At 73.5% G+C, this 82,254-nt stretch carries 86 protein-coding genes and 1 pseudogene; 45 read left to right on the top strand and 42 right to left on the bottom strand.

The features are described from left to right. Nucleotides 1–179: 179 nt before the first annotated feature. Complete coding sequence (locus ACWGL3_RS03725) at nt 180–1,355, bottom strand: winged helix DNA-binding domain-containing protein (RefSeq protein WP_267950102.1); 1,176 nt, start codon at nt 1,353–1,355, stop codon at nt 180–182. Between the two features lie 99 nt (nt 1,356–1,454). Here ACWGL3_RS03725 and ACWGL3_RS03720 point away from each other — a divergent pair, with 99 nt between their 5' ends. Then, nucleotides 1,455–2,120 (top strand): TetR/AcrR family transcriptional regulator, encoded by a 666-nt coding sequence (locus ACWGL3_RS03720; protein ID WP_267950101.1) that lies wholly within the window; start codon nt 1,455–1,457, stop codon nt 2,118–2,120. 176 nt (nt 2,121–2,296) lie between these two features. Continuing rightward, nucleotides 2,297–2,839, top strand: coding sequence for a sugar O-acetyltransferase (locus ACWGL3_RS03715; RefSeq protein WP_267950389.1), 543 nt, complete (start codon nt 2,297–2,299; stop codon nt 2,837–2,839). A gap of 375 nt (nt 2,840–3,214) precedes the next feature. On the opposite strand, the gene ACWGL3_RS03710 is transcribed toward ACWGL3_RS03715, so the two are convergent. Next, the gene (locus tag ACWGL3_RS03710) at nt 3,215–5,116 is read right to left on the bottom strand and encodes an ABC transporter ATP-binding protein (protein ID WP_452460773.1); all 1,902 of its coding nucleotides are present in this window, start codon (nt 5,114–5,116) and stop codon (nt 3,215–3,217) included. A gap of 134 nt (nt 5,117–5,250) precedes the next feature. Further along, entirely contained in the window at nt 5,251–6,228 is a 978-nt protein-coding gene (locus ACWGL3_RS03705; RefSeq protein WP_452460772.1) for an EamA family transporter, read from the bottom strand. Between the two features lie 33 nt (nt 6,229–6,261). Here ACWGL3_RS03705 and ACWGL3_RS03700 point away from each other — a divergent pair, with 33 nt between their 5' ends. Then, the gene (locus tag ACWGL3_RS03700) at nt 6,262–7,125 is read left to right on the top strand and encodes a LysR family transcriptional regulator (protein WP_267950387.1); all 864 of its coding nucleotides are present in this window, start codon (nt 6,262–6,264) and stop codon (nt 7,123–7,125) included. A 29-nt stretch (nt 7,126–7,154) separates the two neighbouring features. On the opposite strand, the gene ACWGL3_RS03695 is transcribed toward ACWGL3_RS03700, so the two are convergent. Next, nucleotides 7,155–7,892: a sensor domain-containing protein gene (locus tag ACWGL3_RS03695; protein WP_452460771.1), complete on the bottom strand. Its 738-nt coding sequence runs from the start codon at nt 7,890–7,892 to the stop codon at nt 7,155–7,157. A gap of 107 nt (nt 7,893–7,999) precedes the next feature. After that, nucleotides 8,000–8,710, bottom strand: coding sequence for a GAP family protein (locus ACWGL3_RS03690; RefSeq protein ID WP_267950098.1), 711 nt, complete (start codon nt 8,708–8,710; stop codon nt 8,000–8,002). A 71-nt stretch (nt 8,711–8,781) separates the two neighbouring features. On the opposite strand from ACWGL3_RS03690, the gene ACWGL3_RS03685 reads away from it, so the two are divergent. Together ACWGL3_RS03685 and ACWGL3_RS03680 are read left to right on the top strand one after the other, a co-directional pair. Continuing rightward, nucleotides 8,782–9,411, top strand: coding sequence for a TetR/AcrR family transcriptional regulator (locus tag ACWGL3_RS03685; protein WP_267950097.1), 630 nt, complete (start codon nt 8,782–8,784; stop codon nt 9,409–9,411). Nucleotides 9,412–9,522: 111 nt separating this feature from the next. After that, the gene (locus ACWGL3_RS03680) at nt 9,523–10,095 is read left to right on the top strand and encodes a GNAT family N-acetyltransferase (protein WP_267950096.1); all 573 of its coding nucleotides are present in this window, start codon (nt 9,523–9,525) and stop codon (nt 10,093–10,095) included. Between the two features lie 18 nt (nt 10,096–10,113). On the opposite strand, the gene ACWGL3_RS03675 is transcribed toward ACWGL3_RS03680, so the two are convergent. Then, complete coding sequence (locus ACWGL3_RS03675) at nt 10,114–10,521, bottom strand: MarR family winged helix-turn-helix transcriptional regulator (protein ID WP_267950095.1); 408 nt, start codon at nt 10,519–10,521, stop codon at nt 10,114–10,116. 208 nt (nt 10,522–10,729) lie between these two features. On the opposite strand from ACWGL3_RS03675, the gene ACWGL3_RS03670 reads away from it, so the two are divergent. Then, nucleotides 10,730–11,224, top strand: a complete 495-nt coding sequence (locus ACWGL3_RS03670) for a macro domain-containing protein (protein ID WP_267950094.1) — start codon at nt 10,730–10,732, stop codon at nt 11,222–11,224. A gap of 111 nt (nt 11,225–11,335) precedes the next feature. Here the strand turns inward: ACWGL3_RS03670 and ACWGL3_RS03665 are convergent, their stop codons facing one another. Continuing rightward, complete coding sequence (locus ACWGL3_RS03665; protein ID WP_267950093.1) at nt 11,336–12,811, bottom strand: MFS transporter; 1,476 nt, start codon at nt 12,809–12,811, stop codon at nt 11,336–11,338. Nucleotides 12,812–13,180: 369 nt separating this feature from the next. Between ACWGL3_RS03665 and ACWGL3_RS03660 the strand changes: the two genes are divergently transcribed. Further along, nucleotides 13,181–13,630 carry a MarR family winged helix-turn-helix transcriptional regulator gene (locus ACWGL3_RS03660; protein ID WP_344175490.1) on the top strand — a complete coding sequence of 150 codons (450 nt, stop codon included), beginning with the start codon at nt 13,181–13,183 and terminating at the stop codon, nt 13,628–13,630. Between the two features lie 229 nt (nt 13,631–13,859). Beyond that, a complete protein-coding gene (locus tag ACWGL3_RS03655) occupies nt 13,860–15,113 on the top strand; it encodes an oxidoreductase (RefSeq protein ID WP_267950091.1) in 1,254 nt (417 codons plus the stop codon). Between the two features lie 222 nt (nt 15,114–15,335). On the opposite strand, the gene ACWGL3_RS03650 is transcribed toward ACWGL3_RS03655, so the two are convergent. From ACWGL3_RS03650 to ACWGL3_RS03640, 3 genes are all read right to left on the bottom strand, one after another. Continuing rightward, nucleotides 15,336–16,133 (bottom strand): methyltransferase domain-containing protein, encoded by a 798-nt coding sequence (locus ACWGL3_RS03650; RefSeq protein WP_352982497.1) that lies wholly within the window; start codon nt 16,131–16,133, stop codon nt 15,336–15,338. A 62-nt stretch (nt 16,134–16,195) separates the two neighbouring features. Further along, nucleotides 16,196–16,618, bottom strand: a complete 423-nt coding sequence (locus ACWGL3_RS03645) for a DUF4180 domain-containing protein (protein ID WP_452460770.1) — start codon at nt 16,616–16,618, stop codon at nt 16,196–16,198. Beyond that, nucleotides 16,615–17,055: a helix-turn-helix domain-containing protein gene (locus tag ACWGL3_RS03640; protein WP_344175719.1), complete on the bottom strand. Its 441-nt coding sequence runs from the start codon at nt 17,053–17,055 to the stop codon at nt 16,615–16,617. Before ACWGL3_RS03640 ends, ACWGL3_RS03645 begins: the two co-directional genes overlap by 4 nt. Nucleotides 17,056–17,255: 200 nt before the next feature. On the opposite strand from ACWGL3_RS03640, the gene ACWGL3_RS03635 reads away from it, so the two are divergent. Continuing rightward, the gene (locus tag ACWGL3_RS03635; protein ID WP_352982501.1) at nt 17,256–17,738 is read left to right on the top strand and encodes a VOC family protein; all 483 of its coding nucleotides are present in this window, start codon (nt 17,256–17,258) and stop codon (nt 17,736–17,738) included. 310 nt (nt 17,739–18,048) lie between these two features. Here ACWGL3_RS03635 and ACWGL3_RS03630 read toward each other — a convergent pair whose 3' ends face one another. The 3 genes from ACWGL3_RS03630 to ACWGL3_RS03620 form a co-directional block, all read right to left on the bottom strand. After that, complete coding sequence (locus ACWGL3_RS03630; RefSeq protein ID WP_344175723.1) at nt 18,049–18,354, bottom strand: hypothetical protein; 306 nt, start codon at nt 18,352–18,354, stop codon at nt 18,049–18,051. A 532-nt stretch (nt 18,355–18,886) separates the two neighbouring features. Continuing rightward, nucleotides 18,887–19,642 carry an SAM-dependent methyltransferase gene (locus ACWGL3_RS03625; RefSeq protein ID WP_344175725.1) on the bottom strand — a complete coding sequence of 252 codons (756 nt, stop codon included), beginning with the start codon at nt 19,640–19,642 and terminating at the stop codon, nt 18,887–18,889. Nucleotides 19,643–19,733: 91 nt separating this feature from the next. After that, on the bottom strand, nt 19,734–20,465 hold the full coding sequence (locus ACWGL3_RS03620; protein ID WP_344175727.1) for a (2Fe-2S)-binding protein: 732 nt from the start codon (nt 20,463–20,465) through the stop codon (nt 19,734–19,736). 96 nt (nt 20,466–20,561) lie between these two features. Between ACWGL3_RS03620 and ACWGL3_RS03615 the strand changes: the two genes are divergently transcribed. From ACWGL3_RS03615 to ACWGL3_RS03605, 3 genes are read left to right on the top strand one after another with little or no spacing between them, the layout of a single operon-like run. Then, a complete protein-coding gene (locus ACWGL3_RS03615) occupies nt 20,562–21,959 on the top strand; it encodes a sensor histidine kinase (protein WP_452460769.1) in 1,398 nt (465 codons plus the stop codon). Further along, the gene (locus ACWGL3_RS03610; RefSeq protein WP_267950084.1) at nt 21,956–22,666 is read left to right on the top strand and encodes a response regulator transcription factor; all 711 of its coding nucleotides are present in this window, start codon (nt 21,956–21,958) and stop codon (nt 22,664–22,666) included. The genes ACWGL3_RS03615 and ACWGL3_RS03610 overlap by 4 nt, the downstream gene beginning before the upstream one ends. A gap of 46 nt (nt 22,667–22,712) precedes the next feature. Further along, nucleotides 22,713–23,687: a DUF4097 family beta strand repeat-containing protein gene (locus ACWGL3_RS03605; RefSeq protein ID WP_452460768.1), complete on the top strand. Its 975-nt coding sequence runs from the start codon at nt 22,713–22,715 to the stop codon at nt 23,685–23,687. A 16-nt stretch (nt 23,688–23,703) separates the two neighbouring features. On the opposite strand, the gene ACWGL3_RS03600 is transcribed toward ACWGL3_RS03605, so the two are convergent. Then, nucleotides 23,704–24,087 (bottom strand): hypothetical protein, encoded by a 384-nt coding sequence (locus tag ACWGL3_RS03600; protein ID WP_267950082.1) that lies wholly within the window; start codon nt 24,085–24,087, stop codon nt 23,704–23,706. A 132-nt stretch (nt 24,088–24,219) separates the two neighbouring features. Here ACWGL3_RS03600 and ACWGL3_RS03595 point away from each other — a divergent pair, with 132 nt between their 5' ends. After that, nucleotides 24,220–25,236, top strand: coding sequence for a Gfo/Idh/MocA family protein (locus tag ACWGL3_RS03595; protein WP_267950081.1), 1,017 nt, complete (start codon nt 24,220–24,222; stop codon nt 25,234–25,236). Here ACWGL3_RS03595 and ACWGL3_RS03590 read toward each other — a convergent pair. The 5 genes from ACWGL3_RS03590 to ddaH all read right to left on the bottom strand — a co-directional run bounded on the left by ACWGL3_RS03590 (nt 25,214) and on the right by ddaH (nt 29,791). Beyond that, the gene (locus ACWGL3_RS03590) at nt 25,214–26,131 is read right to left on the bottom strand and encodes a GNAT family N-acetyltransferase (RefSeq protein ID WP_267950080.1); all 918 of its coding nucleotides are present in this window, start codon (nt 26,129–26,131) and stop codon (nt 25,214–25,216) included. The two genes, ACWGL3_RS03595 and ACWGL3_RS03590, sit on opposite strands and share 23 nt — an antisense overlap. A 305-nt stretch (nt 26,132–26,436) precedes the next feature. Continuing rightward, entirely contained in the window at nt 26,437–27,393 is a 957-nt protein-coding gene (locus ACWGL3_RS03585; RefSeq protein ID WP_267950079.1) for a helix-turn-helix transcriptional regulator, read from the bottom strand. Between the two features lie 156 nt (nt 27,394–27,549). Then, the gene (locus ACWGL3_RS03580; protein WP_267950078.1) at nt 27,550–27,954 is read right to left on the bottom strand and encodes a RidA family protein; all 405 of its coding nucleotides are present in this window, start codon (nt 27,952–27,954) and stop codon (nt 27,550–27,552) included. Between the two features lie 133 nt (nt 27,955–28,087). Beyond that, nucleotides 28,088–28,843: an alpha/beta fold hydrolase gene (locus ACWGL3_RS03575; RefSeq protein WP_267950077.1), complete on the bottom strand. Its 756-nt coding sequence runs from the start codon at nt 28,841–28,843 to the stop codon at nt 28,088–28,090. 162 nt (nt 28,844–29,005) lie between these two features. Next, complete coding sequence (gene ddaH / locus ACWGL3_RS03570) at nt 29,006–29,791, bottom strand: dimethylargininase (protein ID WP_276567192.1); 786 nt, start codon at nt 29,789–29,791, stop codon at nt 29,006–29,008. 134 nt (nt 29,792–29,925) lie between these two features. Between ddaH and ACWGL3_RS03565 the strand changes: the two genes are divergently transcribed. Together ACWGL3_RS03565 and ACWGL3_RS03560 are read left to right on the top strand one after the other, a co-directional pair. Next, on the top strand, nt 29,926–31,044 hold the full coding sequence (locus tag ACWGL3_RS03565) for an NAD(P)/FAD-dependent oxidoreductase (RefSeq protein WP_267950076.1): 1,119 nt from the start codon (nt 29,926–29,928) through the stop codon (nt 31,042–31,044). Nucleotides 31,045–31,122: 78 nt separating this feature from the next. Continuing rightward, nucleotides 31,123–31,404, top strand: a complete 282-nt coding sequence (locus ACWGL3_RS03560) for a YiaA/YiaB family inner membrane protein (RefSeq protein ID WP_267950075.1) — start codon at nt 31,123–31,125, stop codon at nt 31,402–31,404. Between the two features lie 91 nt (nt 31,405–31,495). Here ACWGL3_RS03560 and bioB read toward each other — a convergent pair whose 3' ends face one another. After that, on the bottom strand, nt 31,496–32,557 hold the full coding sequence (gene bioB / locus ACWGL3_RS03555; protein ID WP_267950074.1) for a biotin synthase BioB: 1,062 nt from the start codon (nt 32,555–32,557) through the stop codon (nt 31,496–31,498). Between the two features lie 319 nt (nt 32,558–32,876). Between bioB and ACWGL3_RS03550 the strand changes: the two genes are divergently transcribed. Together ACWGL3_RS03550 and ACWGL3_RS03545 are read left to right on the top strand one after the other, a co-directional pair. Next, the gene (locus ACWGL3_RS03550; RefSeq protein WP_431061509.1) at nt 32,877–34,325 is read left to right on the top strand and encodes a sugar porter family MFS transporter; all 1,449 of its coding nucleotides are present in this window, start codon (nt 32,877–32,879) and stop codon (nt 34,323–34,325) included. Between the two features lie 163 nt (nt 34,326–34,488). Then, nucleotides 34,489–35,919 carry a sugar porter family MFS transporter gene (locus ACWGL3_RS03545; protein WP_452460767.1) on the top strand — a complete coding sequence of 477 codons (1,431 nt, stop codon included), beginning with the start codon at nt 34,489–34,491 and terminating at the stop codon, nt 35,917–35,919. 25 nt (nt 35,920–35,944) lie between these two features. On the opposite strand, the gene ACWGL3_RS03540 is transcribed toward ACWGL3_RS03545, so the two are convergent. Then, nucleotides 35,945–36,193 carry an SHOCT domain-containing protein gene (locus ACWGL3_RS03540; RefSeq protein WP_267950071.1) on the bottom strand — a complete coding sequence of 83 codons (249 nt, stop codon included), beginning with the start codon at nt 36,191–36,193 and terminating at the stop codon, nt 35,945–35,947. Between the two features lie 416 nt (nt 36,194–36,609). Between ACWGL3_RS03540 and pabB the strand changes: the two genes are divergently transcribed. Continuing rightward, complete coding sequence (pabB, locus tag ACWGL3_RS03535) at nt 36,610–38,682, top strand: aminodeoxychorismate synthase component I (protein WP_452460766.1); 2,073 nt, start codon at nt 36,610–36,612, stop codon at nt 38,680–38,682. 7 nt (nt 38,683–38,689) lie between these two features. Here the strand turns inward: pabB and ACWGL3_RS03530 are convergent, their stop codons facing one another. Further along, the gene (locus ACWGL3_RS03530) at nt 38,690–39,433 is read right to left on the bottom strand and encodes a TetR/AcrR family transcriptional regulator (RefSeq protein ID WP_267950069.1); all 744 of its coding nucleotides are present in this window, start codon (nt 39,431–39,433) and stop codon (nt 38,690–38,692) included. Between the two features lie 131 nt (nt 39,434–39,564). On the opposite strand from ACWGL3_RS03530, the gene ACWGL3_RS03525 reads away from it, so the two are divergent. The 3 genes from ACWGL3_RS03525 to helR all read left to right on the top strand — a co-directional run bounded on the left by ACWGL3_RS03525 (nt 39,565) and on the right by helR (nt 43,996). After that, nucleotides 39,565–40,953: a serine hydrolase domain-containing protein gene (locus ACWGL3_RS03525; RefSeq protein ID WP_452460765.1), complete on the top strand. Its 1,389-nt coding sequence runs from the start codon at nt 39,565–39,567 to the stop codon at nt 40,951–40,953. A gap of 86 nt (nt 40,954–41,039) precedes the next feature. Beyond that, entirely contained in the window at nt 41,040–41,648 is a 609-nt protein-coding gene (locus tag ACWGL3_RS03520; RefSeq protein ID WP_267950067.1) for a DUF4291 domain-containing protein, read from the top strand. A 185-nt stretch (nt 41,649–41,833) separates the two neighbouring features. Then, nucleotides 41,834–43,996 carry an RNA polymerase recycling motor ATPase HelR gene (gene helR / locus ACWGL3_RS03515; protein ID WP_452460775.1) on the top strand — a complete coding sequence of 721 codons (2,163 nt, stop codon included), beginning with the start codon at nt 41,834–41,836 and terminating at the stop codon, nt 43,994–43,996. Between the two features lie 80 nt (nt 43,997–44,076). Here the strand turns inward: helR and ACWGL3_RS03510 are convergent, their stop codons facing one another. Beyond that, nucleotides 44,077–44,679 (bottom strand): hypothetical protein, encoded by a 603-nt coding sequence (locus ACWGL3_RS03510; protein ID WP_267950066.1) that lies wholly within the window; start codon nt 44,677–44,679, stop codon nt 44,077–44,079. Between the two features lie 195 nt (nt 44,680–44,874). On the opposite strand from ACWGL3_RS03510, the gene ACWGL3_RS03505 reads away from it, so the two are divergent. Then, complete coding sequence (locus tag ACWGL3_RS03505; RefSeq protein WP_267950065.1) at nt 44,875–45,267, top strand: nuclear transport factor 2 family protein; 393 nt, start codon at nt 44,875–44,877, stop codon at nt 45,265–45,267. Between the two features lie 4 nt (nt 45,268–45,271). Here the strand turns inward: ACWGL3_RS03505 and ACWGL3_RS03500 are convergent, their stop codons facing one another. Together ACWGL3_RS03500 and ACWGL3_RS03495 are read right to left on the bottom strand one after the other, a co-directional pair. After that, nucleotides 45,272–45,622 carry a helix-turn-helix domain-containing protein gene (locus ACWGL3_RS03500; protein ID WP_267950064.1) on the bottom strand — a complete coding sequence of 117 codons (351 nt, stop codon included), beginning with the start codon at nt 45,620–45,622 and terminating at the stop codon, nt 45,272–45,274. A gap of 2 nt (nt 45,623–45,624) precedes the next feature. After that, nucleotides 45,625–45,987, bottom strand: coding sequence for a type II toxin-antitoxin system RelE/ParE family toxin (locus tag ACWGL3_RS03495; protein WP_452460764.1), 363 nt, complete (start codon nt 45,985–45,987; stop codon nt 45,625–45,627). Between the two features lie 281 nt (nt 45,988–46,268). Here ACWGL3_RS03495 and ACWGL3_RS03490 point away from each other — a divergent pair, with 281 nt between their 5' ends. Then, nucleotides 46,269–47,225 carry an ABC transporter substrate-binding protein gene (locus ACWGL3_RS03490; RefSeq protein ID WP_267950062.1) on the top strand — a complete coding sequence of 319 codons (957 nt, stop codon included), beginning with the start codon at nt 46,269–46,271 and terminating at the stop codon, nt 47,223–47,225. Nucleotides 47,226–47,284: 59 nt separating this feature from the next. Next, on the top strand, nt 47,285–48,913 hold the full coding sequence (locus tag ACWGL3_RS03485; RefSeq protein ID WP_267950061.1) for a thiamine pyrophosphate-dependent enzyme: 1,629 nt from the start codon (nt 47,285–47,287) through the stop codon (nt 48,911–48,913). Nucleotides 48,914–48,965: 52 nt separating this feature from the next. On the opposite strand, the gene ACWGL3_RS03480 is transcribed toward ACWGL3_RS03485, so the two are convergent. The 5 genes from ACWGL3_RS03480 to ACWGL3_RS03460 all read right to left on the bottom strand — a co-directional run bounded on the left by ACWGL3_RS03480 (nt 48,966) and on the right by ACWGL3_RS03460 (nt 53,004). Next, nucleotides 48,966–49,469 carry a GNAT family N-acetyltransferase gene (locus tag ACWGL3_RS03480; RefSeq protein ID WP_267950060.1) on the bottom strand — a complete coding sequence of 168 codons (504 nt, stop codon included), beginning with the start codon at nt 49,467–49,469 and terminating at the stop codon, nt 48,966–48,968. A gap of 121 nt (nt 49,470–49,590) precedes the next feature. Then, nucleotides 49,591–50,235 (bottom strand): response regulator, encoded by a 645-nt coding sequence (locus ACWGL3_RS03475; protein WP_267950059.1) that lies wholly within the window; start codon nt 50,233–50,235, stop codon nt 49,591–49,593. Next, nucleotides 50,232–51,269 carry a sensor histidine kinase gene (locus ACWGL3_RS03470; protein ID WP_267950058.1) on the bottom strand — a complete coding sequence of 346 codons (1,038 nt, stop codon included), beginning with the start codon at nt 51,267–51,269 and terminating at the stop codon, nt 50,232–50,234. The genes ACWGL3_RS03475 and ACWGL3_RS03470 overlap by 4 nt, the downstream gene beginning before the upstream one ends. 181 nt (nt 51,270–51,450) lie before the next feature. Beyond that, on the bottom strand, nt 51,451–52,236 hold the full coding sequence (locus tag ACWGL3_RS03465) for a hypothetical protein (RefSeq protein ID WP_452460763.1): 786 nt from the start codon (nt 52,234–52,236) through the stop codon (nt 51,451–51,453). A 324-nt stretch (nt 52,237–52,560) separates the two neighbouring features. Further along, entirely contained in the window at nt 52,561–53,004 is a 444-nt protein-coding gene (locus tag ACWGL3_RS03460) for a winged helix-turn-helix transcriptional regulator (RefSeq protein ID WP_267950056.1), read from the bottom strand. A 106-nt stretch (nt 53,005–53,110) separates the two neighbouring features. Between ACWGL3_RS03460 and ACWGL3_RS03455 the strand changes: the two genes are divergently transcribed. Further along, nucleotides 53,111–54,007 (top strand): oxidoreductase, encoded by an 897-nt coding sequence (locus ACWGL3_RS03455; protein WP_452460762.1) that lies wholly within the window; start codon nt 53,111–53,113, stop codon nt 54,005–54,007. A 13-nt stretch (nt 54,008–54,020) separates the two neighbouring features. Here the strand turns inward: ACWGL3_RS03455 and ACWGL3_RS03450 are convergent, their stop codons facing one another. Together ACWGL3_RS03450 and ACWGL3_RS03445 are read right to left on the bottom strand one after the other, a co-directional pair. Beyond that, nucleotides 54,021–54,578, bottom strand: a complete 558-nt coding sequence (locus ACWGL3_RS03450; RefSeq protein ID WP_267950054.1) for a putative immunity protein — start codon at nt 54,576–54,578, stop codon at nt 54,021–54,023. A gap of 172 nt (nt 54,579–54,750) precedes the next feature. Further along, nucleotides 54,751–55,680: a LysR family transcriptional regulator gene (locus ACWGL3_RS03445; RefSeq protein WP_267950053.1), complete on the bottom strand. Its 930-nt coding sequence runs from the start codon at nt 55,678–55,680 to the stop codon at nt 54,751–54,753. A gap of 97 nt (nt 55,681–55,777) precedes the next feature. Here ACWGL3_RS03445 and ACWGL3_RS03440 point away from each other — a divergent pair, with 97 nt between their 5' ends. The 5 genes from ACWGL3_RS03440 to ACWGL3_RS03420 all read left to right on the top strand — a co-directional run bounded on the left by ACWGL3_RS03440 (nt 55,778) and on the right by ACWGL3_RS03420 (nt 59,994). Further along, entirely contained in the window at nt 55,778–55,987 is a 210-nt protein-coding gene (locus ACWGL3_RS03440; RefSeq protein ID WP_267950052.1) for a hypothetical protein, read from the top strand. A 92-nt stretch (nt 55,988–56,079) separates the two neighbouring features. After that, nucleotides 56,080–56,778, top strand: coding sequence for a metal-dependent transcriptional regulator (locus ACWGL3_RS03435; RefSeq protein WP_267950051.1), 699 nt, complete (start codon nt 56,080–56,082; stop codon nt 56,776–56,778). A 142-nt stretch (nt 56,779–56,920) separates the two neighbouring features. Next, nucleotides 56,921–57,745 carry a class I SAM-dependent methyltransferase gene (locus ACWGL3_RS03430; protein WP_267950050.1) on the top strand — a complete coding sequence of 275 codons (825 nt, stop codon included), beginning with the start codon at nt 56,921–56,923 and terminating at the stop codon, nt 57,743–57,745. Between the two features lie 173 nt (nt 57,746–57,918). Next, entirely contained in the window at nt 57,919–58,941 is a 1,023-nt protein-coding gene (locus tag ACWGL3_RS03425) for a DUF6924 domain-containing protein (RefSeq protein WP_452460761.1), read from the top strand. A gap of 153 nt (nt 58,942–59,094) precedes the next feature. After that, complete coding sequence (locus ACWGL3_RS03420; protein ID WP_452460760.1) at nt 59,095–59,994, top strand: aminoglycoside phosphotransferase family protein; 900 nt, start codon at nt 59,095–59,097, stop codon at nt 59,992–59,994. A gap of 47 nt (nt 59,995–60,041) precedes the next feature. Here the strand turns inward: ACWGL3_RS03420 and ACWGL3_RS03415 are convergent, their stop codons facing one another. Then, the gene (locus tag ACWGL3_RS03415) at nt 60,042–60,290 is read right to left on the bottom strand and encodes a hypothetical protein (RefSeq protein WP_344175788.1); all 249 of its coding nucleotides are present in this window, start codon (nt 60,288–60,290) and stop codon (nt 60,042–60,044) included. Nucleotides 60,291–60,589: 299 nt separating this feature from the next. Here ACWGL3_RS03415 and ACWGL3_RS03410 point away from each other — a divergent pair, with 299 nt between their 5' ends. Then, nucleotides 60,590–60,826, top strand: a complete 237-nt coding sequence (locus tag ACWGL3_RS03410; RefSeq protein WP_452460759.1) for a hypothetical protein — start codon at nt 60,590–60,592, stop codon at nt 60,824–60,826. Between the two features lie 68 nt (nt 60,827–60,894). Here ACWGL3_RS03410 and ACWGL3_RS03405 read toward each other — a convergent pair whose 3' ends face one another. Next, nucleotides 60,895–61,845, bottom strand: coding sequence for a phosphotransferase (locus ACWGL3_RS03405; protein WP_267950045.1), 951 nt, complete (start codon nt 61,843–61,845; stop codon nt 60,895–60,897). On the opposite strand from ACWGL3_RS03405, the gene ACWGL3_RS03400 reads away from it, so the two are divergent. The 4 genes and pseudogenes from ACWGL3_RS03400 (at nt 61,729) to ACWGL3_RS03385 (ending at nt 64,004) form a co-directional block, all read left to right on the top strand. Beyond that, nucleotides 61,729–62,109 (top strand): DUF397 domain-containing protein, encoded by a 381-nt coding sequence (locus tag ACWGL3_RS03400; RefSeq protein ID WP_431061508.1) that lies wholly within the window; start codon nt 61,729–61,731, stop codon nt 62,107–62,109. The two genes, ACWGL3_RS03405 and ACWGL3_RS03400, sit on opposite strands and share 117 nt — an antisense overlap. A gap of 120 nt (nt 62,110–62,229) precedes the next feature. Next, nucleotides 62,230–62,874, top strand: a pseudogene (locus tag ACWGL3_RS03395) (MFS transporter); the annotation flags it as partial. A gap of 85 nt (nt 62,875–62,959) precedes the next feature. After that, nucleotides 62,960–63,361: a hypothetical protein gene (locus ACWGL3_RS03390; RefSeq protein ID WP_452460776.1), complete on the top strand. Its 402-nt coding sequence runs from the start codon at nt 62,960–62,962 to the stop codon at nt 63,359–63,361. 61 nt (nt 63,362–63,422) lie between these two features. Next, nucleotides 63,423–64,004 carry a hypothetical protein gene (locus ACWGL3_RS03385; protein WP_267950043.1) on the top strand — a complete coding sequence of 194 codons (582 nt, stop codon included), beginning with the start codon at nt 63,423–63,425 and terminating at the stop codon, nt 64,002–64,004. 90 nt (nt 64,005–64,094) lie between these two features. Here the strand turns inward: ACWGL3_RS03385 and ACWGL3_RS03380 are convergent, their stop codons facing one another. Both ACWGL3_RS03380 and ACWGL3_RS03375 read right to left on the bottom strand, forming a co-directional pair. After that, entirely contained in the window at nt 64,095–64,793 is a 699-nt protein-coding gene (locus ACWGL3_RS03380; protein WP_452460758.1) for a type 1 glutamine amidotransferase domain-containing protein, read from the bottom strand. Nucleotides 64,794–64,977: 184 nt separating this feature from the next. Next, nucleotides 64,978–65,964, bottom strand: coding sequence for a phosphotransferase enzyme family protein (locus ACWGL3_RS03375; protein ID WP_452460757.1), 987 nt, complete (start codon nt 65,962–65,964; stop codon nt 64,978–64,980). Nucleotides 65,965–66,497: 533 nt separating this feature from the next. Here ACWGL3_RS03375 and ACWGL3_RS03370 point away from each other — a divergent pair. Continuing rightward, nucleotides 66,498–67,298, top strand: a complete 801-nt coding sequence (locus tag ACWGL3_RS03370; protein WP_267950382.1) for a SigB/SigF/SigG family RNA polymerase sigma factor — start codon at nt 66,498–66,500, stop codon at nt 67,296–67,298. Nucleotides 67,299–67,402: 104 nt separating this feature from the next. Here the strand turns inward: ACWGL3_RS03370 and ACWGL3_RS03365 are convergent, their stop codons facing one another. Continuing rightward, complete coding sequence (locus ACWGL3_RS03365; RefSeq protein ID WP_267950040.1) at nt 67,403–67,645, bottom strand: peptidoglycan-binding domain-containing protein; 243 nt, start codon at nt 67,643–67,645, stop codon at nt 67,403–67,405. 1,036 nt (nt 67,646–68,681) lie between these two features. Here ACWGL3_RS03365 and ACWGL3_RS03360 point away from each other — a divergent pair. Then, complete coding sequence (locus tag ACWGL3_RS03360; RefSeq protein WP_452460774.1) at nt 68,682–68,948, top strand: AbrB/MazE/SpoVT family DNA-binding domain-containing protein; 267 nt, start codon at nt 68,682–68,684, stop codon at nt 68,946–68,948. An 86-nt stretch (nt 68,949–69,034) separates the two neighbouring features. Next, the gene (locus ACWGL3_RS03355; protein WP_452460756.1) at nt 69,035–69,253 is read left to right on the top strand and encodes a hypothetical protein; all 219 of its coding nucleotides are present in this window, start codon (nt 69,035–69,037) and stop codon (nt 69,251–69,253) included. 218 nt (nt 69,254–69,471) lie between these two features. On the opposite strand, the gene ACWGL3_RS03350 is transcribed toward ACWGL3_RS03355, so the two are convergent. The 3 genes from ACWGL3_RS03350 to ACWGL3_RS03340 form a co-directional block, all read right to left on the bottom strand. Next, nucleotides 69,472–71,136, bottom strand: a complete 1,665-nt coding sequence (locus ACWGL3_RS03350) for an alkaline phosphatase D family protein (protein WP_267950039.1) — start codon at nt 71,134–71,136, stop codon at nt 69,472–69,474. 447 nt (nt 71,137–71,583) lie between these two features. After that, on the bottom strand, nt 71,584–72,081 hold the full coding sequence (locus tag ACWGL3_RS03345; protein WP_267950038.1) for an SRPBCC family protein: 498 nt from the start codon (nt 72,079–72,081) through the stop codon (nt 71,584–71,586). 3 nt (nt 72,082–72,084) lie between these two features. Next, complete coding sequence (locus ACWGL3_RS03340; protein ID WP_267950037.1) at nt 72,085–72,426, bottom strand: ArsR/SmtB family transcription factor; 342 nt, start codon at nt 72,424–72,426, stop codon at nt 72,085–72,087. A gap of 330 nt (nt 72,427–72,756) precedes the next feature. Here ACWGL3_RS03340 and ACWGL3_RS03335 point away from each other — a divergent pair, with 330 nt between their 5' ends. Next, complete coding sequence (locus tag ACWGL3_RS03335) at nt 72,757–74,766, top strand: GTP-binding protein (protein ID WP_452460755.1); 2,010 nt, start codon at nt 72,757–72,759, stop codon at nt 74,764–74,766. Between the two features lie 162 nt (nt 74,767–74,928). Here the strand turns inward: ACWGL3_RS03335 and ACWGL3_RS03330 are convergent, their stop codons facing one another. Then, a complete protein-coding gene (locus tag ACWGL3_RS03330) occupies nt 74,929–75,789 on the bottom strand; it encodes a helix-turn-helix transcriptional regulator (protein ID WP_267950036.1) in 861 nt (286 codons plus the stop codon). Nucleotides 75,790–76,032: 243 nt separating this feature from the next. On the opposite strand from ACWGL3_RS03330, the gene ACWGL3_RS03325 reads away from it, so the two are divergent. The 5 genes from ACWGL3_RS03325 to ACWGL3_RS03305 all read left to right on the top strand — a co-directional run bounded on the left by ACWGL3_RS03325 (nt 76,033) and on the right by ACWGL3_RS03305 (nt 80,424). Next, nucleotides 76,033–76,242, top strand: coding sequence for a 4-oxalocrotonate tautomerase family protein (locus ACWGL3_RS03325; protein ID WP_267950035.1), 210 nt, complete (start codon nt 76,033–76,035; stop codon nt 76,240–76,242). Between the two features lie 219 nt (nt 76,243–76,461). Beyond that, entirely contained in the window at nt 76,462–77,112 is a 651-nt protein-coding gene (locus ACWGL3_RS03320) for an NAD(P)-dependent oxidoreductase (RefSeq protein WP_267950034.1), read from the top strand. A gap of 76 nt (nt 77,113–77,188) precedes the next feature. Beyond that, nucleotides 77,189–77,677 (top strand): MarR family winged helix-turn-helix transcriptional regulator, encoded by a 489-nt coding sequence (locus ACWGL3_RS03315; RefSeq protein ID WP_267950033.1) that lies wholly within the window; start codon nt 77,189–77,191, stop codon nt 77,675–77,677. Nucleotides 77,678–77,888: 211 nt separating this feature from the next. Further along, on the top strand, nt 77,889–79,187 hold the full coding sequence (locus ACWGL3_RS03310) for an MFS transporter (RefSeq protein ID WP_267950032.1): 1,299 nt from the start codon (nt 77,889–77,891) through the stop codon (nt 79,185–79,187). Nucleotides 79,188–79,578: 391 nt separating this feature from the next. Then, on the top strand, nt 79,579–80,424 hold the full coding sequence (locus tag ACWGL3_RS03305) for an alpha/beta fold hydrolase (protein WP_267950031.1): 846 nt from the start codon (nt 79,579–79,581) through the stop codon (nt 80,422–80,424). A 101-nt stretch (nt 80,425–80,525) separates the two neighbouring features. On the opposite strand, the gene ACWGL3_RS03300 is transcribed toward ACWGL3_RS03305, so the two are convergent. After that, nucleotides 80,526–81,629: an alkene reductase gene (locus ACWGL3_RS03300; protein ID WP_267950030.1), complete on the bottom strand. Its 1,104-nt coding sequence runs from the start codon at nt 81,627–81,629 to the stop codon at nt 80,526–80,528. 61 nt (nt 81,630–81,690) lie between these two features. On the opposite strand from ACWGL3_RS03300, the gene ACWGL3_RS03295 reads away from it, so the two are divergent. Beyond that, a complete protein-coding gene (locus ACWGL3_RS03295) occupies nt 81,691–82,059 on the top strand; it encodes a MerR family transcriptional regulator (RefSeq protein WP_267950029.1) in 369 nt (122 codons plus the stop codon). Nucleotides 82,060–82,254: the final 195 nt, after the last annotated feature.

The following is an 82,254-nucleotide window of genomic DNA, read 5'->3' as shown; positions in this document are numbered from 1 at the left end:
GCCGGAGGCGGCCCCGCCCCTGCTTCCCGCGGGGGCGGCCCCGCCGGTCACCGCGCTGGCCGACGCCGTCCCCGCCCTCCGGAACCCGTGCGTCCCACGGCGCCGGGCGAGTGCGCACCGGTACAACGGTGGGTCGATGGGCGCGACCCACGGCGCCGGGGGCGGAACCCCGGCAGACCTCACCCCAGGGCGTCCAGGGCCGCCCGCATCGCCGGTGACACGTAACCGGTGCCGACGCGCACCCCGCCGAGCCACGCGGTCAGCCGCTCCGCCTCCTCGTCGAGGGCACGCCGCGTCGGGGCCGGGACCGGCTCCAGCAGGTGCACCCGGACGGCCCCGGCGCCGTCCTGCACCCATGTACCGACAGTACGGCCGTCGGCCCAGGCCGTGGTGCCGGCGTTGCCGCGCCGCTCGAAGAGCTGCTCGCGGTGCGGCCCCAGGTAGAAGTCCCGGTCGCGCCAGCCCATCACGGTCGGGTCGAGCACCGGCAGAAGCGCGACCCACCCGCCCGGGTCCTCGACCGGTCCCACGTCGTCGGGCAGGAGCCAGCCCGTGGCGCCGTTGTCCAGGGACACCGCGACGGCGTCCAGGTCGGCCAGCGCGCCGCGCACGATCGCCTTGGTGGCGCCCAGCCACCAGACGATGTCGTCCTCGGTCCCCGGGCCGAAGCGGAGGAGCCAGCGGCGGACCAGTTCGCGATACCCCTCACCCGGACTCCACAGGTCGGGGACGCCGTCCAACCAGTGCGAGGCCAGGGTCCAGCGGGGCCGTGAGACGGGGAAGCGGCCGGCGTCGGCGCCGCGGACGATGTCGCCGGCTGCCCCGAGGAGGGTGAGCACCCGGGGCGCCGACCACAGCTCGCCCGGCGACCCCTCGACCTTCACGTCGAGCATCGGCACCGCCCGGCGCACGTCGATGGCGGCGAGGCCCTCCGGCGCGTCGGCGAGCACGGCGAGGATCTCGGCCCGGGCCCGGTCGAGCCAGGCGCCTCCGTCATCGGTGAGGCCCGCCCTGACGAGGTCCTTGGCCATGCGGGCGCGCTCCGCCGCGGCGACACGGGCGGAGGCGCTCGGCCACACGCCCGGCAGCATCTCGCGCGGGAACACGAAGAGGGTGCGCCGCATCGCCAGCTGCTTCACGAGCAGGCGCTCCCGGTGGAGCGCCCCGTCGACGTCGGCGACCGTCAGTGAGGAGACGCGGGCCCAACAGGAGAGGTGGACCGTGGCCGGCTCGGTCGCGTGCAGCGCGACGACGGCACGGGTGGCCGCTTCGGGGGAGTCGGCGCGGGCGCCGGGCGCCAGTGCGTGCCGCACGGCCATTCGGGCCCGGCGTTCGCCGTCGGTGACATGGTGCATCGGGTCATCGTGCCACATCGGACGGACCATTCGATACAGTGTCGTTCCGGAACAGATGTGTATCGCTTTCGGGGTCGAAGAGACGAGGAGGCGGCTGCCATGGCGCGAGACGGCGAGACCCGGGAACCCGCGGAGGGTCCCGTGCGCCCCGGCCGCAAGCGGGACCCCTCCCGGGACGGCGCCATCCTCGACGCGGCGCTGGAGGTCCTGGCCGACGTCGGCTACTCCCGGCTGTCCATGGACCTGGTCGCCGCCCGGGCCGGGGCCGGGAAGGCCACGCTCTACCGCCGCTGGCCCTCGAAGGCCGAACTGGTCGTCGACGCCGTGGCGCGCATGAAGCGCGCCCAGGTCGACCTGGAGCACCTGCCCGACACCGGGGACCTCCGGGGCGACCTCCTCGGTCTGTTCAGGCCGCAGACGGTCGAGGAGGCCGAGCGCCGGCTCGAGGTCATGGCGGGGCTCGCGTCGATGCTCGTCCAGGACCGGGCCCTGGCCGACGCGGGCACAGCCGCCATCGTCCAGCCGTGGGCCGAGGCCCACCACGCCCTCATGCGGCGTGCCGTCGACCGGGGCGAGATCCCGCCCACGGCCGACATCGAGGCGCTGTCGCAGCTCATCCCCTCGATGGCCGCCTTCCGCGCACTCGTCCGGGGCAAGCCGTTCGACCGGGACTTCCTCGTGTCGATGGTCGACGGCGTCCTGCTCCCGGCCCTGCGCCACCCGCCGGAGGCCCCCGCGGAGCCCGACCGCGGGCCCGCCTCCTGAGGCGGGCGCCACCGGTCTCCGCCCGACGGCCCCACCGTTGGCCGGGACGCCCGGAGGGCGGGCCGCCGGGGAGGGGCGCCGGACGCGGGGCCCGCTTCGGGGGAGACACGCCCGGGGCTAGGGTCGGGGGCGAATCATGATCGAAGGGACCCCGTGTGACCACTCAGAAGGACCGCATGCTCGCCGGTGAGCTCTACCTCGCCGACGACCCCGAGCTGCAGGCCGACCTCTTCCTCGCCGAGAAGCGGACGGAGGCGTTCAACTCGTCGACGATCGACGACCTGGAGGCGCGGCACGCGGCGCTGGCCGAACTGGTGGGCGAGCTGGGGGAGGGCAGCGTGATCCGGCCCCCGCTGCGGGTCGACTACGGCTATCAGATCAGCGTCGGTCCCCGTACGTTCGTCAACTGCGGCGCGGTCATGCTGGACGTGGCCCCGATCCGGATCGGGGCGGACGTGCAGATCGGCCCGAACGTCCAGCTGCTCACCCCCACCCACCCGGTCGACCCCGAACTGCGGCGCGCCAAGTGGGAGGCGGGCGAGCCGATCACCATCGGCGACAACGTGTGGCTGGGCGGAGGGGTCATCGTCTGCCCCGGCGTGACGATCGGTGAGAACACCGTGGTGGGCGCGGGCTCCGTGGTCGTCAAGGACCTGCCCGCGAACGTGGTGGCGGTCGGCAACCCGGCCCGCGTCGTCCGCGAGATCGGCGCCTCCTAGGTGTACTGACCACGGAGGTTGGTAACACCCACCCCGCCTGAGACGAGCGAAGAGGGCCTCCGGCAACGGTGCGGATCGCGACATCCACCACCGGACCGGAAGGCCCTCGACGCCCCACACCACCCACGCCGGCACCACCCTCACACCCGCCGGACGCCTCGCGCCGGCCCGCTGCGTCGTCGACCGGCGCCGACCCCTGCGACGGGCCGCTCCTACCCCCGGGCCCGGTCCTGGAGGCGCTCCTCGGCTTCTTCGAGGCCTCCGCGACCAGAGCGTCGCGGCCCTGTACGAACTGCTCAGGAAGCCCGCGCCCGCGGCGTGAAAAGGGTCCGTCCCCCGGTGTGGCGCCACCGGGGGACGGGGTCCGCGGGGCCGCTATCCGGCCGCGGCGGTCGCGGCGGCGGTCGCCCCGGGGTCTTCGGCGGCGAACTGGGTGCGGTACAGCTCCGCGTAGCGGCCGTCCCGTGCCAGCAGCTCGGCGTGGGTGCCGCGTTCGGCGATCCGCCCCTCCTCGACGACAAGGATGGCGTCGGCCGCCCGGACCGTGGAGAGCCGGTGGGCGATGACCAGGGCCGTCCGCCCCCTCAGCGCCTCGGTGAGGGCCGCCTGGACCGCGGCCTCGGAGGTGGAGTCCAGGGCGGAGGTCGCCTCGTCCAGGATGACCACCTCGGGTCCGGCCAGCAGCAGGCGCGCGATGGTCAGGCGCTGGCGCTCGCCGCCGGAGAACCGGTAGCCGCGCTCGCCCACGACGGTGTCCAGCCCGTCGGGCAGTGCGGCCACGAGGGTGTCCAGCCTGGCCCGGCGCAGCGCGTCCCACAACTGCTCGTCGGTGGCCCCGGGTGAGGCCAGGGTCAGGTTGGAGCGGATGGACTCGTGGAAGAGGTGCCCGTCCTGGGTGACCATCCCCAGGGTGGCGCGGATGGAGTCGAAGGTCAGGTCGCGCACGTCCGTTCCGCCCAGGCGCACGGCGCCGGAGTCCACGTCGTACAGGCGGGGGACGAGCTGGGCGATGGTGGACTTGCCCGCGCCGGAGGAGCCGACCAGGGCGACCATCTGCCCGGGTTCGACGCGGAAGGACACCCCGTGCAGGACGTCCCCGTTGTCCTGGACGTCGAGGGCGGCGACCTCCTCCAGGGAGGCCAGGGACACCTTGTCGGCGCTGGGGTAGGCGAAGGTGACGTCGTCGAACTCCAGTGACACCGCTCCGTCGGGGACGGTCCGGGCGCCGGGCTTCTCGTCCACGATCGGTTTCAGGTCGAGGATCTCGAAGACCCGGCTGAAGCTGACCAGGGCGCTCATGACCTCCACCCGGGCGCCGGCGAGGGAGGTGAGCGGCGCGTAGAGGCGGGTGAGCAGCATGCCCATGGACACGACGGTGCCCGCGTCGAGCTGCCCGCGCAGGGCGTAGAAGCCGCCGAGGCCGTAGACCAGCGCCAGGGCGAGCGCGGACACCAGGGTGAGGGCGGTGAAGAAGACCTCCTGGACCATCGCTGTGCGCACGCCGATGTCGCGCACCCGGCTCGCCCTGCGGGCGAACTCGGCCGACTCCTCGTCCGGGCGGCCGAAGAGCTTGATGAGGGTGGCTCCGGGAGCGGAGAACCGCTCGGTCATCTGGGTGCCCATCGCCGCGTTGTGGACGGCGCGCTCGCGCTCGATCCGCGCCAGGCGGGCGCCCATGCGGCGGGCCGGCACGACGAACACCGGCAGCAGCAGGAGCGAGAGCAGGGTGATCTGCCAGGACAGGGTGAGCATCACGGCCAGGGCGAGGACGAGGGTGACCAGGTTGCTCACCACCCCGGAGAGCACGTCGCTGAACGCGCGCTGGGCCCCGATGACGTCGTTGTTGAGGCGGCTGACCAGGGCGCCTGTGCGGGTGCGCGTGAAGAAGGCGACCGGCATGCGCTGGACGTGGTCGTAGACGGTGGTGCGCAGGTCGAGGATGAGCCCCTCGCCGACCCGGGCCGACAACTGTCGCACGACCAGCCCCAGGGCCGCCTCGGTGACGGCGACGGCGGCGATGAGCCCGGCCAGGACGAGCACGGGGCGCAGTGGGCCGCCGTCGACGATCGCGTTGACGACCCGTCCGGCGAGGAGGGGGGAGGCCACGGCCAGGGCCGCCGTGGCCACGCTCAGGAGGAGGAACCAGGAGAGGTGGCGGGAGTGGGGGCGGGCGAAGGAGGAGATCCGGCGCAGGACCGGCAGGGAGAAGGGGCGCTGGTCCTCCTTCGCGTGCATCGCGTGGTACACGGAGTTCCACGCGGCCATTTCCATGCTCATGTTCGACCACCGGGTGTGTTGGGGCTGTTGGCAAGAACCGTAGAACCTCAACTAATGTTCTGGTCAAGTCGGAGGGCGACCCGGGGGTCCGCGCCCGTCCGGGTGCCCGGAGGTGCACCGCCCCCGGACGCGCCTCACCCCTCGGCGGCGTGTGTCCGCCGCCCCGCGCGGCCCGCCGCCAGGGCGCTGGCGGCGTTCGCCGCCACGATGGCCGCCACGGCCGCCCAGTCGACCCACTCCAGCGCCTGCCCCAGCACCGCCAGCCCCACGAGGGCCGCCATCACCGGGTGCACGCTCATGAACAGGCCGAAGTAGCGGGCGGGAACCCGCCTCAGGGCGAACAGGTCGCCCAGGAACGGCACGATCGAGGACAGCACGCCCGCCGCCGCCGCGCACGCCAGGGCGGCGGGGGTCGGCGGGTGGGCGATGAGCACCAGCGCGCCGACGGGCGCGAAGACCAGCGCGGAGACGCCGGCCGCGGCGGCCGAGCCCCCGATGCCCGGCACCCGCCGCCCCACGGTCCGGTTGAGCAAAATGTAGGCGGCCCAGCAGGCGGCGGCCACCAGTGCCAGCGCGATGCCCGCGTGGTCGGTGCTGGCCTGGGGGCGCATCAGCACCGCGACCGCTCCACCCGCCACCAGCGCGCACACCAGGTCCACCCACCGGCGCGAGGCGGCCAGGGCCACGGCCAGCGGGCCGAGGAACTCCAGGGTCACCGTGAGCCCCAGCCCGATCCTGTCGACGGCCGAGTACAGGGTGAGGTTCATGGTCCCGAAGACCAGGGCCATGGACAGCACCGGCCACCACTGGGACCACGTGAACGCGCCCAGTCTGGGCCGACCGACCGCCAGCAGGACCGCGCCGGCGACCCATTGCCGTACGGCCACCACCCCGACCGGGCCGATCACAGGGAAGGCCAGGGCGCCCAGGGACGCGCCGAGCTGGTTGGACAGGCCGCCGCCGAGCATCACGGCCGTCCCCGCCAACCGCGCCCGCCCGTCCGGTTCGGCCGAGGGGGAGGCGGGGGCGGCGGCGGTTCCCGCCCCCGGCGTGTTCACCGATGTCTCCATGGGGGCGAGCATGCTGCCCACGCCCGCATACGCAAAATGCATGTGAGCGACCGTCTATACGCTGTGCGCATGGATATGCGTCCGAACGACCTGGAGCTGCGGCACCTGCGCTGCCTGGTCGCGATCATCGACACCGGGAGCTTCACCGACGCCGCCCTCGACCTGGGCGTCTCGCAGGCCGCGGTCTCCCGCAACCTCGGAGCCCTGGAGAGTGCGCTGGGGGTGCGGTTGCTGCACCGCACCAGCCGCAACGTCACCCCGACCACGGCGGGGGTCCAGGTCCTGGCCAGGGCCAGGGTCGTGCTGGCCGAGGTCGACAACCTCGTACGCGAGGCCGTCGACGGGCACACGCGGCTGCGCCTGGGACACGCGTGGTCGGCGGTGGGGCGCCACACCGGGGAGTTCCAACGGCGCTGGGCCGACCTGTACCCCGGCACCGAACTGCACCTGGTCCGCACCAACTCGCCCACCGGGGGCCTGGCCGAGGGCCTGTGCGACCTCTCGGTCGTGCGGGCGGCCTTCGACGGGCGCAGGTTCGAGAGCGCCGTCGTGGGCAGGGAGCGCCGGTACTGCGCGATGGCCGCCGACGACCCCTGGGCCCGTCGGCGGTCGCTGCGGCTGTCCGAGATCGCCGGACGGCACCTGATCTTCGACCGGCGCACCGGGACCACCACCGCCGACCTGTGGCCCGAGGAGACCAGGCCGGTGATGGAGCACGTCAACGACATCGAGGACTGGTTCGCCGAGATCGCCACCGGGCGCAGCGTCGGCATCACCCCGGAGAGCACGGTGGCCCAGCACCGGCGCCCCGGGATCGTCTACCGTCCGGTGCGCGACGCGTCCACGATCCCGGTCCGCGTGGTGTGGCGGCGGCACGACCCCCATCCGGCCACCCACGCGGCCGTCGCCCTGCTGACGGAGCTGTACCGGGGGCGGTGAGGACCCCGGCCCGCGGGGAGCCGGCCGGGTCAGACGTCCGAGGGGACGCGCTGCCCGGCGGGCGGTGCGGCGTGCGGCGGGGCGTGTCGGCGGGCGCCCTCGTCCGGGACGCCGCCGGGGTGGGCGGTGTACACCCGAACCCCCGCGTCCTCGGGAGCCAGCAGCAGGGCGCGGCCCACCGTGGACCGGGCGTGGGCGCAGCCGCGCACGACCATCGGCAGGCTCAGCGCGAACAGCGCCCCGGCGGCCATGTGGATCACGGTGGTGGCCACGACGGGGTTGTCCGGGACGACGTAGGTCCCCAGGTCGGTGTAGCCGGGGACGGTGTACAGGGACCACCCCCACAGGGGGTGGAGCAGGCCGGCCGCGGCCCCGGCCCACCAGGTGACGGTGACGCAGAAGCCGACCACGGCGACCGGCAGTCCCACGGCGGCGTGCAGCGCGTCCAGCCAGCTCTGCCTGCAGGCGAGGGCGCCGAGAGCCCGGCGCAGGGGGCCCGTGCCGGGAGCGGGGGAGCGGTAGGGGCGGCGCACCACCGGTCGGCCGTGGAGGTCGGCCAGGCGGATCCGCTCGACGTGGGCGAGTCCCCTGGCGGCGTGCAGGGTGCCCGCGGCCAGGAACAGCCCGGCCCCGACCACTGCGGTGCCCGCTCCCGCGGCCAGACCTACCACGACGAGCACGAAGGAGACGAGGGCGAGGGGGAACCCCCACAGGTTGTAGCGGGAGTCGGCGACGACCTGGGCGAAGACGGACTTGGGCCTGTTCATGGCACCGAAACTACGCCCGGAGGGGCCGTCCGTCAGGGTCGCACGCATGCGCATCGGTGGTGGTGCGGCCCCCACCGCGCGTTGGCGCCGGGACACGCCTTCCCGGCTCACAGGCCGTTGAGGAAGGTGATGACCCCGACCCCCTCCAGGGCCGCGACGGCCCCCGTCTGGGCGAGGCCGTTGATCAGGAGGAGGAAGCCGACCAGGCCGATGATCCACCCCATCGCCTCCCGGGAGCCGGACTCGACCCTGGTGCGCCAGCGCTCCAGCCGGGGACGCAGCCGCTCGCCCAGGGCCCGGTGGCCCAGGTAGAGCAGGACCGGGGGGAGCACCATCACCGCGTTGTAGGCGGCGAGCAGGGGGAGCCAGGTCGCGGCGGGCAGCTCGGCGGTGGTCATGATGCCGATCGCACCGAAGTAGGGGAAGGCCGTGCCGCCCTCCAACAGGCCGGTGGCCAGGCCCAGGCCGACCATCGCGACCGTGCGGAAGGAGGCGGGTCTGCGCGGCTCGCGCGGCTTGGTCGGCATGAGGAAGCTGTAGACCAGCAGGCCGCCGCCCAGGACGACCATCGCCCAGCCGACGAGGGCGCTGTCGGCCAGACCGCCGAGGGTCTCCAGCAGGACGCCGAGGCCGAGCACGAGCGCGCAGCCGAGCACGAAGTAGAAGAGGGCGACGGTGCCCAGGAAGGTGAACAGGGGACGGGCCACCGAGCGCGCGCCGCTCAGCAGCACGTACAGGGAGATGCCGAGGGTGGCCGGGCTGAGCGTGTCCAGCAGGGCCAGTCCGGCGACGGGCAGCAGTACTTCCCAGGGGGGCATGGAGGACTCCTCGCAGTTTTTATCGCACGACTGTGTGAAATAAAATAACACAGATGTGTTAGAAAGATGGCGTGCCAAAGATCGTCGATCACGAACAGCGCCGCCGGGAACTGGCCGAGGCCCTGTGGCGGGTCATCGCCGCCTCCGGCCCCGCCGCCGTGTCCATCCGCTCCGTGGCGGCCGAGGCGGGCTGGTCCCCGGGAGCACTGCGCCACTACTTCCAGACGCGCGAGGAACTCCTGGTCTTCGCCATGAACCTGTCCGAGGACCGCGCCACGGAGCGGATCAGGGGCCTGTCCGCGCGGCAGCCCGCCGACATGCCGCTGACCGACCGCGTGGCCGAGTACGCCGAACAGCTCCTGCCCCTGGACGAGACGCGCCGGGCCGAGTACCGGGCCTGGGAGTCCGCCCGGATCCTGGGCGAGCACGACAAGGACCGGGCCCAGCGCTGGAACCTCCAGCGCAGGCTCTACCGGCAGCTGGTCGCCTCGCTCGTCGGAACCCCGGTCGGGGACCCCTTCCAGCCCCATGCCGACCCCTGGGTGGAGGAGTGGGCCGGCTACCTCCACACCCAGGTGGACGGGCTCTCCCTCGAACTGATGGTCACCCCGGGGATGCTCGACGCGGACGACGCCCGGCGTCGCCTGCGGAGCTTCCTGGTGCGGACCGGGGAGGCGTGGCGGCACCGGGCGGACCCCTGACCTGGGGGTGCGTGAGGTGCCGGTTTTCGCGCTGGGGGTCCGTATTTGCCCGACTTCGCGGTAGTCGATACTGGGTGGTGTCAGTGACCGCAAGCGACGGGGGAGACACGCGTGACCACCAGCCAGACCAGCGAGACGGCAGCCGGCGGGCCGCTCAGTCCGACCTACCGGCACGCCGTCCCCGCGGACGTCCCGGCCCTCGTCGAACTGGTCAACGCCTGTTACCGGGGCGACTCCTCCGCAGGGGGCTGGACCACGGAGGCCCACCTGCTCGACGGCCAGCGCGTGGACGCCGAGGGCATGTCCGAGCTGCTGGGGCGCACCAACACGATCGTCCTCGTCGCCGAGGCCGACGGCCTCCTCGTGGCCTGCTGCGAACTCCAGCGGGGCGTCAACGGCGCCTACTTCGGGATGTTCTCCGTCCGTCCCGCCATCCAGGGCGGCGGGCTGGGACGGCAGGTGCTGGCCGAGGCCGAGCGCACCGCCGTCACGGAGTGGGGCTGCCGCCTGATGCGGATGAAGGTCCTCAAGCAGCGCCCCGAGCTGATCGCGTGGTACGAGCGGCGCGGCTACACCGGTACCGGCAAGACCGAGCCCTTCCCCTACGGGGACGAGACCTTCGGCCTCCCCAGGCGCGCCGACCTGGCGTTCGTCGAGCTCACCCGGGAGCTGCCCGCCCCGTGACCCGGGGCGTCCGGCCCCTCAGTCCTGTTCGAGGTTGGCCGACATCCGCTCCAGGACGTCGACGGCCACGCGGTACTCCTCGTCGCCGATCCCCCGCGTGAGCCGTGCCCTGGCCTCCTTGACCCGGGAGAGGAGCTTGTCGTGCTCGGCCTCGCCCCGGGGCGTGAGCGCGAGGGCGACCAGGCCCTCGACCCACCCCAGTTCGCGCAGGCGGTCGACGGCGGGGGCGACCGTGGACTCGTCCTCCTCCAGGAAAGGGGCCAGTCTGCGGTCGAGGTCGGCGGTCGTGCCGGGCTCGGTGTGCAGGGAGTTGAGCACCTGCCAGTGGCGGCGTCCCAGCGACTCCGAGGCGAGAACCCGGTCGAAGTCGTTCTCGATGAGCCGGTCCAGGTGCTTGAGCCAGTAGCCGATGGGCAGGTCGGACATGCTTCCTCCAGCGGGCCGCGTACATGCGTACACTGCCGCGCGTGCGCGGCAGGTCGACGATATGCCGCCCGACCGCGGCTTGTCAGGGGCTCGCGACGGTGTCGCGCCGGCAGGCTCCCCGGGGCCGCCCGTGGCCGAGGCGGAGGGAGGCCCCCGGCGGCCCGCTGTCCCGGGACGCCTTGTCACCACCGACCGCTAGCGTTCGGCCATGCCCACCGAGACCCTCCCGCCCGGACTGCGGATCATCCGCGGCGACGCCACGAGTCCCCGGGCCGCGGGGCCCAAGATCATTGCCCACGTGTGCAACGACCGGGGCGGCTGGGGCAAGGGGTTCGTGCTCGCCGTCTCCCGGCGGTGGCCCGGACCCGAACGCGACTACCGTGCCTGGCACCGCGAACGTGCCCGCAACGACTTCGCCCTGGGCGCCGTACGCCTGACCGCGGTCGGGTCCGAGACCTGGGTGGCCAACATGGTGGCCCAGCACGGCACGGGGCGGGGCAGCGGCGGGCCGCCCATCCGCTACGACGCGGTCGCCGCCTGCCTGCGCGCACTCGCCGCGCACGCCCTCGACCTCCGCGCGACCGTGCACATGCCCCGTATCGGCTGCGGGCTCGCCGGCGGGAAGTGGTCACGCGTCCAGCCCCTGGTCGAGAGCGAACTCCTCGACCGGGGGATCGGGGTCACCGTCTACGACGTCGACTGAGCCGTGCGCGTGGGGCTGCAGAGGGCCCCGGGACGACAGCCGGTGCTGCGGAGGCCGTCGTCCCCGGGTCCGCGGCACGCGTACCGCGGACCCGGGGCGCGCTACCGCCTGTCAGGCGCGGCCGGCCCTGCGGGCGAACAGGGCGACGCCCGCGGTGGCGACGAGGACGCCCGCGGTCGCCCAGGTGAAGGCGGTCCTGTACCCCTCGACGGCCGCGTCGATGTCGCCGGACGCGCCCGCGGCGACCGCCGCGCCGACCAGGACGGCCATGCCGGTGGCGCCGCCGAGCTGGTCCACCGAGCGCTGGACGCCCGAGGCGACCCCCGCGTCGTCCTCGGTCACCCCGTGCAGGGCCGCGTTCTGCAGGGCGATCAGGCCGACGCCCATGCCGACGCCGACCAGGACCATGCCGGGCATGGCGTCGGTCCACAGGTCGCCGTCGACCGGCAGCCTCGACAGCCAGGCGGTTCCGGCGGCGGTCGCCAGCAGGCCGGCGATCGCCGCCCCGGAGAGTCCGAGCGCGCCGATGACGCGGCCGACCACGGTCGCCGAGGCCAGGATCGCCGCGCAGAACGGCACGTACGCCAGCCCCGCCTGGAGCGGGCTCATCCCCAGCACCTGCTGGAGGTAGAGCGTCACCAGGAGGAACGAGGTCGACAGCGCCGCGCTGAGCAGCACCGTCGCCGCGTTGGCCACCGTCCTGGTCCTGTTCGCGAAGAACGACAGCGGCACCAGCGGGTTGGCCGACTTCGCCTCGACCAGGACGAACAGCCCCAGCGCCGCGACCCCCGCGGCGAGCGGACCGAACACCTGCGGGTCGCCCCAGGGGGCCTCCGCCGCCCGCAGCACCCCGTAGACCAGGGCGAGGGGGCCGGCGGTCAGCAGCACCGCGCCCGTGACGTCGGGGCGGCGCCGCACGGGTGCGGACGCGTCGGCGGGCGCCGTGTCCCCGGACCCGCCCGCCGCACGGCGGGCGCCGTCGGGAGCGACCAGGAGCGGGACGGCGACCAGGACCACCGCCACCACGGGGAGGTTGACGAGGAAGATCCACCGCCAGTCGAGCAGTTCGGTGATCACTCCGGACAGCAGCACCCCGCCGACCAGCCCGGAACTGGAGATCGCCCCCCAGATGCCGAGCGCCCTGGCGCGCTCCCGGGGAGCGGGGAACAGCATGGCGATGAGCGACATCGCCGCCGGGGAGGCCAGGGCCTCACCCGCCCCCTGCCCGAAGCGCGCGGCCAGGAGCCACGGCAGGTCGGGGGCCGCACCGGCCACGAGCGAGGCCGCGCCGAACAGGGCGGCGCCCAGCAGCAGCATGCGGCGTCGGCCGAGCAGGTCGCAGATCCTCCCGCCGAGGAGCAGCAGGCCGCCGCCGACGAGCGTGTACCCGGCGACGACCCAGGTCAGGCCCTGGGGTCCGGCGCCGAGGTCCGCCCCGATGGAGGGCAGGGCGATGTTGACGACCGTGACGTCCACGGCGATGAGGAACTGCAGCATCGAGACCGCAGCCAGGGCCCACCAGCGGCGGGTACGGGTGAAGCGCTCCTGGCGGCCGGAGCGCGCGCCAGGAGTTCGGAACGAGGTCATGTGTGATGGCCGATCGGGTCGGGCCCGCCCGGAGGCGGGCCGAGAACGGAAAGAGAGAACAACCGTTCCGCCCGCGCGGCACGCCGAACGGGCCCCGCCGGTCCTCCCAGGACACGGCGCGGCGCGCGGCGGGCGCGGACGCCCGCCTACTCCGTGACTGCGACTGCCATCATGGACGGCATTCTAGGAGCCCCGTGCCGCCCGGCGCACCCGGTTTTCCCGGCCGCCCGCCCCGGGAGGGGAGCGAACCGGGTGAGCCGGAAAGGGGCGACGGACGGTTGACCGCGCCTGCGGGCGGGAGGGAGCCGCGTGCGCACCCGGCGGCCCCGCTCGCTCTGGCCTAGTCTCGGTCGGTAATATAGTTCGTATATGAACGTTCATGAGCGAACTAATCAGTGGTCGAGTGAGACCGTTGCGGCGAGCCCGATGCTCGCGGTGATCGCCGCGGCGCGTGTGCTGGAGTCCCAGGTGAATGAGGCGCTGTCCTCGGTGACGTTGTCGTTGGCGCGGTTGGCGCTGCTGCACCGACTCGCGGACAGTACGAAGCCGGTGGGCCTGAAGGATCTGGCCGAGGCGCTGGGGTGCTCGAAGTCGAACGCGAGTGTGCTGGCGGATCGGATGCTTCAGGAGGGGTACCTCACGCGCGAGACGGACCCGGCGGACCGGCGCGGTGTCCTGCTTTCCTTGACTCCGGCGGGTGCGGCCGCGCATGCGGCGGGGTTCGAGGTGGTGGCCCGTCAACAGGACGAGGTGTTCGCGGACGTGGCGCCGCGGGACTGCGACACACTGCTGCAGGTCCTCGGGCAGGTCACGCGGTGAGCGCACCCTGGAGCCGCACACCCGTCCCGGGGCTGGTGCGGAGCGCGGCTGACGGGGCGCCGGACGGGGCTGGGGCGCTCGCCATCCGGATCCGGCGGCCCCGAGGCGTGTCCGTCGTGTTCTCCCGCGCCGTGGGCCCTGCCGCACTCGGGTGGAACCAGCCGGACCGCAGCCGCATCGAGCCCGTGACCGGGACGCCGCCGAGGAACGGAACAGGACAGAACCTGACATGAACCAGCCCCGAGACGGCAAACCGCAGACCCGGCGCATCCTGGACACACCGCTCCGCCTGCGCAGCGGCCTGGTCCTGCGCAACCGCGTCGTCAAAGCCGCGATGGAGGAACAGCTCGCAGGGCCGCGACGGCAGCCCGATCACCGCCTCGTCACCCTCTACCGGCGACTCGCCGACGGTGGCGCCGGGCTGCTCATCACCGGCCACGTCATGATCGAACGCCGGGCCGTCGCCCAACCGGGCGACATCGTTCTCGATGAGGCCAGCGACCTCGACGCGTTTCGCCGCTGGTCGGCGGCCGCGGGCACGCTCCCGGTGTTCATGCAGTTGAACCATCCCGGGCGGGTCGTGCGCCGCGACACCGGCTCCATCGCCTACGCCCCCTCCCCGGTCCCCGTTCAGGCCGGCGGGTTGTCCGGACTCTTCGCACCCCCGGTGGAGATGACCGCATCGGACATCACCCGCACGATCGGCCAGTTCGCCGCCTCGGCCCGCCTCGCCCGGGAGTCGGGTTTCGCGGGTGTCGAGATCCACGCCGCCCACGGATACCTGCTGTCGCAGTTCCTCTCCCCACTCGTCAACAACCGTACCGACGAATGGGGCGGGGCTCTGCGGCAACGGGCCCGACTGCTGCTCCGGGTCGTGGACGCGGTGCGCGACAGCGTGCCGGACTCGTTCCCCGTCGCGGTGAAACTCAACTCCGCCGACTTCCAGCGCGGCGGCTTCGACATCGACGACGCCGCTGAGGTCATCGACTGGCTGTCTCCCGCCGTCGACCTGGTCGAACTCTCGGGAGGCAGCATCGAGTCGCTCGCAACAGCGGGGCATCCCGCCGACAACCGCACCCTCGCCCGCGAGTCCTACTTCCTCGACCTCGCCACCCGCCTCGTCGGACGGACCGCTACCCCGCTCATGCTCACCGGCGGCATTCGCCGCGGCCACGTAGCGGAGAACGTCCTACGGCAGGGTTTCGCGCTCGCCGGGGTCGGCACCGCCTACGCGCAGAACCCCCGCGCGGTACGGCAGTGGCTCGACGGACACGATGCCCCCGTCGCCCCGCCCACGACGTGGATCCGCTCGAAGGCCCTGCGCGCCGCCGCCGTCCAGGCCGCCGTCACGGACCGCCTCCACACCGGCGCCTGTGACCGGCGCCGCCCCCGAATGCCGACCGGCGCGGCCCTCCTCGCCGACCAGATCCGCCGGGCCCGGCAGCTCCGGCACTACCGGAAGGAGCAGGACGAGGCGGTCTGAGGCTCCGGCCGACGAGGCGTTCCCGCGGTACCGGCGGAAAAGGACGGGACGGGTTCCGAGCCGGGAACCGGTGGGTCCGGCCGGAGCCCGTTCCGGGCGGAGCAGGTGTGCGCGGATGAGTGGTCGGAGAGCCTGCGGAACTTCTCGGAGATCGGTCGGGAGGAACCGGCCAGGTTCTCCTCCCCGGTCCCGGCCGGTCCGGGAACCGCGGGGGCGGCGCGGTCAGGCACGGCACAGGATCGCGCCGTGCGGGACCACGAACACCCCGTCGGGGTCCCGGCTCCAGGCCGTCCACCCGCGCGAGATGCGCTCCAGCTCCTCCCGGGTGGCGTCGCCCTCGGCGACGGCCTGCCGCCCCAGGTCGGACTCCAGGATGCGCCGGGCCCACATGCCGCCCCACCAGGCGCGGCCGTCGGGGTCGGAGTGGCTCCACACCTCGGCCACGTAGGTGACGTCGGTGAACCCGGCCTCACGGGCCCAGGCCGCCAACCTGCGGCCCGCGTCGGGCTCGCCGCCGTTCCCGCGCGCGACCCGCTGGTAGAGGTCCATCCAGGAGTCCAGCTCGGGCAGGCGCGGATACCAGTACATGCCGGAGTAGTCTGCGTCGCGGGCGGCGACGGTCCCGCCGGGACGGGCCACCCGGCGCATCTCGGCCAGCGCCCGGACCGGGTCCGCGACGTGCTGGAGGACCTGGTGGGCGTGGACGACGTCGAAGGAGTCGTCGGGCAGGTCCAGGCGGTGCACGTCCGCGACCCGGAACCCGATGTTCTCGACCCCCGCCGCGGCCGCGGTCGCGCGGGCGAGGTCGACCGCCTCGGGGGAGGAGTCCACCGCGGTGACCGGCCCCGGGGCGACCCGCCGGGCGAGGTCGACGGTGATGCTGCCCGGGCCGCAGCCCACGTCCAGCAGGGAGCGGCCCGGGGCCAGCCGGTCGAGCGCGTAGGCGGCGGAGTTCTCCGCGTCGCGCCGTCGGTAGGAGTCGGTGACGGCCGGATGGTGGCCGTGGGTGTAACGCGTCATGGATCGCCCTCTCACCGGGTCGCGAGGCCTGTCGACACGTTCGACCCTACACCCCGCGTCTCTTACAGTGAGATACCTTTCTCGCTATATGAGACAAAATGAGCGTCGGACGGGGCCAGGCGCTCCCGGAGCGCGTCCATGTCGGGGACGAACCACAGGCCGCGGCCGCGGTTGGCCTCCCTGACCAGGTCACGCAGGGCGGTGCTCGCTGCCACGTGCACGGAGACGTCCCCCACGACGGCCAGCCCCATCCCGTAGGTGACGAACTTCTGCGTCACGGCTCCCGCCATGCCGGTGCGCAGCGAGAAGAAGTCCCCGTCGATCCGTTCGACCGGCAGGACGACCCACGAGGCGCCCCCGCAGGAGGCCTCGCCGATGAGGTCGATCGCCTCGGTCTCACCGCGCAGGGGCGGGCCGTCGGCCGCGCACACCATGACCCGGACGCCGCCCAGTTCCCGCAGGACATCGGCCATCGGCCCGCTCACCCTCTTTCCTCGTTCACCATGACGTCGATGAGCTCCAGGACCGCCGCGGTCGCGGAGAGGTCGCCCAGGACGACGACCTTCAGGCTCGCGCGCTCCCTGTCGTGGACGGTCTGGACGTGGACCTTCGCCGCGCCGCCCGGCGCCCCGAAGAGGGAGGACGTGACCAGGGTGGTCAGGCGCGAGGCGTCGTCGGGGCCGATCCCGTCCACCCGCACGACCGTGGAGGCCTCCGCTGTGCGCCCTCCGCCGTCGGCGGGCGCCTCCGGCCGGGGGAGGGGGCCGCCGGTGAACTCCTCCAGGTCCTGGCGCCGGACCCGGTACTGCTTGCCGATCCGGGTCGCCCTGAGCCGCCCGTCGCGGATGTAGGCCCGCACCGTCTTGACGTGCAGGTCCAGGAGCTCGGCCACCTGGTCCACCGAGTAGTACTGCTGATCCAACGCACTCTCCCCATCGGGGCGCTTGAAACTTCTCTATACATCCCTGACATTACCTTACGAAAGAGGAGTTTAAAGCTATATGGGACTTCCTGAGTGTGGAGAGAGAAAAACCGCGACCGCCCGATGAGTCGCGCCGTCCGGCCCGGTCGGTACGTGTAGGAAGGACGCGGGGAACCGCGCCCCTGTCGAGAGGACGACCGATGAGCACGCTGAACAAGATCACGCCCTGCCTGTGGTTCGACACCCGCGCGGAGGAGGCCGCGAACTTCTACGTCGGGCTGTTCGAGAACTCCCGCATCCTCAGGGTCCGCCGCTTCGGTCCCGGGGGACCCCGCCCCGCGGACATGGTGCTCACCGTGGACTTCGAGATCGACGGCCAGCAGATCACCGCCCTCAACGGCGGCCCCGAGTTCACGTTCTCCGAGGCCGTCTCGCTCCAGGTGATCTGCGACAGCCAGGAGGAGTCCGACCACTTCTGGGCCGCGCTCGGCGAGGGCGGCCAGGAGAGCCGGTGCGGATGGCTCAAGGACAGGTTCGGCTTCTCGTGGCAGGTTTTCCCGGCAGAGCTGGACGACCTCCTCGACGACCCCGACCCGGCACGCGCCGAGCGCGCCATGCGGTCGATGCTCTCGATGACCCGCATCGACCTGCCCGAGGTCCGCCGGGCCATGGACCGGGCCTGAGCGGCGGCGGAACGGGCCTACGCCCTCCGAAGCCGGAGCGCGCGAGCCGGCCCCGGCTGTGCGACCGGCGCGGCCGGGAGCTCGCCGGCCGCCCCTGTCGGCCCCGCGTCGGAAGCGGCGGGGAACCGGGCCCGGCCGCCGGGAGCGAAGGGCCTCGACCGTTCCCCGGAAGGGGGCGGGCCCGGAGGGGCCGTGGGAAGGGCGGCCACGGCCCACCCCCGGCCGGAGTCCCTGACCGGTGTCCGCACCGGGGCGCCCTCCCGGTCGGGGAGGGCGCCCGGGACGTACGGTCCCGGTCGGCGGGAACGGGTCAGCGGTGGAGCGCTCCGTCCTCGGAGTCGTGGTCCAGCCCCAGCACCGCCAGCAGCTGGGCCAGGTCCTCGGGGTCCGCCGCGTGGGTGTAGACCGCGCGCCGCGCGTGGTCGGCCTCGCCCTCGCCGGTCGCGAAGCGCCGGGCGTTCATCCCCTCGGCCGTCACGAACCGGCCCTCGGGGCTGTCCGGGGTCACCCACTGGCGCTGCTCGGCGACGGTCCAGGTCTGCCAGAGGTGTTCTCCGGTGATGACCCTGCCGGTGGCGTCGGCCGAGTTCAGGAGCTTGAGGAGCGCGGGGTTCATGAATTCTCCAGTGGTGTGAGAGCGGGTTCGATGATGTGGCCGCGGACTGCCTCGAAAGGGCTCGCCGTCACCGGTGGGCCGGTGGGCTGGTGCGGTTGCTCGCTGCGTGGGATGCTCCGGGTTCGATGGTTCCGCCCGCGGGCCCCGGCAAGGGGCGGCCGCGTGGTGGTGTGCTCGGGGTCCTTCTCCCCCAGTATCGCACTTCGGCCCCGCCATCACCGCCCCGGGACGGGGCGGATGTCGCGCGGTTCCGCCCCGATCACGGAAACGGTCCCGTCCGGCGCCGCGGGGCGGTCGTGTGGGTTCCGGCGGTCCCCGCGAATCCCCGGGGTCCGGGGAGTCGCGGGGACCGTGGTTTCCGAGGGGGAGGGCGAGGTTCTTCGAGGCGCCGGACCGGGAGGCGGCCGTGTCCCGGGGGCTGCCCGGGCGGTCGGCGACGAGCCCTGACACGGCGGCTGACCGGCCGCGGAAGGCAGGTGCGCGCGACCGCGGGAAGACGGGCACGAGCCGCCTGGGGCGGGGCGGACGCCCCCTACACCCGGATGAGGGTCAGATAGGCGAAGCCGAGCGTCTCCCGGGTGCCGCGGACACGGAACTCGCGGTGCCGGTCGGCCCGGGCGCGGACCTCCTCGGCGTCGGGGGAGTCCGGGTTCTCCAGCAGCCAGTCCTCCCACCCCTGGGCGTGCCGGGACTCGAAGTCGTCCCATTCCTCCAGGGTCGCCTGGGACAGCGCCCGGAGCCGGAACCCGTGGGAGAGGGCGAGGTCGACCAGGTCGGGCACCGATCCGTACTGGGCGAGCGGGATGTCCTGCATGACGCCCAGCTCCTCCGGGGTGGGCTCGCGCAGCCAGAAGCCCTCGCCGAACAGGAGCCGTCCACCGGGAGCGAGCAGGTCGCTCGCCGCCGCCAGGGCGTTGCCGGTGTGCGTCACCGGATCACCGCCCCACACGTGGGACGCCCCGTTGTTGACCACGACGTCCGCCTCGGTCCCCGCCCATTCCCCGACGTCGCCGACCACCAGTTCGACGCGGTCGTCCAGCCCCCGTGCCGCGGCGAGTTCGCGCCCGTGCCGGACGTAGTCCTCCTTCCGGTCGATGCCGAAGCCGGTCGCGGTCGGCTCGGACTCCAGGGTGCGCAGGAGGAACTCGGCCCAGCCGCAGCCGACGTCGACGATCCGGCGCCCCTCCAGGGGCCCGAGGGTCCGGATCAGCCGCGCCGCGTGCGCGTCGGAGAGCGGGCCGTTGAAGTCGGAGTCGCGGTACAGGGGAGGTATCTCGGGAGTGGCCATCAGGGCAGGATGGCGCAGGGGGCCGATCGAGTCCAGGGATTTTCGTTCGGCGCCCCCGGCCGTCCGTGCGCATCCTTCGCGCCAGCGCACGTCAGGGCCTCAGCGCGCAGTCCCCGCAGTAGCCCCCGCCGGGCAGCCGGTAGTACAGGCAGCACGTCGTGCGCCGGAACACCCCCGCACCGCCGGCGTCCGTCCCCGCGTACCCGCCGGTGCCCTTCAGGGCCGTCCGCCCCAGCAGGTCGCCGACCAGGGCCTCGGCCTCTGCGCGCCGCTCGGGCCGGGCCGCGCCCAGCGAGCGGGCGGCCCCCGCCAGGGCCGAGGCCGTGTTGCCCCGCAGCAGCCCGGGGGCCACTCGGCCCGTTCCGGACAGGCTCCGGGCGACCCCCGTCAGCACGCCGAGGAGCACCGCCGCCTCGATCCGGTCGGCGGTCCGCCGGGGACCGCCGACCACCGCCTCGGCCGTCTCCTGGGAGGTGCGCAGCACCAGGGGCCCCTCCCTGTGCGGATCCCACCGGAACCGCGCCGCGTCCAGCAGCACACCGTGGCACAGGGCCGCCGCCAGTACCGGGGAGAGGATCCGCGTGGCCAGCCCCTGCTGGAAGAGCGACGCCGCCACCCTCCACTCCACCTCCTCGCCGGTGTGCCCGGCCGGTGGGCCCGACCGCGCGCGCACCCGCTCCACCTCGGCCGCGAGGACCTGTCGGCCGGCCCCTCCCGGGGAGACCCAGCCGGGCCCCGGGGGCTCCTCCTCCAGCGCGAACAGCGCGTTGATCCGGCCGACGTCCTCCAGGACCGGCCGCACCGGGACGCGGACGCCTCCCATGCGCACCCCTTCCTCCGGTGGGTAGTGCCAGCACCACCCGTGCTCCACGTGCTGACGGCCTCGTGCCGCCGTACCGCGGTTCCCTAGATTGGTGGCGTGACCGGTCTGAGCAGTCGTGGCGGCGGACGGGGCGGCGGGAGGGGCCTGCTGCCCGTCCTCGCCGGGCTGCCCCGCGTCGCAGAAGCCTACGGGCCGACCTGGCGGGTCCGCATGGTGGAGCTCCTCCACCTGGTCACGTCACTGGCCCTGGCCCTGTTCTACCTGGTGCCCGCGTGCCTGCTCGTGGTCTCCGCCACCTGGGTCGGTTTCGCGGTCACCCTGCCCTGGCTGCCGGACACCCCCGATCGGGGCCTCGGCGGGCTCGCCGTGGACGCGCTCCTGATGCTGGTGGCCTCCCCGGTCGCCGCCTCGCTGCTGGCGCGCCTGGCCTGCCGGGTCCAGCGCGAGCGCCTGGGTGCGGTGTTCGGGATCGTGGAGACCAGCCCGCCCGACCCCCTCCCGGGCGACGGTCCGGTGGTCCGCGCCTGGCGGTTCGTGTTCGGGCGCGACGCCTGGTCGATGATCGTCTACAGCACCGTCGCCGGGCTCCACGGCCTCGTCGCCGGAGGCCTCGTGATGTTCCTCGTGGTGTGCGGCGGCGCGGCGGCCGTCGGGGCCCTGTTCGGGATCATGTTCGTCCTGGCCCAGGGCGCCCCCGAGGACATCGCCGGGCCGCTCGCCCTGGTCGCCGTCGGTCCGCTGCTGGCGCTCGTCGGGCTGCGGCTGACCCCCTCCCTGGTCGCCACCGAGGTCCTCCTGCACCGGATGCTCCTCTTCGAGGCCCCGGAGCTGCGCATCCGACGGCGCCTCGTCCACGTCCAGGACAGCCGCCTGCGCATGGTCGACGCCGCGGAGGCCGAACGGCGCCGGATCGAACGCGACCTGCACGACGGGGCCCAGCAGCGCCTGCTCGCCCTCACCATGACCCTCACACGGGCCCGCTCCCGTGTCACCGCGGACCCGCAGAAGGCCCTGGAGCTCATCACCGAGGCCCAGCGGGAGTCCCGCGAGGTGATGGACGAACTGCGTCAGGTCGCGCGGGGCCTGCACCCCCGGGTCCTCACCGACCACGGCCTGGGCGCGGCCCTCCCGGTCGCCGCGGGGCGCGCCCCCGTCCCCGTGCGTGTGGACGTGGACCTGCCCGAGCGACCCTCGCAGCGTGCGGAGGGGGTCGCCTACTACGTGGCGTGCGAGGCGCTGAACAACGTCGCCAAGCACGCCGGGGCCGCACGGGTCACCGTGTCCGCCGAGCTGGTGGCCGGCGGGGCCCGCGGGTCCGCCGACCGGCTCCGTCTCACCGTCACCGACGACGGGGTCGGCGGGGCCGACCCCGAGGCCGGCACGGGCCTGTACGGACTGTGGGACCGCGTCGACGCGGTCGACGGCGTCCTGACGGTCCACAGTCCGGCCGGCGGGGGAACCGTCCTGACCGCCGACATCCCATGGGAGGCATGACCGTGTACAGCGGTGCGAACGCGGCGACGGAACCGGAGCCCGAGAAGGGGCCCCGGGTGATCATCGCCGAGGACTCGGTCCTGCTGCGCAGCGGCATGGCCCGGCTGCTGGAGGACGCGGGCGTGGAGATCGTCGACCAGGTCGGCGACGCCGACGCCCTCCTGAGGTCGGTGGAGGAGCATCCCGACGTGGACCTGTGCCTGGTCGACATCCGCATGCCGCCCACCTTCTCCGAGGAGGGCATCCGGGCGGGCGTCGCGATCCGGCGTTCCCATCCGGAGGTGGCGGTGCTGCTGCTGTCCCAGCACGTGGTGAGCCGCTATGCCGCCGACCTGCTGGGCGGCGGGTCCAGCAAGGTCGGCTACCTGCTCAAGGACCGGGTCGCCGACATCGACGAGTTCCTGGCGGTGCTGCGCAGGGTCGCCGGTGGCGGCGCCGCCATCGACCCCGAGGTGGTGTCACAACTGCTCAGCCGACACAGGGACAGCGCCATGGACCGCTTGACCCCCCGCGAGAGCGAGGTGCTGGAGGTGATGGCCCAGGGGCTGAACAACGCGGGGATCGCGTTGCGCCTGAGCGTCACCGAACGCGCGGTGGAGAAGCACATCCGCTCCATCTTCACCAAGCTCGACCTCGGCCAGGACGACCACGACCACCGCAGGGTCCAGGCCGTCCTGCACTACCTGCGCGGCGCCGACCGCACCTGACCGCACCGACATCCGGAGGGCGGGAGTCCTCCAGGAAGGAAAGACAGTGACATTCAAGGCACGGGGGCTGTACGCCTCGTCGAGCAAGGAGCCCCGCCGCAGGTTCCGCGTGGGCCCCTGGCTCGTCATCGGCGGCGTGCTGGTGGCGATCATGGTGGCGGCGACCTCGTTCTCCGTGCTGGGCAGCGTGGGCGTGGACAGGGGCGACCGCAGCGACTCCTTCGCCGGGATCCGGACCCTGGAGGTCGACAACCGCACGGGCGGCGACGTCGTCCTCGCCGGCGGCGGCGACGAGGTCGTGGTGGAGCGCACCCTGCGCGGCACGCCCCTCACCGAGCCGAGGGAAGGGGCCGAGGCCGACGGGGACGGCCTCGAGGTGGAGGCCGTCTGCCAGGGCGTCCCCTTCTTCGGGGGGTGCGCGGTCAACTACGAGATCACCGTCCCGGAGGGGACCGAGGTGACCGTGGAGACCGTCAGCGGCCGGATCAGCGCGGAGAACGTCAACGGCGCACTGGAGCTGTCCACCACCAGCGGTCCGGTCGAGGTGTCCGACAACGTCGGCGACGTGGCCGTGGACACCACGAGCGGGCAGGTGTCACTGGCCGGGGTGGAGGGTTCGGTGGGGATCGACACCACCAGCGGCGAGGTCAGCGCCGCGGGCTCGGGCGAGAGGCTGGAGGCGTCCTCCACGTCCGGGCGGGTGGACGTGTCCGGGTTCGAGGCCGAGTCGGTCAGGGCCGAGTCCACCAGCGGCGACGTGGCCGTGGGCGGGGGCTTCACCACGGCGGAGGCCTCGACGGTCTCCGGTCGGATCGAGGTCGCCACCGGGGACGCCTTCGACACGCTGACCCTGGACACCACCAGCGGCAGCATCGACGTGCGGGTCCCCAGGGGCGCCTACGACGTCACCGGTGACTCCACCTCCGGGCAGCGGGACGTGGGCGTGGACGTCGAGGACGGGGCGGCGTCGCGCATCGACGCCAACACCGTCAGCGGCTCCCTCAGCGTCGAGCCGGGCTGACCGAGGCGGGGCTTCCTCAGCTCCGCTCGAAGCGCAGCGCCGCCCAGTCCGAGTCGATCGGCTCCTGGGCGGCGCGGCGCCAACCGGCGTCCACGAGCACGTCCCAGCCCTTGTCCGCGGTCAGGTCGGTGATGATGGTGCCGCCGCGCTGGGGGAAGCACACCCAGAGCCTGGTCCCCGGGCCCACGGAGGCGAGGGCGCGGGGGGCCTCGCGGTCCACGGTCCCCTTGTCCAGGGCGAACATGTGGACGTCGTCGTAGTCGGCGCCCTCGATGGGGCCCAGGTCGATGTGGATGTCGAGCGGTGGCTCCAGGAGCCGCAGGTAGCGCTCGGGGGCGTTGAGGACGAGCAGCCGGTCCCCGGGCCGTACCCCCAGCCTCCGTGCGAGCGTCTCCGACATGTCCTCCTCCGTTCGTGGTCCGGCGGGCGAGCTCGTCCGCCTCACTGGCCCCCACCGTACGGTTCCCGGGCGCCGAATCCGAGGACCTTCCCCGCCTCGCCCCCGAGATGACCCTGTTTTTAGGATGAGCCCATGACAGATGACAACGGTGGGCTGCGCTGGGGCGTGGTCGGAACCGGCGGTATCGCACACTCCTTCCTCGAAGGGCTCCGGGCCGTCCCCTCGGCCACGGTCACGGCGGTCGGTTCCCGCACGCGGGACCGGGCGGACGAGTTCGCGGACGCGTGGGGCGTCCCGGAGCGCCACGGCAGCTACGAAGAGCTGGCCCAGAGCCCGAACGTGGACGCCGTCTACGTGGCCACCCCCCACCCCTGGCACCACCCCAACACTCTGACCTGCCTGAACGCGGGCAAGCACGTCCTGGTCGAGAAGCCCATGGCGATGAACGCCCTCCAGGTGTCGGAGATGGTCGCGGCGGCGCGCGCCAACGACCGCTTCCTGATGGAGGCGATGTGGACGCGCTACCTGCCGGTCTCCCGCCTGGTCCGCGAGCTGGTGGACGACGGCGCGATCGGGGAGGTCTGCTGGCTGTCCGCGGAGTTCGGCGCCAACGTCCCCTACGACCCCGACCACCGGATCTTCAACGCCGACCTGGGCGGGGGCGCCCTGCTCGACCTGGGGATCTACCCGCTCGCCTTCGCCTCCCGCCACCTGGGCGAGCTGACGGTCGTGGGCGCCACCCGCCAGCTGTCGCCCGACCGCATGGTGGACACGCACACCACCGTCCTGGTGCGCGGGGAGAACGGGGCCACCGGGACCCTGTCCTGCTCCTCGCGCACCACGCTCCCCAACCGGGCGGTGGTGGCCGGGTCGAAGGGGTGGCTGGAGATCCCGAACTTCTTCGCGGCGACCACCGCGGTGCTGCACCGCGACGGCCGCGAGCGGGAGGAGTTCCACCGGCCCTTCCGGGCCAACGGCTACGAGTACGAGGCCGAGGAGGTCGCCCGGTGCGTGGCGGCGGGGGAGCGGGAGAGCCCTGACATGCCGTGGTCGGAGAGCCTGCACCTGGCACGGATCTCGGACCAGATCCGGGACGTGGGAGGGCTCGTGTACAGCCCGGCCAACGTCAAGGCCGTCCCCCTGGGATGAGCCCGGCCGCGCCCGCCCCGGTGGGCGCGGCGGGGACCGGCTCCCCGGGGACGGCTCCGCGCACGGGTCGGCCGCCGCTCGGGGGCCGCCGGCGGGCCCGCGCGCTGAGCGCGCGGGCCGCGGCGAACCGGGCCAGGCCGGGGACGCTCATGCGCGCGACGACCAGGACGGCGTCCTTGGGGCCGACCGCGTGGGCGAAGTAGTCGTCGATCGCCGGGTGGCCGCTGCGGGGCGGGACCCCGTAGACGTCGCCCTCGAACATGTGGTAGGCGTCGCGGACGCGCAGGCTCCCGGGGTCCAGCCGGGGGCCGTCCCCCAGCCACTCGGCCGCCTCGCCCGCGATGCGCCGGACCAGGGCGGGGAGGGGCCGGTGCTCGCTGGGGAAGACGCGTGCGGCGCCCAGGCCCTTGCGCCACCCGGCGTAGACCGCGGGGTGGCGGGTGCGCAGGACGACATAGGTGCGGCGCAGCGGGTGGGCGAGGATCTCCCGTGCCAGGAAGTGGGTCATCAGGGCGGAGGTCAGGCCGAACCGGCGGTGGGCGGGGACCACGCCCGCGGCGTCCAGGTACAGGGCGCGGCGCGAGGCGAAGCTGCAGCGGTGGTAGCCGCCCCAGCCGACGGGGACGCCGTCGGGGCCGAGGATGAGCGCCAGCGTGGAGACCTGGTCGAAGAACCCGGCGTCGACGCGGGCGCGCCAGTAGCCGGAGTGGTCGGCGCCGAAGGCGCGGGCGGCGAGTTCCCGCAGGGTCCCGTGGAGGCGCCTGCGGCAGTCCGGGGAGAGCGAGGCGGGGGAGTCCCACCGGGCGACCCGGTAGTCGGGGCCGAGGTCGCGGATGGTGGGCGGTGCGCTGAGGCCCCGCAGCTCAGGGCAGTGGAGTCGGGTTGGAGCGGGCACGGACACCCCTGCTTTCATTACTCTTCGGAGATAAATGACTCCCCAACGTAGTGGTTTTGGCGGGTTCGCGGGGCGAACTTCGACCAGAAGGTCCGCTCCCCGCCACGGTGGCCGTACAGGGGAATCCCCGCGCACGCGGGCGTCCCCCCGCTTCCGGCGGACCGCGGCGGCGTGCCGTTCGTGCACGGGCCGGGCACCGCCGACCCCCTCCACGGACCCGCCGGCGTCCACCGCGATCGTGGCGGGCCGACGACCGGTGTCCCCTGGACATCGCGGCCTGACCCGGGGCAGGGGGATCGGGGCGCTCAGCCGGAGGCGGCCCGGTTGAGCCGGACCGCCAGGCGGGCCATCTCGGCGCGCAGCTCGTCGGGTTCCTCCACCTCCATCTCGACGTCGAGCATGGCCAGGTAGCAGGCCATCACCCGGAACGAGCCCCCCGCGCACACCAGCACGCACCAGTTCTCGTCCGCGGGTTCGATCCGGCCGTGGTTGCCGATCCCGCGGCGCTCCGCCTCCTCGGCGGGGACGGCCAGCCTGATGCGGGCCTGGTGCGGCCACATGTGCACGCTCATCCGCTCCGCCAGGTAGGCGGCCACCCCCTGCGCGGGAGGGTCGCGCGGCGGGAACCGGGGGCCGGTCGGGGTGAGGGGACGCATCCGGTCCGCCCTGAAGGTCCGCCAGTCCTCGCGGGCGGTGTCCCAGGCCACCAGGTACCAGCGCCGTCCCCGGGAGACCAGCCGGTGGGGTTCGACGATCCTTCGCGAGAGGGTTCCGTCGTGGCTCTCGTAGTCGAAGCGCAGCCGCTCGCTGTCCCGGCAGGCCGACGCGACCAGGGTCAGCACGTCGGAGTCGACCGTGGGTCCGGCGCCGGGCATGGGGACGGTGAAGGCGCCCAGGGCGTCCACCCTCCGGCGCAGGCGCGAGGGCAGGACCTGGAGGAGCTTGGCCAGGGCGCGCACGGAGGTCTCCTCGATCCCCGACACCCCGCCCTGCGCCGCCGTGCGCAGGCCCACGGCGACCGCCACGGCCTCGTCGTCGTCCAACAGCAGCGGGGGCAGTGCGGCGCCCGCCCCCAGCTGGTAGCCGCCGCCGGTGCCCATGGTCGCCCGGATCGGGTAACCCAGCTCCCGCAACCGGTCCACGTCCCGGCGCACGGTACGCGGACTCACCTCCAGCCGGTCGGCGAGGTCCGCCCCCGGCCAGTCCTTGCGGGTCTGGAGCAGGGACAACAGGCGCAGCAGGCGTGCGGAGGTCGCTTTCATGCCCGCAGTCTGCCAGGGGTCCAGGACAGTCACGGTCCTGGACGCCGGGGCCGCCCGGGGGTTTCCCGCGTCCGGGACCCGCTCCGTCCGGGACCGGCGGGCGGTTCCCGGACGGAGCGGGGAGGGCGTCTTCCGGCCCCGCGCCCCGGCGGTGGCTCAGTCCGCGGTGACCGCGACCGCCTCCACCTCGACGAGCTGGTCGTCGTAGCCGAGCGCGGCCACACCGAGCAGGGTGCTGGGCGCGTCGTGCCCGCCCATGTGCTCGCGCACCACGTCCCAGGCCTTCACCAGGTCCTCCTGTCTGGCGGACGCCACGTACACCGTGGTCCGGACGACGTCGGTGAGGGCGGCCCCGGCGTCGTCGAGGGCGGTGCGCAGGTTGCGCATGACCTGGTGGGCCTGGCCCGCGTAGTCGCCCACGGCGACGGTGCCGCCGTCCTCGTCCAGGGGGCACGCCCCGGCGGTCCACACGACCCGTGCCGGGGCGCTCGCCGTGGCCGCGTAGGCGTAGTCCACGTGTTCGGTCAGGGTCTGGCTGCGGATCAGCCTCACAGCGCTCATCGTGCTCCCGTGTGCTCGTTCGTCGGTGCGTACGGGACAACGCCTCGGGGCCCGGCCGGGGTTTCCGCCTCTGCCGACGGCAGAACGGCCCCGCGGCCGGTACCGGGGGTCGCAGAACGACCGGTCCCCGGGGTCAGGCCCCGCGCCGGACGGGCATGAAGGTGGGCGGACCGTCCCCGGCCAGGAACCTCCGCACGTGGGAGGCGCACTCCTCCGGCCGCTCCCACAGCAGAGCGTGGGAGGCGTGCGGCACCACCGCCAGCTCCGCCGAGGGCAGGCCCCGGTACGCCGCCACGGCGTGCTCGACGGGCACGATGTCGTCGTCGCCCACCATCACGAGCGTCGGCGCCCTCACCCCGGCCAGGTCGGCGCTCTCCATCGCGGGCTCGACGGCCATGGACTCGGCCACCTTGCGCAGGACCACGCGGATGTGGTCGGGACCGTCCGGGGAGAGGGCGGCGTAGGGCCCGGCGACCATCTCGGGCAGTTCGCCCTCGGGGCCGGGTTTGGAGAGCAGCGCGGAGTGGTGGAACACCCCGCTGATCAGCACCAGGCGTGACACCAGGTCCGGACGCAGCACGGCCAGCGTCAGCGCGACCATCGCGCCGTGGCTGTAGGCGGCGATGCGGACCGGTCCGCCCGCCACCTCCTCCACGAACGCGGCGGTGTCCAGGGCCAGCGTCTCCAGGGCGTAGGGCCCCTCCACGTCGGCCGTGCGCCCGTGCCCGCGGCGCTCCGGGACGAGGACGCGGTAGGTGTCGGACAGCGCGGCGAGTCCTCCCTGGAAGTCGTCCGCCGTGCCGAACCCGCCGTGCATCAGGAGCAGGGGTTCTCCCGCACCGCTCTCCTCGTAGTAGGTGTGGACGCCGTTGGCGTCGGCGTAGGCCATGGTGGTCTCCCTCCGGGCGGGCCCCGTGCGGGGGACGGGATCCGGCACTGTTTCGCTCTGCCGCGCCCGCGACGCTACGCACCGCCACGGACATTCGGGGCGGGCGGGGCCCGGACGCCTTTCGGTCCGCGCCCCCGCCGCCCGCACGCCCGGCCTCCCGGATCAGCGCGCCCGGTCCGGGATCAGGACGCTCAGGCAGGTCACGCACGCCTCCAGCTTCTCGAATTCCGAGATGTCCACCGGCAGCACCCGCCACCCCTCGGCCGCCAGCTCGTGGACGGTCTCGTGCGCGGCGGCGCTGACCAGCACGTCCCGCCCTCCCAGGGGCAGCACGTGCGCGCCCCGCTCCTCCGGTGGGCGGCGGACCGGCGGCAGGGCGTCGGCGTCCACCAGCTCGGACAGTCCGATCAGCGAGCCGTCCGGCAGGGCGGTCACCGCGGACTTCAGGTGCAGCGCGCGGCCCAGCTCCACGCGGACGACCTCGCGGCCCAGGGGCTTGACCAGCTGTTCGAGCTGGGCGGCGCCGTCGGCGTCGGTGCGCCCGCCCACCCCCACGTAGACGGTCGACCCCACCTGGAGCACATCGCCGCCGTCCAGCGTCCCGGGAGCCTCGATCCGGGCCACCCGCAGCCCCAGCAGGCGCACCGACGCCTCCACCCCGTCGACCTCGCCCCGCCGGGTGTCGGCGCCGGGCCGCGCCAGGATCGCGAGGTCCTCGCACACCACCACCGGGTCCTCCACGAACACCGAGTCGGGCAGGGCCGGAGCCGTCTCGACCTCGTGCACCCGCCACCCCGCCGAGGCGACGGCCTCCTGGTAGATCGTGTACTGGCGTGCGGCCAGGACCGGGTCCACGGGCGTCCGCTCCATGTGGGTCACGATGCCCTGCGCCAGCTCGGGGCCGGGGCGGCGCATCAGGGCGACCCCGTAGTAGGTGTATCCGTCCACGTACACGTCCTCCAGGGGATCGGGGGTCGGCTCTCGGGAGAGCACAACCTATCGCGCACCCTTACCCCTTTCCCGGTCACGGCACGCGGGCCGTCCGGCTTGTCCCGCGGAGCCGGGAGGGGCAGGGTGGGGGCATGGACGTGATCGTGGTCGGCGGCGGGATCGTGGGGACGAGCGCGGCGTTCCACCTGGCCAAGAAGGGCGTGTCCACCGCGCTGGTGGACGCCTCGCACCTGGGGCAGGCCACTGCGGCCGGGACGGGTGTCGTCTTCCCCTGGCCGCTCCCGTGGGACGCCGCGCCGGTATGGGGCTTCAAGGCCCGCGCCGCGGAGCACTACCCCCTGCTCATGGCCGAGCTCTCGGAGGACGGGCACGCCCCCGGCTACGAGGTGGTCGGCGGGATGTCGGTGGACCTGGAGGGGGACGACGCCGGGTTCGACCTGATGCGCACCCTGTCCGAGCGCCCGGAGTTCGCGACGATGGGCCGGGTGGAGCGGCTGGCCCCGGGGGAGCCGCGCGCCCGGTTCCCCCTGGTGCCCGAGCCCTACGGCGGCCTGTACATCGAGGGCATGGCGAGGCTGAACGGCCGGGCCGCCCGTGCGGCGCTGTTCAACGCGGCCGAGGAGCGGGGCCTGCGCTACTTCAAGGGCGACTCACGCCTGCTCTGGAACGGCCACCGGGTCACCGGGGTGAGGGTGGGCTCCGACGACCTGGAGGCGCCCGTGGTGATCGTCGCGGCGGGGGCCTGGTCGGCGGGGCTGCTCGCGGTCGCCGGGGTCGACCTTCCGGTGCAACCGGTACGCGGCCAGATGACCCACTTCGCGCTCCCCGGCCGGGACACACGGGCCTGGCCGGTGGTGCGCTTCGGCGAACGCGACTACTTCGTGTCCGCGTTCGGCCCGGACCGGGTGGTCACGGGGGGCACGCTGGAGCCCGGGGCCGGGTTCGACCGGAGGGTGACGGCCTCGGGGCTGCTGCACAACCTCTCCACCGCGCTGGAGGTGCTGCCCGAGCTGGGGGAGGCGACGGTCGTGGAGACGCGGGTGGGGTTCCGGCCGGGCACGCCCGACGGCCTGCAGCTGCTGGGCCCGGTGGAGCGGCTCCCCGGCGTGCTCGTGGCCACGGGCCTGGGCGGACAGGGGCTGAGCTTCGGCCCCTTCCAGGGCGTGGTCGCGGCCCGGTTGGCCATGGGGGAGGACCCGGGTGTCGACCTGTCCGCCTTCCGCCCCGACCGGTCGACGAGCCCGGCCTGAGCCGGCCGGGGACACGGCGACGGGCCGTTGAGTAGCGGTACTCAGGCGTGGAGGCGTGGGGCGGGGCACCCTGGGGACATGAACACCTTCACCCCCCGGTCCTCCCCCCACTTCTACCTCCAGTCCGCGATCTCCTTCGGGATCTCCTCGGTCGGCGTCGGCGCGGGCATCGTCTACCTCCCCGTCGACCTCTGGATCCGCGCGTTCCTCGGGCTCGGCCTGCTCTACGTCGTCACGTCCACGTTCACGCTCGCCAAGTGCGTGCGCGACCGCCAGGAGGACGCGGTGGCCGCCGAGCTGGCCCAGAGCTACCAGCAGGCACCCCTCTGGAACGGCACCGAGCAGCCCGTCCAGCGCTGACCGGTGGCCCCCGGGACGCGGGCCCCGTGGGCACGAGCCCTCGGCGGACGCCCACGGCGCCGGGGCTCCCGGCCACAGGGGCGCACGCACGTCAGACATTGGGCGGAAGAGCCGTCCCCGCACCCCGCAGCCGCGGTTTCAGCAGTTCGCTGCGGTCGCCCGGCAGGGCGGGCCCGCCCGCGCCCTGTACCGCGAAGCCGGCGTCCTCGATCATCTCCCGGTCGGCCCGGCCCGCCTGCCCCTCGCTGGTGAGGTAGTCGCCCAGGAACACCGAGTTGGCGATGTGCAGGGCGAGCGGCTGGAGGGAGCGCAGGTGGATCTCACGGCCCCCCGCCAGGCGCACCTCCACGTCGGGGAAGACGAACCGGGCCGCGGCCAGGATGCGCAGGCACCTCTGCGGTGTCAGCTCCCAGGTCCCCTCCAACGGGGTGCCGTCGAAGGGCATGAGGAAGTTGACCGGAACCGAGTCCGGACCCAGCTCCCGCAGGGCCAGGAGGGCGTCGACCAGGTCGTCGTCGCTCTCCCCCATGCCCGCGATCAGGCCGGAGCAGGGGGAGAGGCCGGCCTGCTTGGCCTTCTCGACCGTGTCCACCCGGTCGGCGAACCCGTGGGTGGTGCAGATGTCGGAGTAGCGCTCCTCCGACGTGTTGAGGTTGTGGTTGTAGGCGTCCGCCCCTGCCTCGCGCAGGCGCTCGGCCTGCCCCTCGGAGAGGAGGCCGAGGCAGGCGCACACCTCCACGCCCGGGTGCTCGGCCTTGATGCCCTCGATGGCGGGGGCGAGCCGGGCCACGTCGCGGTCGGTGGGCCCGCGACCGCTGGCCACCAGGCAGACGCGGATGGCCCCGGCCCCGACCCCGGCCGCCACGGCCGCACGGGTCTCGTCGGGCTTGAGCCAGGTGTACTTGACGACGCCCGCCCGCGAACCCAGGCGCTGGGAGCAGTAGGAGCAGTCCTCGGGGCACAGGCCGCTCTTCATGTTCACGAGGTAGTTGAGCTTGACGCGGCGCCCGAAGTAGCGCAGCCGGACCCGGAAAGCGGCGGCGACCAGGTCCAGCAGGTCGTCGTCGGGGCCGGCCAGGACCGCGAGGAGTTCTTCCCGGGTGGGCTTCTGTCGGCGGACGGCCTTCTCGGCCAGGGCGGGATAAGTGGTCACGTCATGATCCTGGAGGGGCGGGCCGGGAACGCGCAGCCGCCGGACGAGCCAAAAACACGGCGCAGGTCTTGTGCGGAAGCGCCGTTTCCCGTCCGGCGCGGAGCCGCCCGCGCCGACCCGGCACCCGTCGGGCGTGCGGTCCCGACCGTGGGGGCGCCGGTTCCGGGAGAAGGCCCCCGCTTCCGGCAGCCGGAGGGGCCCGGTGCCGGGGCGAACCGGGGCGCGGAAGCGCCAATCCCCGGACAACTTTTGTCCCGTGGGCGTTTTGTCCGTGACCTCCGCCGCCTTGTGTGCTCACCCTGGAGGGCTATCGACCAACATGGCGCTGGGGGCAGTGGACGTGAGCGGAGCCAGTCAGTCCAGTACGGGGAAGACTCCGGAGGGTGAGGGCAACATCGTCCACGTGACGATGATCGCCGCCGCGGCGGCGATGGGCGGTTTCCTCTTCGGTTACGACAGCTCGGTCATCAACGGGGCCGTGGACGCCATCCAGCAGCGGTTCGACGTCGGCGCGGCCACACTCGGCTTCACGGTCGCGTCCGCGCTCCTGGGGTGTGTGCTGGGCGCCGCGGTCGCCGGCGGACTGGCCGACCGGCTCGGCCGCATCAGGGTCATGCAGATCGCGGGTGTGCTGTTCGCGGTGAGCGCCGTCGGATCGGCCCTCCCCTTCACGGTGTGGGACCTGACCGCGTGGCGCATCGTGGGAGGTGCGGCCATCGGGCTGGCGTCGGTGATCGCCCCGACCTACATCGCCGAGGTGTCCCCGGCCGCCTACCGCGGCCGACTGGCCTCCCTCCAACAGCTGGCCATCGTCCTGGGCATCGCCGCCTCCCAGCTGGTCAACTTCGGGATCGCGCAGATGGCCGACGGCAGCGCGCACAACATGCTCGGACCGCTCCAGGCCTGGCAGTGGATGCTGGGCGTCGAGATGCTTCCTGCCCTGGTCTACCTGGGCCTGAGCCTGCTCATCCCCGAGTCCCCCCGCTACCTGGTCCGTGTGGGGCGCGTGGACAAGGCCCGCGGCATCCTCGCCGACGTCGAGGGCGGCGGGACGGAACGGGTCAACCGCAGGATCGGGGAGATCCGCGAGGCCCTGGGCTCGGAGGTCCGGCCCCGGCTGCGCGACCTGACCGGACGCCACGGCCTCCTGCCCATCGTGTGGATCGGTATGGCGGTGTCGGCGTTCCAGCAGCTCGTCGGCATCAACGTGATCTTCTACTACTCCAGCTCCCTGTGGCAGTCGGTCGGTGTGGCCGAGACCGACTCGCTGCTGCTGAGCCTGTTCACCTCCGTCGTGAACATCGTCGGCACCTTCGTGGCGATCCTGCTGGTGGACCGGATCGGCCGCAAGCCCCTGCTGCTGGTGGGCTCCGCCGGCATGACCGTGGCGCTCGCCCTGGCCGCCTACGCCTTCTCCAACGCGGTCGTGGACGGCGAGGAGGTGTCCCTGCCGTTCGTGTGGGGCGCGGTGGCCCTGGCCGCGGCCAGCCTGTTCGTGCTGTTCTTCGCCCTGTCGTGGGGTGTGGTCGTGTGGGTGCTGCTGGGGGAGATGTTCCCGCTGCGCATCAGGGCGGCGGCGATGGGGGTGGCCACCGCCACGCAGTGGCTGGCCAACTGGCTGGTCACGGTGAGCTTCCCGAGCCTGCGCGACTGGAACCTGAGCGGGGCCTACCTGATCTACGCGGCCTTCGCGGCGATCTCGTTCTTCCTGGTGTGGAAGTTCGTCAAGGAGACCCGGGGCAAGACCCTGGAGGAGATGACCGGCTGACCTGTCCGCGTCCCCGTCCCCGGTAGGCGACCGGTCGGCTGGGGCCCAAGCGCCGGGCATCTTTTTCCCCGTGGGCGTTTCGTCCGTCCCCCTGCCCCCGCACCGCGTTCACCCTGTCGGTGACGGCCGACCGCGGCGGAGTGCCGCCGAGGAGGGAGCGGGGATGACGAGGACGGGCGGGCCCGGCGCCGGGGGGACGGGCCGGGCGGAGGGAGCAGGTCTCGCACGGGTGACCCTGATCGCCGCCGCGGCGGCGATGGGCGGTTTCCTGTTCGGTTACGACAGCGCGGTCATCAACGGGGCCGTGGACGCCATCCAGCAGCGGTTCGAGGTGAACTCCGCCGTTCTGGGCTTCACCGTGGCCTCCACCCTGCTCGGCTCGGTGGTGGGCGCGGCGATCACCGGCTGGCTGGCCGACCGCAGGGGCCGGATCAGCACGATGCGGATCGCGGGCGTGCTGTTCGCCGTGAGCGCCCTGGGGATGGCGCTGCCCTTCTCCATCTTGGACCTCACCGCCTGGCGGGTGCTCAGCGGTGTGGCGATCGGCATCGCCTCGGTGATCGCCCCGACCTACATCGCCGAGGTGTCCCCGGCCGCCTACCGCGGCCGACTGGCCTCCCTCCAACAGCTGGCCATCGTCCTGGGCATCGCCGCCTCCCAGCTGGTGAACTACCTTTTGGCGAGCCTGGCGGGCGGCAGCGCGCACAACATGCTCGGACCGGTCCAGGCCTGGCAGTGGATGCTGGCGGCCGAACTCGTGCCCGCCCTGGTGTACCTCCTGGTCAGCCTGGTCATCCCCGAGTCCCCGCGTTTCCTGGTGCGGGTCGGCCGCGCGGACGAGGCCGGAGAGGTCCTGGGCCGCGTGGAGGGCGGCGGAGACCGGCAGGTGGCCCGGCGGATCGCGGATATCCGGGAGGCGCTGGGCTCGGAGAGGCCCGCCCGGCTCCGGGACCTGCGCGGGCGGTTCGGCCTGCTGCCGATCGTGTGGGTCGGCATGGCGCTCTCGGCGTTCCAGCAGCTCGTCGGCATCAACGTGATCTTCTACTACTCCAGCTCCCTGTGGCAGTCCGTGGGGGTCCCCGAGGGGGACTCCCTCCTGTTGAGCCTGTTCACCTCGGTGATCAACATCGTCGGCACGGTCGTGGCGATCCTGCTGGTGGACCGGATCGGCCGCAGGCCCCTGCTGCTGGTGGGCTCCGCGGGCATGACGGTGACCCTGGCCGCGACCGCGTTCGCGTTCAGCCATGCCACGGTGGTGGGCGACACGGCGCAGTTGGGCTTCGGCTGGGGAGTGGTGGCGCTCACCGGGGCGAGCTCGTTCGTCCTCTTCTACGGCCTGTCGTGGGGTGTGGTCGTGTGGGTGCTGCTGGGGGAGATGTTCCCGCTGCGCATCAGGGCGGCGGCGATGGGCGTGGCCACCGCCACGCAGTGGCTTGCCAACTGGCTGGTCACGGTGAGCTTCCCGAGCCTGCGCGACTGGAACCTGAGCGGGGCCTACCTGATCTACACCGCCTTCGCGGCGATCTCGTTCTTCTTCGTCTGGAAGTGTGTGAAGGAGACCCGGGGCAAGACCCTGGAGGAGATGACCGGCTGAGCCCGGCCGCAGGAGGGCCGGGCGGTCAGCGCTCCAGATCGATCTTGCGCTGGAGGAACTCCTCGCGGCCGATCTCGCCGCGCGCGTATCTCAGGCGCAGCTCCTCCTCCGCCGCGTCCGGGACCCCGTGTCCGGGCGCGGCGGAGTGCTGCCTCCACGCCGGACGCGGGTGGTCGAACCGCGCGGAGCCCGACACGGTGGTCACCGCCCCGACGAGGAGGGCGCCCAGCGCCACCATGATGAGGATCACGGCCATGGCCATCACGTAGGACATCGTCCACTCCCTGTCCGGTGGAGGAGCCGCCTTCCACCTCTGACTACCTGTCTACCCGGACCGGCATCCCGCCACCAGGCCCCTCACGTACCTGTGGACGGAACCGCCGTGCCCTCCCCGCGCCGGGCGCACACCAGGCCGCCCGGGTCCCTCCCCGCCCGTTCACGCCGTCCCCACCTCCTCCGGCAACCGTCGGAAGCGCGTCCCGTACCCCGGCCCCCGTCCCTGGGGCCCGGCGGAACGGTCCCCTGCCAGCCACGAGAGGGTCGGGCCGCAACCTGAGGTGTCAAAATAGGACAGAAATGGCGGGATGTGCGTTCTCCTCGTGGAATGGACCTGGAGCGGAGATCCCGGGAACCCCCGGGCAGACCGGTTGATATCGGGACCGCCTAGGACCTCTACCTGCGGATTCCCTCTTGAGACTGCTGCTGATCGACAACCACGACTCCTACACGTACAACCTCGTCCAACTGGTGGCGCACGTCCTCGGCGACACCCCCCTGGTCCTCACCAACGACGACCCCCGCTGGGCCGCGTTCGACACGTCCTCCGTGGACGCCGTCGTCGTCTCGCCCGGGCCGGGCCGACCCCAGAACCCCCGCGACCTGGGCCGCGTCCCCGACCTCCTGGCGGACGGGCGCCTTCCGGTCCTGGGCGTGTGCCTGGGCCACCAGGCCATCGCCCACCTGGCCGGAGCCGACGTGGTCTCCGCCCCCCAGCCCCGCCACGGCCACCTGACGCGGGTCCGGCACACGGGCCGCGGCCTCTTCGCGGGTGTCCCGCAGGACTTCACCGCCGTGCGCTACCACTCCCTGGCCGTCCCGGCGCCCCTTCCCGAGCCCCTGGCCGCGACCGCCTGGGCGGAGGACGACGTGGTCATGGCGCTGGAGCACCGGCGCCTGCCCCGCTGGGGGGTGCAGTTCCACCCCGAGTCGGTGGCCAGCGACTTCGGAGCGGACCTGGTCGCGAACTTCCTGGACATGGCCCGCGCGCACCTGTCCGCGTCCCGCCCCGCGCAGGCGCTGTCGGGGGCACGCGCGTCCGCCTCCGAGGCCGCCCCCGCCCCTCCCGCGGCGGTGCACCCCCGGGCGCCCGAGACGCCCGCCGCCCGCCCCTCGGGCGCGCCGCGAACCCTCGAACTACCGCGCGCCGTCGACGCCGAGGCCGCCTTCTGCCACCTGTACGGCGACGCCGAGTACGCGTTCTGGCTGGACAGCTCCCGGCCCCAGGGGCCCGCCCGCTTCTCCTTCCTCGGCGCCGCCACCGGCGAGGTCCTCACCTACAGGGTCGGCGGCCCCGTCCGCGTGCGCGACGCCGACGGTGCCGAGCACCACGAACCCGGGAGCGTCTTCGACGCCCTCGAGCGCAGGATCGGGCGCCCCGGCCCCGCCCCCACGGGACTGCCCTTCGACTTCACCGGCGGCTACGTGGGCTACCTGGGCTACGAGTGCAAGGCCGACACGGGGGGCGCCGCCGCCCACGCGTCGTCCACCCCCGACGCCGTGTGGCTGCGCTGCGACCGCTTCGTCGCCGTGGACCACGTCCTCGGGCGCACCTACGCCGTCTGCGCCGACGGCCTCCCCGACGGCGACGACTGGCTGGCCCGCACCCTGGCCTCCCTGGACGGGCTCGCGCCGCCGGCGCCGCCCGCGCCCCCCGCTCCGGCGGCCGACCTGACCCCCCTGCTGGAGCGCCCGCGGGAGGGCTACGTCAGCGACGTGAAGGAGTGCCTGGGGCAGCTCACGGCGGGGGAGAGCTACGAGATCTGCCTGACCAACCGCGTCCGCAGGCCCGCCGACGGCGACGTCCTGGACTTCTACCGCCGAATGCGCGCCGCCAACCCCGCGCCCTACGCCGCCCTGCTGCGCCTGGGCGGCGTGAGCGTGCTCAGCGCCTCGCCCGAGCGGTTCCTGCGGGTGGAGGCGGACCGCACCGCGGAGAGCCGGCCGATCAAGGGCACGGCACCGCGCCACCCCGACCCGGCCACCGACGCGCGCGCGGCCGAGGAGCTGCGCACGGGGGCCAAGACCCGCGCCGAGAACCTGATGATCGTGGACCTGCTCCGCAACGACCTGGGAAAGGTGTGCGAGGTCGGCAGCGTGGAGGTGCCCGCGTTCATGTACACGGAGTCCTACGCGACCGTGCACCAGCTGGTGTCCACGGTGCGCGGGAGGCTCCGTCCGGACGTGTCCACCGTCGAGGCGGTGCGCGCCTGCTTCCCCGGGGGGTCGATGACCGGGGCGCCCAAGGTGCGCACCATGGAGATCATCGACCGCCTGGAGTCCTCGGCCCGCGGCGTCTACTCCGGCGCGCTGGGCTACCTGTCGCACACCGGTACCGCCGACCTGAACATCGTCATCCGCACGGCCGTGAGCGCCGACGGGGAGCTGACCATCGGGGCCGGGGGCGCGATCGTGCTGGACTCCGACCCCGAGGAGGAGTACGAGGAGATGCTGCTCAAGGCCGCCGTCCCCGCCCGCGGCCTCTGACCCGCGCTCAGCCCTCGCCGCCGAGGCGGGCGAGCCGCGCCTCCAGTCCGTCCAGGACCCGCTGGAGGCCGTAGTCGAAACCGCTGTCGCGGATCTCCTCCAGGCTCCTGCCCTCCTGCGCGGCGTGTCCTGCACGCAGCCTCGGAAGGTCCCGGAGCGACTCCTCCATGGCGGGTGCGAGGCCCTCCCGCCACTCGCTCTCGCTGCGGCCGCTGCGCGCGAACACCGACAGGTAGGCGACCTCGCTGGTCACCATGCCCATGACGTAGGCGGTCACGGTGCTCATGGCCTGGTCGGCCTCCTCCAGGCCGAAGCCCGCGGCCTCGAACACGCCGAGCAGCCCCTCCGAGACCTGCGCCAGGTTCGGGCCGAGGCGGGAGAGCCCGACCCGGCCGAGCACGGAGACCATCCACGGGTGCCGCAGGGCGGCCGCCCTCAGGTCCCGGGCGTTGCCCTCGACCGCGGCCCTCCAGCCCCCGGCCCCTTCGGAGGACGGTACCGGCAGCTCGCCGTAGACCTCGTCAACGACGAGTTCGATCAGCTCGTCCTTGCCGGCCACGTGCCGGTAGAGCGACGTGGCCCCGGCGTCGAGCCGGGAGCCCAGGGCGCGCATGCTCAGGGCGTCGATGCCCTCCTCGTCCAGGAGTCCGATCGCCTCGGCCACGATGCGGTCCCGGCTCAGCGCGGGTTGCCCCCCGGACTTGTTCCGCCTGGCCCACACCGACGGGACCGCTCCGGCCCGACCTGCCACGAAGCCTCCTTCGATCGCCACCGACCTCGAGCGGAGACTAGCGGACAGTGTTCTCCCTTGCGCACACCCGACCCTGTGCGTACAGTGTTCGCAAGAAGAGAACGCTGTACGCACGAAGGCGGGGAACGACCATGGGCTTCGACACCTCCCACTGGCAGGGCCGGCTCGACGAGCTCGGCGCCGCCCACCGCGTCCCCGGGGCGGCCCTGGCCGTCCTCGCCGGCGGCACCGTCCACGAACTGGCCACCGGGGTACTCCACCGGGGGACCGGAGTGGAGACCACGGCCGACTCGGTCTTCCAGCTCGGCTCCGTCGCCAAGGTCTACACCGCCACCCTGGCGATGGGCCTGGCCGAAGAGGGCCTGTTGGACCTGGACGCACCGGTGCGCGACGTCCTGCCCGACTTCTCCCTCGCGGACGAGGAGGCCGCCGGGGTCATCACCCCGCGCCACCTCCTCACCCACACGAGCGGCCTCAGCTGCGACCTCGTCGTCGACACCGGTCGGGGCGACGACTGCCTGGCGCGCTTCGTCGCGGCGTGCGCGAAGGAGGACCTGGACTGCCCGCCCGGCACCGCGCTCTCCTACAGCACGAGCGGGTTCAGCGTGCTCGGCCGCGTCATCGAGGTCCTGACGGGCAGCACCTGGGACCGGGCGCTCAGGGACCGGGTGCTGGACCCCCTCGGCCTGGACCACACCATGACCCTCCCGGAGGAGGCCCTGCGCTTCCGCACGGCGATGGGCCACACGGGAGGGGCCGGGGAGGACCCCGAACCGGCCCCGGCCTGGGACCTCATGACGCGTTCGTCCAGCCCCGGGGCCATGGTCCTGGCCACCGCCGGAGACATGGTGCGCCTGGCGCGGGCGCACCTGGAGGACGGCAGGGCGGCGGACGGCGTCCGTGTCCTGGCCCCCCGCACGGTGCGGGCCATGCGCGAACTGCAGGCGGAGTCCCCCGACAAGTGGTCCGTCGAGGCCGCCGGGTGGGGCCTGGGCTGGACCCTGTACGACTGGGACGGGGTCCGGGGCTTCGGGCACGACGGCGCCGCCACCGGCCAGTACTCCTACCTGCGCGCGGTGCCGGGCGCGGGGGTGGCCCTGGCCCTGGTCACCAACGGGGGAGGGGCGCGCAGCCTCTACGCCGACCTGTTCGGGGAACTGCTCGCCGCTCTGGCCGGCGTGCGCATGCCCGACCGCTTCGCCCCTCCGGAGCAGCCTCCCGCCGTGGACACGGCCCGCCTCACCGGCGCCTACCGCCGTCCGGGCGTCGTCATCACCGTCACCGGGGGCGGGAACGGCCTCCGGATGGTCTACGAGTTCGTGGACGGCATGAGCCGCTTCTCGCCGCCGCTGGAGGCGGACCTGGTGCCGGTGGAGGAGACGGCCACGGCGACCGTGTTCGCGGCATCCGTCAGCGGTACCTCCTTCGGGGAGGACTGGATGCCGGTGGTCTTCACGACGTCCGCCGACGGCACACGGTACGCCTACGTCGGCATGCGGGCCGCGCCCGAGGTCGTCTGAGCGGCCGGTGCGCCACCGGTGGGGGAGCGGTAGCCCCCGGAAATCCGGTTGCCCGGGGACCGGCCGGGGCACCACCCTGAGCGGTTATGAACGCCCCCGACGTCCCGCGGTACCAGATCCGCGCCCTGCACACCGACACCTCCGTCACCGTCTACCAGGCCTACACCCCCTCCATCGGACTGCCTGCCGCCCGGCAGGGCCGCTTCCCCTCCTCCTGGAAGAGGGAGCGGATGACCTGGGTGAAACCGTCGTTCATGTGGATGATGTACCGATGCGGGTGGGGTCTCAAGAAGGACCAGGAGACCGTGCTGGCGGTGGAGATCAGCCGTGAGGGGTTCGAGCTGGCGCTGCGCGACGCGTGCCTGTCGCACTTCGAGCCCCGCGTGCACACCGAACGGGAGACGTGGAGGCGTCGGCTGCGGGAGTCCTCCGCGCGTGTGCAGTGGGACCCCGAACGCGACCTGAGCCTGGCCCCGCTGGCCCACCGGTCCCTCCAGCTGGGGCTGTCCGGGCAGGCCTCGCGGCGCTACGCCGACGAGTGGACCGTGTCCATCACCGACGTGACCCCGCTGGTCCGGCGTGTGCACGCGCTCGTCCGGGAGGGGGACACCGCCGCGGCCGCCCGCCTGCTCCCCGAGGAGCGCCCCTACCCGGTTCCGCCGGAGGCCCTGGACCACCTGCGTCCCGCCGGCTGAGGCCGCCGACCGCCGTACGCGTGCGGCGGCCCACCGGGCCGTCCCCCAGGGGCCCGCCCCCGGCGCACGAAAAAGGAGAGGGTTCTGGGAACTCCTCTCCACTCTCAACTTATAGCGCACCCAGGGGCTTGCGGCAAGACCCCCGTCGTGCTGCAGAATCGTCCTTCGTGACCAGCACCGACGACATGGGAGACGGCGTGAACAGCCTCACCACCAGCGCGTTCGACCTCCCCGAGCACCTCGCCGCCAAGGCCGACCCGGCCCTGATCGCCGACGACGAACGGCACTTCGCGTCCATCGCGCAGAGCCTCGAACAGTCGGTCTCCGAACTGTCCGCCCGCCTGGACGCCCGGCGCAGCGCGCCCGTCGGCAAGGGGCGTGAGGTCCTGGACCGGGACCTGGAGATCCACCGGATGGCCAACCGCCTGCGCGCCCTGCGCCGTTTCGGCCTGGACCTGTGCCTCGGGCACATCGTCGGCGCGGACGGATCCGGTCCCGTCTACATCGGGCGGCTCGGCCTCACCGACGTCGAGGGGCGCCGCCTCCTGATCGACTGGCGCTCCCCGGCGGCCGAGCCGTTCTTCGCGGCCACCCACGCCGACCCGATGGGGCTGGCCAGCCGCCGCCGGTACCGGTGGACCCGCGGCCGGATCAGCGACTACTGGGACGAGGTGTTCACCGCCGACGGGTTCGAGGGGCACGCCGCCCTCGACGACCAGTCCGCCTTCATCGCCAGCCTGGGCGACAACCGGTCGTCCCGGATGAGGGACGTGCTCGGCACCATCCAGGCCGATCAGGACGCCATCATCCGCGCCGGGTCCCGCGGCGCCCTGGTCGTCGACGGCGGGCCGGGCACGGGGAAGACCGTCGTCGCCCTGCACCGCACCGCCCACCTCCTGTACTCCGACCCGCGGCTCGGCCACCGCCGGGGCGGCGTGCTGTTCGTCGGTCCGCACCAGCCCTACCTGGCCTACGTCGCCGACGTCCTTCCCAGCCTCGGGGAGGAGGGCGTGCAGACCTGCACCCTGCGGGACCTCGTCCCGGAGGGCGCCTCGGCGAAGCCGGAGAAGGACCCCGGGGTCGCCGCGCTGAAGTCGTCGGCGGGCCTGGTCGACTCGATCGAGGCGGCCGTCAGGTTCTACGAGAAGCCGCCCACCGAGGGGATGACGGTCTCCACGGACTGGTCCGAGGTCTGGCTGGGCGCCGACGACTGGGCCGAGGCGTTCTCGGCCCCCGGGCCGGGGACCCCGCACAACGAGGCGCGCGAGCAGATCTGGGACGAGCTGGCGTCGATCGTGGCCGACAAGCACGACGACGAGGACGTCACCCCCGACCTCGTGAGCGGTTCGCTCATGCGGGACGAGGAGCTCGTCACGGCCCTCCAGCGCGCGTGGCCGATGATCGAGCCGACCGATCTCGTCGGCGACCTGTGGTCCGTCCCCGCCTACCTGCGCCTGTGCGCGCCCTGGCTGGGCCCGGACGAGGTCCGCGGGCTCCAGCGGGAGGACGCCCAGGCCTGGACCGTGTCCGACCTGCCGCTCCTGGACGCGGCGCGCCGGCGCCTGGGCGACCCGGGGGCGTCACTGCGCGAGCGCCGGCGCAGGGCCGCCGTCGCGGCCGAGCGCGAGCGCATGTCGGGCGTCATCGACAACCTGCTCGCGGCGGACGACGACGGCGAGGGCATCGTGACGATGCTGCACGGACGGGACCTCCAGGACACCCTGGTGGACGAGGCCGCACTGCCCTCCGCGAGCCCGGACCTCCTCGCCGGACCGTTCGCGCACATCGTCGTGGACGAGGCCCAGGAGCTGACCGACGCGGAGTGGCGCATGCTGCTGCTCCGCTGCCCCTCCCGGAGCTTCACCATCGTCGGGGACCGCGCCCAGGCCAGGCACGGGTTCACCGAGCCGTGGCGGGAACGGCTCGAACGGGTCGGGTTCGACCGGATCGAGACGGCCTCCCTGAGCATCAACTACCGGACGCCGGAGGAGGTCATGGCGGAGGCCGAGCCGGTCATCCGGGCCGCGCTGCCGGACGCCAACGTGCCGACCTCGGTGCGCGCCGGCGGGATCCCCGTCACGCACGGACCCGTCGAGGACCTGCACCGGGTCCTCGACGCGTGGCTCGCCGGGAACGCGGAGGGGACCGCCTGCGTCATCGGCGATCCGGCGTTCCGGGCGACGCCGCGCGTGCGTTCCCTGACACCACAGCTGGCGAAGGGGCTGGAGTTCGACCTTGTCGTCCTCGTCGACCCGCAGGGGTTCGGCGAGGGGATCGAGGGTGCGGTCGACCGCTACGTCGCCATGACCCGCGCGACGCAGCGCCTGGTCGTCCTCACCGGCGGCTGACGGCGGCCGGCACGGCACGATCGGCGCCGCCGGGGCCGGGCCGCGCCTTCGCGGGCGCACCCGGCCCCGGGGGGCCTACGTCAGCTCCGGCCGTCGGCGGTGAGCGGTGCGCCGTCCAGTGCGGTCCCGGTGAGGGTGACGCGGACCTCGGTCACGACATCGGTGCTGCTGATCGCCAAGCACGACATCGAGCAGAGGAGGAAGCCCGTGCGGTGCTGTCCGCGCACGGCGCCGGACCCCGGGGAGAGGCAGTGGCGCGCACCGTCGCGGAGCCAGGTGTACACGCCGTGGACGTCGTCGTCCTTCCAGCCCCTGAGACCGGCCGCGCCGATGCCGAGGGCCAGCGTCTCGGCCAGGTAGTCCGGGTCGAAGTAGCTCCCGAGGCGAATGGTCAGCTCCTTGAACCCGTGGCCCCCGCCGAAGGCCCACACGGCCTGGAGCGAGTTGACGCCCTCGGCCACGGGAGTCGCCTCCAGCCGCCACTCGTACTCCTCCAGGAAGGGCGCGTGTCGTTCGAGCCACCTCTTCCGCTTGCGGGGCGGGACCACCCAGGGCCGGGGGATCTCGTGGAAGGGCGGCCACTCGACCTCACCGCATCCCCACCGCCCCGGCCAGGACCGGACCCGTTCCCGGTTGGCGACGAACTCCGCCCGGAGTCCGTCCGCCCCTCGTCGCACAGCCACGGCACCTCCTCGTCTCTCGGCCCCCGCCCTCACCTCTCGGCCACGGCGGCGCTCAGGCCGCAGATGCCGCCGCGTCGGGACATGCCGAAATCCTCTGCCATGGGATTGTCCCGGGGAGCGGGCCGCCCGAGGTGGTGAGACGCTGGGAAAGGGAGAACGAGGCGTGTGTCGGCCAGCGGCGAGGAACCACCGCGTGTGGCGGGTGAGGGGTACGGCATGGAGGACGGCGACGGTGTCGAGCGGGCGATCGAGGGGGAGCTGCGGCTGCTGGACCCCCGGGTGCGCGCGTCACGGCACCTGGCGGGGGAGCTGCTGGACCCGGAGTTCACCGAGGTCGGCAGGTCAGGGAGACGTTGGAACCGTCAGGCGATACTGACCGAGCTGCCGACCATGGACGGGCCGGTGCCCGCCGGGGCGGCGCCGGTCCGGGTTACCGGCATGGCGGGACGGTTGGTCGCACCGGGGGTGGTGCACCTGGCCTACACCACCGACCGCGGCGGGGTGCGGGCGCTGCGGAGTTCGCTGTGGCGCCTGAACCCCGACGGAGTGTGGCGGCTGTACCACCATCAGGGCACACCCGCCGCCTGACCGCTCAGGCGGCCGTCCCTTCCCTCGGAGCGCTGACGGGCATGCGCAGGAGGTGGTCGCCGAAGTCTGCCACGAGCTCGAGTCGACCACCCATCGCCTCCACGTATCGGGCCACGACGTCGAAGGAGGAGACCTCGCCGTGTTCGATCTGGGACACTCTGGCGACGCTCACCCCCATGGCCTCCGCGATCTCCCGCTGGGTGAGCTCATGACGTTTCCGGGTGAGGGCAAGCTGGTGCCCGCGAGCCTCGGCCAGGAGGAGGCGGGTCCCCTCTTCGATTTCCTCAGGGCTGACGCCCGCCGAGTACAGCTCCTGCTCCAGGGACTCCCAGTCCTCCGGTGTGCGCTTGGCCATGCTCATTCCTCCGGCTCGTCGGTGTATTCGGCATAGAGCCGCTCGGCACGCGGGATATTGGTCCGGTACCACCGTCTCCAGTCTCCCGACTTGTCACCCCCGAGGAGAAGCAGAGCCGAACGCGAGGGATCGAAGGCGAAGACGATCCTGATCTCAGAGCTCCCACCGGAGCCCGGGCGAAGCTCTTTGAGGTGGTGCAGACGTGATCCCTTGAGCCGGTCAACAAGTGGTCGTCCCAGCATGGGGCCTTCCTGCCGCAACGCCCCAACAGCTTCGGCCACCTGGGCAGCTGAACGAAGGTCCTCCTTGATCAGCGTTCGGAACCATTCCGCATACTCCTCGGTGACCTTGACGGGCCAGGACAACAGAACGCCTCGTCCAAGGCCTCTTGTAGCTTAAGGCATCCCTTGAATTGTAGCCATCCAGTAACTCCCTGCCTCGAAAAGCGCAGAACTGCCAAGCCGCCACCCGCGCCGGAAACCCGGGCCACACCCTTGACCCGGTGACCTGGATCACTTAAGTTCGCCTTCAGCACAGCTGTTCGCAAAACGTACATCCGGGGCCTGTCGTGAGTTCGGGCCCCGCCCCCACCGGCCCCCCGGCGCGGCGACCCCTCCCCGACCGCCGACCGACTCAGGAGACACAGATGCGCCGACAGTCGACCGCCCTCAGCTGTATCGCCGTACTCGTCCTCGCCACGGCCTGCTCCGGCGGCGGTGGCGAGGAGGACGGGGAGGGCGGCCTGCGCCGGATCACCGCGGGCGCCATCCCCATCGTGGACGTGGCGCCCCTCCACCTCGGCGTCGACCAGGGCTTCTTCGCCGACCGCGGCATCGACCTGGAGATCCAGCCGGGCTCGGGCGGGGCCGCCGCCATCCCCGGCGTGGTCAGCGGGAACTTCGAGTTCGCCTTCGGCAACACCGTCTCCCTCCTCGTCGCCCGGGACCAGGGGCTGCCCCTCAAGGTGTTCGCCAACGGCGTCTCCAGCAACGGGGAGCAGGGCGCGGACTTCAGCGCCGTGTTCGTCCGCGACGACAGCCCCGTGGAGACCGCCGCCGACCTGGAGGGCATGACGGTCGCCGCCAACAACCTCCTCAACATCGGCGACACCACCGTCCGGGAGTCCGTCCGCGAGGCGGGCGGCGACCCCTCCGACATCGAGTTCGTCGAGATGGCGTTCCCCGACATGGTCCCCGCCCTGGAGAACGGCCGGATCGACGCCGCCTGGCTCGTCGAGCCCTTCACCACCGCCGCCCTCGACGCGGGCAACCGCGAGATCGCCTCCAACTTCGTGGACACCCACCCCGAGCTGTCCGTGGCCGCCTACTTCACCTCCGAGGAGATGCTGGCCCGGGAACCCGAACTCGTCGACGACGTCGAGGCCGCCCTCCAGGAGTCCTTCGCCTACGCCGAGGCCAACCCCGACGAGGTGCGCCGCATCCTCGGCGAGTACACCGAGATCGACGGGGCCGCCCTGACCGACATCCGCCTGCCCCGCTGGCCCGAGGCCGTCAACGAGGAGTCCGTGGGCGTCCTCGCCGACCTGATGCTGGAGGACGGCCTGATCGGGACCGAGGCCGACCTGGCCGCCCTGTACCGCTGACCGGGACGCCCACCGCCGAGCCGGGCCGTCCCGTCCGCACCGACCGAGAGAGGGGCGCCGTGCCCGAGCAGACGAGGCCGACCGTGCGCGAGCAGACCCTGGGGGCCATGCGCGAGCTGGGGATGACCACGGTCTTCGCCAACCCCGGCTCCACCGAGGTCCCGTTCCTGGTGGACCTGCCCGACGACATCGACTTCGTCCTGGGACTGCACGAGGGTTCCGTGGTCGGCATGGCCACGGGCTGGGCCCTCGCCCGCGACCGGCCCGCGATGGTGCTGCTGCACACCACCGCCGGCCTGGGCAACGCGGTCGGCGCCCTGGCCACGGCGCGCGTCAACCGCGCGCCGCTCGTGGTCCTGGTCGGCCAGCAGGACCGCCGCCACCTGGAACACGAGCCCTTCCTGGCCGGACGGCTCGAAGGCCTCGCCGGGGACTACCCGGTCGCGGTCCACCGGCCCCCGCGCGCCCAGGACGTGCCCGCAGCCGTCGTGCGCGCCCACCACGAGGCCTCGCACGGACGCGGCCCCGCCCTGGTCGTCGTGTGCATGGACGACTGGTCGCATCCGGTGGACCCCGGACAGCCCCGGGCCGCGGCGGTGCGGGTGGCCCGCCCCGCGCACGTGGCCCCCGACGACGGTGCGGCGGCCGAGGTCGCCGCGCTCCTGGACGGCGCCGCACACCCCGCCCTGGTGGTGGGGGCCGGCGCCGACAGCACGCCCGCGTGGGCCGCCCTGACGGCACTCGCCGAACGGTTGGGCGCCCCCGTCTACCAGGAGAGCTTCGGCGCCCGCGCCGGGTTCCCCCAGGACCACCCGCTGTTCGCCGGACACCTGCCCGCCGAGCGCTCACGGCTGCGGGAGGCGCTGCGCGGCCACGACGCGGTGTTCACGGCGGGCGCCCCGGTCTTCCGCCAGTACATCTACGCGGACGGCCCCCTCGTGGTCCCCGGCACCCGCCTGGCGATGGTCTCCGAGGACCCTGCGGAGGCCCACCGCGGGCCCGCGGGGATCGCCGTCATCGCCCCGGTCGCGCCCTTCACGGCGGTGGTCGCGGACCTGGTGCGCGAACGCCCCGTGTCACCGGCGCCCCGACCGGCGGCGGCCCCTGAGGAGACGGCGCCGCCGGCGGAGGGCGAGCCGCTGCGCGCGGCCCACGTCCTGCGGGCGCTGGCCGAACGGATCGCACCGGACACGGTCGTGGTCGAGGAGACCCCCTCCAGCCGGCCTCAGCTGCACCGGTTGCTGCCCGCCCGCGCCCCGCTGGGCTTCCTGTCGGCCGCCATGGGCGGGCTCGGCTTCGCGCTCCCCGCCGCCACCGGGGTCCGCATGGCCGCCCCCGGGCGCCCCGTGGTCGCGGTCGTCGGCGACGGGTCCGCGCTGTACCAGGTGCAGGCGCTGTGGAGCGCCCACCGCTACCGGGCCGGGGTCCTCTTCGTCGTCCTGGCCAACGGCCGCTACGCGATCATGGACCGCCTCGCCGAGCACAGGGGAGGCAAGCCGCCCTGGCCCGCGTTCGGCGAGGTCTCCCTGGCGGCCCTCGCCCGGGGGCTGGGCTGCCCGGCGGTGGAGGTCCGCGCCCACGGCGACCTGGTGCGGGTCCTGGACGAGGTCGTCCCCGGGCTCGCCGACCGCGACGAGCCGCTGGTCCTGGACGTGGCCGTGGTCCCGGACCCCACCTTCGCGCCCTGAGGGCGCCCGCGCCGGAGGAGGCACCGCGCGCACGCGTGGAGGCCCGGGGCGGTCAACCCCGGCCGAGGTCGAGGCGGTAGACGACGCTGGACCGGCCGGAGCCCTCGAACCGGCCCTCGCCGACCACCCGCCATCCCGTGGACCCGTAGAGGGCGCGGGCGGCCGCGTTGTCGGGGAGGACCTCCAGGGTGACCGCGTCGGACGTCCCCGACAGGCGGTCCAGGGTGGCGGCCAGGAGGCGGCGTCCCCATCCGCGCCCCCGACGGCCGGGGTCCAGCGCGAGGAAGGCCAGGTGCGCGGTGCGCGACGGGTCCCCGGCGGCGGGCGGGAAGCTCAGCGAGAACCCGGCCGGGTCGCCGCCCTCCACGGGGCGCGCTACGAGGAGCAGGTGGGGCGGCGTGCCGAGCTTGCGCAGCACCCGGTCCCTGTCGGCGGGGTCGGGTGCCGTTCCGTCGCGGTGGGCGAGGGCGCGCGTCCACAGGTCGGCGCAGGCGGCGTGCTCGTTCTCGGTTCCCGGGACGACGCCGGGCCAGGGATCGCGGTGGGGAGCGCTCATCCGCGTGATGCTAGCGGAGCCGTGCCGTGCCCGACCCGGGACCGGACGGACTCCGGGGCCCGGCAGGTAACCGAAGATCCCCGCCGTACCACGAACCCCGGGGCTCCGGACGGGTGCGCTCTCACCGCTCGGCATCGCGCACGAGCAGGGCGATCTGGACCCGGTTGGCCAGACCCAGTTTGGCCAGGGACCGGCTGACGTGGGCCTTGACCGTGGTCTCGGTCATCACCAGCTCCCGGGCGATCTCCGCGTTGGCCAGCCCCCGGGCCACACCGTCGACGACGTCACGCTCCCGTGCGGTGAGCCTCGCCAAACGGTCCTGGGCGTCGCGCACTCCGGCGGGGCGGCGTTCGGCGAAGGCGTCGGCCAATCGACGGGTGAGGGCCGGGGCGAGGATCGCGGTGCCGTCGACCACCGCGCGGACGGCCGTTATCAGTTCACGGGGACCGCTGCCCTTGAGCAGGAACCCCGCAGCCCGCGCGCGCAGGGCGCCGTACACGTATTCGTCCAGGTCGAACGTGGTCAGCATGACGACCTTGGGCGGAGCGGGCTCGCGGTTGATCGCCTTGAGCGCCGCCACCCCGTTCATCCGGGGCATGCGGACGTCCATCAGGACCACGTCCGGCTGGAGGCTTCGGACGGCGGCGAGTGCCTCGGCGCCGTCCGCGACCTCGCCCACGACCTCCAGGTCGTCGGCCGTCTCCAGGATCATCCGCAGTCCGGTGCGGACCAGCGTCTCGTCGTCGGCGAGGAGGACCCGGATCATGTCGGCAGCCTCGCCCACACCCGGAACCCGCCCTCAGGGGTCGGCGCCGCCCGGAAGTCGCCGCCGAGTGCCTCGACGCGTTCGCGCAACCCGATGAGGCCTGACCCGGCCCCGGGCAGGGCCAGGGGAGCCCGCTCGGGCGGTGTGTTCTCGACTTCGACCTCGACGGCTTCGGGCTCCCGGCGCACCGCTACGCGGGCCGCGGCACCCCCCGCGTGCTTGTGCACGTTGGTCAGCGCCTCCTGCACGACCCGGTACACGGCGTGCTCCTCGACGAGGTCGCCCGTGTCTGCTCCGCTCCCGTCCGGAACTTCCAGCTCGACCGGGACGCCCGCCGACCGTGACCGGTCGACCAGCTCCGCCAGGTCCGCGAGTGCGGGCGGGGGGCTCAGAAGGTCCGGGGCGCCGGACGCGGCCTCCCCCGACCGACCGAGCACCCCGAGCACCTGGCGCAGTTGGAGGAGGGCGTCCTGGCCGGTCCGGCGGATCAGCTCCGCCTCTGCCGCGGTGGCCCCGTCAGACGCGCCGACCTCCAGAGCCCCGGCCCGCAGCACGATGAGCGACACCCGGTGCGCGACGACGTCGTGCATGTCGCGGGCGATCCGGGTCCGTTCCTCGGCACGGGCCTGCGCGGCCAAGGCGGACCGCTCACGTTCGAGCCGGTCGGCCCTCTCCACCAGCCCGGCCAGCACCTGGGCGCGAACGGCGGTCCACGCCCCCAGGGCCAGTGGCAGCCACACGAACAGGGGTGCGTTGCCGAGAGCCGAGCCCCAGTCCACACCGGGCCGCGGGACCACGGACAGGAAGGTCGTCCCCGTAGCGACCGAGGCAACGACCGGAGACCGGCCGTGGACCGCCACGAGGTAGAGGGCGATGGCGGTCACCGGACCGGGGGCTCGGAGCACGGCGTCCACTGCTGCCAGCGCCACCAGCGGCCAGACCGGGTGCGGTGCCGTCCGGACAGCGGCTGCGGCCGCCACACCGACCACCAGGGCCGCGGCGACGCCGGGCACCGCGGTGAACCCGGTCACCATTGCGGCGTGGGACGGCGGTTGAAGCAGGGGATAGAAGGCACCGCAGAACGCCCCCAGGGGGAGGACGACGGATACCGCCCTGCCGAGCAACCGGTCGACGCGGCCGAACCGAGGGCGGGTACGGCACTCGACACTCACCCGCCACACCCTAGCCGCAGCGCCGCCGCCCACCACCGCCCGGTCACCAGCTGAGAAGGCGCGACCACGTGTTCGCGGGCGCTCCGCTTCGCTCCGCCGCGCGGTCGGGCGCCGCCCTCCTCAGAACACGGACCCCGAGCGGTGCGAACACCAGCCCTGCCGCTGCCGCCGCGACAGCGCAGTCGAACAGTGTCGCCTCCTTCAGCACCCCGATCCAGAGCGCTCCCCACAGCAGCAGCAGGACGGTGCGGCCCGTGCCGAGCACCTCCGAGCGGTGGGCCCCGACCGCCAGCAGCAGCACGCCGGCGTACTGGCCGAAATACGCGGTCACCGGCACACGCCACGGACCGTAGGCGAGATCGGCGTAGGCGGCGCTCACGGTCGCCGTCGCCGGACCGAGGCCGAGGTCGTCCACCAGGGCGAAGGCGGTCGCGTCGACGCCCACCGAGTACATGCGGCCGAGCAGCCCGAGCGCGATCAGCGCGGCGCCCGTCGTCGCGAGGCGCGGAGACCTCGGAGCGACCAGGCGTGCGAGGGCGGCGAACGCGAGGACCAGCAGCATGGCCCCCGAGGCGAACAGGGCCTGTGCGGCCGTGGCCAGTAGGGGCGACTCCGCGTAGGCGGCGAGCTGGGAGGGCGCCATGAAGGGTTGAGCCTCGAACGCGCGCAGCTCCGCCTCGGTGAAGGCGCCTCCGCGCAGGGCGAGGTAGCGCAGGAACAGGCCGGCGCACCACAGGAGCGGAGCGGCGATGAGCGCCGCGCCGCCGATGCGGCGGCCGGGGAATCCGGAGAGGTCCGGCGCCCGATCGGTCTTGTGGAAAGTGGTCATGCGCCCAGCCTGGGTCGCGCGGCGCGCGGGCGCATTCTCCTTTCGTGACCGGAGCCGTCTCTTTGGTCGGGGGTCGGGCCGGCCGCCCCGGTCGGGACACCTGGCCCCGGGGAGGGACCGGGCCTGCTCGCCGCGGTCGGCGCGCCGGAGGGGCGCGTCCGGATCCGCCCCGGCACGGGAGGCGCGCCGGGGCCGGGAGGGCCCTCGGGAGGAGCGGTCCGGCTGCCGGCGGCGGCACTCCGCGTGACGCGGGCGGCTCGGGCCGAGCGGGCAGAAGCGGCAGGCGGGCCGGTGCGCTACCTCCGCTTCGCGGGACGGGGTGGTTCAGGCGTCGCGGGCGTCGTGTGCCTCGCGGTTGGCGAGCACGTCGTCCATGTGCGCCTCGGCCCAGGCCTTGATGGTGCGCACCGCCCCGTGCAGTGAGAGACCGAGGTCGGTCAGCTCGTAGGTGACCGTGACGGGCACGGTCGGCACGGCGGTGCGGATGAGGAGCCCGTCGCGCTCCAGCGAGCGCAGCGTCTGGGTGAGCATCTTCTGGCTGACGCCCGCCAGCCGGCGCGACAGCTCCGAGTAGCGCATCGGCCGGGGCTCGCCGGAGCCGTCGGGACCCGGCCGGGGCGAACCGCCCCCGCCCAGGGCGCACAGGATCAGCGTGACCCATTTGTCGGAGATGCGGTCGAGCAGTTGACGACTGGGACACACCGCCAGGAAGGCGTCGTACTCGGCCTTGGCCTGTGCCCTCTTCTGGGCCGCCGTCCTCGTCGCCATCGCCTGCTCCCCTCACCCGTGGGTGACTTACGCACCCTGAAGTGCCTACTTCCCAGAGGGAAGTTGCCTTCCCATACTGATGCAAGGAGCCCTCGGGAACCACCCCTTGACCGCGACGAAAGGCAAGAACATGAACACGCCCTCCACCCCCCTCCCCGGCGGCACCTGGGACCTGGGAGAGCTGTCCGTCTCCCGGTTCGGCTACGGAGCCATGCAGCTCGCCGGCCCCGGGGTCATGGGCCCGCCGACCGACCGCGACGCCGCACTCGCCGTCCTGCGCGCGGCCGTCGACCTCGGCATCACGCACATCGACACCGCCGGCGCCTACGGGCCGCGCTTCACCAACCAGCTCATCCGGGAAGCGCTGCACCCCTACCCCCCGGAGCTGCACCTGGTGACCAAGGTCGGCGCCGACCGCGACCGGAACGGCGGCTGGCCCCCGGCCCGCGAGCCCGAGGACCTGCGCCGCGCCGTCCACGAGAACCTCGACGACCTCGGCCTCGACGTGCTCGACCTGGTCAACCTCCGACTCGGTGACGCCCAGGGGCCCCGCCCCGGCTCGCTCGCCGCGCCCCTCGCGGCCCTCGTCGAACTCCAGCAGCAGGGCCTGATCCGGCACCTGGGGGTGAGCAACGCGACGGCGGAGCAGGTGGCCGAGGCGCGCGCCATGGCGCCGATCGTGTGCGTGCAGAACATGTACAACCTCGCCCACCGCCAGGACGACGAGCTGATCGACGAGCTCGCCGGACAGGGCGTCGCCTACGTGCCCTTCTTCCCGCTCGGCGGCTTCAGCCCCCTCCAGTCCTCGTCGCTCTCCGCCGTGGCCGACCGCCTGGACGCGACGCCGATGTCGGTGGCCCTGGCCTGGCTGCTCCGACGGTCGCCGAACATCCTGCTCATCCCCGGGACCTCGTCGAGGGCGCACCTGCGCGAGAACGCCGCCGGCGCGGGGCTCCGGCTCTCCACCGAGGACCTCGCCGAGCTGGACGGGATCGGCCGCTGACAGGGTCCCTGCGTCAGCGCGCCGGCGGGGACCGCCGGAGGGACGCATCCAACCGGCGGACGAGTTCCCCGATGCGCCCGCCGCCGGGCGGGGCGTCGGGGTAGCGTCCCAGGACGTCCACGACGACGGGGGTGGCGAGGAGTCCCAGCCGCGCGAGGTGGTCGTCGGCGGCGTCGGGACCGTCCCCGGAGGAGAGTTCGAGTGCGTGCGCGGTGTAGGCGGCCGACGCGAGGATGTGCTTGACCTGGGTCGCCTTGGCCAGGGGGTGGAGGAACGCCGCACCGCACGTGTTGGCGGCGGCGCGCGCGGCGGCGCTCGCCGCTCCCCGGCCCGCGTCGCGGGTCTCCTGGGCCGCGCGGTGCGCCGCCCACGCGTTGTCGCGGATCGCCTTGGTCCGCTCGGCCCCGTCCGCGAACGCCAGTGCCGCCTCGATCGCGGCCCGGGGGCGCCGGTCGCCGGGGCGCTCGCGCTCGAAGAGCGCCAGTGAGGGGCGCGCGCACGCCACCGTGAAGCCGGTGACCTCTCGGAGTTCGGCCCGGTCGAGTTCGATGGCCGTGGAGGCGTCCGCCATGGTGCCGCCCTTCTGCGGAGGGGAAGAGACACCTTGATTTTATCTGTGAAACACCGGTGTAAGCTTTGCCGCCTTTCACGCCTGCCAGAAAGGCACAACCCTCAAAACATGGTGAGGAACGGACATCTGCCCGACGTCGGCGTCGGGCGCAGGCGGTCAGGCGGTCAGGCGGTCAGGCGGGGACGGCGGTGGAGACGGCGGCGGTGGCGGCGAGCCTCTGGAGCTCCTCCTGGGCGGCGGCCACCGCGGGGTTGCGGCGCGATCCCTCCCGGACGCACGTGAGCATCTTGCGCGCCGGGACGTAGGGGCCCTCCAGGAGCACCCGTGCGATGGGCAGGCCGGGGGAGAGGTCGTTCATGCGTGGAATGAGGGCCACTCCCAGATCGTGCGCGACCAGGCTGGCGACGGCTCCCCAGTTCAGGGCCTGGTGGGAGCCGTCGGGGGTGAAACCGACCGCGGCGCAGGCGGTCATGGTGTGCGCGTGGCAGGTCGTGCCGGGGGTCGGCAGGATCCACGACTCGGCGGCGGTCTCGGCCAGCGCCACGCTCTCCCTCCCCGCGAGGCGGTGGCGGTCGGACACCACGAGGTCGAACACGTCGTCCAGGAGCGGGGTCTGGTCGAAACGGGCGTCGGTGCGGGGCGGCGCTCCCGGCGCGGCCTCGATGACCGTCAGCTCGATCTCCCCCTGGAAGAGCAGGTCCAGGCACTCCCCGGGCTCGGCCTCCAGGACGCGCACGTCGAGCTGGGGGTGGCGGGCGGTCAGGGCCGCGGCCATGGGGGCGAGAAGCCGGGACAGCGCCATGGGGAAGGCGGCCACCCGCAGGAGCCCGGAGGGCTCGGTGCCCAGCCCGCGCATCTCGATCTCGGCCTGCTCCCACCGCGTGTGGATGGCGTCGGCGTGGTCGAGCAGGGTGCGGGCGGCGGGTGTGAGCCGCACGCCCCGTCCGTTGGGCTCCAGGAGCGTGACGCCGAGTTCCCTGCCCAGCTGGCGGATCTGCTGGGAGGCGGCGGAGGGGGTGAAGTGCAGGGCTCCGGCGGCGGCGGTCACCGTCCCGTAGTGGGCGACGGCCCGCAGGATACGGAGGCGCCTGAGATCGATCATGTACCTGATTCTTCACATAACCATGCGGAAATTCAACCTGGACATTAACGGTTTCGGCCGTGAGGCTGATGTGAGACCCCGATGGAGAAGGTGTGCGATGACGACTCTCTGCCCCCACTGCGGATGGCCCGACGACCAGCCGTTCCTGGTGGTGTCCCGGCATGCCACGGGCCTCGGCCTGACCGTGTGGGTGCGTTGCGCCTGCGGTTCCGTGCAGGTTCGCGAGGTCGGCCCGGCCGGGGCGCGGATCGTCTCGCGGGGGCGTCCGGCACTGGGGCCGCCGTCCGGTCAGAACTGCCCGGGGTGAGGCCCTTCGCGGCTGTTCGGGGAGGTTCGGGCCCCGTCCACAGGGCGGCCGGAAATCGTTTCCGGCGGGCGGTCCGCGATACGGTTATGGCCATGGGGAACACACCGGCACGGCCGTCCACGTCGGCCGAGGACTACGTGAAGGTCGTCTACGACCTACAGGAGCGCGGCACCGGCCCGGTGACGATCTCCGGGATGGCCGAACGCCTGTCGGTGTCCAACTCCTCGGTCTCGGGCATGCTCCGCAAGCTCACCGAGCTCGGCCTGGTCGAGCACCAGCGCTACGGCGCGGTCAACCTCACCGAGGCCGGGACCAGGGCCGCGCTGTCGGTGCTGCGCCGACACCGCCTCCTGGAGACCTACCTGGTCGCCGAGCTGGGCTACTCGTGGGACGAGGTCCACGACGAGGCCGAGATCCTCGAACACGTCGTGTCGGACAAGTTCGTCGACCGTATCGCCGCCCACCTGGGAAACCCCGTGGTGGATCCCCACGGCGACCCCATCCCGACCCGCGACGGGCACATCGTCGAGCGCGAGTCCGTGCTGCTGTCCAACGCCGACGAGGGCGTCAGCGGCGTCATCGTGCGGGTCAACGACACCGACCCCGAACTGCTCCGCTACCTCGCCGACATCGAGATCGGCATCGGGATGAACGTGGAGGTGGTCGAGCGCCAGCCCTTCGCGGGGTCCCTCCAGATCGCGGTGCGCCCCGACGAGGGCGCCCCCGAGCGCTCCCAGGCCCTCGGCCTCGTGGCCGCCGAGGCCCTGTGGATCAGCCCCGAGACCAAGTAGCGCCCGGTACCGGGGGCGCCCCGCCCGGGCCCGGCGCCGGCCACCGGGAGGGCGCCGGGACACGGTCGCCGGTTCCGCGCGTCCGGCGGACGGTAACGGGTAGGGAACCGGTCACCGATCGCCGGACGAGAGGACACCGGGCATGGGCGAGGGCGGATCCGGAAACCGCGCGACGGACAAGGTCGACGTCCGCCTGGGCAAGGTCGAGAGCACCCTGCTGTGGACCGTCCACCACAAGGTCCTCGACTTCCGCAACACCGAACCGGTCCTCGGCGACGTGTGGGCCGTGGACGTGATGGACCGCCTGGAGTTCGACCGGCGCCACCTCCGGGGCACCTCGGGGGACCGCTACATGGTCCTGCTGCGCGCCCGCCGCATCGACGCGTGGGTGCGCGAGTGGATCGCGGCGAACCCCGGGGGGACCGTCCTCCAGCTGGCCTGCGGGCTTGACGCCCGCGCCCTGCGCGTCGGCGCCCCCGAGCGGGGCCGCTGGATCGACACGGACCTTCCCGATGTCGTCGCCCTGCGCCGCAGGGTCCTGCCCGAGCCCCCGCGTTACCGGCTCCTCGCCGGATCGGCGACCGAGTCCGACTGGCTGGAGGAGATACCGACCGACGCGCCCGTCCTGGTGGTCGCCGAGGGCCTGGTGGAGTACCTGCGGCCGGAGGAGACCCATGCCCTGCTCGGCCGCCTCCTGGCGTGCTTCCCCGGCGGGGGCGAGATGGTGTTCGACGTCGTGTCCCCCCACGTGGGCCGCCTGGCCGGGGTGTTCGGCTGGCAGATGTACGGCCTGGAGGACCCCCGCCTGCCGGAGCGCTGGTATCCGGGGCTGTCGCTGACCGGCGACTACGAGGTGGTCGGGGACCACGCCTCCGTGCCCGAGCAGCCCTTCCGCTCCCTGTACCGGGTGCTGTCCCGGTGGCCGTGGACCCGGGGGTTGATGCGGGTGCTGCGCTTCCGCTTCTGAGCCGGCGGCGCGCCCCGCGCCCGCCGCGGCGGGTTCCGGTCGGACGGACCGGACGCGGGGGACCGCCGCCCGTGCCTTCGCGGGCGGGACGCCCGGTGCGGGAGGTCGGGCGGATCGTCGGTCCGCCCTGCTAGAACCGAGGGGACCCATCCCCTCCTGCGAAGCGGCCCCCGATGCACCCCACCCTGAACCTCCCCCCGGCCTCCGACGGCCCCCCGGCGCCCGGGCTCCTGATCGTGCGCACCGACTACGCCGACGCCGACGCCTGGGAGGACGTGCGCTCCCGCCTGGGCGACCTGCCCGGCGCGTACCCGCCCGGACCGGGCCCGGTGAGCGCGCAGGAAGCAGCGATCCTGGAGAAGAACCCCAAACACCTGGTCGTGGTGGACGACCCCGCCTGGAGCGGCGCCGGTCCCGACGAGGTCCGCGACGCCCTGCACCGCGCCGGGACGTGGACCCCCAGCCTGGTCCTGATCGCCGACGAGACGACCATGGCCGACACGCTCCTGCATCCCCTGCTTGCCATCCGGGACGGGGAGGACTCCTACCGGATCGGCCCGCACGCCGCAGCCGTGTTCCACCTGCTGGTCCAAGCGCTCGACGAGTATTTCGCGATCGGTTTCGCGGAGGACGAGGACTCCTCCCCGGGGCCCGACGACGTCTTCGGGGCCCGGCTGGAGATCTCGGCCCGCACGGCCCCGTACCGGACGCCGGACACGCGCATGGAACTGCTGCCCCACACCGAGGACCCGCTGATCATCCGCACCGACCACACCGACGACGCGGTCTGGGAGGCCGTGGTCGCGGAGGTCCGCGCTCCTGTGCCGGACGGCATCTTCCGGCAGGAGGGGGAGGAGGAAAAGTTCTACCACGCCTACGTGGACGTCCTCGACGACCCCCGGTACGCGGGCGCCACCACGGAGCAGATCCTCTCCCTTGTCCCGCGGGACTACGAGCACACCTTCCTGATCATCGCCGACAGGACGACCATGGGCGACCCCAGGCACCCGCTCCTGCTCGTGGACCTGTACGAGGAACCCGGCCTGTCCTTCCGCGCGACCCCCGTGGCGGTCCAGACGGTCCAGAACAACCTGTCCATCGCCAACATGGACTTCTCCGACTACTACATCGACGAGGGACACATCCAGTACCGGGACGCCAGGGAGACGCTCACCGACGAGCAGATCAGGTTGTGACACGGGGGCGCGGGGCGGAGGGGACGACGGTGCCCCACGCCGTCCCCTCCGCCCCGTCCCACGCGGTGAAAACCGGTGGACAGGCGGGCGCGCGGGACGCTGTGATGGCCCCGGCGCCCGCCGGACGCAGCGGGCCGACGGCTGGAGCTGCCCTTGGCGACCGACACGCCCCCGGACCCCCGCCCCTCCATCGACACCGCGCTCGTCAGGCGCCTGGTCGACACCCAGTTCCCGCAGTGGTCCGGGCTGCCGCTCAGGCCGTTCGGCCCGGCCGGCTCGGACCACGTCATCCACCGCCTGGGCGGCGGGCTCTCGGTCCGGCTGCCACGCCACGCCGGTGCCCGCGGCCAGGCCCGCAAGGAGTTCGCGTGGCTGCCCCGGCTCGCCCCGCACCTGCCCCTGGCCGTGCCGGCCCCCGTGGCGGTGGGCGAACCCGACCTCGGCTACCCGTGGCCGTGGGCGGTGTCGCGCTGGATGGACGGCGAGGTGGCGACCGTCGAGGCGCTGGGGGACTCCCGCGGCGCCGCTGTCGAACTGGCCGGGTTCCTGAGCGCCCTTCAGCGGTTCGCCCCCGAGGAGGCCCCGGCCGACGGCGTGGACACGGCGGCCGAGGACAGGTCGTTGGCCGCCCGGGACCGGCAGACGCGGGCCGCCATCGCGGAGGCCGGCGGCGTGTTCGACGCCGCGGCGATGACCGGGCTGTGGGAGGCGGCGCTCGGCGCTCCCGGATGGGACCGGCCGCCCGTCTGGTTCCACGGCGACTTCCACACCGGAAACCTGCTGATGGACGACGGCAGCCTCAGCGCGGTCATCGACTTCGGCGGACTGGGGATCGGGGACCCGGCGTGCGACCTGACCATCGCCTTCACCCTGATGTCGGCCGGGAGCCGGGCCGCCTTCCGCTCCGCGCTCGGTGTGGACGAGGCCACCTGGACCCGGGGGCGGGGCTGGGCGCTGGCCTCGGGGCTGAGCGCCTACACCGCCTACGCGGCACACGACGCGCGGGTCGCCGAGCAGACCACCCGCCAGATCGGCGAGGCCCTCGCCGGGTAGTGCGGCGGCCGTGGGGATCCACCGTCGCGGCCCGTGCGGAGCAGGGGTCACAGGGGCAGAGCGGCCAACAGCGCCGGTAACGCCGGCAGCGCCAGGAGGAGCATGAGGCATCCCCCGGCCGGCGGGGTGTTCCCCCGGGGCGCCTTCGCCTCCAGGTCGGCGATCATGTGCGCCTGGGCCGGGCATCCCGGGGTCACGACGTCCTCGGGGCTGAACACGCGGCAGGGCAGACCCGTCATGAACTCGCCGTCGTACTGCCGTCCGCACATGGAGCAGGTGGGGTCACTCGGCTTCATCGGCTCCGCCCTTCCCTCGACGGCCTGGTCCCGAGGTGCGACCACGCTACCCGCCCGGGGGCTCCGTGCAAGGGCGGCGACCACATCCGGTCAGGGGTCCGCGACGGGGTGCGGGGTTCTCCCACATCGGGGACGTGACGGCGGAACCGGGGGCCTGAACGGATGTGACAGGAGAAGGGCCGCCCGGTACAACACTCGTGGACCATTCACGTTTTCCTCCACGAGGCGGGGGCGTCATCGTTTTCCACGGCAGGCGATTCGTCCACGGTTTCCTCTTCGGAGCGCTGGCGGGACTGGTCGTGCTGAATGCCGCCTTCGCCCTCACGTGGGCTTCGGTGCACATCGGCTACGGCGGGGTCTCCGACATGGGGGGCTTCCGCCTGTCGCACCATCCGAACCTCGGCCACCCCGTTCACCTGGACGTCAGGGAAGGACGTATCGGCGCCTTCCTCGCGCTGTGCGGGTTCACGGCCGCCGCGGCGAACCTCGTGCGGGGGAGGCGGGGCGAGGGCGCGGAACGGGTTCCGCGCCCCTGAGGAACGATGTGCGCCCCCGGCCGGGCCCGGCCACGGCGGGCTCCCCGGCCGGGACGGATCCTCCGGGGTCAGTCGGCCATCCCACCGGCGAACGGCGTCGTCCGCCACTGGTCGACGGCCGGCCCCAGGTACTCCACCAGCACGGGCAGCTGCGGCGCGAGGGCGAGGGCGGCGATGGCCCGCAGCATTCCCACGGCGTTCACGAAGCGCAGGACGTCCCCGTCCAGCTCCCGCACGCCGTTGCGCCGGGCTCCGCGGTCGTAGGCGGATTCGATCTCCGGGCCGAGCGCGGCCAGGTCCCATTCGACGGGGCCCAGGGTCACCAGCTCGAAGTCGGAGTAGAGGTCGCCGTCCGCCCCGGAGAAGATGTTCGCCGGAGGGGAGTCGCCGTGGATCGGCTGGATGCCGATCCCCGGGAACGCCTTCTCGAAGGCCGTGCGCGAACTCACGAGGGGCTCCAGGACACGCCATTCGCGGCGTGCGCGGTCCAGGTCGGACGGGTCGATGAGGTCGGGGCGCCCGTCGAGCCGGGCGAGGTCCTCGGCGAGGGTCTGCGGTTCGGCCGCGGACAGGAACGACAGGCGGCCCGGGTAGCCGCGCATCGCGGCGTGCAGTTTCGCGACGCTCTCGGCGTTCGCCGCGTAGTCGGGCTCCCTGCCCCGGTCCTCCTCGACGAACTGCCAGAACGTCATCGAGAACCCGTCGCGCCGCACCGGTTCCCGGGGGACGAGGGGGCTGGGAGGGATCACCGGCGTCCCCTGGGCCGCCAGCCACCGCGTCACGTCCAGTTCCGCGCGCTGGCGGTGCGCCAGGGCGTCGAGGTCCGTTCCGGGCGGCAGGACGACGGGGATCCGGGCCACGACCGGTGAGGGCGCGAGGTGGACCACGACGGAGAACAGGTCGTGGAGCACCCTCGCGTCGGTCACGGTGAGTCCGAGGTCGCGCCCCGCGCCGACGGCGGCGTCGACCGCGGCGGAGGCACGGCGAGCGGTCTCCTGCGGGGTCATGAAGTCGTTCATGGCCCGATCATCCCAGGGCCTCGGGTGGACGGGAGCACGGCCGACGCGCTGAACCGGGCGCCGGGGCCCGGCCCCCGGTTCGCGGAACGCGGTCCGGCACGTGCTCGGCACACGTCCAGCAACAGCGGCAAGTCGGGTGAGTGCGTCGAGGTGGCGGAGGGAGTTGTCACTGCAGTTCGGGACACGCGACACCGGGAACTGGGCCACCTCACGGTTCCTGCTGCGGAATGGTCCGCGCTGGTCAGCGCGGTACGCACCTCCTGACACCACGCGACGGAGACCGGGGGAGGCGAGGCCCGGAATTCCGCACTGCCTCTGTCCGAGGCGCGCGCTAGCGTTCCCGGTGCCGAAAACCCCCACCGACAGGCACCGGAGGCCGCCCCGATGGCTCGGAGCGAACACAGACCCCCGCGTCTCTACCGGGTCTGGCTGACCGGAGCAGGAGCGACGGCGCTCGGCACGCAGATACTCGTCTTCGGGCTCGTGTGGCACGCGGCCCTGATCGGTCCCGGCGCCGCCGCGGCCGTTCTCACGGCGCAGATCGTCCCCCGCGTACTGCTGACCCTGCACGGGGGCGCGCTCAGCGACCGTGTCGGGGCGCTGCCCGTCATGGTGGCCGCGAACGCGGTCCTGGGCGCGCTGGCGGCCGTGGGCGCACTGGCCATGTCCGTCGTCGATCCGGGGCCGGCCGCCATGGTCGCGACCGCTCTGGCCCTGGGCACGGTCGACGCGGTCAACATCCCGGCCTCGGCGTCGGTCCCCGAACTGCTGGTCCCCTCCGAGGCCATGGGCCGCGCCCTGGCGGCCCGGCAGATCGTCCTCCAGGGCGCGGTGCTGTGCGGGCCTCCGCTGGGAGGCGCGGCGATCACCTTCCTGGGGCTGCCCGCCACCTACGGGGCCGGGGCCCTGGGCTACCTGGTGATGCTCGCGGTACTGCGCCTCGTCGGCTCCCGGACACGGTTCCCGGCGTCCGCCGACGCCGGACCGGGCCTGAACCGCCAGGTCGGGGAGGGGCTGTCGACCGTGTTCGGCACACCGCTGCTGCGCGCGGTCGTGCTGCTCACCGGGGCCTTCGGGGTCGGCATGGCCGGTCCGACCGCCCTGGTCCTGTGGCGTGGCACCGCCCGCCGCGCTGGGGATGGTCACCGCGGGAGCGGGGATCGCGGTCGCCGCCTTCGCTCCGGGACCGGTGGCGTTCTGCCTGGTGTCCTCACTCGTGGGGCTGGGCACCGGTGTCTTCTCCACCCACGTCGGGCCGCTGTTCATGGCCGCCTGCCCGAGCGGAGCCGTGGGGCGGGCCCACGCGGTGCTGACCCTCGCCCAGTGGCTGCCGCTCCTGGTGGCCAACCCGGTGATCGGCGTCCTCGCGCGGGCGCACCCGGTGTCCGTCCTCCTGCTCCTGTGGGGCGCCGGGGCGTGTGCGGCCGGGGCGGCGGCCCTGGGCACGCGTGCCTTCCGCACGGCGGTGCTGTCCGGCGGCACCCGACGGGGAGAACAGGAACCGGAGACCGGCTGAGGCCCGCACGCGCTTCGGGCAATCGCTTCCGCCTCCTCCAGCGACCTGCTTGAGTGGTCGCATGGACGCCACTCCCCATCCGCGCCACGATCCCGCCGTGGTCGCGCACGCCGCCCACGTCCTGGACCTCCTCGGCGGCCCCCTGACGCCCGTGGAGGTCCCGATGCCGGGGCGGCCTCCGGTCCATGCCCCTGCCTATGGTCCGCCCGTCGAACGTCCCTACCGCCGACACGACGGCGAGCACCAACACCCCCCGCTCCCCACCGGACCGCCCCGGAGCAGGGGCCTGTTCTCCCGGCTCGCGTCCCTGGTCAGGCGGCCGCCCGGACCGGCCGGGGCGCCGCCGGGCGGGCCCGGTGGACCCACCGGGGAACGCAGGGACCTCACCCGCAGCCTGGCCAGGTACCGTGCCGCCCCCACCGAGGACCACCACCTCGTTCTCCTGGAGAGCATCTCCAAGAGCCTGGACGCCTACGTGGAGCTCCAGGAACAGCGCGCCCGTGCCGAACGCGAGCAGGCCGAGCAGGCGCACCGGTCGGCGGTGGCGGCGCACCGCGTAGCGGTGGCCGGGATGGTCTTCGGCGCGGCGGGCTGGCTCGTGGCCCTGGCGCAGCTGCTCCTCTCCCTCCTCGGGGGCGGGTAGCCCTGATCCGGGTGGGCGCGCCGGAGGGCCGGCCCCGCGGACGGGACCCGGGGCCGGCCCTCCGGGCCGTGTTCGTCACGGCGTGTGCGCTCATGCGCGTTCGCCGTCCACCTCGGCGACCAGATCGAGCAGGGCCTCGGCCGCGGGAGCCGAGGACGCGGGGTTCTGACCGGTGAGCAGCAGGCCGTCGCGGACGACGTACGGCTCCCAGTCCCCGACCTTGGAGAAGACGCCGCCGAGTTCCTCGAGCTGGTCCTCGACCAGGAACGGGACCACCTCGGTCAGCCCGACGGCGGCCTCCTCCGAGTTCGTGAACCCCGTGACCCTCCTGCCCCGGACCAGCGGGTTGCCGTCCTCTCCGGTGACGTGGCGCAGGGCCCCCGGCGCGTGGCAGACCAGGGCGAGCGGTCTGCCCGCCCGCAGGGTGGTCTCGATGAGCCGGACGGAGTGCTCGTCCTCGGCGAGGTCCCACAGCGGACCGTGTCCGCCGGGGTAGAAGACCGTGTCGAACTCGGCGGCCGAGACCGAGTCGAGGCGCACCGTGCTCTCCAGGGCGGCCATGGCCTCGGTGTCGGACTCGAAGCGCCGGGTCTGGTCGGTCCGGGCGTCGGGCTCGTTGCTCTTGGGGTCCAGCGGCGGACGCCCGCCCCGGGGGGAGGCGAGCACCAGCTCGGCGCCGGCGTCCTTGAAGCGGTAGTACGGGGCTGCCAGTTCCTCCAGCCAGAAGCCCGTCTTGCGTCCGGTGTCACCGAGCTCCTCGTGCGAGGTCAGGACGATGAGGATCTTCATGAACGCTGCTCCTTCGATTGGGCCGGTGGTCTCCCGGGATCGGTGGGCGCGGCCTGCGGCGCCTTCCGGACCCCGGCGGGGAGGTCCCTCCGCCGGGGTCCTCGCCCGTGCCCACCCGGCTACCCGCCCGTGGCGCTCCCCATGCCTCCTGCAGGGGTGCGACCAGGGGCGATCCCGTCAGCCCCTATTCGGACAGCGCCTGGGCGAGCAGACCCGTCGGGGAGAAGACGCCGCGGACGTGGCCGAAGGCCTCGCGGCGCTCCTCCTCGCCGCAGGCGGGGTCGATGACGACCCCCGCGAGTTCGGAGGCGTCCTCCAGCACGCGCAGGCCCCGGTAGTAGGCGAGCAGTTCGGCGTCGACCCGGTGGTGCCCGTACCCGTCGAGGAACAGGCCCTGCTGCTCCTCGGTGGCGGCCCGGTCCGCCAGGACACCGCCCCCGAGGACGAACATCAGGTCGCGTTCGCGCGGGGCGAGGACCGCGTCGTCGAAGTCGATGAGGACCGGGCGCCCGTCGGTGGCGATGACGAGGTTGCCCAGGTGCGGGTCGGCGTGGCAGGCGGCGAAGCCGGGGAGGCCGTCCCGCTCCCGGAGGCGTGCGGCCAGGTCGATCGTGCGCCGGTGGACCTCGCGCAGTGCCGCGCGGTTCCCGGACCACAGCTCTGCCAGTCGCCGCCCGATCCCCTCGGCGGGTCCGGCGTCGAGCGCGGTGTCGACGCGTTCGAACAGCCCGGCCCACCGGCCGGGGTCGAAGTCCTCGCGCGGGACCCGCTCCAGCGCCTCGTCCCCGAGCGGCACCCCGTGCAGGGCGGCCAGGATCTGACCCAGCTCGCGCCATCCGGCCGGCCCCGGGGGCGTTTCGAGGGCGCTCGTGCCCTCGACCCAGTCCATGACCGACAGGCGTGCGCCGCCGGTGTCGACCCACAGGGCTCCGGTGCGTGCGGGCAGCGGCTCCGGAGCGCTTCCCGGCCGGACCGCGTTGAGCGCGGCGGGCAGTACGAGCCCCGCGGGGGAGCCCCCGCTGCTCCACTTGACGGCGAAGCGGCGCCCGCGCGCGTCGGTGGCCCGCCACAGCGAGGCGTTCAGGTCCGCGCCGCCGCCGACCGGGACGAGGTCCGCCCCCTCCAGTGCGTAGTGCTCGCCCACCACGGAGGCGATACCGGATGGTGCCATCGGACGTCTTCCCCCGACTGCTCGTGTGTTCGCGTCCTGGCACGGTGCGCAGGACCGGTGGCCGCCGCAGGGCGACCACCGGGCATGGTACGGGTCCGGCACCGGGGCGTCCTGGTGTTTTCGCGTCCGGAGAGACGAGGGGAGGGTCGCACCGGTTCTTCACGGGTCCCCGTCGGCGCGCGTTCGCGCCGCGGCTCCCGAGGCAGAGCGCGCGACGCCGCCGCCGGAAACGGGAAGCCGCCGACATGCCCCCGCGGGCGCGGGGGAGTGCCCCGGGTGCGTCGGCCGCTGAGCACTCCACACATGCCTGTACTAAATGTCTTGTTTGTCGCTCTGTGGTAGCAAGAGTTCCCCAAAGTTCTCTCTGGGCCTTTTAGTCTCCTTCGTGAGGGAAGGATGACAGTGGCACGTGCCTTCGAGGGCCGTGCCCTGCCGTTGCGGCAGCAACGCACAGGCCGGCTTTCAGGGGGTCTCTCTTGTCCGTCACCGACACCGACGCGCTTCCGGTCGACGCTCCCGCCGCACGAGGTCCGATGATCCCGGCGCCGCGACGGCCGGGACCGGGCGAACGGGACCCGGGCGAAGCCCTCCTCAGACAGCTCAAGGCCCTGGGCCCGGGCGGTCCCGGAGCACACGAGCTCCAGGAGCGGGTCGTGTCCCACTACGCGCCGGCCATGAAGCGGATCGCGCACCGCTACGGGGGCCGCGGGGAACCGGTGGAGGACCTGTACCAGACGGCGATGGTGGGGCTGTGCAAGGCCATCCGCGGCTTCGACCCCGACCGGGGGGCGCCGTTCCTCGGCTATCTGATGCCGACCGCGATCGGCGAGGTCAAGCGCCACTTCCGCGACCACACCTGGGCCGTGCGGGTGCCCAGGTCTGCCCAGGAGAACCGGATCCGCCTGCACCAGGCCCGGCAGGAGATGACGCAGGAACTGGGGCGCACGCCCACCGGTGACGAACTCGGGCACAAGCTCGGGATGACCCGCGAGCAGCTGGACGAGGTTCGCCAGGTCTCCGACCTCTACCGGGCCCTGTCGCTGGACGCCCCCGACAACCCGGACGCGGACGGGGACGACTCCCCCTCGCTGGAGGAGCACCTGGGCTGCGAGGACCGGCTCCTGGACCTGGTGGTGGACCGCGAGGCCCTCAAACCGGCCCTGGCACGCCTGTCCGAGCGCGAACGCGACATCCTCATGCTGCGCTACTTCCACGACCACACACAGGCCGAGATCGCCGAGCGTCTGGGCTACTCCCAGATGCACATCTCCCGCCTCCTGCGGACGACCCTGGAGCGCCTGCGCGAGGAGATGGGCGTGGGGACCGCCGCCTGAACCGGACCGCGCACCGCCCCGGCCCGCTCGCAGGGGAGCCCCCCGCGGCGTGTCCGTCGCGAGGGGCCGGCCATGGCGTCATGGCCTTGTGGAGCGGGCGCGGGCTACTTCACCCCCGCCACCTTCTCCACGAACTCCTTCATGACCTGCCCGCCGGCGGTCCCGGTGATCGGCGTCCCGGGCTTGGTCGATCCCTGCGCCGCCCTGGCCTTGCGGACCGCTTCGGTGGTCTCGGTCCCGTACTCGCCGTCGGCGCCGGGGTTCTTGTCCAGGTGGCCCGCTGCGATGAGCAGTTCCTGCAGGTACGCCACCTTCTCCCCGCTGTCGCCTTGCTTGAGCCCAATCATGTCGTTCCTCTTTTCTTCCGGCGAGGTTGTTGAAGCCCCGTGCTGCAGTACTCCGGAGAACACAGAACCACCGTGCCGCGACCGGGCGCCCCAGACGGGTTCTCCTCAGGAAAGTTCACACCCTTGACGGAGAACGCCTTTTTCCTGTCAATTTTCCCGCGGCCTCCATGAGCACGAAGTCCCGGTGTCCGGAGATATAAATGAAGACAAGGAAGGATGCGAGGAACCGCCTCTTTCCCGCAAGAAATGAGACAGTCTTCCTCTCTCGTGAATTCGCGTTCGCAGGACGACCCTCCGAACGAGCGGAGGCTTCCCTCGATCTCGTCTCCCGAGGGCGGCGCAGACGCTTCCATCGGGCGTGTACGCGACCGATGGCACCCCGGGCCGGACCTCGCGACACCGGTCGCGGTCACGCGCCCATGGGCCTCGGCGCTGCCTTCACCATTCCTTGTGTCCCGGGTCCGCATCCGGATCCTCCGGGAATCACGGCGGGCCTGTCGAGGACTTCCACCGCGAGAGACCGGTGCGCGTCTTCTCGCACTTCCAGCGCCACCGCCTGCGGACCTCGAGTCGTCCTGGGGCGCGCGCTCGGCCTGCTTCTGATTATAGACCCGGAAGCGCGCCACCAGGCAACACTCAACTCCATGTATGCCTGGAAGGAAAACACCCGATTCCCTCCCCTTGAAGAATCGCGGAGAGTGGAAATAAAAGAACTTTTTCCTTGAGGCGCCGCTGGCCTGGCCCGCGGGTGGATGCAGGTGAAGTATTTACCGTCTCCGGTCGGCGCACCGGGGCACCGACCGCCCCCGGCGTCCCGGCCCCGATGGGGAGCGCACAGGCGACCGGGCCACGCCGGACTCCTGGCCCTGCCCGGTTCACAGGTGCTGTCGTCCTTCCTGGACCGCGGTAGGAAAGTTGAACTGTCTGACTTTCTGACCCATGCTGTAGCCATGCCTCGGGAAGGGAAGCCCAGCGCATGACCACCAGGAAGGCCCAACCGATGAGCGAGACGAAGTCGAGACGCCGACGCGCGGTGATGCGTCGCAAGAACCAGGTCACACTGCCCCGTGAGGTGGCGGAGGCCCTCCACATCCGGGAGGGGGACGAGGTCGAGTTCGCCATCACGGAGAGCGGTCAGGTCACCCTTAGGGGCATGACCGCCGTGCCGACCGACCAAGCGTGGTTCTGGGACCCCGAATGGCAGCGGGGCGAGCGGGAGGCCAGTGAGCAGATCACCGAGGGCCGAACCGAGGAGTTCGAGGACGCGGAGTCGATGTTCGACGCCCTCGAAGAGGAGCGCTGAGAGCACTGGCCACGTTCGCCACCACCCCCCGGTTCCGGGCCGACTTCAAGAAGCTGACACCTCAGCAGGTCGAGCGGTTCCGCAAGGTGGTCACCACCGAGTTCGCACCCGACGTGGAGCAGGGACGGTTCCGACCAGGTCTGCGGGTCAAGGGCGTGCAGGGCGCTCCGGGGGTCTACGAGACGACCTGGGCGCCTGACGGGCGCGCCACGTGGGAGTACGGGGACGGGCGTTTCCCCGGGAAGGCGCACGTCGTCTGGCGCAGGGTCGGCACGCGCTCCGTCTTCAACCCCGGGCCGCCCTGACACCCGTGTCGGAACAGCGTCTGCCGCCCCGACCGCAGGAGGCCCCGGGCCGTCCCACCGTGGCCCCTCGGGCAGACACGCGCAACGCCCGGCCGGAGAACTCCGGCCGGGCGTTCGTCCGACGGGGCGGAGTGCGGGCGGCGCGCCGACCGCCCCCGGGGTCCCGGCCCGGAGACGGGAGAGGCGGGCTGCCCCCGCCTCCGGCAGCCGGGGGCCGGTCAGGCCTGGGGGCGCACGCCCGGGACGCCGTCGTCGATGACGAACCGGGCCCGGTCGGTGATGGGCGCGCCGGGGTCGGTCACGTAGTCGAGCGTCCTGTAGTCGGCCGTCCACCCGGTGGGGGTCACGACGTTGCGGACGTAGCCGCGTCTGCGGTTGACGAACCGGATGTGCGGGTTCTCCCTCAGCTGCACCGCGTCGCCCGGGTTCTGCTCCGCGCCGTCCCCTCCGCTGGTGAACGAGGTGCCCACCAGTTCCGTGGCGACCGTCGCCGAGCCCGGGTCGTCGAAGTCCGCCTTCACGTCGCACACGTAGTTGGCGTGCACGTCCCCGGTGATCACGACCGGGTTGCGCACACGGGCCAGCGCGTCGCGGACGGTGTCCCGCTCGACCCGGTAGTTGTCCCAGGCGTCGTCGCTGAAGTCGGTGGCCGCGCCGGCGGCGAAGTCGCGCTGGGAGAAGAACACCTGCTGCGCCAGCACGTTCCAGCGGGCCCGCGAGGAGGACAGCCCGTTCAGCAGCCACGCCCGCTGGTCCGCGCCGAGCAGGGTGCGCGAGGGGTCGCCGCGCTCGGAGTCCGCCACCTGCACGTCCCGGTACTGGCGGGTGTCGAGCAGGTGCACGTCCACGAGGTTGCCGAAGGACAGCTTGCGGTAGAGGTGCATGTCCGGCCCGGCGGGGATCTGGGAGCGGCGCAGCGGCATGTGCTCGTAGTAGGCCTTGAGCGCGTCGGCCCTGCGCTGGAGGAAGGCCTCCGAGGGCTCGCCGCCGTACGGGGTCTCGTCGGCCCAGTTGTTCTCCAGTTCGTGGTCGTCGAAGACCACCGCCCACGGGAAGGCGGCGTGGGCCGCCTGGAGGCCCGCGTCGGCCTTGTACTGGGCGTGCCGGACGCGGTACTCGGCCAGGGTCTGGACCTCCCGGGCGGGCACGTGGGGGCGCCCGGCGCCCCCGGCCTCACCGGTCTCGTAGATGTAGTCGCCCAGGAACACGACCAGGTCCAGGTCCTCCCTGGCCAGGTGCTCCTGGGCGGTGAAGTGGCCGCTGGTGTAGCTCTGGCAGCTGGCGAACGCGAACGCGAAGCGGTCCGTCCGCGCGTTGGGCGCCGGCGTGGTCAGGGTCCGGCCCACGGGACTGATCTCGTTGCCGTGGCGGAACCGGTAGTAGTAGGGGGTTCCGGGCCGCAGCCCCTGGACCTCCACGTGGACGGAGTGGGCTGCGCGGGGGCCGGTCCCGACGGTGCCGGAGGTGGTGATGCGGCGGAAGTTCTCGTCCTGGGAGACCTGCCACTCGACCTCGACCCGCCGGTCGGGCATGCCGCCGAGCCCGTTCTCCGCCAGGGGGTCGGGCGCCAGGCGGGTCCACAGGACGACGCCGTTGTGGAGGGGTTCTCCGGAGGCGACGCCGAGGGTGAAGGGTTCGGCCACCCGTCCGGGCCGGGGGGCGGCGTCGGCGTGTGCCTCGGGGGCCCAGCTGGAGGCCAGGGCGACGGCTCCCAGGGTGGCGGCGCCGCCCACCAGGAGCTGGCGGCGGGTGGCGCGGGCGGCCTCTTCCGCGAGGGAGGCGGAGACGGGGGCGGCGCTCGCCGGCGGGGCGGTCGGCGCGGGCACCGCGGTCAGGGGGGTGGGGGAAGGAGCGGGGGCGGGGGTGCGGGGAGTTCCCGGCATGCACGGTCTCCTGGAGTTCGTGGAGCGCCCGGCCCCGGTCGGGGCGGACGGGGACCGTGCTCTATCCGGCCACGGAAAGCGGAACGTCCCAACCACCGCCCGGTGAACGTTGAACCCGCGCGGGTGACCATCGGGTGACGGAGAGCTCCGAGGACCAAGATGCCCCGGGAGAACGCCGATGCCACGACCCGCATCCCCCTGCTTTCGTATAGTTCGTTCAATCGAACTGTAAAAACAGGCCGCCAAATCAGAATCAAATCCGCAATTCAACTGGAAATAAAAGAATAGCCCCGAGTCGAATTGAACACCCCTTTTTCGGCCCTCCTCGCCCGACTCCTCCCGCGCCCCGGATCCCCGCCGCGCACACGCCTCCGTCCGCGGAGGGGGACCGGGGCCGGCCCTCCGCGGACGGCCGGCCCCGGCGGCCTGCCGCCGGGGCCGGGGCAGTCACCGCTTCCGGACGGTCTCGGTGACGTAGGCGGCAAGGTTGCCCAGGGTCTGCCGGCCGCTCTCGACCGCGTGGTACTTCTCGGCCGCCTCGTCGCGCAGCTCCCTGGTGGGGAACACCGTGCGCATCTCGATCCGGGTCGCCGCACCGTCGGGCTCGAACGTGAGGACCGACTCGAAGGCGTTCGGGTCGTCGCGGGTCTCACCGTGGAGCATCGCGATCCGTTCCGGCGGGGCGAGCTCGGTCCAGGTGATCCACTCCTGGTAGTCCGTCCCGTCCGGTCCGTGCATCACGAAGTCCCACACCCCGCCGACGCGGAACTCGAACGCCCGCGTGGTGGTGGTGAACCCCTCCGGCCCCCACCACCGCGACAGGTGCCGCACGTCGGTGAACGCCTCGAACACCAGCTCGGGCGGGGCGTCGATGGTCCGGGAGACGACGATCTCGCGGTCGGCTGTCGCCGACCTCGTCGGCGTTCCTTGTTCTGTCGCGCTCATCGGCTACTCCGCTTCCCTTGTCTGCTTCAGGTCCTGCACGTAGGCGTCCAGCCGGTCGAAGCTCTCGTTCCAGAACCGCTCGAACCCGCCGGTCCACTCGTGGACGGGCCGCAGCCCGCCGGCGTCGAGACCGTACAGGCGCTGCTTCCCCGCCCTGCGGTCCCGCACCAGCCCGACCTCCCGGAGCACCCGCAGGTGTTTGGACGCTCCCGGCTGGGTCATCCCCAGCTCCTGGGCCAACTCGGTCACCGAACGCTCACCCGTCCGCAGCAGTGCCAGGATCTCCCGGCGCTGCGGCTCGGCGATCGCGTTGAAGACGTCCGACGTCGTCGCTGCTCGTGCCATGGGACAATCATATTCCCATATCGGCATGCGTCAAGCCGGAGGAGCCGAGCGGATCCTGTCGGACAACGATCGCGACCCTTGGCAGCGGCGGCGGACACCGGGGGAGAGCGGGGCGCCTTCGCTCCGAAAGCCGCCGGCGGAGCACCCGTCACCCGGTTCACCGCTCGTCGACGGCGTCCCCACACGGGAAAACGAGTTGTGCGGCACCCGGGACGGGGCCAGAATCGGACCGCCGACCGACAGCCGAGGAGAGGAACAACGGGATGCGCCGGTCCTACGGAGTTTTCGAGCCCTGCAACCGGACACGAATCCCCGAGGACACCTCCGCTCTTGTCATCTCTTCCGACCGCCCTGAACATCGGCATCGTCGCGCACGTCGACGCGGGTAAGACCAGCCTCACCGAGCGCCTGCTGTTCGACGCGGGCGCCCTCGACCGGCTCGGCAGCGTCGACGCCGGGGACACCCGCACCGACTCCGGCCGCATCGAACGCGAGCGCGGCATCACCGTGCGCACGGCCGTCGCCTCCTTCCGGGCCGGCCCCGTCCAGATCAACCTCGTCGACACCCCCGGCCACACCGACTTCGTGGCCGAGGTCGAACGCGCCCTGACCGTGCTCGACGGCGCGGTACTCGTCCTGTCCGCGGTCGAGGGCGTCCAGGCCCACACCCGCGTGCTGATGCGCACCCTGCGGGAGGCGGGGCTGCCCGTGGCGCTGTTCGTCAACAAGACCGACCGTCGGGGCGCCCGCCCCGACGGAGTGCTCGCGGACGTGCGTCGGCTGCTCTCCCCGGACGCGGTCGCGCTCAACCGCGTGCGCAGCGCGGGCACGCCCGGCGCCCGCACGCTGCCCCCGGACCGGGACGACCCGGCCACGGGGGAGGCGCTGGCCGAGGTCCTGGCGGCGCACGACGACGACCTGCTGGCACGCCTGGTCGACGGCCTCCCGGCCCCGCCGGCGCACGAACTGGACAGGATGCTCGCGGCCCAGGTCGCGCGGGGGCTGGTCCACCCCGTGCTGTTCGGCTCGGCCGTCACCGGCGCGGGCGCCCCCGCGCTGGTCCGCGCCCTCACCTGCCTGTTCCCCGCCACCGCCCCGGAACCGGGGACCGCCGACCCCGAACCGCGGGGCACGGTGTTCTCCGTCGAACGCTCGGCCTCGGGGGAGAAGACCGGCTACGTGCGGCTGCGGTCGGGCCGCCTGGCCGAGCGCGACCGCGTCGTGCTCCACCGCGACACCTCGAGGGCCTCCGACGGCCCGGAGTCCTCGCACAGCGGCCGCGTCACCCGCCTGGAGGTCGTGGGCGCCGAGGGCGTCCGCACGCGTGCGCTGACGGCGGGCCACATCGGCCGCGTCCGGGGGCTGCCGGGCCTGCGTGTGGGGGACCGGCTCGGCCCTCCCGCCCCCTGCGGCCCCGGGCCCCGCTTCGCGCGCCCCTCCCTGGAGGCGGTCGCCCGTCCGGAGCACGAGGGCGAGGGACCGCGCCTGCACGCCGCCCTGACGGCGCTCGCCGAGCAGGACCCGCTGATCGGTGTGCGCACCGTGCCCGGCCACGGCGTCTCGGTCCTGCTGTACGGGGAGGTGCAGAAGGAGGTGGTCGCAGCGACCCTGGCCGACGACTTCGGCGTGCGTGCCGTGTTCGACCGCAGCACCATCGTGCACGTCGAGCGCCCCGCCGGCGTGGGCGAGGCCGTCGAGACGGTCGGCTCCCAGCCCGCGGACGGGTTCACCGCCACGGTGGGCCTGCGGGTGGAGCCGGGGGAGGAGGGGAGCGGCGTCGTGTTCCGCAGGGAGGTGGAGCTCGGCGCCCTGCTGCCGTCGTTCGACCGGGCGGTGGCGGAGACGGTCCACGACACCCTGTCCCAGGGCCTGTACGGATGGCAGGTCACCGACTGCGTGGTGACCCTGGTCCGCAGCGGGTTCGTGGCCCCGACCAGCACGGCGCGGGACTTCCGCTGCCTGACCCCGATGGTGCTCATGCGGGCGCTGCACCGCGCGGGCACACGGGTGATGGAGCCCGTGCACGCCTGCGAGCTGGAGGTCCCCGCCGACACGTTGAGCGCGGTCCTGGCCGCCCTGGGCGCCGTCGGCGGCCACGTGCACGAGTCCCGTCCGGGAGGCGGCGCGTGGGAGCTGAGGGGGGAGCTGCCCGCCCGCGCGGTCCACGGGTTCCGGACGGCGCTGCCCGGCCTGACGCGGGGCGAGGGGTTCCTGCTGAGCCGCCGCTCCCGGGTGCGGCCGGTGGCCGGCGCCCCTCCGCGCCGGGCCCGCACCGACGGGAACCCGTTGAACCGGGAGGAGTACCTCCTCCACCTGCGGCGGTCCGGGCCGGGCGGATGAAGGCGCTCGGCGGTTTTCCCGCCGGGCCCGCCCGGGGGGCGAGGACGCGGAACGATCCCGGCCAGGAACAGCGGGACCGCGTCGATACGCGCCGCCCGCTCGAAGCGGGGTCGTTCCGACGGGGCCCCGAAGCCGACCACCGACACTGCGGACGGGAGGCTCTCAGAGCGACGGTCCGGTGACTTCCTGGGTGCCGAGGACTGCGAGCAGGTCGAGGAGGTCGGCGCTGTCGGTGCCGACCGCGGGGGTGAACCAGAGCAGCCGCTGTCGGCCGTCCTCGCTGAACAGGTGGAGGCAGTTGACCTCGATCAGGCCGAGCTCTGGGTGGTTGAGGCGTTTGCGGTCGTCGCGCCGGAAGGCCACGTCGTGCTCGGCCCACAGGGCGGCGAACTCGGAGGAGGCGCCGATCAGCGAGCTGATCATCGAGCGGGCCTCGGTGTCCTTGGCATCTCTTCTGGCGGCGGCTGCCCGCAGGTCGGCGACGAAGGCCCGGGACTGGCCCCCGTGGTCGGCTTCGGGATACATCCGCCGGGCGTCGGGGTCGGTGAACCACCGGTGGACGAAGCTGGCCCGAGCGCCGCGAAGGCCCGAGTGGTCCCCGAGCAGCGCCATCGCCAGCGGGTTCTGCAGGAGGGTGACATGCAGGTCGGTGATGACCTGCGCGGGTGTCGATGTCAGACGGACGAGCAGGTCGAGCATGCCGGGGTGGACGTGCGAAGCCGGTCCGCCGTGCGCGGGCACCGGGCGGTCGGCCAGGTGGTAGAGGTAGTCGCGCTCATCGGCGGTCAGGCGCAGGGCCCTCGCCAGCGCGGCGATCATCTGCACGGAGGGCTGGGATCCGGCGCCGCGTTCGAGTTCGTTGTAGTAGTCCACCGATGCGCCGGCGAGCTGGGCGACCTCGTCGCGGCGCAGCCCGGGCACCCGGCGGCGGAGCCCGTGGGGAAGCCCTACGTCGACCGGACGGATGCGCTCACGCCGCGAGCGCAGGAAGGCTCCCAGCTCGGTGTAGTTCACAGATCCCATGCCGTCCATTCTGCGTCCGGCCGGGCCGCCGGCACAGGGGATGGGATCCCCTGGTTCCACCGGGCGGAGCCGAGCATCCTGGAGGACATGGCTGCCGACCGCTCCGCGCGGAGTCCTGCCACCGGATCGGCATCGGCTGACTGCCGCCCCCGCGCCGGTACCGGCCGGGAACGGCGCCATGGCCACACGTTCTCGGACACGTGCTTCCGCATCGCGGGAGAGTCCACTCAAGGAGGAACACCCATGCCTTTCGCCAACTTCAAGGTCCCCGCGGGCACCGTCACCGCCGAGGACAAGAAGAAGCTCGTCGAGCGCACCACCGACCTGTACGCGGAGATCTACGGCGAGCGGGCCCGTGCCACCACCGTCGTGCTGATCGACGAGGTCGCCGACGGCGGCTGGGGCGTCGCCGGCAGCGTCCTGACCGCCGCCGTGCTCAACGGCGACGCCTGATCTCCCTCCTGTGCGGGCCCGGCCCCTCCGCGCCGGGCCCGCACCGAGGGGGACCCGTTGAACCGGAAGGAGTACCTCGTCCACCCGGGGCAGGCCGGGCCGGGCGTACGGAGCTGAACAGCCCGAACGCGCAAACCCCGGCGGCGCCGTCGGTCCCGGCGTCACCGGGGATATGATTCGTGAAAACGAACTGTTCTTTTCCCGGGGAGTGAAACGGTCATGGCCGACGAGAGCACCGCCCGCATCACCGTCCTGGGAGCCACCGGGGGCACCGGCCGCCAGGTGGTGGCACAGGCCCTGGCCGCAGGGCACCGGGTCACCGCGCTGGTGCGCGACCCGGCACGGATGCCCCTCGTCCACGACCGCCTGGACGTGGTCCGGATGCCGGTCCCCGACCCCGGGGCGCTGCGCGCACTGCTCGGGCGGACGGACGCCGTCGTCTCGGGCCTCGCCGCCACGGCCAAGGGCGGATCGCCGGCCACCGTCTGGACCGGCGCGGTCCTGGCCGCGCTCGCGGACCGGCCGGACACACGCCTGGTCGCGGTGAGCGCCGCCCCCGTCGGGCCGCACCCGCAGGGGAGTTCGCCGTTCCACCGCTTCGTGCTCTCGCCCCTGGTCGGCCTGGTCTTCCGGGACGCCTACCGGGACCTGGAGCGGATGGAGGCGGCCCTGTCCGCCGGCGGCGCGGCGTGGACCGTGGTCCGCCCGCCCCGGTTGACCGACGACCCCGGCACCGGGGGGTACCGGCTCGTGGTCGGCGGGAACGTGCCCTCCGGGTACAGGATCGGCCGCGCGGACCTGGCGCACGCCCTCCTGCGCGTCCTGGACGACCCCGCGACCGTGCGGCGGGCCGTCGGTGTGGCCTACTGAGGACCCTCCGCTCCGACCCGCGCCGGTCCGCCCGCCTGCGGGCGGACCGGCCCCCGGGGATCGGTAGCATCGGCCCATGAGCCAGGACGCGGTCGGGGACGACACCGAGATGCCGGATCGCGAACTGCTCGAGGGCGCCCTGCGGTTCGTGCCCCTGCTGGAGACGTTCTACCGCCGCGCCCACTCCGAGATGCCCGACGAGCTCCGGCGGCTGTTCCAGGAGAACCGCCTGACCGCCCGGCACGGGTCGGTCCTCACCCAGCTCACCCACGGCCAGGAGCTCAGCGTGGGCGAGCTCGCCACCCGCCTGGAGGTGGGGCTGCCCACCACCAGCGAGCTGGTCGGCGACCTGTCCAGGGTGGGCCTCGTGGTGCGGCGGCAGGACCCCGCCAACCGTCGGCGCGTCCTGCTGTCCCTGGCCGAGGAGTACCGGGACCTCATGCGCGCGTTCGCGAGCAGACGGGCCCGGCCCCTGCTGCGGGCGTTCGAGCGGCTCACGCCCGCCGAGCGGGAGGGGTTCGCCGCCGGCCTGCGGGCCTGGGCCCACGAGGTGCACTCCGCCTGAGCCGCGCCGGGGCCCGCGGAACCGCGCCGGGTCCACGGGCGGGGGAGGCGGGGCCGGTGCCCCGGAGCACTGGCCCCCGGCGGCGCCGACCGCCTATCCTGGTGCCATGCACGAGCGATGTTAAGTTCCGAACCGGTCTTCGGACCGAGCACGCGGACCACCGGGCGAACACGCCCCCGGTGTCCTCGTTCCGCTCGACCGAAAGACCTTCATGACCACCCTGCCACCGCGCGCCCCCGGCGCGCGTACCTCCCGTCTGACCCGGCCCCTGTACGCGTACGCGGTCCTGGAGGAGTTCGTCCTCCTCTACCCCCTGTACGCGATCCTCTTCGACGAGACCGGGCTGACGGTCGCCCAGATCAGTTCGCTGTTCGTGCTCTGGTCCCTGACCTCCGTCGTCGTGTCGGTCCCCGCCGGCGCCTGGGCCGACGTGGTGCCCCGCCGCTACCTGCTGGCCGCCGCACCCCTGTTCGCGGCCGCGGGCTTCGCCCTGTGGCTCCTGCTGCCCGGCTACTGGGCGTTCGCCCTGGGCTTCGTGCTGTGGGGCGCGGGCGGAGCCCTCTCCTCCGGCGCCTTCGAGGCCCTGGTCTACACCGAACTCGGACACCGCGGCGCGGCCGACCGCTACGCCCGGGTCATGGGCGTGACCCGTGCCCTGGGGGTGGCCGCGGTCGGCGCCTCCACCCTGCTGGCGGTCCCCGTGATGGAACACGGCGGCTACGCGGCCATCGGGGCGGCGAGCGTGGCCGCCTGCGTGCTGTGCTCCGCGGCCGCACTGGCGCTGCCCGAGCACCGGCGGGCCGCCGGCCCCGGCTCCGGGGACGAGCCCGCCGGCTACCTCGCCACCATGCGCGCGGGCCTGGCCGAGGCTCGCGCGAGCCGGGGCGTCCGGGGCGCGATCGTGCTCGTCGTCGTGGTCACGGCCTTCTGGGACATGCTGGAGGAGTACGTCCCCCTGCTCGCGGACGAGGCCGGCGTCCCCACGGCCGACATCCCCCTCGTGGTCCTGGTGGTGTGGGTGTTCATCACCGCGGGCGGCCTGCTCGCCGGGCCGGCGTCCCGGCTGCCCGTCCGGCTCCTCGCCGTCCTGCTCGGCCTGGCGGCGGTCGCCATCGCGACCGGCGCCCTGCTCGGCAGCCTCCCCGGCTGGATGCTGATCGGCGCGGGGTTCGGCGTGTGCCAGACCGCGAACGTGGTCGCCGACGCCCGACTCCAGGAGCGCATCACCGGGGCCGGCCGGGCCACGGTCACCTCGCTCGCCGGACTCGGCTCCGAAGCCTTCACCGGCGCCTCCTACCTGTTGTACGCGGCGGTCTTCGCACTGACCGGCCACGCCCTCGCCTTCGCCCTCTTCGCCACCCCCTACCTGGCCGCGGCCCTCGTCCTGGGCCGGAAGCGGGCAGGGGCCCACTCCCCACGGGGCGGGGCCCCCGGGCGCCAGGAGGACGGCGCCGCCACGGGGGAGTCCGCCGGGACGGGTCCTCTGACGCGTCGGGGAGAGGCCGGGTGAGACGGGGCGCGACCGGGGCCGAACCCGACGGCGTCCGGGGGCGTCTCCCCCTGTAGCCGGGCGCTCCGCGCTCCGGCGCCCGTGGCGGACGGCCCCGTCCGCCACGGCGCACCGTGCCCGAGGACGGCGGGTCACGGCGCGCGAGGGGCCGCAGGTGCGGAGGGACCGCCTGCGGCCCGCTCGCCTCCGGCGGGGGCCGCACCGCGCCGCGGCCTCCGCCGGGGCGCGCACGCGCGTGCGATGAGGTGGTCCCGGAAGAGGCGCATCCGCAGCGCGCACGCGCGTGCGCGGGGCCCGTTCCCGGAAGCGGTGCGGTCCCGACCGACTGGGCGCGCTCCCATGGCCATCCCGGTGGAACGGCGCCTTGCACGGATGAATAGCATCGGTTCTTGTGGCACACGAGACGACGAACACCGCGAACAGTGACGCCCCGGACACCGCCTCCGTGAGCGGGATCGACGTGAGTTACACCGATCGCGGAGCCGGGTACCCCGTCCTCTTCATCCACGGCCACCCCTTCGACCGGACGATGTGGGCACCGCAGGTCAAGGCGTTCGCCGGGCGCGGATACCGGGTGGTGGTTCCGGACCTGCGAGGGTACGGCCGCAGCACCGTCGTCCCGGGGACGACCTCCATGAGCGCGTTCGCCCGCGACCTCGCCGCGCTCCTGGACCACCTCGGCCTGGACGTGGCGGGCGTGGTGGGACTGTCCATGGGAGGGCAGGTCGCCCTGGAGTTCTACCGGCTCTTCCCCGACCGGGTCGACTCCCTCACCCTGGCCGCCACCAATCCGCGCGCCGAGACCGACACGGGCAGGGCCTCCCGGGTCGCGATGGCCGAGCGGCTGCGGGGGGAGGGGATGCGGGGCTACACCGACGAGATGCTCGTCGGCATGATGACCGCCGACAACGTGCGCGACCTGCCCGCGGTGGCCGACCACGTGCGCGCCATGATGTACGCCGCCCCGCCCGAGGGTGCGGCGGCAGCCCAGTACGGACGCGCCCAGCGCCCCGACTACACCCCCCTGCTCCGGCGCGTCTCGGCGCCGACACTGCTCATGGCGGGCCAGCACGACCGGTTCACGCCGCCGGACTTCACCGAGTCCATGCACGTGCTGATCCCCGACTCCGTCGTGGAGATCATCGAGGGCGCGGGGCACCTGCCCAACCTGGAGCGCCCCGACCGCTTCAACGAGGTGCTGCGCAGGTTCCTGGACCGCTGCCGCACCCGCGTCTGACCGGCGCCTCCGGCAAGGCCCGGCCCCGGCCGCCCCCTCCGTGCCCGGGGCGGGGAACGGCTGCTCCGGGGCGGCCCGCCGCGCGGTGCCCGCCGCCGGGCTCAGAGGGCCGCGGCGGGGTAGTCGGTGTAGCCGGTGGCGCCCCCCACGTACATCAGGTACTTGTCGCGCACCGGGTTGACCGGAGCACCGGTACGGATGCGCTCGACGAGGTCGGGGTTGGCCAGGAAGGGGCGCCCCAGGGCGACCAGGTCGGCCCCGGCCTCCAGCATCCGCTCTCCCGCGGCCCGGCCCCCGTCGGCGGGGATCCCCTCGGCGGGCAGGACCGGGTTGCCGACCAGGGTCCGCGACCAGCGGGAGCGGATCTCCTTCCAGACCCGGCTGTCGGGGTCGGCGAAGGCCACGTGCAGGTAGGCGGGGCCCAGGGCGTCCAGGCGCTCGGTCAGCCCGGGGTACAGGGCCGCGATGTCGTCGGCGGTCTCGGCGATGCCGTTGCTGGTGTTGCCCGGGGAGACGCGCACACCGACCCGGTCGGGGCCGATCTCGTCGACGACGGCCCCGACGACCTCCAGCACGAACCGCATCCGGTTCCGCGGGGCGCCGCCGTAGGCGTCCTGGCGCCGGTTGGTGGTGGGAGCCAGGAACTGGTGGAGGAGGTAGCCGTTGGCGGCGTGGACCTCCACCCCGAGGAAGCCCGCGTCCACGGCCCGGCGGGCCGCGGCGGCGAAGTCGGCGACGGTCCCGTCGATGTCGGCCCGGTCCATCTCCCGGGGCGTCACGGCCGGCTGACGGCCGCCGGGTGTGTGGATCGTGTCGGGCAGGGCCACGGGGGAGGGCGCCACCGGCGTCAGCCCGCTGGTGGCGGGGTGGCCGACGCGGCCCCCGTGCTGGATCTGGAGGAACATGCGCCCGCCCGCCTCCGCCACACGGCGGGTGACCGCCCGCCAGCCCTCGACGTGCTCGGGGCGGTGCAGGGCGGCGATGTTCGGATAGGTCTGGCCGACCGCGTTCGGGGTGGAGGCCTCCGCGATGACGAGGCCCGCCGAGGCGCGCTGGGCGTAGTACTCGGCCATGAGAGCGCTCGCGGCGCCCGAGGGCTCGGCCCGGTTGCGGGTCATCGGGGCGATGACGAGGCGGTTGGGCAGGTCGATGCCGGCCAGGCGGGCGGGGGTGAGCAGCGGAGAGGTTCCGGATGTGGTGTCCATGCCGCTACCGTAGGAGTTGACGCCAATGTCAACTTCAAGTGCGGGGAGTGTGAGTTGGGCCATGCGGATCGGTGAATTGGCGCGGCGCAGCGGTGTGAGCACACGGTCGCTGCGCTACTACGAGCAGCAGGGCCTGCTGTCCTCCGAGCGCACACCGGGCGGTCAGCGCGAGTACGCCGAGTCCGCGCAGGACCGGGTGGAGCGCATCCAGGAGCTGTTCGCGGCGGGGCTGTGCAGTGCCAAGATCGCGACCCTGCTGCCGTGCATGCGCGACGTCGACGGCGGCCCGGCGGAGCCGGACGGCACCCTGGTGGCTGACCTGATGGTGGAGCGCGACCGCATCGACCGGATGATCGGGGACCTGCAGCGCTCCCGCAAGCTGCTCGACGACGTCATCGTGGCGGCCTCCACCGAGGTCGCGGCGCCGTAGGACACGCCCTTGACCTGCGGGTTCGCGCCGCCCGCGTCGCGCGCATCCGTGCGGCGCCGGACGCGGCCGAGGGGGATCGCGCGGACGGCGGTGGCTGAGCACGGCCTCCCACCGGCACGCCCGGGGGATTCCGGCTCCGCGCGCGGGGCAGACGTGTCGGCACACCACCGCGCCCCGCCCCCCTACGGGCGGGGC

The sequence above is a fragment of the Nocardiopsis sp. NPDC055824 genome, from assembly GCF_053616335.1.
This window is presented reverse-complemented; position numbering and strand designations above follow the sequence as displayed.

Excerpts from the sequence above, each read along its gene's own strand:
- ACWGL3_RS03725 (WP_267950102.1), bottom strand. The coding sequence starts at position 1,355 with ATGCACCATGTCACCGACGGCGAACGCCGGGCCCGAATGGCCGTGCGG.
- ACWGL3_RS03720 (WP_267950101.1), top strand. The coding sequence starts at position 1,455 with ATGGCGCGAGACGGCGAGACCCGGGAACCCGCGGAGGGTCCCGTGCGC.
- ACWGL3_RS03715 (WP_267950389.1), top strand. The coding sequence starts at position 2,297 with ATGCTCGCCGGTGAGCTCTACCTCGCCGACGACCCCGAGCTGCAGGCC.
- ACWGL3_RS03710 (WP_452460773.1), bottom strand. The coding sequence starts at position 5,116 with ATGAGCATGGAAATGGCCGCGTGGAACTCCGTGTACCACGCGATGCAC.
- ACWGL3_RS03705 (WP_452460772.1), bottom strand. The coding sequence starts at position 6,228 with ATGCATTTTGCGTATGCGGGCGTGGGCAGCATGCTCGCCCCCATGGAG.
- ACWGL3_RS03700 (WP_267950387.1), top strand. The coding sequence starts at position 6,262 with ATGCGTCCGAACGACCTGGAGCTGCGGCACCTGCGCTGCCTGGTCGCG.
- ACWGL3_RS03695 (WP_452460771.1), bottom strand. The coding sequence starts at position 7,892 with ATGAACAGGCCCAAGTCCGTCTTCGCCCAGGTCGTCGCCGACTCCCGC.
- ACWGL3_RS03690 (WP_267950098.1), bottom strand. The coding sequence starts at position 8,710 with ATGCCCCCCTGGGAAGTACTGCTGCCCGTCGCCGGACTGGCCCTGCTG.
- ACWGL3_RS03675 (WP_267950095.1), bottom strand. The coding sequence starts at position 10,521 with ATGTCCGACCTGCCCATCGGCTACTGGCTCAAGCACCTGGACCGGCTC.
- ACWGL3_RS03670 (WP_267950094.1), top strand. The coding sequence starts at position 10,730 with ATGCCCACCGAGACCCTCCCGCCCGGACTGCGGATCATCCGCGGCGAC.
- ACWGL3_RS03665 (WP_267950093.1), bottom strand. The coding sequence starts at position 12,811 with ATGACCTCGTTCCGAACTCCTGGCGCGCGCTCCGGCCGCCAGGAGCGC.
- ACWGL3_RS03660 (WP_344175490.1), top strand. The coding sequence starts at position 13,181 with ATGAACGTTCATGAGCGAACTAATCAGTGGTCGAGTGAGACCGTTGCG.
- ACWGL3_RS03655 (WP_267950091.1), top strand. The coding sequence starts at position 13,860 with ATGAACCAGCCCCGAGACGGCAAACCGCAGACCCGGCGCATCCTGGAC.
- ACWGL3_RS03650 (WP_352982497.1), bottom strand. The coding sequence starts at position 16,133 with ATGACGCGTTACACCCACGGCCACCATCCGGCCGTCACCGACTCCTAC.
- ACWGL3_RS03635 (WP_352982501.1), top strand. The coding sequence starts at position 17,256 with ATGAGCACGCTGAACAAGATCACGCCCTGCCTGTGGTTCGACACCCGC.
- ACWGL3_RS03630 (WP_344175723.1), bottom strand. The coding sequence starts at position 18,354 with ATGAACCCCGCGCTCCTCAAGCTCCTGAACTCGGCCGACGCCACCGGC.
- ACWGL3_RS03625 (WP_344175725.1), bottom strand. The coding sequence starts at position 19,642 with ATGGCCACTCCCGAGATACCTCCCCTGTACCGCGACTCCGACTTCAAC.
- ACWGL3_RS03620 (WP_344175727.1), bottom strand. The coding sequence starts at position 20,465 with ATGGGAGGCGTCCGCGTCCCGGTGCGGCCGGTCCTGGAGGACGTCGGC.
- ACWGL3_RS03610 (WP_267950084.1), top strand. The coding sequence starts at position 21,956 with ATGACCGTGTACAGCGGTGCGAACGCGGCGACGGAACCGGAGCCCGAG.
- ACWGL3_RS03600 (WP_267950082.1), bottom strand. The coding sequence starts at position 24,087 with ATGTCGGAGACGCTCGCACGGAGGCTGGGGGTACGGCCCGGGGACCGG.
- ACWGL3_RS03595 (WP_267950081.1), top strand. The coding sequence starts at position 24,220 with ATGACAGATGACAACGGTGGGCTGCGCTGGGGCGTGGTCGGAACCGGC.
- ACWGL3_RS03585 (WP_267950079.1), bottom strand. The coding sequence starts at position 27,393 with ATGAAAGCGACCTCCGCACGCCTGCTGCGCCTGTTGTCCCTGCTCCAG.
- ACWGL3_RS03580 (WP_267950078.1), bottom strand. The coding sequence starts at position 27,954 with ATGAGCGCTGTGAGGCTGATCCGCAGCCAGACCCTGACCGAACACGTG.
- ACWGL3_RS03575 (WP_267950077.1), bottom strand. The coding sequence starts at position 28,843 with ATGGCCTACGCCGACGCCAACGGCGTCCACACCTACTACGAGGAGAGC.
- ACWGL3_RS03565 (WP_267950076.1), top strand. The coding sequence starts at position 29,926 with ATGGACGTGATCGTGGTCGGCGGCGGGATCGTGGGGACGAGCGCGGCG.
- ACWGL3_RS03560 (WP_267950075.1), top strand. The coding sequence starts at position 31,123 with ATGAACACCTTCACCCCCCGGTCCTCCCCCCACTTCTACCTCCAGTCC.
- ACWGL3_RS03550 (WP_431061509.1), top strand. The coding sequence starts at position 32,877 with ATGGCGCTGGGGGCAGTGGACGTGAGCGGAGCCAGTCAGTCCAGTACG.
- ACWGL3_RS03545 (WP_452460767.1), top strand. The coding sequence starts at position 34,489 with ATGACGAGGACGGGCGGGCCCGGCGCCGGGGGGACGGGCCGGGCGGAG.
- ACWGL3_RS03540 (WP_267950071.1), bottom strand. The coding sequence starts at position 36,193 with ATGTCCTACGTGATGGCCATGGCCGTGATCCTCATCATGGTGGCGCTG.
- ACWGL3_RS03525 (WP_452460765.1), top strand. The coding sequence starts at position 39,565 with ATGGGCTTCGACACCTCCCACTGGCAGGGCCGGCTCGACGAGCTCGGC.
- ACWGL3_RS03520 (WP_267950067.1), top strand. The coding sequence starts at position 41,040 with ATGAACGCCCCCGACGTCCCGCGGTACCAGATCCGCGCCCTGCACACC.
- helR (WP_452460775.1), top strand. The coding sequence starts at position 41,834 with ATGGGAGACGGCGTGAACAGCCTCACCACCAGCGCGTTCGACCTCCCC.
- ACWGL3_RS03500 (WP_267950064.1), bottom strand. The coding sequence starts at position 45,622 with ATGGCCAAGCGCACACCGGAGGACTGGGAGTCCCTGGAGCAGGAGCTG.
- ACWGL3_RS03490 (WP_267950062.1), top strand. The coding sequence starts at position 46,269 with ATGCGCCGACAGTCGACCGCCCTCAGCTGTATCGCCGTACTCGTCCTC.
- ACWGL3_RS03480 (WP_267950060.1), bottom strand. The coding sequence starts at position 49,469 with ATGAGCGCTCCCCACCGCGATCCCTGGCCCGGCGTCGTCCCGGGAACC.
- ACWGL3_RS03475 (WP_267950059.1), bottom strand. The coding sequence starts at position 50,235 with ATGATCCGGGTCCTCCTCGCCGACGACGAGACGCTGGTCCGCACCGGA.
- ACWGL3_RS03470 (WP_267950058.1), bottom strand. The coding sequence starts at position 51,269 with ATGGTGACCGGGTTCACCGCGGTGCCCGGCGTCGCCGCGGCCCTGGTG.
- ACWGL3_RS03465 (WP_452460763.1), bottom strand. The coding sequence starts at position 52,236 with ATGACCACTTTCCACAAGACCGATCGGGCGCCGGACCTCTCCGGATTC.
- ACWGL3_RS03460 (WP_267950056.1), bottom strand. The coding sequence starts at position 53,004 with ATGGCGACGAGGACGGCGGCCCAGAAGAGGGCACAGGCCAAGGCCGAG.
- ACWGL3_RS03450 (WP_267950054.1), bottom strand. The coding sequence starts at position 54,578 with ATGGCGGACGCCTCCACGGCCATCGAACTCGACCGGGCCGAACTCCGA.
- ACWGL3_RS03445 (WP_267950053.1), bottom strand. The coding sequence starts at position 55,680 with ATGATCGATCTCAGGCGCCTCCGTATCCTGCGGGCCGTCGCCCACTAC.
- ACWGL3_RS03440 (WP_267950052.1), top strand. The coding sequence starts at position 55,778 with ATGACGACTCTCTGCCCCCACTGCGGATGGCCCGACGACCAGCCGTTC.
- ACWGL3_RS03435 (WP_267950051.1), top strand. The coding sequence starts at position 56,080 with ATGGGGAACACACCGGCACGGCCGTCCACGTCGGCCGAGGACTACGTG.
- ACWGL3_RS03430 (WP_267950050.1), top strand. The coding sequence starts at position 56,921 with ATGGGCGAGGGCGGATCCGGAAACCGCGCGACGGACAAGGTCGACGTC.
- ACWGL3_RS03425 (WP_452460761.1), top strand. The coding sequence starts at position 57,919 with ATGCACCCCACCCTGAACCTCCCCCCGGCCTCCGACGGCCCCCCGGCG.
- ACWGL3_RS03415 (WP_344175788.1), bottom strand. The coding sequence starts at position 60,290 with ATGAAGCCGAGTGACCCCACCTGCTCCATGTGCGGACGGCAGTACGAC.
- ACWGL3_RS03405 (WP_267950045.1), bottom strand. The coding sequence starts at position 61,845 with ATGAACGACTTCATGACCCCGCAGGAGACCGCTCGCCGTGCCTCCGCC.
- ACWGL3_RS03385 (WP_267950043.1), top strand. The coding sequence starts at position 63,423 with ATGGACGCCACTCCCCATCCGCGCCACGATCCCGCCGTGGTCGCGCAC.
- ACWGL3_RS03380 (WP_452460758.1), bottom strand. The coding sequence starts at position 64,793 with ATGAAGATCCTCATCGTCCTGACCTCGCACGAGGAGCTCGGTGACACC.
- ACWGL3_RS03375 (WP_452460757.1), bottom strand. The coding sequence starts at position 65,964 with ATGGCACCATCCGGTATCGCCTCCGTGGTGGGCGAGCACTACGCACTG.
- ACWGL3_RS03370 (WP_267950382.1), top strand. The coding sequence starts at position 66,498 with ATGATCCCGGCGCCGCGACGGCCGGGACCGGGCGAACGGGACCCGGGC.
- ACWGL3_RS03365 (WP_267950040.1), bottom strand. The coding sequence starts at position 67,645 with ATGATTGGGCTCAAGCAAGGCGACAGCGGGGAGAAGGTGGCGTACCTG.
- ACWGL3_RS03360 (WP_452460774.1), top strand. The coding sequence starts at position 68,682 with ATGCGTCGCAAGAACCAGGTCACACTGCCCCGTGAGGTGGCGGAGGCC.
- ACWGL3_RS03350 (WP_267950039.1), bottom strand. The coding sequence starts at position 71,136 with ATGCCGGGAACTCCCCGCACCCCCGCCCCCGCTCCTTCCCCCACCCCC.
- ACWGL3_RS03345 (WP_267950038.1), bottom strand. The coding sequence starts at position 72,081 with ATGAGCGCGACAGAACAAGGAACGCCGACGAGGTCGGCGACAGCCGAC.
- ACWGL3_RS03340 (WP_267950037.1), bottom strand. The coding sequence starts at position 72,426 with ATGGCACGAGCAGCGACGACGTCGGACGTCTTCAACGCGATCGCCGAG.
- ACWGL3_RS03330 (WP_267950036.1), bottom strand. The coding sequence starts at position 75,789 with ATGGGATCTGTGAACTACACCGAGCTGGGAGCCTTCCTGCGCTCGCGG.
- ACWGL3_RS03325 (WP_267950035.1), top strand. The coding sequence starts at position 76,033 with ATGCCTTTCGCCAACTTCAAGGTCCCCGCGGGCACCGTCACCGCCGAG.
- ACWGL3_RS03320 (WP_267950034.1), top strand. The coding sequence starts at position 76,462 with ATGGCCGACGAGAGCACCGCCCGCATCACCGTCCTGGGAGCCACCGGG.
- ACWGL3_RS03315 (WP_267950033.1), top strand. The coding sequence starts at position 77,189 with ATGAGCCAGGACGCGGTCGGGGACGACACCGAGATGCCGGATCGCGAA.
- ACWGL3_RS03310 (WP_267950032.1), top strand. The coding sequence starts at position 77,889 with ATGACCACCCTGCCACCGCGCGCCCCCGGCGCGCGTACCTCCCGTCTG.
- ACWGL3_RS03300 (WP_267950030.1), bottom strand. The coding sequence starts at position 81,629 with ATGGACACCACATCCGGAACCTCTCCGCTGCTCACCCCCGCCCGCCTG.
- ACWGL3_RS03295 (WP_267950029.1), top strand. The coding sequence starts at position 81,691 with ATGCGGATCGGTGAATTGGCGCGGCGCAGCGGTGTGAGCACACGGTCG.